Source organism: Pseudonocardia phyllosphaerae, from assembly GCF_046546475.1.
GTDB lineage: Bacteria > Actinomycetota > Actinomycetes > Mycobacteriales > Pseudonocardiaceae > Pseudonocardia > Pseudonocardia phyllosphaerae.
In genome coordinates, this window is record NZ_JBKGXS010000014.1 from 1 (window position 1) to 90,364 (window position 90,364).

Genomic DNA, 90,364 nt, shown 5'->3' on the forward strand with positions numbered 1-90,364 from the left:
GGGTGCTGGTCATCGGCAGCGGTCTCCGCCGTCGTGTCGTTGTCGGTCAACGATGATCCTTCCCGGCCGAAGCTGCCGCTTCAGCCTGCCGGATCACCGGCCCACACACGATCTTTCTGACAGGCCCGAGTGTCACCGGTCTGCACGAAGCTGAAGGTCAGCGGCTGACCGTTCTTGGCGCGGATGCCGTCGGGGCCCGGGGCCCAACCGGCGGCGTCGAGAGCCTGCTTCGCGGCGTCGGGATTGAAGGTCACTGCCGAGGACACGTTGTCCTCGAAGCCCTTCTGGAACGGCGCAAGAACGAGGGAGCCCGAGGGAGCCTCGGAGTAGTCCAGGCCCTGGAACCGAATCTTCGTCAGCTGGGTGCGGTCGATCCCGTCGAAGATCGCCTTGCGGACCGCAGGGTCCTTGAGCGTCGGCGCCTTGCTGTTCAAAGTGAGCAGGTAGTCAGCCGGGGTACCGGAGATCCGGATGTCGGCGTCCGGCACCGTCTTGGCCTGGGCGAGCAGGTCGGCGGACTCGGCCTCAGCGGCGTCGATCTGTCCGTTACGGAACGCGTTGACCTTGGCAACCGTCTCCAGCTGGACCAGCGTGATGCGGTCCAGCTTGCCCTTCTTCCCCCACCACTTCGGGTTGCGTTCGAAGGTCAGTGTCGAGTTCGCCTTGTCGAACTTGGTCAGCATGTAGGGGCCCGCACCCCACTCCGGGTGCGGGTTGTTCAGATAGCCCTTGTTGAACACATCGGGTGTCGCGACCTTCGGGTGGACGAGCAGGTTGAACAGGCTCGGCCACCACGGATTCGGGCCGTTGAAGCTGACGACGGCCTGCTTGTCGTTCGCGCCGCGCTTCACCGAGACGATGCGGTCGTAACCGTCGGTCGAGCTCGGGAGGAACGCCGGGTCCTTGCCGTTGTCGGCCTTCCAAGTGGAGTCGAAGGCCTTCCAGTCGATCGGTGTGCCGTCGTTGAACGTGGCCTTCGGGTTGATCGTGTAGGTGACCGTGGTCTTGCCGCCGGAGTCGACCGGCTTGGCCTCGGTCACGTAGTCCGGGTTGATGATCGGGTCACCGGTCGGGGTGAAGGTGATGACCTGCGGGTTGTAGAAGGACCAGGCCAGCCGGGTGTCGGTCGTCGCGTCGCCCTGGAACTGGTTGAACTGCGGGTTCAGGTCCGAGCGGAACGGCAGGGTGACCTGCCCGCCGTCCTTCACGTTCTCGTAGGGCTGCTCGTTGAACGACGGCGTCGTCGAGAGCTGTTCGCCGGTGCGTTCCTGCCCACCGGAGTCGCCGCCACCGCAGGCCGCCATCACCAGGGCGAGCGCCGCGACGGCGGCTGTCGTCGCCCCACGTCGGATCGGTCTGCGCATGTCTCTCCTTCGTTCGGCCCCCGGGCGGGGTGTGCCGTGCCGGCCCGGGAGGCAGTTGCCGCCGGGCGATGGATCGTGCGGGGGAGCGGCTACCGGAAGTGGCAGGCGTCCTTGTGGTCGGTGTCGCGGGCGGACGCACCGTCCTTGACCAGCAGCTCCGGCGTCTCGGAACGGCAGCGGCTCTGCTCGTGCTCGGACAGCGTCCGGGCCAGCGGGCAGCGGCCGAAGAACGAGCAGCCGGCTCCGGCGTCGGTCGGGCTGGGCAGGTCGCCGGTCAGGACCGTGCGCTGCCGGGTGCGTTCCACCTCCGGGTCCGGCACCGGGATCGCCGAGAGCAGCGCCTGGGTGTACGGGTGCTGCGGGTTGCCGAACACGTCCTCGACGGCACCGGACTCGACGATCCGCCCCAGGTACATGACCGCGACCCGGTCGGCGACGTGGCGCACCACCGACAGGTCGTGCGCGACGAACAGGTAGCTCAGCCCCAGGTCCCGCTTCAGCTCGGCGAGCAGGTTCAGCACACCCGCCTGCACCGAGACGTCGAGCGCGGACACCGGCTCGTCGAGTACCAGCAGCGACGGGCTCGTCGCCAGCGCGCGGGCGATGCCGAGCCGCTGGCGCTGCCCGCCGGAGAACGCCGCCGGGAACCGCTCGGTGTGCTCCGGGTCCAGCCCGACCAGCACCATCAGCTCGTCGACCCGGGCGGCGACCTTGTCGCGGTCCGACCAGCCGGCCGCGCGCAGCGGCTCGGCGAGGATGTCCCCGGCCGTCATCCGCGGGTCCAGCGCGCCCATCGGGTCCTGGAACACGATCTGGATCTCGCGGCGCAGCGCGGCGACGTCGGCGCGACCGGACAGCGAGGCGACGTCGTGGCCCGCGACCTCGATCCGCCCGCCCTCCGGCGCCTGCAGGTTCATGATCTCGAGCAGCGTCGTCGTCTTGCCGCAGCCGGACTCGCCGACCAGGCCCAGCGTCTCGCCGCGCCGGACGTCGAGGTCGACGTCGGACACCGCGTGCACCGTGCCCACCCGGCGCCGGATCAGCGAGCCCTTCATCAGCGGGAACGACTTGCGCAGGTGCTCCACCGCGAGCACCGACGGCCGGTCGGCGCGGTCGCCGTCGTCGATCCCGGCGCCGACGATCTCGGGCACCGGGAACACCGGGGCGCCGTCGATCCCGGCGTCGACGATCTCGCCGGTCCGCACGCAGGCCGCGGCGTGGCCGTCGCGACCCTCGATCGCGACCAGCGGCGGCTCGGTGGTGCGGCAGGCGTCGGCCGCGACCGGGCAGCGCGGGGCGAACGGGCAGCCCGGCGGCAGGTCGGTCGGCGCAGGCGGGTTGCCGGGCACCGGGACCAGCGGACGCCGCTCGACGCTGTCCACCCGAGGCACCGCCCCGAGCAGGCCGATCGTGTACGGCATCCGCGGCGCCGCGAACAGCTCGGTCGCCGACGCGGTCTCCACCGGGCGTCCGGCGTACATGACCAGCACGTCGTCGCAGGTCCCGGCCACGACGCCGAGGTCGTGGGTGATCATGACGACGGCGGCGCCGGTCTCGTCGCGGGCCACCTTCAGCACGTCGAGGATCTGAGCCTGCACGGTGACGTCGAGCGCCGTCGTCGGCTCGTCGGCGATGATCACGGCCGGGTCGTTGGCGATCGCCATCGCGATCATCACGCGCTGCCGCATGCCGCCGGAGAACTCGTGCGGGAACGACCGCACCCGCCGCTTCGGGTCCGGGATGCCGACCAGGTCGAGCAGCTCCACGGCCCGCTCCCAGGCCTTCGACCTGGAGATGTCGCGGTGGATCTGCATCGCCTCGACGATCTGGTCGCCGACGGTGAAGATCGGCGTCAGCGACGACAGGGGGTCCTGGAAGATCATCCCGATGTCGTTGCCACGGATCCGCGACATCGCGTGGTCACCGAGCCCGACGAGCTCGCGCCCGTGCAGGGTGATCGAGCCGGACACCGACGCGGCCGGGGGCAGCAGTCCCATCACGGCCAGCGACGTCACCGACTTGCCGGAGCCGGACTCGCCGACGATGCCCAGCGTGCGGCCCGGCTTCAGGTCGAAACCCACCCCGCGGACGGCGGCGACGCGGCCGGCCTCGGACGGGAACGCGACCTCCAGGTCGCGCACGGACAGGACCGGATGTCCCACGTTCGCCCTCTCGACGGTGGTGGTCGTGGAGATCAGCGACTCGGTCATGCCCGGCCTCCCGCGGCGGACGTCGGGTCGAGGGCGTCGCGCAGGCCGTCACCGACGAACGCCAGCGACGCGGTGACCAGCACGAGCAGCACCGACGGCACGATGAAGATCCACGGCGCGGTCGCCATCGAGTTGGCGCCGTCGGCGAGCATGGTGCCCAGCGAGACGTCCGGGATCTGCACACCGAAACCGATGAACGACAGCGCCGTCTCGCCCTGCACGGTGTTCACCACGTTCAGCGTGAACGTGACGATCAGCAGCGAGCCGATGTTCGGGATGAGGTGCCGGAACACGATCGCCGGGCCGGGCACGCCCATGAACCGGGCGGCCGAGACGTACTCGCGTTCGCGCAGCGCGGTCGCGACGGTGTAGACGACGCGGGCCGTGGTCATCCAGCCCAGCACGGTCAGCGCCACGATCAGCACCCGGTAGTCGCCGCCGCCCCACTGCGAGGCCAGCGCCAGCAGCAGGAACGAGGGCACGACCATCAGGAAGTGGATGACGACGAGCAGCGCGCGCTCGCCGCGGCGGGCCCAGCTGCGCCCGCCGCCGAGGTAGGCGGCACCGGCACCGACGACCGCGGCGATCAGCGTGGTGAGCAGCGAGACCGAGACCGCGATGGCCAGCGAGCGCTGCAGGCCGTGCACCGCCTGGGCGTAGACGTCGTTGCCGCCGGCGGTGGTGCCCAGCGGGTGGTCCAGTGACGGGCCCTGGGTGAGGGCGGCGAAGTCGACCTCGGTGTGGTCGTAGGGCGAGAGCAGGCCGCCGAACAGCGAGAACAGGACCAGAAGCGCGAACACCACCAGCCCGGCGACGGCCGGGGTGTTGCGCCGGTAGCGGCGCCAGACCAGTGCGGCGCGCCCGCCGCGGCGCCGGGCCCGGGGTGCGGCCGCGGCGGACGCGTCGGCGCTGTCTCCGCTGCCGGCTCCGTCGGCGACGGCCGGGGTGAGCTCGGGAAGGTTCAGGCTCATGGTCAGTTCACCCGCACTCTCGGGTCGAGCACGACGACCGCGATGTCGGCGAGCATCGCGCCGACCGCGGTGGCGACGGCGGCGAACGCGGCCGTGGCGACGACGCCGTGGATGTCGTTGGTCGAGATCGTGCGGATGAAGTAGTCGCCCATGCCCTGCCAGGCGAAGATCTTCTCGGTGATCACCGCGCCGGTGAACAGCGCCGGGATCGCGAACGCGACCTGGGTGGCGACCGGGATCATCGAGCTGCGCAGGCCGTGCCTGCGGATCGCCTGCTCGCGGGTGAGGCCCTTCGCACGGGCGGTGCGGACGTAGTCGGAGTTGACGACGTCGAGCAGCATCGAGCGCTGCAGCATGTGGTAGCCGGCGTAGGTGATGACCAGCAGCGAGACGGTCGGCAGCACCAGGTGCTGCACCCGGTCGACCAGCAGCGCCCAGAATCCCTCGGTGCCCGGGGTCTCGGAGCCCGCCACGTAGAACAGCGTCCCGCCGACGCCCTGGTTGATCGCGATCGCGACGAACACGACCGCCAGGCCCGCGACCGCGGACGGGATGTTCAGGGTGAGCACCGACGTCAGCTGCGCGGCCCGGTCACCGATCTTGTACTGGCGCGAGGCCGAGTACACGCCCAGCGCGACGCCGAGCACGATCGACAGCAGCAGGGAGAAGAAGACCAGCTGGCCCGACACCCCGACCCGGAACGCGACCTGGGCGTTCACCGGGTCGCCGATCGGGCTGGTGCCCCAGTCCCACCGGGTCACGATCCCGGTGAGCCAGGTCCACCAGCGCTCCACGATCGGGACGTGGGAGTCCAGGTTGTACTGGCCCAGCGACCGCGAGATCTCCTCCTCGGTCCGCGGCGGGCGCAGCTGCAGGTAGTTGACCCGGGGGTCGAGGAACGAGTTCGCCAGGAAGTACACGAGGTTCGTCGCGACGACGATCATCGCGAGCCACCCCGCACCCCTGCGCACGACGTAGCGGAGCACGCTGCTCTCTTTCTCCCCGGCGCGACGGCGGTGGCGGTGACCTGCTGCCGGTGCGGGTGGAACGGCCGCTGTGGTGAGCGGGTGTCACTGGTTCGGGTGAGGCGAAGGCTGGCACGCTCGTACCAGAACCGGATAGACCCACGTCACATCGTTTACCTATTCGTGACGATGTACGTGTTTCGTCAAGCCGCTGACACGGGTAGTTCACTCGGCTGGTGGTCGCATCCGCCGCCGACGGCTGAGCGCTGCCGGCCGCCACCTAGACTCCCGCCCGGACTTCACGAACCGAAAGGGTGTGTGCTGGTGAGCGGGACGATCCGGGTGGCGGTGCTCGGCGCGAAGGGCCGGATGGGCAGCGAGGTCTGCCGGGCGGTCGAGGAGGCACCGGACACCGAGCTGGTGGCCGCGCTCGACGCCGGTGACGACCTGTCCGCGCTGGACGGTGCCGACGTCGCCGTCGACTTCACCCACCCCGGTGCGGCGCTGGACAACATCCGCGAGTGCCTCGCCCGCGGGGTGGCACCGGTCGTCGGGACGAGCGGGTTCGACGCCGCGAAGTTCGACGAGGTCCGCGCCCTGCTCGCCGAGTGCGGCTCGGGCAGCGTGCTGGTCGCGCCGAACTTCGGGGTCGGGGCGGTGCTGATGATGCACTTCGCCGGGCAGGCCGCGAAGTTCTTCGACTCCGCCGAGATCATCGAGCTGCACCACGCCGGCAAGGTCGACGCGCCGTCGGGCACCGCCGCCCGCACCGCGTCGGTGATCGGCGAGGCGCGCCGCGAGGCAGGCCTCGGCCCGGTGCCGGACGCGACCACCACCGACCCGGACGGTGCCCGCGGTGCGGTCGTCGACGGCGTCCACGTGCACGCGGTCCGGATGCCCGGCCTCGTCGCGCACCAGGAGGTCGTCCTCGGCACCGAGGGTGAGGTGTTCACGATGCGCCACGACTCGATGAACCGGGCGTCGTTCATGCCCGGGGTGCTGCTGGCGGTGCGTGCGGTGCGCGAGCGCCCGGGCCTGACGATCGGGCTCGAGCCGCTGCTCGGCCTGGAGTGAGCCCCCGGCTCTCGGCGCCCCGGATGCACAGGGGCGCCGAGAGCGCGGTCCGGACCTCAGCCGGTGCTCACCACTGGTAGGGCAGGAACTTCCCGTCGAAGGTGACGACCACCCGGTCACCCGCCGGGTCGGGGTGACGCTCCATGGAGAGCCGGAAGTTGATCGCGCTCATGATCCCGTCGCCGAACTCCTCGTGGATCAGCTCCTTCAGCGCGGCCCCGTAGACGTCGAGGGCCTCGTGGAACCGGTAGATCGTCGGGTCGCTGCGCAGGGCCGGGTCGGCGACGCGGTAGGGCTGCGCGACCAACGCGGTGACGATGTCGTCCCCGAGCCCGAGCAGCCGGCAGGCGGTCTCGGCCTTGTCCTGCGGTACCGGATGGCGCCCCAGGAGTGCGGCCACCGTCCACACCGGAGGGCAGTCGAGCTCCTCGGCCAGGGACTTCCACGACAGGCCGCGGCTGATCCGGGCGGCCGACACGATGCGTGCGGTCTCCTGCTTGTCGGGGAAGGCGGCGGTCGTGCCGGATGACGTCATCGGGTTCCTCACTCGTTCTGTTGTCCGTTACGGGAGACGCCAGAACAGCACGGAACGAACGTGGGGGACAGAGCGATCCGCGCAGGCGACGGGCATTCCGCGCAGATCCCCGGCGTCGTGACGACCCTCTGACGTGCGCGAAACGCCGCTAGTCGACCAGCCGCAGGTCGAGGGTTCCGGCGAAGCGCATCTCACGCAGCGTCCCCGACCCGGTGTCGAGAGTGCGGACGGCGCCGTCGGGCTCCCAGCCGGCCCGGGCGTAGAAGTGCCGCGACGCCGTGTCCGCCTCCGGGACCCACGCCCGTCCGGTGTCGGCGCCGGTGGCGCGCAACGCGGCCGCGGCGTGCGCGAGCAGCCGCCCGCCGTGCCCGCGCCGGCCCCAGCGGGGCTCGACGAGCAGAGTGCTGATCTCCGAGATCGACAGGCCGTCGGCGCCGGCGTAGTGCGCGGCGGCGCAGAACCCGACGGTTGTGTCGCCCTCGACGGCGACGAGCAGGTGGAACCCCTCGCCGGCGTGCACGGCGTCGATCCAGTGGCTGCGCGCGGCCTCGGAGCTCAGGCCGTCGAGCGCGGCGGGCGGGAGCAGGTCGGCGTACGCGGTGCGCCAGGCCCGGTCCTGGACGCCCATGATCGCGTCGACGTCGTCGTCGGTGGCGGGGCGGACGGTCGCGGTGGCCATGCCGCATGCCTACCCGGTCGGCGCCGCGGCCCGCGCACCGGCCGGGATTCCTGTCGGTGCCCCGTGGCAGCATCGCGCCGGTGCGGACGATCTCGGCGGACGTGGCCCGGCGCTCCTTCCTCGCGGCGCAGGGCTTCACCGATGCGCGCCCGTCCGGCCCGGTGACCCGGCGGCACCTGCAGCGGGTGCTCGGCCGGGTCAAGCTGCTGCAGCTGGACTCGGTCAACGTCGCCGTCCGCGCGCACTACATGCCGGTGTTCAGCCGGCTCGGCGCGTTCGACACCGCGGTCCTCGACGACGCCGCCTGGGCGCCCTCGGCGCGCCGGCCGCGGCTGCTCACCGAGGCGTGGGCGCACGAGGCCAGCCTGGTGCCGGTGCAGGACTGGCCGCTCGTCGGGCACCGGGTGCTGCCGCAGCGCTGGTGGAAGCACTACGGCCCGCTGCTGGAGAAGCACCCGACCCTGGCCGAGGACATCCGGGCCGTGGTCGCCGAGCAGGGGCCGGTCGGGGCCGGGGCGATCGAGAAGGCGCTCGCGCCCGAGGGCCGCGCCGGGGACGTGCGGCCCCGCCCGCCCGGCGCGACCTGGTGGGAGCGCTCCGAGGTCAAGCAGGTCTGCGAGTACCTGTTCGCGGTGGGGGAGCTGGCCGTCGGGACCCGGCGGCACTTCGAGCGCCGCTACGACCTGCCCGCCCGCGTGCTGCCGCCGGAGATCATGGCGGGGCCCGAGCCCGACCCGGCCGACGCGATCCGGGCACTGGTCGCCCGGTCGGCGTCGGCGCTGGGCGTGGGCACCGAGACCGACCTGCGCGACTACTACCGCCTCGGCCCGGAGCGCACCCGCATCGCGATCGCCGAGCTCGTCGACGCCGGGGAGCTGGAGCCGGTCACGGTGCGCGGCTGGGACCGCCCGGCCTACCGGGACCCGGCCTCGACCGTGCCGCGGCGCGTCGAGGGCCGGGCGCTGCTGTGCCCGTTCGACCCGCTGGTCTGGGAGCGCAGCCGCACCGAGCGGATCTTCGGGTTCCGCTACCGCATCGAGATCTACGTGCCCGAGCCGAAGCGCGAGTACGGCTACTACGTCTTCCCGTTCCTGCTCGACGGCGAGCTGGTCGCCCGGGTCGACCTCAAGGCCGACCGGGCCGCCGGGGTGCTGCGCGTCCACGGCGCGTTCGCCGAAGCCGATGCGGCGCAGCCGGAGCCGCGGATCGCGGCGGAGCTGGCCGCGGAGCTGGCGACGATGGCGGAGTGGCTCGGGCTCGACGGGGTCGTCGTCGGGGAGCGGGGGGACCTGGCCGGGGCGTTGCGGCGGGCGGTGGCCTAGGCGGGCCCGAGGATCACGAGAGCAGACCTCGCCCACGAAGTGTCCCGGCCGTCGGGATCGGTCAGGCGGCGGTGGCTGCCGCCCGGCCGACGAGGACGTCGCCACTGCCGGTGCGCCCGCTCAGCTTCAGTGCGGGCGCGGTCTGCGGGGTGTCGCCGCGGACGTCGAGCTCGCTGCGGGCACGGCCGGACCCGGTCGAGAGATCCAGCTCCGCGGCGACCCCGGAGTGCACCCCGACCCGGACACCACCGGAGCCGGTCGAGACGCGTACGTCGCCGGAGACCGCGTCGGCGATCACGACGTCACCGGAGCCGGTGCGCACCTCCAGGTCCGCGGCCAGCTCGCCGACCCGGATGTCGCCGCTGCCCGTCCGGATCCGCGACGACCCGGCCAGCGACCCGGCCTCGACGGCACCGGTGCCGGCGCGCAGCGTGGCCCGTCCGGTGCAGGCGCCCAGATCGATACCGCCGCTGCCGGTGGTGACGTCGACGTCGCCGTCGACCTCGGGCAGCCGTGCCGCGCCGGAGCCGGTGCGGATCGCCGTCCACCCGGACCGGCCGGTCAGCTCGACCGGTGCCGCCCCGGTCCGTACGGCCGGCCGGGAACCAGCGGGCGCGGAGACCGTGACGTGCAGCGGGACCGCACCCAGCGTCGGGTCCTCCGGTGCGCGGACGACCAGCCGCCGCCCGGCGTCGGACCAGTCGACGGTGGTGGCGTCGACGGCCGCCTGGGCCGGGTCGCCGGAGCGTTCCCAGGACGCGCCGACGATCGGCTCGAACCCGCGGGGCGGCTGGTCGTCGCCGCTGTCCGCGCCGGTCGGTGCGCCCGACATCGACGAGCCGATCCAGTCCAGCAGCCCGCCCAGCCCGCGTGACCACGGCTGCGCGGCCGCCCGGTCCGCGGACACCTCGACGGTGACGGCGCCGGACGCCGGATCCGTGGTCTCGACCAGGTCGATCCGGACGCGTCCGCTGCCGACGGAGATCTCCAGCTCGGCGGGACCGGGGGAATCGAAGCGCTCGCGGCGCACGCCCGGGGTGCCGCCGCCGGTCGCGGACGACGAACCCGCCGGGCCGGACGTGCTGCCGTCGGTGGAGTCGCCGGTGCGGCTGTCGGCGGAGTCGCCGGTGCGGTTGTCGGCGGAGTCGCCGCTGGTGTCGCCGGAGCCGGCCGGTGCGGAGGAATCGCGCTCGACCGGCTCGTCGCCGGACGTCTGCTCGTCGCTCATCCCTGCACCCAGCCCTTCAGCGTGCGGCCCTGGCGGGGGGCGCGGCCGTAGCTCTCCGCAGAGCGCAGCGCGCCCTGCACCGCCTGCGACACCCAGGTGTTCAGTGAGACGCCCTGGGTCTGCGCGGCCCGCTCGGCCTGCGCCTTCATCTGCTCGACGATCCGCAGGGTCACCCGGCTGATGTCACCGGCGTCCCCGGTGAACGGGTTCGACGGGGCGTCGTCCGAGGGCGGCGGACCCGGCGGTGGCGAGTCCGGGGGTGGGGTGGTTCCGGCAGCACCCCCCGTGCCGCCGGAACCACCCCGGTTCCCGGTGTGGCCCGGCGTGGCGGTCTCGGTGGAGCCGTCCACCGAGACGCGTACCTCCCGGCCGTGCAGGCGCACCTCCACCGACCGGTCGCCGAGCGCCGCCGTCGTCTCCGACGCCAGGTCCGACAGTGCGTTCATGATCGCGAGCCGCGCCGCGGGCTCGATCGCCGACGCGAGCAGCGCCGCCGTACGGCGGGTCTGTTCGTCACCGGCGGCCGCGGCCGAGGCGAGGTCGTCGCGCAGCTGGGCGACGTACGGAGCGAGGTCCATGACGTCAGTGTGGCGTCACCTGTGACGTCACGCCAGTCCGAGCGACGTCGATCATGCTGTCATGCGTCCGCCGATGGCGTCACGGGAGGTGCCGCCCGGGCGCGAACGAGCCGGTCGTTACCCTCGTCGGCATGCCGGAGACCACGCCGCAGACCGTCCCGCTCCAGGTGCAGCTGGTGGCGAAGACCGAGTTCTTCCCGCCCGCGGACGTGCCGTGGTCGACCGACACCGGAGGCGGTGAGGCGCTCGCCGAGTTCGCCGGCCGCGCCTGCTACCAGTCCTGGAGCAAGCCGAACCCGCGGACCGCGACGAACGAGGGCTACCTCAAGCACATCCTCGAGGTCGGCCACCTGTCGGTCCTCGAGCACGGCACGGTCAGCTTCTACATCACCGGGATCTCCCGGTCGCTGACCCACGAGCTGATCCGGCACCGGCACTTCTCCTACTCCCAGCTCTCGCAGCGCTACGTCCCCGAGCGGGACGCCGCGATGGTCGAGCCCGACGTCATCGCCGACGACCCCGAGCTGCACGCCCTGTTCGAGCAGGCCACCGCGGACGCCATCGGCGCCTACGAGCAGCTCCTCGAGGGCCTGGAGAAGCGTTTCGCCGACGTCCCGCACGGCACGCTGCGCCGCAAGCAGGCCCGCCAGGCCGCGCGCTCGGTGCTGCCGAACGCGACCGAGACCAAGATCGTCGTCACCGGGAACTACCGGGCCTGGCGGCACTTCGTCGCGATGCGCGCCTCCGAGCACGCCGACGTCGAGATCCGCGAGCTGGCGGTCGAGTGCCTGCGGCAGCTGCAGGACGCGGTGCCGAACGTGTTCGCGGACTTCGCGATCCAGAAGCTCGACGACGGCACCGAGATCGCCTCCAGTCCCCTGGTCAGCGAGGGCTGAGGCGGGGCCGGGCGGCACAGCGGGCGTCCGGCGGCTCGGATGCGGGACCGCTAATGTCGGGCCCGTGAGCCTCGCCAGTGACGAACGTGCCGCCCTCTGCGACGAGTTCGAGCGGTCCGGACCGGACCGGCCGACCCTGTGCGAGGGCTGGAACGCCCACGACCTGCTGACCCATCTGCTCGTCCGCGAGCGGCAGCCGTGGAACGCGGCCGGGATGTTCGTCCCGGCGCTGTCGTCGTTCACCGACAAGGCGATGGCCTCCTACGAGCGCGAGGCCTGGCCGAACCTGATCGACGACCTGCGCAAGGGTCCGCCCCCGTGGTCGCCGTTCAAGGTCGGGAAGGTCGACGAGCTGGCCAACGGCGGGGAGTTCTTCGTCCACCACGAGGACCTGCGCCGCGGCGAGCCGGGCTGGGAGCCGCGCCCCGCCGACGCCGCCCGCGACGGTATGCTGTGGAACCTGCTGTCCGCGCAGGCGAAGCTGCTGTTCCGGCGCAGCCCGGTCGGGGTGGTGCTCACCCGTCCCGAGGGCGCCCAGCTCGTCGTCGCCACCGGTCCGGGGCTGGTCACGGTGTCCGGCGAGCCGTCGGAGCTGGTGCTGCACGCGTTCGGCCGGGACGCCGCGCGCGTCGAGATCACCGGGCTGCCCGCCGACGTGGAGGCCTACCGGGCCGCGCCGTCGGGGCTCTGACCCCGCGGTAGCGGTACCGTCGCCCCATGGACTCCGGCGCCCAGATCTCCCAGGCCGGCCAGCACCCGCCGCGCCGCCCGTTCGGCGAGGTGCTGACCGCGATGGTCACCCCTTTCGACGCCGACGGTGAGCTCGACCTGAACAAGGCCGAGCAGCTGGCCGCCCACCTGGTCGACCTCGGCAACGACGGCCTGGTGGTCAACGGCACCACGGGCGAGGGCCCCACCACCTCCGACGCGGAGAAGCGCGAGCTCATCCGCGCCGTCGTCTCCGCGGTGGGGGACCGGGCGACGATCGTCGCCGGGGCCGGTACCTACGACACCGCGCACTCCATCGAGCTCGCCCGCGCCGCCGAGGAGGCGGGCGCGCACGGCCTGCTGACGGTGACGCCGTACTACTCCCGGCCGCCGCAGGAGGGGCTGATCGCGCACTTCAGCGCGGTCGCCGACGCCACCGAGCTGCCGATGATGCTCTACGACATCCCGCCGCGGAGCGTGATCGGGATCGAGGTCGAGACGTTCCAGCGCCTCGCCCAGCACCCGCGTATCGTGGCGGTCAAGGACGCGCGCAACGACCTGCGCGTCGGCACCGAGGTCCTCGCGACGACCACGCTGGCGTACTACTCCGGCGACGACCCGGTGAACCTGCCCTGGCTCTCGGTCGGGGCGGTCGGCTTCGTGTCGGTGATCGGGCACGTCGTCGCCGACCGGCTGCGCGCCCTGATCGACGCCTACCACGCCGGTGAGCACCAGCGGGCCCGCGCGCTGCACTACGCGATGCTGCCGGTGATCCGCGCGATGGGCCGGGTCGGCGGTGCGGTGTTCGCCAAGACCGCGCTGCGGCTGCGCGGCCTGGACGTCGGCGACACCCGGCTGCCGTTGCCGCCCGCGACGCAGGAGCAGGTCGCGGCGATCGCCGGGGACCTCGCCGTCGCCGGGGTGGCGCTGGACCCGCAGGCCCGCCCGCAGGTCGGCGCCGGGCTGGCGGGGCACGGAGCGCTCGGCGGCCGCACGGCGGCCGATCTGGGCGCCGAGGTTGCGTACCACCGCACGTAGCGCAGGCGGAGTGTGCATCGATACCGCACGCAGCGTAGGTGGGGTGCGCATCGGCACCCACGTAGCGCGGCGGAAGTGCGCGTCGATACCGCACGTAGCGCAGGCGGAGTGGGCGTCGGTACCGCACGTAGCGCAGGCGGGATCGTGTCTGCAGCACACGTCGCGCAGCGCGCGTCGGCACCGCACGCGGGCCGAGACCCGGTGCGCACCGGCACCGCACCCGATCGGTTCGTAGCACCACGCGCGTGCCGACCGATACACGACATGAGCGGCGCGGCCCGACGGCCCGCCACAGCACCGAGACCATCAACGTCCGAACGAACACTGTGAGGCACGAACCCCTGTGAGTCCCCAGCGCAACGACCGCCGCAACAAGCCCGGACGGTCCCTCAGCGCCCCACCCGAGAAGATCGACCGTCCGGAGCTGCCGGACCAGGCGCCGCGCCCGCTCGCCAAGGGCGGCCTGCGCACCTTCGCGCTCGGCGGCATCGGCGAGGTCGGTCGCAACATGACCGTCTTCGAGTACGACGGCCGGCTGCTCGTCGTCGACTGCGGGGTGCTGTTCCCGTCCGACGACTCGCCCGGCGTCGACCTGATCCTGCCCGACTTCCGCGCGATCGAGGACCGGCTCGACGACATCGACGCCCTGGTCCTCACGCACGGCCACGAGGACCACATCGGTGCCGTGCCGTGGCTGCTGCGGATGCGCCCCGACATCCCGATCGTCGGCTCGAAGTTCACGCTCGCCCTGGTCGCGGCCAAGTGCAAGGAGCACCGGCTCACGCCGCGGCTGCGCGAGGTCACCGCGGGCGAGCGCACCACGCACGGCGGGTGGGACTGCGAGTACTTCGCGGTCAACCACTCGATCCCGGACGCGATCGCCGTCGCGATCCGCACCCCGGCCGGAGTCGTGCTGCACACCGGTGACATCAAGCTCGACCAGCTGCCGCTCGACGGCAGGCTCACCGACCTCGCGGGCTTCTCGCGCCTCGGTGAGGAGGGTGTCGACATGTTCCTGGTCGACTCCACCAACGCCGAGGTCCCCGGCTTCGTGACGCCGGAGGCCGAGATCGGGCCGGTCATCACCGACCTGGTCCGCCGGGCGCCGTCGCGGATCATCCTGGCCTGCTTCGCCAGCCACGTGCACCGCGTCCAGCAGGTCATCGACGCCGCCGCCGCGAACGGCCGCAAGGTCTGCCTGACCGGCCGCTCGATGGTCCGCAACATGGGACTGGCCGACGAGCACTCGCTGCTGCGGATCCCCGAGGGCATCCTCGTCGACATCGACGAGGCCATGCGCCTGCCCGACGACCAGCTCGTCCTGGTCTCCACCGGGTCGCAGGGCGAGCCGCTGGCGGCGCTGTCCCGGATGGCGCGCGGCGACCACCGCAGCATCACCATCCGCCCGGACGACACGATCATCCTGGCCAGCTCGCTGATCCCCGGCAACGAGACCGCGGTCTTCGCCGTGATCAACGGCCTGACCCGGCTCGGCGCCACCGTCGTCCACCAGGGCAACGCCAAGGTGCACGTCTCCGGGCACGCCCCGGCCGGTGAGCTGCTGTTCCTCTACAACGCGGTGCGCCCGTCGAACGTGATGCCGGTGCACGGCGAGTGGCGCCACCTGCGCGCCAACGCCGCGCTGGCCGTCAAGACCGGCGTGCCCGAGGAGAACGTGGTCATCGCCGAGAACGGCGTCGTCGTCGACCTGGTCGACGGCCGGGCCGCGATCAACGGGCGCGTCGAGGTCGGCCAGGTCTACGTCGACGGCCTCGCGGTCGGCGACGTCGGCGAGCACACCCTCGGCGACCGGCTCGCGCTCGGTGAGGGCGGGTTCATCCAGATCATCGTCGCGATCGACCACAAGACCGGTCGTGCGCTGTCCCGCCCGACGCTGACCGGCCGCGGTTTCTCCGACGACCCGAAGGCCCTGGACGCGGTCCAGCCCAAGGTCGAGGACGAGCTGTCCCGGCTGGAGAACGAGGGCGTCAGCGACCCGCACCGGATCGCGCAGGGCGTGCGCCGCGTCGTCGGGCGCTGGGTGTCGGACACCTACCGCCGCCGTCCGATGATCGTCCCGACCGTCATCGCGGTGTAGCACCGGTGAGCGGTCCGGTCCGGGCGATTCCGCGTCGCTGACCGGGATGATCCCGCTCCCGGGCTACCGTGGGTGACATGGCGGGACGGACGACCACGGGCAGGACCACCACGAGAGCGGCCGCGGGCCGCGGCTCGGGGCGGTCCGGCTCGGGTCGTTCGTCCGGTTCGCGCCCGGCCGCCCGCGGGAAGGGCAGCGCCCGCGGCGGGGCCCGCAAGAGCCCCGCGTCGCGGCGGCGCCCGCCGCAGCCGGACCTGATCGACCGCGGGATCGACGCCGTCGGACGCGGCGTGGCGCGCACGTTCCGCGCGTCCGGCCGTGCCGTCGGGCGCACCCGCGACATCGACCCCGCGCACCGCCGCGACGGCCTCGGCTTCGGGGTCCTGGTCCTCGCGGTGATCGCCGCCGCGGGCCTGTGGTGGCACGCCGGCGGCGCGGTGGGCTACTGGTTCACCTACGTCGTCCAGGCCGTCATGGGCGTCACCGGGGTGCTGCTGCCGGTGATCCTGCTGGGCATCGGCATCGTCCTGGTGACGACGCCGTCGCACCCCGAGGCGCGGCCCCGGATCATCACCGGGTCGCTGCTGCTCGCACTCGGGGTCCTGGGCCTGGTGCACCTGGGCCACGGCGCCCCCTCCGAGCCGGACGCGTGGCGCGGCGCCGGTGGGGCGCTCGGCTACGTCGCCGGCACCCCGCTCAAGGCCGGGCTGACGCTGTGGACGGCCGTCCCGGTGCTGGTCCTGCTCACGCTGTACTCGTTGCTGCTGGTCACCGGCATCCCGGTGCGGGAGCTGCCGGACATGTTCCGCAGGCTCACCGGCCAGGTCCCGCTCGACGACGAGACCGACGCCGACGCGGACACCGAGGCCGGCGCCGACGGCGAGACGACCGGCTCCAAGCGCAGGCCCCGCACCGTCGCCGACGCCGTCGCCGAGAAGGAGGGCGCGGACGCCGAGGCCCCCGAACTCGACGGCGAGACGCCCAAGCGGCGCCGGCCGTCGCGTCGCCGGCAGCAGGCCAGCGAGGGCGACGCCGCCGCCCTTGCCGAGGGCGAGCACGCCCCCGCGCCGGTCGACCCGGCCGAGGCCGACACCCCGGCCGCCGGTTCGCCGGTCACGCCCGGCAAGGCCGCGGCGAAGGCCGTCCCGGCCGCGCAGGTCGCCGAGACCCCGCACGCGGAGGAGCCGCCGTCCGAGGGCGAGCAGATGTCGATGGCCATCCGCGAGCCGGTGGGGGAGTCGGAGTACACGCTGCCGCCCGGCGACATGCTGGAGGCCGGACCGCCGCCGAAGTCCCGCAGCTCGGCCAACGACGCGATGATCGAGGCGATCACCGGCGTCCTGGACCAGTTCAACATCGATGCCCAGGTCACCGGCTTCACCCGCGGTCCGACGGTCACCCGCTACGAGATCGAGCTCGGCCCCGCGGTGAAGGTCGAGAAGATCACCCAGCTGCAGCGCAACCTCGCCTACGCGGTCGCCAACGACAACGTCCGGCTGCTCGCGCCGATCCCCGGCAAGTCCGCCGTCGGCATCGAGGTGCCCAACACCGACCGCGAGATGGTGCGCCTCGGCGACGTGCTGCGCTCCGGTGCGGCGCGCCAGGAGCAGCACCCGATGGGCATCGGGCTGGGCAAGGACATCGAGGGCCACTACCTGGTCGCGAACCTGGCGAAGATGCCGCACCTGCTGGTCGCCGGGTCCACCGGCTCCGGTAAGTCGAGCTTCGTCAACTCGATGCTGGTGTCGCTGCTGACCCGGGCCACCCCGGACGAGGTCCGGATGATCCTCATCGACCCGAAGATGGTCGAGCTGACGCCCTACGAGGGCATCCCGCACCTGATCACGCCCATCATCACCCAGCCGAAGAAGGCCGCCGCGGCGCTGGCCTGGCTGGTGGAGGAGATGGAGCAGCGCTACCAGGACATGCAGGCGAACCGGGTGCGCCACATCGACGACTTCAACCGCAAGGTGCGCTCCGGGGAGATCACCGCACCGCCCGGCTCGGAGCGGGTGTACCGGCCGTACCCGTACATCATGTGCATCGTCGACGAGCTCGCCGACCTGATGATGACCGCCCCGCGCGACGTCGAGGACGCGATCGTCCGGATCACGCAGAAGGCTCGTGCGGCGGGGATCCACCTGATCCTGGCCACGCAGCGGCCGTCGGTGGACGTCGTCACCGGTCTGATCAAGACCAACGTGCCGTCCCGGCTGGCGTTCGCGACGTCGTCGCTGACCGACAGCCGCGTCATCCTCGACCAGCCCGGCGCCGAGAAGCTGATCGGTATGGGTGACGCGCTGTACCTGCCGATGGGGGCGGGCAAGCCGACCCGTATGCAGGGCGCCTTCATCGACGACGAGGAGATCGGCAAGGTCGTCGCCTTCACCAAGGAGCAGGCCGAGCCCAGCTACACCGAGGGCGTCACCCAGGCCAAGGCCGGGGAGGCCAAGGAGATCGACGCCGACATCGGCGACGACCTCGACCTGCTGCTGCAGGCCGCCGAGCTGATCGTGACCTCCCAGTTCGGGTCGACGTCGATGCTGCAGCGCAAGCTGCGCGTCGGGTTCGCCAAGGCCGGTCGCCTCATGGACCTGCTCGAGACCCGGCACATCGTCGGGCCCTCGGAGGGCTCCAAGGCCCGCGACGTGCTGGTGAAGCCGGACGAGCTGGAGAACGCGCTGTACCTGATCAAGGGCGGTGGCACCGCGGACGGCGGCGAGGTCGGCGGGGACACCGGGGACGACGAGTTCTGACCACCGATCGGCCGCCCGGTGCACACGCTGCGTGTGCGTCGGACGGGGATCACTGGGCCGCCCGGGCGACGTGATGCGCACCGCTGCGGCACGCCGCGGGTACAAGTTTCCGCGGCAACCACGTCGTGCCAGAGTGTGCGCTCCGGGTCACCGCAGTGGCCCGCAGGTCGCACGCCCGGGCCTCCGGGCGCGAACGAAGGAGCCCCCCGGTGTTCTGGAAGAAGCGGGACCCCCGCCGCGGCGGCCGCGCGGGTGCCGACCGGCACGCCCTGGTCCCGATCCCGCTGACCGGCGGGATGCTCACCGGCGAGGTCCGGGACATCGAGGGCGGTGCGCTGCCGGGGACCGAGGTCTCGGTGCTCGACGCCGCCGACCGTCGCGTCGCGCATCTCGAGACCGACCCGTTCGGCCGGTTCACGGCGTCGCTGATGCCCGGCCGCTACCGGGTCCGGGTCGACTCCGGCGGGTACCGGCAGGTCACCGACGTCGTCGAGATCCCGTGGGGCGCGCACACCGAGATGCCGCCGATCGAGCTCGGTGAGGACCCGGACCTGCACCCGCCGCGGCCGGGCGTGTTCGTGATCGACCCCGACCATTCCTCGGTCCGGTTCGTGGCCCGCCACATCGGCCTGTCCAAGGTCTACGGCCGGTTCGACCGGTTCCAGGGCCGGATCCACATCGCGGAGCCGTTCGACGAGTCCACGGTCGAGGTCGTCATCGACGCGGCCAGCATCGACACCAACGTCGAGGCCCGCGACACCCACCTGCGCTCGCCGGACTTCCTCGACGTCGAGCGGTTCCCGGAGCTGCGCTTCACCGGCAGCCGGTTCACCCAGCGCGGCGGCAACCGCTGGACCGTCGACGGCGACCTGACGCTGCACGGCCTGACCAGCGACGTCTCGCTCGAGACCACGTTCGGCGGCTCCGCGGAGTGGAACGGCGACCGGATCGGCGCCGTCGCCACCACGCAGCTGCACCGGGAGCACTTCACGCTGAACTGGCAGCAGACCATCGCCAAGGGGCTGCCGGTCGTCGGGTCGACGATCGACATCCAGCTCGACGTGCAGGCGGTGCGCCAGTAGCAGGGGCGCCGGCAGCAGGGGTCAGCTGAACCCGGCCTGCCGCCACGCCTCGTAGACGGCGACGGCGGCGGCGTTGGACAGGTTCAGCGACCGGTTCGACGGCCGCATCGGCAGCGACACCTGCCCGGTGACCCAGCCGGCACCGGCGACGTCGTCGGGCAGTCCGGTGGACTCACGGCCGAACAGCAGCACGTCATCGGGCCGGTAGGAGACGTCGGTGTGGCGGGTCGGCGCGCCGGGGACGAACGCGAACACCCGGGCCCCGTCCGCGGTCACCCAGGCGGCGAAGGCCTCGGTGCCCTCGTGCACGACGACGTCGGCGAGGTCGGCGTAGTCCAGCCCTGCGCGGCGGACCGAGCGTTCGTCGAGGGAGAACCCGAGCGGGCGGACCAGGTGCAGCTCGGCGCCGGTGTTCGCCGCGAGCCGGATCGCGTTGCCGGTGTTCGGCGGGATCTCCGGGGTGTGCAGGGCGAGGCGGACCACGCCGATGTTCTACCGGCCCGAGATCACGGCCGTTCGCCGAGCCAGCCCCGGGCCGTCGTGCCTGCGAGATCGCGGAAGTCGCGCGCCAGGTGCTGCTGGTCGGCGTAACCGCAGGTGGCGGCGACGTCGGCGATGGGTGGGGCGGCGGGGGAGCGCAGCAGCGCGCACGCCCGCTCGAACCGGATGACCCGGGCCGCGGACTTGGTGCCGAGCCCGGTCTCGCGGCGCAGCCGTTCGCCGAGGTGCCGGGCGGACCAGCCGACGTCGGCGGCGACGTCGGTGACCCGTGCGGTCCCGCCGCTGCGGCGCAACAGAGCCCACGCGCGGCCCAGCTCGTCCGCCGGGGCCGCGGCGTTCCGGGCTGCGGCGATGCGGACCAGCTCGTCGTCGAGCAGGGCGAAGCGCGCGGGCCAGGACGGTGCCGCGTGCAGCCGGTCCAGCAGCGTCTCGACCTCCGGCAGCAGCGCGCCGAGGTCGACGACGTCGCCGGTCAGCTCGGCGGCGGGCAGCCCGAGCAGGGCGCGGGCGCCGCGCCAGGTCAGGGCCAGCTGCATCCCGGTCTGGGGCTCGCCGGTCGCGATCACCGCGGGCGCGGTGTGCAGCCCGGCCACCGATGCGGCGAACCGGCCGCCGCGGCGCGCGGGGTCGGGCATGTGCAGCAGCTCGACGGCGCCGTCGAGACAGAGGATGAGCGTCAGGTGCCCGCTCGCGACGCCTTGGTGGGTCCCCGCGGGGCCGGCGCCCGTCCGCCAGGCCCAGATCTCGGAGACCAGCGGGCGCAGCCGGGCGCTGGTGCGCCACCGCCACGCGCCCGGGTCGTCCATGCGACACAGGATCGCAGGGGCCGCTACAGGCGCAACAGCATCCGCACGTTGCCCAGGGTGTTCGGCTTGACGTGCGCGAGGTCGAGGAACTCGGCGACACCGGCGTCGTAGCTGCGCAGCATGGCCGCGAAGACCTCGGCCGAGACCGGCGTGCCGTCGATCTCGGCGAAGCCGTGCCGGGCGAAGAAGTGCTTCTCGAAGGTCAGCACGAACAGCCGGGACAGCCCCAGCTCGCGGGCGCCGTCGATCAGCGCACTGACGATCTTGTGGCCGACCCCGTGCCCGAGCACCGACGGTGACACCGCCACCGTGCGGATCTCGCCGAGGTCCTCCCAGAGCACGTGCAGCGCCCCGCACCCGACGACGACGCCGTCCAGCTCGGCGACCAGGAACTCCGGCACCGCCTCGTAGAGGGTGACGGTCTCCTTCGCGAGCAGGACCTTGCCCGCGTACTCGTCGACGAGGTCGCGGATCGCGCGCACGTCGGGGGTGCGCGCCCGGCGGACCCGGACGGCGGGCAGGTGATCGGCTGCATCGGCCACGGACGGCGAGCCTAGACGCCGGGCCGCACCACCGGCGGCCCGCCGTCTACCCTTGCAACCGTGGTTTCCCCCGACGGAGGTCCCCGGCGCGCTGCCCTGCTGACGCTGGGCTGCGCGCGCAACGAGGTCGACTCGGAGGAGCTGGCCGGACGGCTGGCCGGATCCGGCTGGGAGCTGGTCGACGCCGACGGCGGCGAGCCCGACGTCATCGTCGTCAACACCTGCGGTTTCGTCGAGCAGGCGAAGAAGGACTCGATCGACACCGTGCTGGCTGCGTCCGACGTGGCGCGACCGGCCGGGGCGAAGGTCGTGGCCGTGGGCTGCCTGGCCGAACGCTACGGCTCCGAGCTGGCCGCCGACCTGCCCGAGGCCGACGCGGTGCTCGGCTTCGACGCCTACCCCGAGCTGGCCGAGCGTCTCGGCGACGTCCTCGGCGGGCACGCACCGGCCCCGCACGTCCCCACCGACCGGCGGCAGCTGCTGCCGATCTCGCCGGTGGAGCGCCAGTCCGCGACGACGGATGTGTCGGTGCCGGGGCACGAATGGCTGCCCGACATCTCGCGGACCCGGCTGAGCGGTGGCCCGGTGGCGTCGCTGAAGCTCGCCTCGGGCTGCGACCGGCGCTGCGCGTTCTGCGCGATCCCCAGCTTCCGCGGCAGCTTCGTCTCCCGCCCGCCGGCCGACGTGCTCGGCGAGGCCGCCTGGCTGGCGACCCAGGGTGTGCGCGAGATCGTGCTGGTCAGCGAGAACTCGACGTCCTACGGCAAGGATCTGCCCGGCGGTACCCGCGCGCTCGGCGACCTGGTCCGGCAGATGGCCGATATCGACGGCGTCGAGCGCATCCGGGTGGCCTACCTGCAGCCCGCCGAGCTGCGCCCCGACCTGCTGTCGATCCTTGCGACGACGCCGGCGGTCGCGCCGTACTTCGACCTGTCCTTCCAGCACGCCTCCGGGCCGCTGCTGCGGCGGATGCGCCGGTTCGGCTCGCGCACCGACTTCCTCGACCTGTGCGAGCGGATCCGCACGCTCGCCCCCGAGGCGGGCATCCGGTCCAACGTGATCGTCGGGTTCCCCGGGGAGACCGAGGAGGACCTGGCCGAGCTGGAGGCGTTCCTGACCGGCGCCCGGCTCGACGCGGTCGGCGTGTTCGGCTACTCCGACGAGGACGGCACCGAGGCCGAAGGCTACGACGGCAAGATCGACCCGGACGAGGTCGCCGAGCGCGTCGCGCGGATCTCCGCGCTGGTCGACGAGCTGATGCAGCAGCGCGCCGAGGACCGGGTCGGCACCGAGGTCGTCGTGCTGGTCGAGGGGGCCGAGACCGATGAGGACGACTGCACCGGCCGCGCCGGCCACCAGGGCCCGGACTCCGACGGCGAGTGCGTGGTCGTCGGTGCCGCGGACTCCGGCGAGGAGGACTCCGGCGAGGCGCCCGAACCGGGCAACCTGCGGCCAGGGGACCTGGTGCGCTGCCGGGTGACCGGCACCGAGGGCGTCGACCTGCTGGTCGAGGCGCTCGAGCTGCTGCCCGCGGGTGGTGTCGCGGCCGAACCGGCCCCGGCGGGGACCGGATGAGCACCCCGCAGCCGGCCGAGGGCTCGACCGTGCCGACCAGCGGGAACCCGCCGGTCGTCAACGTGGCGAACGCCCTGACCTGCGTCCGGCTGCTCCTGGTCCCCGTCTTCGCCGTGGCCCTGCTGCTCGAGGACGGCCGGTCGGTCGGCTGGCGGCTCACCGCGTTCGCGGTGTTCGCCGTCGCCGCGCTCACCGACCGGCTCGACGGCCAGCTGGCCCGCAAGCGGGGCCTGGTCACCTCCTTCGGCGAGCTCGTCGACCCGATCGCGGACAAGGCCCTCATGGGGGCCGCGCTGATCGGGCTGTCGCTGCTGGAGCTGCTGCCGTGGTGGGTGACCCTGGTGATCCTCGGGCGTGAGCTCGCGGTCACCGTGCTGCGGTTCGTCGTCATCCGCACCCGTGGTGTCATCCCGGCCAGCCGCGGTGGCAAGGCCAAGACCGTGGCGCAGAGCGTCGCGATCGGTCTGTTCGTGCTGCCACTGGCGATGCTCTTCCCGCCGGCGGCGACGGTCGCCGAGGTCGTTCAATGGACGATCATGGGCATCGCGCTGCTGCTGACCGTCGCCACGGGCGTCGACTACTTCGTGAAGGCGTTCCGGAGCAGTGGCGGGGAACAGCAGGTTTCCTGACGGCGTTGTACCCGGGGTGAACGGTGTTCGCCGTGGGCGGACGCCGGAGCGCCAGGTGACCGCGCCGACGGGTGGCGCGAGCCGGTACGGTGAGCTGACCCGAGTCCGAGGAGGGCCCATGCTGTTGCGGGAAGCGATCGGCAGTGGCCTGCGACGTGCGCGCACGGCGCGGCGGCGCACACTGCGCGACATCTCGCGTGCCGCACGCATCAGCCTCGGGTACCTCTCCGAGGTCGAGCGCGGACGCAAGGAGCCCTCCAGCGAGCTGCTCGCGGCGATCTGCGAGGCCCTCGACATCACCGTCCCCGAGCTGCTCACCGGGGTCGCCGCCGACATGGCGGGCCAGGGCCGGGCCACCCGCGACGACGTGCTGGTCCCGATCGGGCAGCGGCACTCCGAGCTGCGCCTCGCCGGGCGTCCCGGCACTCCCGTGGCCGCGCCGGCGAGTTCCGGCGGCCCGGTCGCGTCCGCGGCCTGAGGTCCCGGCGCGCTCGTTTCGCCGGGCAACGCCTGAGGCCGTGATCCCCGACTCGCATGCGCGGTAGGCTGCGGGCGAACCGGCAGCAGTGCCAGGATGGGACGACGAGCCGGTACCGGCCGCCGGGGGGACGCCAGGTCGGTCCGGCCCGGTGCACCCGCCGCGCAGGTGGGTAGGTCGCGAGCGAACGCAGGCGGAGGACGCGAAGAGATGGCCAACGGATTCACCAAGTTCTTCAGCTATCTGTCGGCTCTGTTCTCGTCGAAGGTCGACGAGCACGCCGACCCGAAGGTGCAGATCCAGCAGGCCATCGAGGACGCCCAGCGGCAGCACCAGCAGCTGTCCCAGCAGGCCGCGGCGGTCATCGGCAACCAGCGTCAGCTGGAGATGAAGCTGAACCGCCAGCTGGGCGAGATCGAGAAGCTCCAGTCCTCGGCGAAGCAGGCGCTGGTCCTCGCCGACCAGGCCCGCGCGCAGGGCGACGAGCAGAAGGCCCAGCAGTACGAGCAGTCGGCCCAGTCGTTCGCCACCCAGCTGGTGACGGCCGAGCAGGGCGTCGAGGACCTCAAGACGCTGCACGACCAGTCGATCGGCGCCGCCGAGCAGGCCAAGCAGGCCGTCGAGCGGAACTCGATGGTGCTGCAGCAGAAGATCGCCGAGCGCACCAAGCTGCTCAGCCAGCTGGAGCAGGCGAAGATGCAGGAGCAGGCGTCGAAGTCGCTCCAGCAGATGAGCGAGCTCTCCGCCCCGCGCAACGCCCCGTCGCTCGACGAGGTCCGCGACAAGATCGAGAAGCGGTACTCGACGGCCCTCGGGTCCGCCGAGCTCGCGCAGAACTCGGTGCAGGGCCGGATGCTCGAGGTGCAGCAGTCGACGACCGACATGGCCGGCGCCTCGCGTCTCGACCAGATCCGCGCGTCGATGTCCGGGCAGCCGATCGCCGGTGGCGGTCAGCAGCAGGTCGGGCAGAACGAGACGCAGCAGATCTCGTCGAACCCGGCTCCGGCGCAGCCGCAGCAGCAGAACCAGGGCCAGAACCAGCAGCAGCCCGGGACCGCCTGAGTCTCCGCCTTCCGCGGACGCCGCCGCCCTCATTGTCGGGGACGGCGGCGTTCGTGTGTCCGGCCCCACTGGTCGCACTCCGCCGGACCCCGCGCCGGGCGTTCCCACACCCCGTGGCGGCGGCGCACACCCCGGCGCCGGTCCGCACACCCGAAATATCGGGTGTGCGAACCCGCCGCGGGGTGTGCCGGCCACTCGGAGCGGGCGATCCGCCGCGGTGCAGCACACCGTTTCCGGCCGTGGCACATGCTGCGGCGTGTGCTGCGTACGGAAACGGTGTGCTGCGGGTCGCGGGCGGCGCGGGTCAGCGGGCGCGCAGGCCCGGGGGAGGACGGCCGGGGGCGCCGCGGCGGGGCCCGGTGCTGCGGCGGACCGGGCGGGGCGCCGGGCCGCGCTGGCAGGTCGGGCACCAGTAGGTGACCCGGGCCCGCGGCGCCATGCCCTGGTCGGCGGTCCGGATCCGGGTGCCGCAGCGCCGGCACGGGCGTCCCGGGCGTTCGAACACCCAGTGCGCCTCACCGGCGGCGAGCGACCCGGTCGTCGTCTGCTCCGGACGGTCCTTGTTCGACGACAGCAGCTTGCGCGACAACGCGATCACCCCGGCCGGGTCGGGGACGTCGCGGACGAGGGTCCAGGGCGTGAGCCCCAGCAGGAAGCAGATGTCGTTGCGGTAGAGGTTCCCGAGCCCGGCCATCACCCGCTGCTCCAGCAGCACCAGGCCCAGCTCGTGCTCGCCGCGGGCGGTGAAGCGGCGCAGCGCCTCGGCGTCGTGGCCGGGGCCCCAGTCCGGATCGAGCAGGTCGGGGCCGAGGTGCCCGACGAGCGTCTGCTCCTCGGCGGTCGGCAGCAGCTCCAGGTCGTGCAGCGCGAACCCGACGGCGACCCGGTCGGCCGTCTCCAGCACCGCACGTGCCTCGTGCGCGACCCGCCGCCACCGCATCCCCGGCCGGTAGAGGTGCCAGGCGCCGTCCATCCGGAAGTGGGAGTGCAGGCTGCGGCCGTCGTCGAACCGGGTGAACAGGTGCTTGCCGACGCAGGCGACGCCGGTGACCGTCAGTCCGGTGAGGTCGTGCTCGACCAGCCGCGGGTGCCGCAGCTCGCCGCGCAGCAGCTCGTGCCCGGCCAGCGCGGCGTGCAGTCGCTTGCCGGCCAGGTAGACGGTGTCTCCCTCGGGCACGGGGGCGACGCTACCCGCGGCCGCCGGATCCGGCCGTCTACCGCAGGGTGCGCAGCGACGGCCACGCCTGCGACCAGGGGCGATGCGGGCCCGTGCCGACCCACACCGGGTACTCGTCGTCGGAGTCCACGCGCTGCAGCCCGGTGACGGCGGGGGCGAGTACCGCTGGGTCCTCGCCGAGGAACAGCACGACGTCGCGGTCGTCCGGCGGTGGGTCGAGGTAGCCGTAGGCGCGGTGCACGCTGTACACCGGCGGCAGCTCGGGCCGGCTCCGTTCCACGTCCAGGTAGGCGGCCGCGGTGTAGTCGGCGGTCACGACGACGGCGCGGCTGCGCTGCTCCGGAGACAACGTCGCGGACGCCCGGTCGACCGACGCCGCGATCTGCTCGGGGAGCTCCGGCGGCGCCGACGACGCCATCTCCGGAAGCGTCGCCCCGGCCGCCACGACCGCGAGCACCACGCCCGGCCACGCCATCCACGACAGCCGCGCGTGCCCGTCCTCCCGGCGGTGCTGGAACGCGACCGCGCCGAGGGCGGCAAGCACGCCGTAGTACCCCGCCAGGTAGTACATGCGCCCCGGCGCGACGGCGAACACCACCCACAGCACGACACCGGTCAGCGCCAGGAACCGGTACGGCCGCAGCCGTGGATCTCGTGCGGCCCCGACGACGCCCGCCACCGTCAGCACCACGCCCAGCACCCCGGCACCCAGCAGCAGGAGCGCCGCGTTCATCGGGCGCCCCCCGAACGTCTCCGACTCCTCGGCGACGACGCCGGCCATCTGCATCTGCGGCCAGCCGTGCGCGGCCTGCCAGAGCAGCGTCGGCGCCGCGATCACCGCCCCGACGACGACACCGCCCCACAACGCCGGGCGCCGCAGCACCGACCGCGGCCCGGCCACCGCGAGGGCCACCAGCAGCACCGCACCGAGGCCGATCACTTGGAACTTGGTGAGCGCGGCGAGCCCGAGCACCGGCCCGATGGCCAGGAGCAGCCGGTCGTCGCGCACCCGGACCCAGCGCGCGAGCAGCCAGCTGAGCGTGAGCCAGCCGACCGGTTCGAGGGCCCCGGGCACGAGCACGTGCCCCAGCCCGCTCGTCCAGATCCCGGTCCCGGCGGCGATCGCGGCGAGCGTCTGCGCCCGGCGGCCACCACCCAGCTCGCGGGCGATCAGCGCGGTGACCAGTACCGATGCCGTCGTCGCCAGGACCGGGACGATCCGCAGCGCCACCAGCGAGTCCGGCGCGACGGCGTCGGCGAGGGCGGCGATCGCCGGTGTGAGCGGCGGCTGGTCGGCCGACCCCCAGTCCAGGTGGTTCCGGCCGAGGGAGAGCATCAGGGCCTCGTCGAAGTAGCGGCCCGGATAGATCACCGCCGCGACCAGGTGCACGAGACCCACGACCCCGGCCGTGACGCCGACCGGTACGGCCGCGAACGGCCGGACCTGCGACGTCGTGGGTGCGCTCATCGGTCACTGCACCTCGAGGGGCTCATCGGTCACTGCACCTCGAGGGTCCGCAGCTGCGGCCACACCTGCGACCACGGCCGCGTGGTCCCGGTGCCGACCCACACCGTGTTGCCGTCGCCGAGGTCCGCGGCGGGGCGCATCGTGATGCCGAGCGGCGCGAGCAGCGTCGGGCCGCCGCCGACCTGGATGACGGTGTCGTGGTCGTCGGGCGGCGGGTCGAAGTAGCCGTAGCTGCGGTTGCCGCCGTGGGCCTGCGGCAGGCCGAGACCCGGGTCGGCGCCGTCGACGAAGGCCGACCAGATGTAGGACGACCCGTAGATCACCGTGTGCGCCTGCTGCCCGGGCGGCAGCGCGCGATACACCTGGGCGACGGTCGTGGCGACCTTGTCCTGGATCTGCTCGGCGCTGGAGGTGAACCCCGAGCTCCCAGTGTGGACGAGGCCCGCGAGCAGCACCGACAGGATCGCGCCCGGCCAGACCGTCCAGCGCAGCCGCCGGTGCCCGGCCTCACGGCGGTGCTGCAGCCAGACCGCGCCGAGCGCGGCCGCGGCGCCGTGCATCCCGACCAGGTAGTACGCCCGCCCGACCAGCACCGCGAACACGATCCAGAGCAGCACGAACGCGACCGCGAGGAACCGGTACGGCCGCAGCCGCGGGTCGCGGACGGCGCCGACGAACCCCGCGACGATCAGGACGACGCCGAGCAGCCCGGCGAGCAGCAGCATCGCGGCGGCGTTCGGGCCGGGACCGCCGAACAGGCTCGCCTCGGACGCGGCGATCGCGCCCATCTGCACCTGCGGCCACCCGTGGACGGCCTGCCACACCAGCGTCGGCGCGGCGATGAGCGCACCGAGCAGCGCCGCGACCCAGAACGCCGGGCGGCGCAGCAGCTCCCGCGGCCCGACGGCGAGCAGCGCCACCACCAGCGCGACCCCGAGCCCGACGACCTGGAACTTCGTCTGCGTCGCGATCCCGAGCACCACGCCGACGACGAGCAGCAGCCGGTCGTCGCGCACCCGGATCCAGCGCACCAGCAGCCACACGATCAGCAGCCACTGGATCGGCTCCAGCGAGTACGGCGTCACCCAGTGCCCGACGAACACCGTCCACAGCCCGGTGGCCTGGGCCAGCGCGGTCATCGTCTGCGCGCGGGCGTCACCACCCATCTCGCGCGCGATCAGCGCCGCGACGACCACCGCGGCCGCGGTGAGCAGGGCCGGCACCGCGTGCAGGACCGGGTTCACCCCGGGCGCGATCGCGTCGAGCAGCCCGGCGAGCAGCGGGGCCACCGGCGGCTGGTCGGCCGAGCCCCAGTCCAGATGGTGGCGGCCGATGGCGAGCATCAGCGCCTCGTCGAAGAAGTGCCCGCGCTCCAGCGACCCGACGACCAGGTGGTAGAGCGCGACGACGACGGCTACCGCCCCGACCGGCACCCGGGCGAGCGGTGGCACCGGCGGCGCGGCCCGCTGCGCGGTGCTCTCCGACGTCGTGATCATGACAGTCCCCCCGGACGCGGCCACGGCCCGGCGCGGCTGCCGGGCCCGAGGGTCGGAGTGAACCGCGGGAGCTCCCGGCAGCGGCACGGGCGTTCGGCGACAGTGTGACCGCCGATCGTCGGGAGGGCTCCCTACTTTCGTCGGGGGTTGTCGGGAGGCGTGGTGTTTCCGGCGCGGGCCACCCGCAGCGACCACAGGATCAGCGGGATCTGCAGCGGCAGCCGTCCCCAGCCGATCGCCCGGTACACCGGCTCCTTGCGGTTCCAGGCCAGCGCCATCGACACGTTCGCCGGGAAGACCGCGGTGAACAGCGCCACCGCGGCCCAGCCGCCGAGTCGGCGGGTGCGCGGGACGGCGAGTGCCGCGGCGACCCCGCCCTCGGCGACCCCGGAGGCGTAGGTCCAGAACCGGGGCGTGCCGGGCAGGTTCCGGGGGACGATCGTGTCGAACGGCTCCGGGCGGACGCCGTGCAGGACGGCGGCGGTGCCGAGCAGCCCGGCGAGGGCGACGGCGGTGCGGTCGGCGCGCTTCATGACCGTGATCGTCGCACCCGCCGGACGCCGCGGCGTGCTCAGCCGATCGGGTCCGGCAGCCGGTCGACCGTGTACGACGCGGTGATCGTCTCGCCGGTGCCGGGGTCGGCCAGCTCGACCGTCCACGCGTCGGCGAACTGGTCGACGCCCTCGAGCATCCGCACGGTGCCCGACAGCAGCACGGTTCCCGACAGCAGCCAGCCGCGCTCGGCCAGCACGTCGAGCCAGTACTGCGGGGTCAGCAGGTCACCCAGCGTCGCGTCCTGCACGAGCTCGGGCTCGGCGTCACCGTGCCGGACCCAGCCGCGCAGCGTGATCCCGTCGAGCCGGCCGGCGACGTCGGTGAGGCGCCAGGCCTTGCGCCCCAGTACGTCCGGGCTCGCGTTCTTGCTCCACGCGACGCCGTGCACCTCCAGCGCCCGGTCGGTGTGGTCGCAGGCGACGGTGAGCAGCGGGTCGGTGACGTCGTCGCCGAGGACCAGCGCCCACTCCGCCTCGCCGGACGTGCGGTCGTGCTGCGCGGGGACGGCGCCGGTCTGCGCGGCCAGGTACGTCGCGACCGGGTAGAGCGCGGGCACTGTCGACGGGCCGGGGACGCCCAGCTCGGCGAGCTCCGCGACGTGCGCGGCGACCTCGTCCTGGGCGCGGCCGGCGTACCCGGCGTTGAACACGCGGCGGACGTCGACGGTGCGGGTGCTGCCGTCGGGGAGCGAGAACTCGAGCGGCACGGGGCCTCCTGATCGGGCTGCGGGGCGGTCGGGCTGTAGCGGGTCGGGTGTGGGGTGTGACGGTCCGGTCACCGGTGCGTTCCGGGCCGTTCCCGACCCTTGCTCACCCACCGTGCACACCGCAACGATCGGTCGGTCCGCCGCCCCGCACCTCGGAGAGTCCATGAGCATCTCGTCCCGGCCGCCCGTCGAACGCCGCGACCTGCGCCGGGCGTTCCTGGCGAGCCTGTCCGGGACGTCGCTGGAGTGGTACGACTTCGCCGTCTACTCCGCGGCCGCCGCGCTGGTGTTCCCGCGGCTGTTCTTCCCGTCGTCGGACCCGCTGACCGGGGTCCTGCTGGCCTTCTCCACCTACGCCGTCGGCTACGTCTCGCGCCCGCTCGGCGGGGTCGTGTTCGGCCGCCTCGGTGACGTCATCGGCCGCAAGCAGGTGCTGGTCGCGACCCTGGTGCTGATCGGGGTCGCCACGTTCCTGATCGGTCTGCTCCCGACCTACGGCACGATCGGGGTGGCCGCACCGATCCTGCTGGTGCTGCTGCGGTTCGCCCAGGGCGTCGGGGTCGGCGGCGAGTGGGGCGGCGCGGTGTTGCTGTCGAGCGAGTTCGGTGAGCCGCGTAGGCGGGGGTTCTGGGCGTCCGCGGCGCAGATCGGCCCGCCGGCGGGAAACCTGCTGTCCAACGGGGTGCTGTCGCTGCTCACCGTGCTGCTGACCGACGTCCAGTTCCTCGACTGGGGCTGGCGGCTGGCGTTCCTGCTGTCGGCGGTACTCGTCGGGTTCGGGCTGTGGATCCGGCTGAAGCTCGAGGACACCCCGGTGTTCCGGGCGATCGCCGAGTCCGGGGACCGGTCGTCGGCCCCGGTGCAGGAGGTGTTCGCGACCGAGCTGCGCCCGCTGGTGTCCGGGGTGCTCAGCCGGGTCGGCCCGGACGTCGCCTACGCGCTGTTCACCGTGTTCGTGCTGACCTACGGCACGACGACGGCGGGCTTCTCCCGCTCCGAGGTCCTCGGCGCGATCCTGATCGGCTCGGCGCTGCAGCTGCCGTCGATCCCGCTGGCCGGGGCGCTGTCGGACCGGGTCAACCGCCGCCTGCTCTACGCCGTGGCCGCCGCCGGCGGGGTGGTGTGGCCGTTCGTGTTCTTCCCGCTGGTGGAGACGGGCTCGTTCGGGCTGCTGGTGCTCGCCGTCGCGGTGGGGCTGCTGCTGCACTCGCTGATGTACGGGCCGCAGGCGGCGTTCGTGACCGAGCAGTTCTCGCCGCGGCTGCGCTACACCGGCAGCTCGCTGGCCTACACGATCGCCGGCGTGGTCGGCGGGGCGGTCGCACCGCTGGCGTTCGCCGCACTCGCCGGCGGTTTCGGCAGCTGGGTGCCGGTCGCGGTCTACCTGGCCGTGGCGTGCCTGCTGACGCTCCTCGGGCTCGCGATCGGGCGGGACCCCGACCACGCCGAGGACGAGGCGTACCTGGCGCGGTGAGGACCGGCGGGCCCCCGGACGCCCGGCCGGTACTGCTCCGCCGCGCGGTACCGGTTCGCAGGGACGGCCGGGCGGCCTCGCCCCCGGCGGCGTGCCCGCAAAAGCGCGGGATCCGGTGCCGCGCGACCTCAGGCCCGCAACCGCAGCCCCTTCGGCGTGACCCGGAAACCGGCCTCGGTGAGCACCTCCGACAGGTCCGACGCCAGCGAGTCCTGCCCGTCGGCGCGCTCGACGGCGAGCGAACCCAGCCATCCCTCGTGCACCGCACCGGCGAGCGCCTCGGCTCCGGCGCGCAGCTCGTCGCGGGACCCGGTGAACGACAGCAGCGACTTCCCGCCGCGCTCCACGTACAGCGCCGGTGCCCCGTCGACCAGAACGACCAGTGCGCCCGCCTTCCGGCCGGGACGGTGCTTCGTCTCGCCGAGCGTGTCCGGCCACGGCAGCGCCGCGCCGTAGGGCTGCGCCGGGTCGGCGGCAGCCAGGACGACACGGGGCAGCGCCCGCCACGCGTCCCGCTGCGCGCGGGGCCCCGTGCCGGCCCCACCGTCGAACTCGTCATGCCGCCCGGCCCCGGAGCCGGGGAACATGCCGGGGCGGCGGAGGTCGTCGGGGACGTCGTCGGTGGCGCCGGCGTCGGGGAAGTCGCTGGAGTCTGTGATGTCCTCGGTGATGTCCTCGGTGAGGTCGACGAACCCGGCGTCGTCGCCGGGTGCCGGGTCAGCGGCGGTGTCCGTGCGTGTGGACGGTGCCGATCCCGGCCCTGATCCCTGCCCCGTGTCCGTGCCCGGATCCGACCTCGACGGACCCGACCCCGACGGGCCCGGCCCGTCCGGCCCCGCCAGCGCCCGCACCCGGTCGATCGCCCCGGGGACCGCGAACTGCGCCGCCCCGAGCCCCTCGACGACGTAGCCGCGCCGGCAGCGCCCGGACTCCTCCATCGCCCGCAGCACCTTGTAGACCGCCGCGAACCCGCCGGTCACCCGCTCGGTGCCGAGCGCACCGCGGGTCAGCACGCCGTGCCGCTCCAGGAACGCCTCGGCCATCGCGTGCGCCCGGCGCGTCGCGTCGGGCTCGCGCGGTACCGCGATCGACCAGCGCCCGCCCACCGACGGCGGCCCGGTCCGGCTCGGCATCGACGGCCTGCCCGCGCGCAGCTGCGCGTACCGGCCGCGCGGGCTGCGCCGCCCGGTGCGGTGCGCACCGCCCTGGCGTCCCGTCCCACCGCGTCGGTCGCCACCCCCGGAGAGCCGGGCCCGCAGCGGCCCGAGCGTGTCGTTGGTCAACGCCCCGGCCCAGACCAGGTCCCAGATCGCGCCGACGACGTCCTCGTCCGACGGCGCCGGTTCGTCCTGCTCGGTCAGCAGCATCCCGGCGCGGGTCGCGAGCTCGCGGAAGAACAGCGCCCCACCCGCGATCTCTCCGGCCTCCGGATCGGTCAGCGCCGCCGGATCGGGCAGGCCGAGCGCGGCGAGCACCGCGGCGTGCAGCGGCGTCCCCGCGGTGTCGAGGTCCGGGGCGGGCAGCAGCAGGTCGGCGACGTCGGACGGGGCCAGCGCCAGCCAGCCGTCGCGCCCGGCGAGCGCCCCGCAGCCGGCCCAGGTCACCTCACCGGCGGCGGTCAGCTCGTCGAGCAGGGCGGGGGTGTAGCCGGGCAGCCGCGCCGGAAGGATCAGCGACTCCACCCCGCTGGCCGGCAGCGGCGCCCCGGCCAGCTGCTCGACGACGCCGAGCACGTCCTCCGGTCCGGGCGCGCGCCGCACCCGCCCGCGGCGGCCGCCGTCGTGCACCGCGACGCCCTGCCACGCGGGCAGGAACCGGCCCAGCGCCCGCTGCTCGACCGGCTCCACCTCGTGCCGCAGCCGCGCCAGCGACGCCCGCCGCAGCCGGCGCAGCACCTCGGCGTCGCAGTACTCGGTCTCGCCTGCGCTCCCGGCCGGTAGTGCTGCCTGCGGGCGCAGCTCGCCCTTCACCAGCCGCCCGGTGCCGGTCAACCGGTCCAGCACGCCGGTGACGACCGCGACGCCCAGCCCGAACCGGGCCGCGATCTCGGCGGCGGTGAACGGGCCGTGCGTGCGCGCGTAGCGCAGGACCAGGTCGCCGAGCGGGTCGGTGACGGGCTCGGTGAACGCCTCCGGCACCCCGACCGGCAACGCGGCGCCCAGCGCATCGCGGATCCGGCCGGCGTCCTCGATGGCGATGAACCGCTCGTCGCCGGCGATCCGCACCCGCAGCGCCCGGCGGTCGCGCTCCAGCTGCGCGAACCACTCCGGTGCGACGCCGCGGGCCCGCCCGTCGGCCTCGGACAGGTCCCCGACGAACCGCAGCAGGTCCGCGGCGCCCTCGGCGTCGCGGGCGTGCCGATCGGGGTCGGTGCGCTGCAGTTGTGCCTCGACCTCGGCGAGCACCTCCGGGTCGAGCAGCTCGCGGATCGCCTCCGAGCCGAGCAGCTCGGCGAGCAGCGTCGAGTCCAGCGACAGCGCCGCGGCGCGGCGTTCGGCCAGCGGCGCGTCGGCCTCGTAGAGGAACATCCCGACGTAGCCGAACAGCAGGCTGCGCGCGAACGGCGACGGCTGCGACGTCTCGACCTCGACGACCTTGACCTTCCGCGCCCCGACGTCGCCCATGAGCTCGCGCAGCCCGGGCAGGTCGTAGACGTCCTGCACGCACTCGCGCATCGCCTCGAGCGTCACCGGGAACTGCTCGAACTTGCCCGCCACGCTCAGCAGCTGCGCCGAGCGCTGCCGCTGCTGCCACAGCGGGCTCCGCCGGCGCGGGTCGCGGCGGGGGAGCAGCAGCGCGCGGGCGGCGCACTCGCGGAACCGGGACGCGTAGAGCGCGGAGTTCCCCAGCTCACCGACGACGATCTGCTCGATCTCGGCCGGCTCCAGCAGCACGTCCTCGGCGGTCGGGACGACCTCGGCCCCGGACTCGTCGACGGCGTCGGGCAGCCGCAACACGATGCCGTCGTCCGCGCCGGACGCGCTCACCTCGACGCCGCGCCGTTCCCGCATCCGTGCCGCGATCGCCAGCGCCCACGGCCCGTTGACCTGGGCCCCGAACGGCGAGTGCACGACCAGGCGCCAGTCACCCAGCTCGTCACGGAACCGCTCGACCAGGATCGTCCGGTCGCTCGGCACGTGCCGGGTCGACTCGCGCTGTTCGCGCAGGTAGGACAGCAGGTTGTCCTGCGCCCACTCGTCGAGACCCGCGGTCGCGGCTCGTTCGCGTGCGGCCTCCTCGGCCAGCCCGGACATCTCCCGGACGAACGCGCCGACCGCACGGCCCAGCTCCAGCGGCCGCCCGATCGACTCGCCCTTCCAGAACGGCATCCGCGCCGGGACACCCGGCGCCGGGGTCACGATCACCCGGTCGTGGGTGATGTCCTCGACCCGCCACGACGACGTCCCGAGCAGGAAGGTGTCGCCGACCCGGGACTCGTAGACCATCTCCTCGTCGAGCTCACCGACCCGTGACCCGGCGCCGTCCGCCCCGCCCGGGGTCATCACGGTGAACAGCCCGCGGTCGGGGATCGTGCCGCCGGAGGTGACCGCGAGCCGCTGCGCGCCCGGCCGGCCCCGCAACTCGTCGGTCACCCGGTCCCAGGTGATCCGCGCCCGCAGCTCGCCGAACTCCTCCGACGGGTAGCGCCCGGCCAGCATGTCCAGCACCGAGTGCAGCGCGGAGTCCGGCAGCGCCGCGAACGGCGCCGCCCGGCGGATCGTGGCGGCCAGCTCCGGCACCGTCCACGTCTCCAGCGCGACCATCGCGACGACCTGCTGGGCCAGCACGTCGAGCGGGTTGCGCGGATAGCGCAGCGACTCGATCGACCCCGATGCCATGCGTTCCGCGACGACTGCGCAGGACACGAGGTCGCCCCGGAACTTCGGGAACACCACGCCCTCGGACACCGCGCCGACCTGGTGCCCGGCCCGGCCGACCCGCTGCAGCCCGGACGCCACCGACGGCGGCGCCTCCACCTGTACGACGAGGTCGACCGCGCCCATGTCGATGCCCAGCTCCAGGCTCGACGTCGCGATCACGCACGGCAGGACCCCGGACTTGAGCTCCTCCTCGACCAGTGTCCGCTGGTCGCGCGACATGGAGCCGTGGTGCGCCTTCGCCACGGTCGGCGCCGCGCCGCCGCCCACTCCGGACTGCCCGACGGCCTCCGCGGGGAACGCCGACGGCGGGTCGAGCACCGCCACCGGCGCTTCTCCGCATCCCTCGGCTGCTTCCAGCGCCGCGGCTTCCTGCTCGGCGGCCAGCTCGTTCAGCCGGGACGTCAGCCGTTCGGCCAGGCGCCGCGAGTTCGCGAACACGATCGTCGACCGGTGCTCACGGACCAGCCCGAGCAGCCGTTCCTCGACCGCGGGCCAGATCGACGGCCGCTGCGCGGTGCCCGCGGCCGACCCGACGACCTCCTCGTCGGTGCTGCCGGGTCCCGGACGCTCGTCGAGCGCGGCCAGGTCGGGCACCGGGACCTGCACCTCGACCTCGATCGTCTTCGGCGTCGCCGGCTGCACGACCTCGACCGGGCGGGCGCCGGACAGGAAGGTCGACACCTCGTCGACCGGCCGGACCGTCGCCGAGAGCCCGATGCGTTGCGGCGGGGATCCGGTCAGCTCCTCCAGCCGCTCCAGCGACAGGGCCAGGTGCGCGCCCCGCTTGGTGCCTGCGACGGCGTGCACCTCGTCGACGATCACCGTCTGCACGCCGCGCAGCGACTCTCGTGCGGCCGAGGTGAGCAGCAGGAACAGCGACTCCGGCGTCGTCACCAGCACGTCCGGCGGGGTCCGGGCGAAGCGGCGGCGCTCGTCGGCCGGGGTGTCGCCGGTCCGCATCCCGACGGTGACGTCCGGGACCGGCGCACCGAGCCGCTGCGCGGCCTGCCGGATGCCGGTCAGCGGGGAACGCAGGTTGCGCTGCACGTCGACCGCGAGCGCCTTGAGCGGTGAGACGTAGAGGACCCGGCAGCGGTGCCGGGCGTCCTCCGGCGGCGGCTCGGCGGCGAGCCGGTCCAGCGCCCACAGGAACGCCGCGAGGGTCTTGCCGGAACCGGTCGGGGCGACGACCAGCGCGTTGCGCCCCGCCTGCGCAGCCGACCAGGCGCCCTCCTGGGCGGCGGTGGGCGCGGCGAAGGCCCCCTCGAACCACTGCCGGGTGGCGGGGGAGAAGCCCTCGAGTGCGCTCACGCCGTCCATCATGCGCGGGGGGACCGACAGAATGCCGGGGGACCGGCGGTGACCAGCGGTTTCCGTGCCGGTCTCAGTGCCGGCGCGGTCAGCGCGCGGCGTCGGCGTGGGCGCGCGGCCAGACGTCGGCGCCGTCGGTGGCCGGGTACTCCGCGACCAGCGCGGCGACGGTCCAGACCATGCTCGCGAGGAAGTCGACACCGAGCGCGTCGATGTAGTGCGATGTCTCGCGCGCGTTGTCGGGGTCGACCAGCGGCGTGATCGTGTAGCGGGCCCGGGCGGCGTAACGCGGTCCCAGGTGCTCGCCGATCCAGGCCAGGGCACGGTCGCCGCGGTCGTCGGCGTCGGCGAGTGCGGTGCGGGCGGCGTCGAACCAGTCGGCGAGCACGAGGAACGCCAGGGACCAGCCGGGCGGGGTGGCGTCGGCCGGCACGTCCTCGTCGACGGCGGTGAGGCGACGGATCGCGAACCGGGCCGGGTCGGGACCGGGGCTCGCGAGCGTCTCGCGGACGGCACCCGCGAGGGTGTCCGAGACCAGCCGGTACGCCTCGGCCAGCTCGGCGTCGTCGCTGTCCGTCGCGGCCATGTCGGGCCTCCCGTGTCGGTTCCGTGCCGTGCCGGCGGGACCCTAGCCGGTGGGGGTCAGCGCCGACGCTGCTGGATCCACCAGCGGACGAGCACCACGAGCGCCGACAGCAGAGCCAGCAGGGACACGATCTGCCACGCCAGCGGCGACCCGATCCCGGTCGCCGACAGGACCTCGCCGGCGACGTCGGCCGGGGCGGCGGCGATGGTGACGAGCGCGGCACCCGTGAAGGGTTCGGACATATCGCCCACGGTACCCCCATCCGGCCGTCCCGGGGCGCCACGATGAGGCGACTACGCTGCCGGATGTGCGACTGAGCCACTTCCGCGAGCTGATGGAGGGCGAGTTCGGGCGGGTCCGGGCCGACTCCCTCTCCCGCGACCACGTGTTCGCCGAGCTGGACGGCCAGACGGTGGAGCAGGCGGTCGAGTCCGGCGTCGACCTCCGCCGGATCTGGCGCGTGGTCTGCGAGGCCTACGAGGTCCCTGCCGGTCGGCGGTGACTCGCCCGGGGTGACCGCTCGGCTCCTGCAGGTGCCCGGTCGGCGTGTCGTGTTCGACTCGAACACGCGTTCGCCCTACCGTCGTCTGCGGGACGTGTCGCTCCACACCCCGCCGAGTTGTCCACAGCTGCCGATCCGGCCGCCATAACTGTCGGTGGGACCCCATACCGTTGCGACGTGCCTCCCCGAAAGACCACAGCAGGCCCCGATCGCACAGCAGCGAGGAGTCAGGACATGTCCGCACCGGATCGCGAGAAGGCGCTCGAGCTCGCCCTCGCACAGATCGAGAAGAACCACGGCAAGGGGTCGGTGATGCGCCTGGGCGACCAGGCCCGCGTCCCGATCAGTGCCATCTCCACCGGGTCCATCGCCCTCGACGTGGCGCTCGGGGTCGGCGGCATCCCGCGCGGCCGGGTCGTGGAGATCTACGGCCCGGAGTCCAGCGGTAAGACGACCGTCGCGCTCCACGCGGTGGCGAACGCCCAGGCCGACGGCGGTGTCGCCGCGTTCATCGACGCGGAGCACGCGCTCGACCCGGAGTACGCCAAGGCCCTCGGCGTCGACACCGACGACCTGCTGGTCTCCCAGCCGGACACCGGTGAGCAGGCGCTGGAGATCGCCGACATGCTGATCCGCTCCGGCGCGATCGACCTCATCGTCATCGACTCGGTGGCCGCGCTCGTGCCGCGTGCCGAGATCGAGGGCGAGATGGGGGACAGCCACGTCGGTCTGCAGGCCCGGCTGATGAGCCAGGCGCTGCGGAAGATCACCGGCGCGCTGAGCACCTCGGGCACCACCGCGATCTTCATCAACCAGCTTCGCGAGAAGATCGGCGTGATGTTCGGGTCCCCCGAGACCACGACCGGTGGTAAGGCGCTGAAGTTCTACGCCTCGGTCCGCATGGACATCCGCCGGATCGAGACCCTGAAGGACGGCACCGACATGGTCGGCAGCCGGACCCGGGTCAAGGTCGTCAAGAACAAGGTGGCCCCGCCGTTCAAGCAGGCGGAGTTCGACGTGCTCTACGGCGTCGGCATCTCCAAGGAGGGTTCGCTGATCGACGTGGGCGTCGAGCAGGGAATCATCCGGAAGTCCGGTGCCTGGTACACCTACGAGGGCGACCAGATGGGCCAGGGCAAGGAGAACGCCCGGAAGTTCCTCAAGGAGAACCCCGACGTCGCCGCCGAGGTCGAGAAGCGGATCAAGGAGAAGCTCGGGATCGGCGCCGTCGTCGACGCCGAGGAGGACTCCACGTCGTCCGAGCCGCTGCCGGCCCCGGTCGACTTCTGAGCATGACCGGTCACACCGGGGGAGCGGGCGAGCCGGAGCGGTTCCGCGTCCTCTCCTTCGAGGGGCTGGCGGTCGACCCCGAGCCCGGCTCCGCGGAGCCGGGTGAGGACGCCGCCGGGGCCCCCGACGGCGCGGCCACCGGGAGCAGCGACGGCGCCGGCCCGGCAGCCCGCCGGGCCGACCCCTGGGCCGACGGTCTGCCGGAGCCGGAGGAGCCGGCTCGCCGGTACCGCGTGGCGTCGTTCGCCGGCCTCGAGAACAGCGGCGCAGGTGGAACCGGCAGCACCCGCCGCACCGGCCGCACCGAGACCGGCACCGACACCGACACCGGCAGCGGCGAGCCGACCGGCTCGGATGCAGTCATCGCCACCGGCCGTAGTGGCGGCGGGGGCGGCCGTGGCAGCGGCTCCGGCCGGAACGGCTCGCGCCGGCGCGGTGGCCGTGGCACCGGCACCGACACCGGCTCCGGCACCGGCGATGACCGGCAGGCCCCGCAGCGGACCCCGGCCGAGGAGGAGACGCGGGCCAAGGACATCTGCCTGCGGCTGCTCACCGACCGTGCCCGCACCGTCAAGGAGCTCCGGGACGCGCTGCTGCGCAAGGAGGTTCCCGAGGACGTCGCGGACGGCGTCCTGGCCCGGTTCGACGAGGTCGGCCTGGTCGATGACGCGGCGTTCGCCGACCAGTGGGTCCGGTCCCGGCACCGGCACCGCGGGCTCGGCCGCCGGGCGATCGCCCGGGAGCTGCACCGCAAGGGTGTCGACCGGGAGATCGCCGACGAGGCCCTCACCGGGATCGACGAGGACTCCGAGCGCGAACGGGCCCGGGAGCTGGTGTCGCGCAAGCTGCGGAGCCTGCCCGTCGGGACCCGCGAGGAGCGGCAGTCCACCGCCCGCAAGCTCGTCGGGATGCTGGCGCGCAAGGGCTACGGCCCCGGCGTCGCCTACGGCGTGGTCAAGGAGGAGATCGCCGCCGCGGGCGCCGACGCCGAGGAGCTGGGCGAGGCACCTCCGGAGGACTGAGCGCCGCCGGGCGGAGCCGCAGGAGCTCAGCCCAGCAGCTCGCGGCCCGACCCGTACCGGTGCAGCACCTGCACGTCGTTGGTGCCGTCGCGCAGCGAGTTCTCCGACATGTACTCCAGCAACGTGTCGGCGAAGGCGATCACCGCCGGCGTCGGCGCGATGTCCGCACGGCGGGCCACGGCGACCGTGCGGTGCAGGGCCGGGGTGAGCACCGTCCGCCGCAGCCGCGGCCGCCCGGCGAACACCAGGTCGGGCACCACGGCCACCCCGGTTCCCGCCTCGACCATGCGCAACACCGCGTCCATCTGCCCGCCCTCGACGGCGATCCGCGGCGTCACACCGGCCACCGCGTAGGCCCGCAGGGTGACCTCGCGCAGGTCGTAGCCCTTCCGCAGCATGATCAGGTCGTGCTTGGCCAGCTCGGCGACGGTGATCTGGCCACGTGCAGTCAGTGGGCGCCGGGCACGCGGGGAGGCCACCGAGAGTCGTTCACGCAGAAGGGGAGCGGTGTGCAGAGCCGAGTCGATGCCGTCCGGCGGGACGACGACCAGCGCCACGTCGAGCTCGTTGCGGACCAGCAGCGAGATCAGCGGCTGGGCGCCGTCCTCGGCCAGCTCGACGTCGATCTCCGGGTGGCGGGTGTGGAACACCCGCAGCACGTCGGCCAGCACGCCGATGCACAGCGACGGCGTCGCCCCGATCCGGACGCGCCCGCTGCGGAGCCCGACGAGCTCGGCCACGGTCGTCCGCACCATGTCGGAGTCGGCCAGCATCCGGCTCGCCAGCGGCAGCACCGCCTCGCCGGCCGGGGTCAGCGTCACGACCGTGCCGCGGTTCAGCAGCGGGGCGCCCAGCTCCTCCTCCAGTGCCCGCAGGGCCCGGCTCAGGGTCGGCTGAGCGACCCCTGCCTGATCCGCCGCACGAGTGAAGCTGCGCACATTCGCCACGGTGACGAAGTACATGAGCTGCTGAAGAGTCACCGGCATAGCCTACGGCTATGGGTCGTGGCACTGCGATGCATTGGACGGCAGGTGCCATCGGTATGTCCAATCGTCTGTCGTGGTCACCATGTCCGACAAGTCCCGGGCAGGCAGCGCAGCCGCGACTGCACGCAAGCCCCGGAAGAGGCGCACACCGAGCGCCCTGCTGAAGTTCGTGATGGCGCTGAGCGGGGTCCTGCTCCTGCTCTACGTCGTCCTCCACATGATCGGCAACCTGAAGATCTTCCTGGGTGGCCAGGCGATCGACGAGTACGCCGCGTACCTGCGCATGCTCCTCGAGCCGCTGGTGCCCTACGGCGGCGTGTTGTGGATCGTCCGCATCGTCCTGCTGGTGTCGGTGATCGCCCACATCTGGGCGGCGACCGTGCTCACCCTGCGGGCCCGAAAGGCGCGGCCGATCAAGTACGCAGGCGGCTCGCACCAGGTGAAGGGCAGCTACGCGGCCCGCACCATGCGGTGGGGCGGCGTGATCATCGCGCTGTTCGTGGTCTACCACCTGATGGACCTCACCGCGGGCTGGCTGAACCCGAACGGCGTCCACCTCGCCGTCAACGACAACGTGCACGCGGACTTCGCGCCCGGCCGCTGGTACGTGACCCTGTTCTACGTGATCGCCGTCGTCGCGCTGGGCTTCCACGTGCGCCACGGCATCTTCTCCGGAATGCAGACTCTCGGCTGGTCGAACAACAACCGGGAGCGGACCATCAAGGCAGTGGCCACCGTCGTCGCCGTCGTCCTGACGCTCGGCTTCGTCTCCGTGCCCCTCGCCGTCACGTTCGGAGTGGTCTGATCCATGACTGACGCCTCGTCCCACCACGTCACCTACAGCGACTACGCGACCGGCGAGCCGGTCGTCGACCGCGCCGCTCCCGAAGGTCCGATCGAGGACCGCTGGGAGAAGCGCAGGTTCAGCGTCAAGCTGGTCAACCCGGCCAACAAGCGGTCCAAGAAGGTCATCGTCGTCGGCTCCGGCCTGGCAGGCGGTGCCGCCTCGGCCACGCTCGGCGAGGCCGGCTACCAGGTCAAGACGTTCTGCTACCAGGACAGCCCCCGCCGCGCGCACTCGATCGCGGCCCAGGGCGGCATCAACGCGGCGAAGAACTACCGCAACGACGGCGACAGCGTCTACCGGCTGTTCTACGACACCGTGAAGGGTGGCGACTTCCGCGCCCGCGAGTCGAACGTGCACCGCCTGGCGGAGATCAGCCGCCAGATCATCGACCAGTGCGTCGCGCAGGGCGTCCCGTTCGCCCGCGACTACGGCGGCCTGCTCGACACCCGATCGTTCGGCGGCGTGCAGGTCTCCCGCACCTTCTACGCCCGCGGCCAGACGGGCCAGCAGCTGCTGCTCGGCGCGTACCAGGCCCTGGAGCGCCAGGTGCAGGCCGGCACCGTCGAGATGTTCACCCGGCACGAGATGCTCGAGCTGATCATGGTCGAGGGCCGGGCCCGCGGCATCGTCGCCCGCGACATGGTCACCGGCGAGATCGAGGTGCACACCGCCGACGCGGTCGTGCTCTGCTCCGGTGGCTACGGCAACGTCTTCTACCTGTCGACGAACGCCAAGGGCTGCAACGTCACCGCCTCCTGGCGTGCGCACCGCAAGGGCGCGCTGTTCGCCAACCCGTGCTTCACCCAGATCCACCCGACCTGCATCCCGGTCTCCGGCGACCACCAGTCGAAGCTGACCCTGATGTCGGAGTCGCTGCGCAACGACGGCCGCGTCTGGGTCCCGAAGCGCCTCGGCGACGACCGCGGGCCGAACGAGATCCCGCACGATGAACGCGACTACTTCCTCGAGCGGAAGTACCCGGCGTTCGGCAACCTGGTGCCCCGCGACATCGCCTCGCGTGCGGCCAAGGAGGTCTGCGACGAGAAGCGCGGCGTCGGCCCCGGCGGGCTCGGCGTCTACCTGGACTTCGACGACGCCATCCAGCGGCTCGGCCGCAAGGCCGTCGAGGCCAAGTACGGCAACCTCTTCGAGATGTACGAGCGGATCACGGGCGAGAACCCGTACGAGGTCCCGATGCGGATCTACCCCGCCGTGCACTACACGATGGGTGGCCTCTGGGTCGACTACGACCTGCAGTCCACGATCCCGGGGCTCTACGTCGGCGGCGAGGCCAACTTCTCCGACCACGGCGCGAACCGGCTCGGCGCCTCGGCGCTGATGCAGGGTCTGGCGGACGGCTACTTCGTCCTCCCGGTGACCATCGGCGACTACATCGCCAAGCACAACCTGGACCCGGTGCCCGACGACGCCCCGGAGATCCAGGAGGCCGTGCAGTCGGTGACCGACCGGATCGACCAGCTGCTGTCGATCAACGGCAACCGCACGGTGGACTCGTTCCACCGTGAGCTCGGCCAGATCATGTGGGACTACTGCGGCATGGAGCGGACCGAGGACGGCCTGCGCAAGGCGCTGGACCGCATCCCGGAGCTGCGCCGCGAGTTCTGGAACAACGTCAAGGTGCCGGGTACCGGTGCGGAGCTCAACCAGAGCCTGGAGAAGGCCGGCCGCGTCGCCGACTTCCTCGAGCTCGGGGAGCTCATGTGTCTCGACGCGCTGGTGCGTCGCGAGTCCTGCGGTGGGCACTTCCGGGCGGAGAGCCAGACCGAGGACGGCGAGGCGATGCGCGACGACGAGAACTTCTCCTTCACCTCGGCCTGGGAGTACACCGGCCGCGGGCAGGCACCCGTCCTGCACCAGGAGGAGCTCGTCTTCGACTACGTGCACCCGACCCAGCGCAGCTACAAGTAAGGCGAGCGACGTGAAACTGAACCTGAAGGTCTGGCGCCAGGCGGAGTACAACGACAAGGGCCGTCTGGTCGACTACGAGGTCGAGGCCGACGAGGACATGTCGTTCCTCGAGATGATCGACGTCCTCAACGAGAAGCTGATTCTCTCCGGGGACGAGCCGGTCGCGTTCGACCACGACTGCCGCGAGGGCATCTGCGGCGCCTGCAGCATGGTCATCAACGGCCAGCCGCACGGCCCGCAGCGCGCCACCACCACCTGCCAGCTGCACATGCGGCACTACAACGACGGCGACACGATCACCGTCGAGCCGTTCCGGTCGGGCTCGTTCCCGGTCATCAAGGACCTGATCGTCGACCGCTCCGCGTTCGACAAGATCATCCAGGCCGGTGGCTACATCTCGGTCAACACCGGGTCCGCCCCGGAGGCCAACGCCAACGCGGTGCCGAAGAAGCACGCCGACCGCTCGTTCGCCGCCGCGAACTGCATCGGTTGCGGCGCCTGCGTGGCGGCCTGCCCGAACGGGTCGGCGTCGTTGTTCCTCGGCGCGAAGCTGACCCACCTCGGCGAGATGCCGCAGGGGCAGCCCGAGCGCTGGGACCGCGTGGTCAACATGATCGACACGCACGAGGACGCCGGCTTCGGCGGCTGCACCAACACCGGTGCCTGCGCGACCGCGTGCCCGAAGGAGATCCCGCTCGACGTGATCTCCCAGCTCAACAAGGACTACCTCAAGGCCAGCGTCGGCGGCCGGAAGAAGAACGGCTGAGCTGCGCGTTCGTCCACCACGGCCCGGTTCCCGCTTCGGCGGGGCCGGGCCGTCGTGCTGTGCGGGGGTCGTGCCGTACGGGGTCAGCGCCCCATCTGCCGGCGGATCTCCGCGAGCCGATCGGTGCCCTTGCGCTCCCGCTCGGCGTAGGCGTCCTCCGCGTCGCGGGCCTTCGCGTCCCCGCCGGCCAGCTCCTCGGCCGCCGAGGCCGTCGCCGCGCGGCCCTCGATGCGGTCGCGGACGTAGTCGAACGTGGGGACGCCGGCGTCGGTGTAGTCCGTCTGCGGCGACGCCGTCGGGCGGACGGGGGAGACGGTCCCGGGACTGGTGGGGACGTCGGCGCGCGGGACGTCGTCGACCAGCTCGGCGTCGAGGACGGGATCGCCCGGTTCCTGCCGCGAGGGGTCCTGCGGTACCGGGTCTGGGCGTGTCGGGTCGCTCATGGCGGCGTCTCCTCGGGCGGCGGTGGCTGCTACATCCGACGGTACCGACGCCCGCGCCTCGACGACGGTTCCGCGCGGCCGGGAGACGCGCTCGGGAGATCCGGCTCCGCGCGCCCCGAGGGGCACCCTCGCCACCACCGGCGGGAACGAGGGTGCCCCTCGGGGCACGTGGCGGCCACCGGCGGGAACGAGGGTGCCTCTCGGGGCACGTGGCGGCGCCCGGCCGGAAACGAGGGTGCCCCTCGGGGCACGGGAACGCCCGGTCGGGGCGAGGGTGTCCCTCGGTGCATTGCGCGGCGCGACGAGAGCCACAGGGCGCGCGGCGCGACGTGGGTGCCCCGAGCGCCGGCCGTACGACGCGCCAGACTGTCGCCGTGACGCGGGTCCGGGAGCTGGTCGTGGTGCACGACGCCGCGTGCGTGCGCTGCGCCCGCATCGCCCGCGAGCTGCCCGAGGTCGTGACCGTCCGGGTGCGGGCCCGCTCCTGCCGCGAACCCCGCCTCGCCGAGATCTACCCGAACCTGCCGCGCGCGGTCGGGGAGTGCCGGACCCCGGCGGTCGGCGTCGTCGGCACCGACGGGCAGGTGCGCTGGTGGACGGGGCTGCGCGCGGTGTTCGGCGTCGCGCCGGTGCTGCGCCCGGGCGCGCTGCCGCGGGCAGCGTCCCTGCTGCGATCCACCCTGCGACGACCACGGGGGAGATGACCACGAGGGGTACATCGCCGCGTCACCGATCCCGACTAGCGTGGGCCGCGTGAGGATCTCGGGGTACGGGTCGTGGCCGACACCGGTCACGTCCGAACTGGTGGTGACGGCCGCGGTGCGGCTCGGTGATGTCCGTCCGGACGGCGCGCCGGGCACGAGCGACACCGGAGTGATCTGGGCGGAGGGACGCGCCGACGAGGGCGGCCGGACCCAGCTGGTCCGCCGCAGCGACGGCGACACGCGCACCGACCTGCTGCCCGAGGGCGCGAACGCCCGCTCCGCCGTCCACGAGTACGGCGGCGGGGCCTGGTGGCTGCACGAGGGCAGCCCCGGCATCGTGTTCTACGTCGACTGGTCCGACCAGCGGATCCGCCGCCTCGACCGGGCCGGCGGCGACCCCGTCGTGCTCACCCCGGAGCCCGTGGTGCCCCGCGGCGACCGCTACGCCGACGGCGACGTCGCCCCGGACGGCTCCTGGATGGTCGCGATCCGTGAGCACCATCCGGTGGAGGACGCTGCGGCGACCGACGTCGTCAACGAGATCGTCCGGCTCGACGCGCGCATGCCGTCGCAGCCGGAGGTGCTGGTCAGCGGCCCGGACTTCGTCGCCGCCCCGCGCATCTCGCCGGACGGGGGCACGCTGGCCTGGCTGTCCTGGAACCACCCCTCGATGCCGTGGGACGACGTCGAACTCACCGTCCGTGACCTCGACGAGGGGATCGACACCGTCGTCGCCGGCGGCCCGGGGGAGTCGGTCACCGAGCCGCAATGGCAGGCCGACGGCTCGCTGACGTTCCTGTCCGACCGCACCGGCTGGTGGAACCTCTACCGGTGGATGCCCGGTGAGGACATCGAGGCGCTGGTCCGGATCGACGCCGAGATCGGCGTCCCCGCCTGGTCGCTGGCCGGCTCCCGCTACGCGGTCCTTGAGGACGGCCGGGTCGTCTTCGCCCGCTCCTCGCACGGCTTCGACGCGCTGTGCGTGCGCGAGCTGGACGGCACGATCGTCGAGCTGGACACCCCGTTCACGCTGATCGGGTCGGTGCGCGCGGACGGGCCGAACGCCGTCGTCTGCGTCGCGGGCAGCCCGCTCGCCGAACCGGGCGTGCACCGGGTCGTCCCCGCCCCGGCGAGCGCGGGCGAGCCCGGTGCGGCCGGTGTGCAGACCCTGCGCGCACCCCGTGACCTGGGGCTGGACCCCGAGTCGATCTCCGTGCCGGAGCCGATCCAGTTCCTCTCCGGCGACGCCGAGGGCGGCCCGCGCACCGGCTTCGCGCTCTACTACCCGCCCACGGGCCCGTTCCTGCCGCCCGACGGCGACCTGCCCCCGCTGCTCGTGGTGATCCACGGCGGGCCGACGGGGTCGGCGTCGCCGGTGCTGTCGGTCGGCGTCCAGTACTGGACGAGCCGCGGGTTCGGCGTCGTCGACGTCGACTACGGCGGCTCCGCCGGTTACGGGCGCGCCTACCGCGAGGAGCTGAAGGGCGCCTGGGGCGTGGTCGACGTCGCCGACTGCCTGGCCGCGGCCCGCACGCTGGCCGAGGGTGGCCGCGTCGACCCGGCCCGGATGGCGATCCGCGGTGGCTCGGCCGGCGGGTTCACCACGCTGGCCGCGCTCGCCCGGCCGGACACGCCGTTCTCCGCCGGCGCCGACCACTTCGGCGTCGCGGACCTGGAGGCGCTCGCCGCGGACACGCACAAGTTCGAGTCCCGCTACCTCGACGGCCTCGTCGGGCCGTACCCGGAGGCCGCCGACGTCTACGCCGCGCGCTCGCCGCTGACCCACGTCGAGGACTTCTCGACGCCGCTGATCGTGCTGCAGGGCGCCGAGGACGCGATCGTCCCGCCGAACCAGTCCGAGATGATCGTCGACGCGCTCCGCAAGCGGGGCGTGCCGGTCGCCTACCTGTTGTTCGACGGCGAGCAGCACGGTTTCCGGCGGGCCGAGAACATCCGCCGCGCGCTCGACGCGGAGCTGGCGTTCTACGGCGAGATCTTCGGGTTCACGCTGCCCCCGGAGGAGGGCATCGCGCCGGTGGAGATCGAGAACCTCTGATCCGGAGCGCGGGTGGCGGCGCCACCCGCGCCACCCGCACCACTCGGGGGACCGGGCCCGCTCAGGGCACCGGGACCGCGGTGTCCTGATCCGTGCCGGGCTTCTCCGCCCTCGGACCGCGGTGCAGCCGCCGGTCCACCAGCCGCGAGATCCCGGTGAGGATCAGGCACAGCCCGATGTAGATCACCGCGATGACCATGGCGACCGGCAGGATCGGCCCGCCGAGCTGGTTCTGGCTGCCCAGATAACGCGCCTGGTAGAGCAGCTCGGGGTACTGGATGATGAACCCGAGCGCGGTGTCCTTCAGGATCACGACCAGCTGCGACAGGATCGTCGGCAGCATCGAGCGCAGCGCCTGGGGGAGCAGCACCGTCGTCATCACCTGGGTCTTGCGCAGCCCGAGCGCGTAGGCGGCCTCGGACTGCCCGCGCGGCACGGCCAGCACACCGGCCCGGAAGACCTCGGCCAGCACCGAGCCGTTGTAGAGCATCAGGCCGATGACCACCGACCAGAACGCCGAGATCTCGATGCCGAGGCCGCGGGACACGCCGAAGTACAGGATGAAGATCAGGACCAGCAGCGGGACGGCGCGGAACAGCTCCACGACCGCCGACGCCGGGGCGCGCAGCCAGGCATGGTCCGACAGCCGGCCGGCCGCGAACACCGCGCCGAAGGCCAGCGACAGCACCGCGGCGACGGCGAACGCACTGATCGTCGCCCACAGCGCGTCGAGCAGCAGGTACTGGATCCGCACGTACTGGATCCACTCCCACATCCGCGGGACGAACTGGCCGGCCTGGGCGAGCTTCCAGACCACGAATGCGACCGCGGCGACGACCGCGACGGTGCCCACGGCGCCGAGCACCTGGTTGCGCCGCCGTGCGGCCGGACCGGGGATGTCGTAGAGGACGGTGCCACTGCTCATCGGGACACGCTCCAGCGGGCGTCGAGGCGGCGCTGCAACCAGGTCAGGGGAGCCACGAGCAGGATGAAGAACAGCGCGACCCAGAGCAGGCCGATGAACACGTTGTATCCGCGCTCGGAGAGGTTCTGGTAGATCCCGCCTGCCTCGACCACCGAGAATCCGGCGGCGATCGTGGTGTTCTTCAGCAGCGCGATCTGGATGTTGGTCATCGGCGGGACCGTCGCCCGGATCGCCTGCGGGAGCACGATCTCGCCGAGCGTCTGGGTGAAGCCGAAGCCCAGCGCGCGGGCGGCCTCGGCCTGCCCGACCGGCACCGTGCTGACGCCCGAGCGGACGACCTCGCAGACGAACGCGGCGGTGTAGAGCGTCAGCCCGACCGCGGCGCGGGCGAAGAACGACAGGTCGACCAGCCCGAGCAGCGGGTAGGCGAACGCGAAGAAGAACAGCACCAGCGTCAGCGGGGTGTTGCGCAGCACCGTCACGTAGCCGGTGCCGATGGCACGGAACACCGGCACCGGGCTGACCCGCAGACCGGCGAGCAGCGTCCCGAGGACCAGCGATCCGATCGCGGCCACCACGAACAGGCCGAGCGTGCCGAGGAACCCGCCGACGTACAGGTCGAGGTTGTCGATCAGGACGTCCACCGGAGCCCTCCTTCCTTCACGTTCTCGTGCGGCCGGACAGCCCGCCCGCGGTATCGCACGGTGCTGCCGGGCCCCGCGACGACGGGACCCGGCGGCACCGGCCGGGGATCAGTAGCGCTCGACCTTCGGCGGCGACGCCTGGGTGCCGGACTTGCCCAGCGTGCCGTCGTAGATCTTCTGCCAGGTGCCGTCCTGGGCGGACGCCTCGAGCAGGTCGTCGATCTTGTTCCGCAGCGCGGCGTCGTCCTTCTTGACCCCGATGCCGTACTTCTCGGTGTCCGGCGTCGGGAACGGCTGCCCGACGATCTTGAGCTGGTCCGGGGCCTGCGCGGCGAATCCCTTGAGGATCGCCTCGTCGGTGGTGACCGCGTCGACCTGGCCTGCGCGCAGCTGGTCCACGCACTGCGAGTACTTCTGGAACTCGATCGGCTGATCGGTGAGCTTCTCGTCCTTGATCCGCTGGATCGGGGTCGAGCCGGTCACCGAGCAGACCTTCTTGCCCTTCAGGGTGTCCTTGCCGGTGATGGAGTTGTCGTCGGCGCGGACCAGCAGCGACTGGCCGGTCACGTAGTACGGGCCCGCGAACCCGATCTGCTGCTTGCGCTTGTCGGTGATCGAGTAGGTGCCGATGTAGTAGTCGACGTCGCCGCGGGAGATCGCGTCCTCGCGGGCGGTCGACGGGTACACCTTGAAGTCGATCTTGTCGGGCGAGAAGCCGAGCCCGCCGGCGACCATCTTCGCGGTGTCGATGTCGAAGCCGCTGAACTCGCCGGTGGTGGCGTCGTTGAACCCGAGGCCGGGCTGGTCGTCCTTGACCCCGATGGAGACGCGGCCGCGCTGCTGCATCGCGGCGAAGGTCTGCGAGCCCGGGACCTGCACGTTCTGTGCGACGGTGGGCTGGTAGCCCGAGGCCTGCTCGTCGCCCGGGGCGCCTTCCTTGCCGCAGCCGGCCAGGGCGAGGGAGGCGGCCAGCGCGGCCGCCACCAGGATGCGGGTTCTCGTCATCGTCAGCCTCCGTGGCGGATGAAGGGGGAGTTCGGGGAAGAACGGGTTCGGTGCTGCTGGGTGCTGCTCGGTGCTGCTCAGTGCGAGAGGATCTTGCCGAGGAAGTCCTTGGCGCGGTCGCTGCGCGGGTTGGCGAAGAACTCGTCGGGTGAGGTGTCCTCGACGATCTCGCCGTCGCTCATGAACACGACGCGGTGCGCGGCGCGGCGGGCGAAGCCCATCTCGTGGGTGACGACGACCATCGTCATCCCTTCCTGCGCCAGCGAGGTCATGGTCTCCAGGACCTCGTTGACCATCTCGGGGTCGAGGGCGGAGGTCGGCTCGTCGAACAGCATCACCTTGGGCCGCATCGCCAGCGCCCGGGCGATCGCGGCGCGCTGCTGCTGCCCGCCGGAGAGCTGCGCGGGGTACTTGTCGCGCTGGTTGGCGATGCCGACCCGCTCCAGCAGCTCGAGGCCGGTCTTCTCCGCCTCGGCCTTCGACACGCCCCGCACCTTGATCGGCGCGAGCGTGACGTTCTCCAGGATGGTCTTGTGCGCGAACAGGTTGAACGACTGGAACACCATGCCGACGTCGGCGCGCAGCCCGGCCAGCGCCTTGCCTTCGGCGGGCAGCGCGGTGCCGTCGATCTCGATCGAGCCGGTGTCGACGGGCTCCAGCCGGTTGATCGTGCGGCAGAGCGTGGACTTGCCGGAGCCGGACGGCCCGAGCACGACGACGACCTGCCCGCGCTCGACCTCCAGGTCGATGTCGCGCAACACGTGCAGGTCACCGAAGTGCTTCTGGACGCCGCGCATCGCGATCATGGGCGTACCCGGCGACGCGGGCGAGGCCCCTGCTGCACTGCTGGTCATACTGCCTCCGGGCATGGCGAGAGCCTGGACGTATCGGACAGTGCAGTCCATCACCTTGAGGAACCCTTAGGGTCTCGGCAACGTAACGAGGGGACCCGATGCACATCCTGCTGATCGAGGACGACGACCGTGTGGCCGCCGCCCTTCGTCCGGCGCTGCACCGGCACGGGATGACCACGACCCGGCTGGACCACGGCCGGGGTGCGGCCGAGCACCTCGACGGCGTCGACGTCGTGCTGCTGGACCTGGGGCTGCCCGACGTCGACGGCGTCGACGTCTGCCGGGAGATCCGCGCGGTCAGCGAGGTGCCGGTGCTGGTGGTGACCGCGCGCGGCGAGGTCGGCGACCGCATCCTGGGCCTGCACTCCGGTGCCGACGACTACCTGGTCAAGCCCTACGACATCGGCGAGCTCGTCGCCCGGGTCCACGCGGTGCAGCGGCGCCGCAAGGTCGGCGAGGACGGCACCGCGGCCCCGGCGGCGTCGTCGGCGGTGACCGTCGGGGACGTGCACGTCGACCCGGAGCGTCACGAGGTCACCGTCGCCGGCGAGGCGGTCGCGCTGACCCGCAAGGAGTTCCAGGTGCTGTCGCTGCTCGCCCGCGCCGGCGGTGCCGTCTGCACCCGGGCGCAGATCGTCGCCGAGGTGTGGGGGCGCGGCTGGGCGGGGGCGAACCGGACCCTCGACGTGCACGTCGCGACGCTGCGCACCAAGCTCGGCAGGCCCGAGTTGATCCGTACCGTGCGCGGCGTCGGGTACCGGTTCACCGCGGACGAGGAGTAGACACAGACCCGTGCGCAGCCGGTTGTTGCTGGTCGTGCTCGTGCTCGTCGGGCTGCTCGCCGCCGGGCTCGGGATCCCGCTGGCGACCTTCTACGCCCGCAGCGCGCAGGAGGCGGTGTTCACCGACCGGCTCACCGACACCATCTCCTTCGCCTCGGCCGCGCAGCGCCCGCTGCTGGAGTCCGGCCGCGGCGGATCGGCACGCTCCGCGTTCGAGGCCGAGATCGCCCGCTACGACGAGGTCTACGGCGTCGCCGTCCTGGTCTACGACCGGGCGGGAGCACTCGTCGCGGCCTCGCGCCCGGGGGACCGGCTGCCGCAGGTCTCGGCCGGGCCCGGGGACCGGCTGGCCGTCGCGCTGGCCGGACGGCGGTCCCAGCCGTACCCGTTGATCCTGCCGTGGGAGGCCGACGACCTGGTGCTCGGCGAGCCCGTCCTGGTCGACGGCGAGGTCGTCGGGGCGGTGGTGACGGTGTCACCGACCGCGGCGCTGCGCGCAGCGGAGACCCGTACCTGGACCCTCGTCGCGGCGGCCACGCTCGCCGCACTGCTGACCGGGACGCTGGTCGCGCTGCCGCTGACCGCATGGGTGCTGCGCCCGGTGCGCCGGCTCGACGGGGCCATGCACGAGGTCGGCTCCGCGGTGCTCGCCGGCGGGGGAGCGGCACCGCCGACCCGGCGCAGCGGGCCGCCGGAGCTGCGGCGGCTGGCGGAGTCGTTCGACGCGATGACCCAGGCGGTCCGCGAGGCGCTGAGCTCGCAGCGCGCGTTCGTCGCCGACGCCAGCCACCAGCTCCGCAACCCGCTCACCGCGCTGCGGCTGCGCCTGTCCAACCTGGACGGCCGGACGGCGCCGGACGCGAGCGACGACCACCTCGCGGCGATGGAGGAGTCCGAGCGGCTGTCCCGGGTGCTCGACGGCCTGCTCGCCCTGGCCCGCGCCGAACGCGCCGCCGAGCACGCGGGTGGGCCGGACGGGGTGCCGGTCACCGGGCTCGACGACCTCGTCGCCGACCGGATCGACAACTGGCGACCGCTGGCCGAGCACGAGGGCGTCGAGCTGTGCCGCGGCGGCACCACGGGGCTGCGGGCCCGGATCGACCCGGCCGGCCTGGAGGGCGTGCTGGACGCGGTGCTGGACAACGCCCTGAAGTACACCCCGGCCGGCGGGCGGGTGCGGGTGAGCACGCTGCTCACCCACGAGCGGGTGGCGGTCAGTGTCGTCGACGGCGGGCCGGGGATGAGCGCCGAGGACCGGGAGCGGGCCACCGACCGCTTCTGGCGGGCACCGGGACAGACCAACGTCGAGGGCAGCGGGCTGGGACTCGCGATCGCCGCCCGCACCGCGACCGCGGCCGGCGGGGAGCTGGTGCTCGGCGACGGTCCGGGCCGCGGCCTGCGGGTGACGCTCTGGCTGCTGCCCGGGTAGCGGTACGGCCTGCTCAGTACCCCTTGGCCGACTCAGTACCCCTTGGCCGAGCGGTAGAAGTCCTCCGCCCCGGGATGCAGCGGGATCGGCTGGGTGCCGATCGCCGAACGCGAGTCGATGGTGACCGCCGCCGGGCTGGCCCGGGCGAGCCGGGGCTGCTCGTCGATGACGGCCTGGATGAGGGCGTCGGCGAGGTCGTCGGGCATCGAGGCGGGCACCAGCAGCGCGTTGCGCACCGACACGCACGACACCGGCTCGGGCAGCCCGTAGGTGTTCGCCGGAACAGTCGCCACGGAGTAGACGCCGCCGAAGCGCTCCCGGGTCCGGTCCAGCACGTCACCGAGGTCCAGCAGCCCGATGGGGACCTCGGCAGCCAGCTCCCGCAGCCCGCCGGTGGGCACACCACCGGACCAGAAGAACGCGTCGATCCGCTTCGCGCGCAGTGCCTCCACCGCCTCGGGCAGGCCCAGCTCGACGCGGCGGCCGAGCCCGCGGACCCCGATCCCGGCGACGTCGAGCAGCCGGATCGCGATCGGCTGGTAACCGCTGCCGGTGGGCCCGATCGACACCCGCCGCCCGCGCAGGTCGGCGATCCGGGTGAGCCCCGAGTCCCGCCGGACGACGACGTGGGTGACGTCGTCGTAGAGCCGGGCCAGCGCCCGGGGGCTGTTCGGCCCGGTGACGCCACGGGCGACGTCGGCGGCGACGTCGACCTGGCTGATCGCCACCGACGCGCCACCCGTGGTCAGCAGCCGCATGTTCTGCCCGCTGCCCGCGGTGCCCAGCACCCGTGGCGGCGCGGCGACGGCGAGCCGCTCGGCCCAGATCGCGGCCAGTGTGCGGGCCAGGTTGATGTAGACGCCCGGCTGCACCCCGCCGGCGACGACGATCTCCGGGGCCCGGGTGCGGGCATCGCAGCCGGTGACGGCCGGGAGGGCCGTCGCGAGTCCCGCGGCCAGGCCCGCACGCAGCACGGCGCGGCGGGACGGGACGGACGGCGGCACGCGCGTCATCCTGCCGCACCGGCGGCGGGGGAGCCCGCGCGGCGGATCCGCCGGGATCGCGCCTACCCTCGGGGTGTGAGCCGCAGCTACACCGTGCGCACCTACGGGTGTCAGATGAACGTGCACGACTCGGAGCGGATGGCCGGTCTGCTGGAGGACGCGGGGTACGCCCGCGCCGACGACCCGGACACCGCCGACGTCGTCGTGTTCAACACCTGTGCCGTGCGCGAGAACGCGGACAACAAGCTCTACGGCAACCTGGGCCACCTCCGGCCGCGCAAGCAGGAGAACCCGGACATGCAGATCGCCGTCGGCGGGTGCCTCGCGCAGAAGGACCGCGACACGATCACCCGCCGGGCGCCCTGGGTCGACGTCGTGTTCGGCACGCACAACGTGCACGCCCTGCCCACCCTGCTGGAGCGGGCCCGGCACAACGAGACCGCGCAGGTCGAGATCGCCGAGGCGCTCGAGGTGTTCCCGTCGACGCTGCCCGCGCGCCGGGACTCCGCCTACGCCGGCTGGGTCTCGATCTCGGTGGGCTGCAACAACACCTGCACGTTCTGCATCGTCCCGTCGCTGCGCGGCAAGGAGCGCGACCGGCGCCCGGGTGACGTGCTCGCCGAGGTGCAGGCACTCGCCGCCGACGGCGTGCTCGAGGTGACCCTGCTGGGGCAGAACGTCAACGCCTACGGCCAGGACTTCTCCGACGGCGACCTCGACCGCTCGGCGTTCTCGAAGCTGCTGCGCGCCTGCGGCGACGTCGAGGGCCTGGAGCGGGTCCGGTTCACCAGCCCGCACCCGCGCGACTTCACCTCCGACGTGATCGCCGCGATGGCCGAGACGCCGAACGTGTGCCCGCAGCTGCACATGCCGCTGCAGTCCGGCTCCGACGACGTCCTGCGCCGGATGCGCCGCTCCTACCGCTCCGAGCGGTTCCTCAAGATCCTCGCCGACGTGCGCGAGTCGATCCCGGACGCGGCCATCACCACCGACATCATCGTCGGCTTCCCCGGCGAGACCGAGGCCGACTTCCAGGCCACCCTCGACGTCGTCGAGGCCGCCCGGTTCTCCGCCGCGTTCACCTTCCAGTACTCCCCGCGCCCCGGGACCCCGGCCGCGGACCTGCCCGACCAGCTCCCGAAGAAGGTCGTGCAGGAGCGCTACGAGCGGCTCGTCGCGCTGCAGGAGCGGATCTCCTGGGAGGAGAACCGCGCGCAGGAGGGCCGCACCGTCGAGGTGCTCGTCTCCGCGGGGGAGGGCCGCAAGGACGGCGCGACGCGGCGGCTCACCGGCCGCGCCCGCGACGGCCGGCTGGTGCACTTCGCGCCGGGCGACACGACAGGTATCCGTCCCGGCGACGTCGTGACCGTGACCGTCGACCGCGGCGCCCCGCACCACCTCGTCGCCGACGGGGGCGTGCTCACCCACCGCCGTACCCGGGCCGGCGACGCCTCGGAGGCGGGGGACCGGCCGACCGGTGCGCCGACGACGCTGGGACTGCCGGTGTTCGGCAAGCCGGCCGCCGAGCCCGCGCCGGTGTCGCCGTGCGCGGTGCCGACGACGGCGGGTGCCCGGTGAGCGACATGACCCCCGAGACCCGCGCCGCGATGGAGGACGCCGAGCGCTCCGTGCAGCGGCGTATCGACCCGGGCCCGCGCGCCATGCTGTTCTCGGTCGCGGTGCTGGCCGCGGTCGTGGCGCTGCTTCTGCCCTGGGTGCAGGGCTCGCCCGGCTGGCAGGTACTGGCCGGGACCTCGCCCGCCGGGCCGCTGCCGACGCTGTTCTCCTGGACGCTGACCGCGTTCGGCGTCGCGGTGTCCGCGGCGGCGATCACCACCCGGCTGTGGGTGCTGGCCTTCGCCGGCGCCGTCGGCTGCGGGATCTCCGCGGTCAACGGTGTGTGGGCGATCTGGTCGCTGCAGACCGGCGCCGGTGGTCCCGGCTGGGGTGTGGTGCTCGGCCTGGTCGCGGTGCTGGTGCTGGCCTTCAACTGGGCCGGGATGGCGCTGCGGCGCTCCTGAGGTCCGTGGCCGCAGCGCCATCCCGGGCCGTCAGCGCTGGTCGAGGGCCTGCTCGGCGGCCTCGGCCCACTCCCGCCACTGCGCGGCCTGCGCGCGGGCCTGCTCGGCCTTCTTCGCCTGCCCGGCGTTCTCGGCCTTCTCCGCCTGCGCCTCGAGCTGCTCGACCCGCGCCCGGAACTGCTCGACGCGGGCCTGCGCCTCCGGGTCGGTGCGGCGCCACTGGGCGTCGGCGGCCTCGGCGACGCGCTCCTCGATCCCGCGCAGCCGCCCCTCCAGGGGCCGGATCTCCTCGCGGGGGACCTTGCCGATCTCCTCCCAGCGCTCCTGCACGCCGCGCAGCGCGGCCCGGGCGGCGTCGGGGTCGGAGAGGTCGATCTTCTCGGCCTCGGCGAGCAGCGCCTTCTTGGCCTCGGCGTTCGCGGCGAACTCGGCGTCGCGGGCGGCGAAGTGCTCGTTGCGGCGGGCGAAGAACCGGTCCTGGGCGCCGCGGAAGCGGGCCCACAGGGCGTCGTCGGCCTCGCGGTGGGCGCGCCCGGCGGCCTTCCACTCGGTCATGAGGTCGCGGTACTGCGCCGCGGTGGCCGACCACTCCTCGGAGTCGGCGAGCGCCTCGGCCGCTGCGGCCAGCTCCTCCTTGCGCTCCTTGGACACCACCCGCTGGCGGTCCAGATCGGCGAAGTGCGAGCCGCGGCGACGGTTGAAGTTCTCCCGGGCTTTCGAGAAGCGCTTCCACAGCGCCTCGTCGGTCTTCTTGTCGACGCCCTTGACGCCGCGCCACTCGTCGAGGATGGCGGCGAGCCGGTCCCCGGCCTGTTTCCACTGGGTCGACTCGGCGGCCAGCTTCTCCGCCTCGACGACGAGGCTCTCCTTGCGTGCGACGGCGTCGGTGCGGGCCTTGTCCCGCTCCTCACGCGCGTGCTCGACGCCGTGCTCGGCCTGGGCGACGAGGTCGTCGAGCCGGGTGCGCAGCGCGGGCACGTCCCCGACGACGGCGGCGTCGTCGAGCCCGTCGCGCAGCGAGCGGGCCGCGGTCAGCGACGCCTTCGCGTCCCCGCCACCGGCGATCCGGGCGGCGAGCACGTCGGACTCCACGACGAGCGCGTCGAAGCGCTTCGCGTAGTGCTCCAGGCCCTCCGCGGGCGGCCCGGCCTGGTAGGAGCCGACGACCCGCTCCCCGTCCGGGGTGATCAGATGGATGGTGCCGTCGTCGTCGGCGCGCCCCCAGCGGCCCGGGTCGGCCGACGCAGGCGGGACCGACGGGTGCGCGGCAGCGGGGGCGGCGGCGGTGCCGGGCGGCGGGCCCGGACGTGCGGCGGGCGGCGGTCCGGGACGAGGACCCGGCTTCGGTGTTCCGGGCTTCGGTGTTCCGGACGTCGGTGGTCCGGGCTTCGGCCCCGGCGGAACGGCGTTGGTCTCGGACACCGGCAGGTCCTCCTCGTTCGGCCCGCCGGACACCCGGCGAGCGCCCCGCCGGGATGTCCGCACGGGGCCGTACGCGCGCCGACCGGCCACGTCGCGGCCGTCGGAAGAGAAGATTCAAGCAGGTCGACCGGCTCGGGGGAACCGCACGACGCCCCGTCCGGGGGACCGGCGGCGGGCTCGGAGCGCCGAGCTGCGGCCACGGTGCGCCCCCGATGGGTGAGGTGCTGTGTCACAGGGGTCGCCGGGTGGCGGGGCGCCGTCCGGCGCTCGTTTACGCTCGGTCCCCGTGCCCGCCGCGATCGCCGTCCTGCCCCAGCCACCGCTGCTCGTCCCGGAGCTGATCGGGGACGCCGCCGCGGACACCGAGGCGCTGCGGGACGCCGTCCGGGTGGTCGCGACGGGTCTGGCCGCGGCCGCGTCGTCGTGGGTGGTCGTCGGCGCCGACCCGGGCGGGCGCCGCACCGTCGCGCCGGGCACCGCGGGCACCTTCGCCGGCTACGGCCGCGACGTGCGTGTCAGGCTGCCCGGCCCGGACGACGCGGTCGACCCCGAGCTGCCGCTGCCGCTGCTGGTCGCCGCGTGGGCGGCCGCGGGGACCGGCGTGACCTCGGTGCGCGGCGAGCTCGTCGCCCCGGACGCCGGCGCCGCGGAGTGCCTGGCGCTCGGTGACGGGCTGGCCGACGACGCGACCGGGCTGCTCGTCGTCGGGGACGGGGCGGCGATGCACCACGCGAAGGCCCCCGGCGGCTTCGACGAGCGCGCCGAGGCCTTCGACGCCGTCGTCGCCGCCGCACTCGACGCCGGCGACCCCGAGCCGCTGGCCGGTATGGCAGCGGAGCCGGCCGCGTCGCTGTGGGCGGGCGGGCGCGCCCCATGGCAGGTCCTCGCCGGCGCCGCCCGCGCCGCCGGGGTGCCGTGGAAGGCGCGGCACCGCCACACCTCGATGCCCTACGGCGTCGCCTACCACGTGGCGCTCTGGGAGCGGGCGTGAGCAGCCCGGGGCCGGGCCTGGTCGCGGTGGTCGGCCCGACCGCCACCGGCAAGTCCGACCTGGCCCTGCACGTCGCCCGCGAGCTGGGCGGCGAGGTCGTCAACGCCGACGCGATGCAGCTCTACCGCGGTCTCGACATCGGCACCGCGAAGCTGCCCCCGGCCGAGCGGCAGGGCATCCCGCACCACCAGCTCGACGTCCTCGACGTCGGCGAGACCGCCTCGGTGGCGGCCTACCAGCGCGAGGCGCGTGCGGAGATCGAACGGCTGCGCGCCGCGGGCCGCACCCCGGTGCTGACCGGCGGCTCCGGGCTCTACGTGCAGGCCGTGCTCGACGAGCTGGAGTTCCCCGGCACCGACCCGGAGCTGCGCGCCGAGCTGAGTGCCGAGCTCGACCGGGTGGGCCCGGAGGCCATGCACCGCAAGCTCGCCGAGCAGGACCCGGCCGCGGCGGCCGAGGTGCTGCCGTCGAACGGACGGCGGATCGTGCGTGCCCTGGAGGTCATCGCGCTGACCGGCAGGCCGTTCCGCGCGACGTTGCCGAAGGCCGCCACGCCCCGCTACGGCGCGGTGCTGCTCGGCATCGACCGCGACGTCGCCGAGCTCGACGAGCGGGTCGCGCTGCGCGTGGACCACATGCTCGACGACGGTCTGGTCGCCGAGACCCGCGGCCTGCTCCCGGCCGGCCTGGCCGACGGTCCGACGGCGTCGCGGGCACTCGGCTACCGGCAGGTGCTCGAGGCGTTCGACCGGGCCGGGTACGAGCTCCCACCCGAGGAGGTGGAGCGCGTCCGCGCGGAGACGGTGCAGGCCACGAAGCGGTTCGTGCGCCGCCAGCGGTCCTGGTTCCGCCGCGACGACCGCATCCACTGGCTCGACGGCGCCGACCCCGACCTGCCCGCCCGCGCGCTGTCGGTCCTCGCTCGTAACCTGGTGCCATGAGCGGCGGCGAGGGCAGTGGGGTCGAGTTCGGTGGCGGGATCGAGTTCGGCAAGGGCCACGGCACGCAGAACGACTTCGTCGTGCTGCCCGACCCGGACGCCGCGCTCGACCTGACCCCGGCCCGCGTCGCGGCGCTGTGCGACCGGCGCCGCGGCCTCGGCGCCGACGGTGTGCTGCGCGTGGTGCGCTGGGCGAAGCTCGCCGGGGCCGAGGGCGTGCCCGAGCCGGTGCCCGGCGTCGAGTGGTTCATGGACTACCGCAACGGCGACGGCTCGATCGCCGAGATGTGCGGCAACGGCGTACGGGTCTTCGCCCGCTACCTCGACGAGCGCGGCTGGATGCCCGGCGGCGGCACGCTCGGCACCCGCGCCGGCATCCGCTCCGCGCAGGTGTCCGGGCAGACGGTCTCGGTGGACATGGGGCCGGTCGCGATCGGGCCGGTGTCGGTGGCGACGCTGGGCGCCACCCGGGTCGACGGCGTCGCGCTCGACGTCGGGAACCCCCACCTGGCCTGCGTGTTCTCCGCGGGCGACCCGGACGCGCTGGACCTCACCGAGGCCCCCGGCTTCGACCCGCAGGTGTTCCCGCACGGGGTGAACGTCGAGTTCGTGACCCCGCTGGAGGGCCCCGCCGACGGCGGGCACGTCCGGATGCGGGTGCACGAGCGCGGCGTGGGGGAGACCCGAGCGTGCGGGACCGGCACCGTCGCCGCCGTCGTCGCGGCGCTGCGCGCGGCCGGGCACGACGCAGGCGACGTCGCCGTCACGACGCCCGGCGGGCAGCTGCGCGTGACCGTCTCCGCCGGCTCCGACGACACCGCGACCGGGACGACGGTGCTGCACGGCCCGGCCGAGCTGGTCGCCTCCGGCGAGCTCGACCGCGGCTGGTGGGACGCGCAGGGCTGAGCCGCTTTTCCCTGGGCCGCCTTTCCTGGGGCGCCTTCCCCCGGGCCGCGTTCTCCCGGGCCGCATCACCGGGGCCGCCGTAGCGCCTCCCGCGCGCTCGCCGAAAGGCGGCGGACAGCCGGGCCGTGGTCGTGGGACACTGGATCCCACGATGACTGATGCCCGCCTGCCTTCCACCGGTGACCTCGACCTCGAGGAGCGCTCCTCGCTCCGCCGCATCACCGGGCTGTCCACCGAGCTCACCGATATCACCGAGGTCGAGTACCGGAAGCTCCAGCTCGAACGCGTCGTACTCGTCGGGGTGTGGACCGAGGGCACGGCCGAGCAGGCCGACAACTCGCTGACCGAGCTCGCCCGCCTCGCCGAGACCGCCGGGTCGACGGTGCTCGACGGGCTCGTGCAGCGCCGGACCTCGCCGGATCCGGCGACGTTCATCGGCTCGGGCAAGGTCGAGGAGCTGCGCGGCACCGTGCAGGCCACCGGCGCCGACACCGTGATCTGCGACGGCGAGCTCTCGCCCGGCCAGCTCCGCCAGCTGGAGGAGCGGCTCAAGGTCAAGGTCATCGACCGGACCGCGCTGATCCTCGACATCTTCGCCCAGCACGCCCGCTCCCGGGACGGCAAGGCCCAGGTCGAGCTGGCCCAGCTGTCCTACCTGTTGCCGCGGCTGCGTGGCTGGGGCGAGACGCTGTCCCGGCAGGTGGGTGGCCGCGCCGCGGGCGGTGTCGGTATCGGTGGCCGTGGCCCCGGTGAGACGAAGATCGAGCTGGACCGCCGCCGGATCCGCGCGCGGATGAGCAAGCTGCGCCGCGAGATCGGGGCGATGCGCCAGGTCCGCGACACCCAGCGCGGCAACCGCAGGCGCTACGACGTGCCGTCCGTGGCGATCGTCGGCTACACCAACTCCGGCAAGTCCAGCCTGCTCAACCGGCTCACCGACGCCGGTGTCCTCGTCCAGGACGCGCTGTTCGCGACCCTGGACCCGACCACGCGCAAGGCCGAGACCGAGGACGGCCGCGCCTACACCCTCACCGACACCGTCGGGTTCGTGCGGCACCTGCCGCACCAGCTCGTCGAGGCGTTCCGGTCGACGCTGGAGGAGGCCGCCCAGGCGGACCTGCTCGTGCACGTCGTCGACGGCTCGGACCCGCTGCCCGACGAGCAGATCGCCGCGGTCCGGAAGGTGCTCGTCGAGATCGGGGAGGAGTCCGGCGAGACGATGCCCCCGGAGCTCCTCGTGATCAACAAGACCGACGCCGCCGGGGATCTCGCGCTGGCCCGGCTGCGGCACGCCCAGACCGGCGCGGTGTTCGTCTCCGCGCACAGCGGCGCCGGCGTCGAGAAGCTGCGCGAGCGGATCGCCGACGAGCTGCCGCGCCCGGAGTACGAGGTCGACCTGCTGCTGCCCTACACCGAGGGTGCGCTGGTGGCACGGCTGCACCAGGAGGGCGAGGTCCTCGCCGAGGACTACGTCGGCGACGGCACCCGGCTGCGTGCCCGCGTCGGCCCGGAGCTGGGGACCGCGGTCCTGCCGTACGCGGTGGCGGGTTCCGCCCCGGCGGAGCTCTCCGGCGACACCACCGGCTCCGCGCGTACGGCCGATGCCGCCGGGCCCGTTGCCCCTGCCGACCCCGACCTTCCCGCGACGGCGGCCGGGCGCTGAGCCTCCGGCCCCGCCCCGCGGTGCCGGCCGCACTCGCCGCGTCGGTGGTGGCGGTCGCGGTGTTCGGGCCTCTGCCGGCCGCTGTCGTACCGGCGGCGGCCGTGCCGGCCCCGATGGTGCTGCCGGCCGCGGTGGGCACCGGTGCGGCGGCCGCGCCGCAACCCGGCTGCACCGTCGACGACTCCCGGCTCGACGAGCTGTCCGGCCTGGTCGTGGACCCGTCCGGTACCCAGGGGTACCGCGCGATCGTCGACGGCGGGGGTACGGCCCGGGTGTTCTCGGTCGACCCGCGCAGCTGCGCGGTCACCGGTGAGCGGACCGTGCCGGTCCCGGTGACCGACGTGGAGGACCTCGCGCTCGGGCCGGACGGCACGCTCTGGCTCGCCGACACCGGCGACAACGCCGTCCGCCGTGCCACGGTGCGGCTGGTCGGGCTGCCGGTCTCCGGCCCTCCGCGGGTCTACGACCTGCGTTACCCGGACGGCCCGCGCGACGCCGAGGCCCTGGTGGTCTCCGACGACGGCGTACCGCTGATCGTCGACAAGACCACCGGCGCCGCGGGGGTGTACCGGACGGCGGGTCCGCTGACCGCATCCGGTCGCGCCGGGAGCGCGCCGGTGCCGCTGGTCCGCGCCGCGGAGGTCGTGCTGCCCTGGTCGGAGACCGGTGGCGGTCCGCTCGGCGTCGCGGGCAGCCGTACGGTCACCGGTGGCGCGCTGTCACCGCGGGGTGCGTCCGGCCGGGTGGTCGGGCTGCGGACCTACACCGACGCGTGGCTGTTCCGGCTGCCTGCCGAGGGGCCGGCGACGGCGGACGCGCTGGTCACGGCGCTGCGTGGGGCGCCGACGCCGGTGCCACTGCCCGACGAGCCGCAGGGGGAGGCGCTCGCCCTGGATGCTCGCGGGACGCTGCACTCGGGCGGCGAGGAGCGCGGGCTCGAGCACGCGGCGATCCGGACGGTGCCCGGGGCGGTGGCCGTGGCGACCGGACCGGGCGCACCGGTGCTCGCCCAGCCGCCTGCCGCACCGGACGTCGCCGTCTCCGGCTGGTCCGCGGCCACGACCGGGGTCGCGGCCGTCACGGCGGTGGCGCTGGCCGGGATCGCCGCCATGCTGGCGCAGACGTGGTTCCGGACGCGCCGTACCCGCCCGCCCCGCTGACCGGGGGCTCAGAGCCGGCGCAGGACCGCCACGACCCGTCCGAGGATCGACGCGTCGTCGCCCGGGATGGGCTCGTAGGCGTCGTTCGCCGGCATCAGCCAGATGTGACCGTCCTTGCGGCGGAACGTCTTCACCGTCGCCTCGCCGTCGATCATCGCCGCGACGACCTCGCCCTGCTCGGCCACGGGCTGCTGCCGGACGACCACCCAGTCGCCGTCGGTGATGGCGGCGTTCACCATCGAGTCGCCCTTGACGTTGAGCAGGAAGAGGGTGCCCTCGCCGACGATCTCGCGGGGGAGTGGGAACACGTCCTGCACGGCCTGCTCGGCCAGGATCGGCCCGCCGGCCGCGATGTCACCGATGAGCGGGACGAACGCCGGCGCAGGGTGCTCGGACCGCGACGCCTCGGTGTCTGCCGAGCCGTCTGCGGAGCCGGTGTCGGGGCTGCGCACGTCGACCGCACGCGTGCGGTTCGGGTCGCGCCGCAGGAAGCCCTTGCGCTCCAGGGTCCGCAGCTGGTGGTGCACCGACGACGTGGAGGTCAGTCCCACCGCGTCGCCGATCTCGCGGACGCTCGGCGGGTAGCCGTAGCGCTCGACCCACTCGCGGATGACCTTCAGGACCTTCCGCTGCCGCGGGGTCAGCTTCGCGAGGTCCGGGTCGTGGAGCTGCCGGACCTCCGCCGACACGGCCCCCCGGGCCTCTGCGGACACGGCCCCGGCGGGCCCGCCGCGGGACCCGCCTGCCTCGTCGCCTGCCATGGAACTTCGCCTCCTCAGGTGTACCGCCTCGAACACTAGCGGTAAACGGCCCGAGCGCCAAACATTCGTTCGAACGGTGTACCGGCGTGTCGTGCCACGGTACCGGCTCCGGTGGTACAACATCGCACGAGCGTTCGATCGAACACCGGTTCGATCGATCATGTGGCCACTCCGGCCGGGGGTTCCGTACGCGGGGTCCCGGCCGGGGTGCCGCCCGCGGAGACCGGAGGTTCCGATCGGGTCCGCGGGTGCTCCCACCAGCGGAGACGTCATTCCTGTCGGTGGGCGCTGCTACACAGCTCGCACGCTCGTTCGACGACCCCGGGGAAGGGTCGCCGGCCGGGCCCACGTCGACGCCCGGCCGGGCGACCGACGGCGACACGGCCGCCCGTCCCCGGGCGGCGGCCGGAGACCAGCAGGAGGAGACATGCCGGAGCTCGAGGTGAGTCGGTGGGCCGGTGGCCGGTCCGCGGAGCGGGTCGCCGGTCGGCGCACACGAGCACGGGTGCGGCCGTGCGGCGGGGCCGCCGGCCGTGCGGGCCGTGGCCTCGCCGCGCAGCGGGCGTCCACCGGGCTGCGCTCGGTGAGCTGCCCGGACGCGCCCGTCGCGGCGCCGTGGGGCGTGCCGCGGACCGCCGGGCCGGCGCCGGGTGTGCCTGCGTCGCAGGTCCCCGAGGGGGCGTCGCAGGGGCGGGGTGCGGTTGTCACCCCGCTGCGTCCGGTGCCGCCCCGGCGTCCGCTCGGTTCGGACCGGCACCCCGCGGGCCGTGCGCTGCACGCGTCGCGTGCCGATGGCTCGGCGGGCGTGGCCGTCCCGGCGGTGCCGGTGGGGCCACCGGTGCTGCGTGCGGTGCGACCGGCCGGGCGGGCCTGTGTGGCGCGGCCGCGCCTGCGTCCGGTGTCGCGGCGGGCGGCCGGCCGCGGTGAGCGGGTCCTGGTCGGGGTGGCGACCGCGCTGGCCTCGGCCACGGCTGTCGTCGTGCTCGGCCTGCTCGGCGACTCCGCGCACGGCTGGAACACCGCCGCGGCGCACGACGTGCCGGGTGCGCCCGCGGCGAGCGTGCTCGACGGTCGCTGAGGCGCTGCGGGCCGCTGCCGGGGCCGTGCCCGGGCCTCTCGCAGGCGGCGCGCGGGGCCGCGACACGCCGGTGCCGCCCGGCGCGGTCGTGCCGCATGTCCCCGACGGGGGACGCCGCCCGGCGCGACCGGACGCGGACGTCCGGCGGTCGGTCCGGCGGGGCCTCCCGGTCTGATCAGCGGATATGCACGTGTCCATGATCGACCGGGCCCGGCCGGGCCTCGGACACGGTGTGCGAGGCTGCTCCGCACGATCGGGCGAAGCCGTGATGTGGGGTTGCCCGGCGATGGTGGCCCCTACATGTGGGGGTTACAGTGGTGTCGTTCGCCCAGAGATGGGGAGTGGACCACGCAACAGACCGGTGACCGGTCGCCGTCGGGGAAAGGGGTGCGCGCGCTGTGAAGTGCCCGTTCTGCCGCTGCCCGGACTCCCGCGTCATCGACTCGCGGACCACCGAGGACGGGACCTGCACCCGCCGTCGCCGGTCCTGCACCTCCTGCCAGCGGCGGTTCACCACGGTCGAGGAGGCCGTGCTCGCCGTCGTCAAGCGCAGCGGGGTGACCGAACCCTTCAGCCGGCACAAGGTCGTCGGCGGGGTGCGGCGCGCGTGCCAGGGCAGGCCGGTCGACGAGGACGACCTGCAGCAGCTCGCGCACAAGGTCGAGGAGGCGGTGCGCGCCAACGGTGCGGCCGAGATCCCCAGCCACGAGGTCGGCCTGGCGATCCTGGGCCCGCTGCGGGAGCTCGACGAGGTCGCCTACCTGAGGTTCGCGAGCGTCTACCGGTCGTTCTCGTCCATCGAGGACTTCGAGAAGGAGATCGCCGACCTGCGTTCGGCGGCTGCCGGGGAAGCAGCCGACGACGAGGCCGGCCCACCCGACGGCTGACCGTGGCCCCGCCCGCCGTGCGTGACGCACCCGCGGGCGAGGTCACACGAGCAGGACGGGGGAGCGGGTGGCGCACGTCGCCGCCCGTCGTCCGCGCACCCCAGCGCGCGGACACAACACGACATGTCGGATGTGCGGAGGAAGTTCATGACCGAGACCGTCGGGGGCCCGACCACCGGAGCGGACGGCGCGGACGCGCCGGCGAAGACCGCGCGCAACCGGGGCAAGGCCGGCGCCAAGCGCCGCGGCCTGCCCGTGCAGCGCGTCTTCACCACCGAGGGCGTCCACCCCTACGACGAGGTGGAGTGGGAGCGCCGCGACGTCGTCATGACGAACTGGCGCGACGGGACGGTCAACTTCGAGCAGCGCGGCGTGGAGTTCCCGTCGTCCTGGTCGGTGAACGCCACCAACATCGTCACCAGCAAGTACTTCCGCGGCGCCGTGGGCAGCGCAACCCGCGAGTCGAGCCTGCGTCAGCTGATCGACCGGGTCGTCGGCACCTACCGCCGAGCCGGTATCGAGCACGGCTACTTCGCCACCGAGGCCGACGCCGAGATCTTCGACCATGAGCTCACCTGGATGCTGCTGCACCAGGTGTTCAGCTTCAACTCGCCGGTGTGGTTCAACGTCGGCACCGCCAGCCCGCAGCAGGTCAGCGCCTGCTTCATCCTCTCGGTCGACGACACCATGGAGTCGATCCTGAACTGGTATCGCGAGGAGGGCCTGATCTTCAAGGGCGGCTCCGGTGCCGGCCTGAACCTGTCCCGCATCCGGTCGTCGAAGGAGCTGCTGTCCTCCGGCGGCACCGCCTCGGGCCCGGTCTCGTTCATGCGCGGTGCCGACGCGTCCGCGGGCACCATCAAGTCCGGTGGCGCCACCCGGCGCGCGGCGAAGATGGTCGTGCTCGACGTCGACCACCCCGACATCGAGGAGTTCGTCGAGACCAAGGCCCAGGAGGAGGCGAAGATCCGCGTCCTGCGCGACGCGGGCTTCGACATGGACCTGGGCGGCTCCGACATCACCTCGGTGCAGTACCAGAACGCGAACAACTCGGTCCGCGTGAACGACGAGTTCATGCGCTCGGTCGAGGAGGGCACCGAGTTCGGGCTGCGCGCCCGGATGACCGGTGAGGTCATCGACCGCATCGACGGCCGCAAGCTGTTCCGGGAGATCGCCACCGCCGCCTGGAACTGCGCCGACCCCGGCATCCAGTACGACGGCACGATCAACGACTGGCACACCTGCCCGGAGTCCGGGCGGATCAGCGCGTCGAACCCGTGCTCGGAGTACATGCACCTGGACAACTCCAGCTGCAACCTGGCCTCGCTGAACCTGCTGAAGTTCCTCGACGCCGACGACACGTTCGACGCCGAGACCTTCGCGAAGGCCGTCGAGCTGATCATCACCGCGATGGACATCTCCATCTGCTTCGCGGACTTCCCGACCGACCCGATCGCGGACACCACGCGGAAGTTCCGCCAGCTGGGCATCGGCTACGCCAACCTGGGCGCGCTGCTCATGGCGACCGGGCACGCGTACGACTCCGAGGGCGGCCGTGCCCTGGCAGGCGCCATCACCTCGCTGATGACCGGTGCCGCCTACAAGCGCTCCGCCGAGCTCGCCGGTGTCGTCGGCCCCTACGAGGGCTACGCCCGCAACGCCGAGGCCCACCAGCGGGTCATCCGCAAGCACGCCGCGGCGAACGACCAGATCCGGCACTACGCCGCGTCGGCGCCGATCCAGACCCTGGCCACCCAGGTCTGGAAGCAGTGCCAGCAGATCGGCGACGCCGAGGGCTGGCGCAACGCGCAGGCCTCGGTGCTGGCGCCCACCGGCACCATCGGCCTGATGATGGACTGCGACACGACCGGCATCGAGCCGGACCTGGCGCTGGTCAAGTTCAAGAAGCTGGTCGGCGGCGGCTCCATGCAGATCGTCAACCAGTCCGTGCGCCGCGCGCTGGACAACCTCGGTTACCCGGCCGAGCAGGCCGAGGCGATCGTCGAGTACGTCGCCGAGTACGGCCACGTCGTCGACGCGCCGGGCATGAAGCCCGAGCACTACGAGGTGTTCGACTGCGCCATGGGGGAGCGGTCGATCGCCCCGATGGGCCACGTCCGCATGATGGCCGCCGCGCAGCCGTTCCTGTCCGGTGCGATCTCCAAGACGGTGAACATGCCCGAGCGGGCCACCGTCGAGGACGTCGAGCGGATCTACCTCGAGGGCTGGCGGCTCGGCCTGAAGGCGCTCGCGATCTACCGCGACAACTGCAAGGTCGGCCAGCCGCTGTCGGCGGGCAAGGGCGGCTCCGGTGAGAAGACGGCCGCCGACGGTGCCGAGCCGGAGAAGCAGGTCGTCGTCGAGCAGCGCCCGGTCCGCAAGCGGCTGCCCAAGAAGCGCCCGAGCCAGACCGTGTCGTTCACCGTCGGCGGGGCCGAGGGCTACCTGACCGCCGGGTCCTACCCCGACGACGGCCTCGGCGAGATCTTCGTGAAGCTCGGCAAGCAGGGCTCCACGCTCGCCGGTGTCATGGACGCCTTCTCCATGTCGATATCGGTCGGCCTGCAGTACGGCATCCCGCTGGAGTTCTACGTCTCGAAGTTCTCCAACCTGCGCTTCGAGCCGGCGGGGATGACCGACGACCCGGACGTCCGGATCGCCACCTCGGTGCTGGACTACCTGTTCCGGCGCCTGGCGCTCGACCACCTGCCGTACGAGAAGCGGGCCCAGCTGGGCATCTTCTCCGCCGACGAGCGGACCGCCCAGGTCGCCAACGACTACGCCGGTTCCGAGAGCCTCGACATGGAGGAGTTCCGCTCGACGGTCCCGTCCACCGAGGAGAAGCACGAGGAGGCCGGCGTCGCCCCGGCCCCGGTCGAGGTCGGCAGCTCCACCGAGCTGCTCGAGCTCCGGCTGGGCAAGGCCGCGGACGCTCCGCTGTGCATGACCTGCGGGACGAAGATGCGCCCGTCCGGGTCCTGCTACCTCTGCGAGGGCTGCGGCTCCACCAGCGGCTGCAGCTGACCCACGCGCGACGCCACGGGGCGGTACCGGATCTCCGGTGCCGCCCCGTCGGCGTCGCGGGGCCGGCCCGGCGAGCCGGCGGCGTGGCACCCCGGTCCCGGTGAGGCTAGGTGGCCGACACCGGGCCCGGCAGCTGCACCGGCGCCGGGCAGCGCAGCAGCTGACGCCACTGCTCGGGGCTCCACCGGGCCGGTTCGGTGGAGCCCAGGAACTCCTCCAGCACCCCCACGAACCGGGCCGGGTCGGTGTGGAACGGGAAGTGCCCGGCGTCGTCGAACACCTCCAGCCGGCTGCCCGGCATGGCCCGGTGCGCGGTCCAGGCGTGTTCCACCGGCACGACGGCGTCGCGGGCGCCCCAGACCAGCAGCGTCGGCATCCCCCGGGTCAGGTAGCAGCGGTCGAGCATCGTCACGACCTGCCCGCGCCAGTCGACGACGGCCCGCAGGGTCCGGATGAACGCCGCCCGCGACGTCGCGTCCGGCAGCGCGTCGACGACCCGCAGCAGGTCCACCGCGTCCTGGCCGAGGTCGGTGCCCAGCAGCCGCAGCGTCTCGACGACCAGCCCGGTCTGCCATCGCACCCCGGGCAGCCGCAGGGCCGCGAGCAGCGCCTGGGCACCGGGGAGGCTGACCGCCCGCAGCAGCGCGGTCACCTCCGGTCCCGCCCCTCCGGAGTCGACGAGCACGAGCCGCTCGGTGCGTTCGGGGAACTGGTAGGCGAACTGCATCGCGACACCGCCGCCGAGCGAGTGCCCCACCAGCGTCGCCCGGCCGATGCCGAGCACACCGAGCAGGTCGCGGATGCCGTTGGCGTAGGCGGCCACGGAGTAGTCGGCGCGCGGCTTGTCGGAGTGCCCGTGCCCGAGCAGGTCCGGCGCGATGACCAGGTGGCCGCGGGCCAGCGCCGGGATCACCGCCTCCCAGGTCGCCGAGCTGTCCCCGATCCCGTGCACCAGGACCACGGCCTCCCCGGCCCCGGCCACCCGGAACGCGCGCCGGTAGCCGTGCACGGTCCGGAACCGCAGGTCGGAGCCGCGCTGCGGCACGACCCCCAGGCGGTCCGAGACCCGCCTGCTCCGGGGCTCGCGGACGGTCATCGCACGGACGGTAGGGGGATCCGGTTACCCCGGTGTTGCGCCGTAGGGTCGCCGGGTGACCGATCGCTACCAGCTGGTCCCGGCGTCGTACGTCCTGTTGCTGCGCCCGGCGCAGCCGGGTGGGCCGGATGCCGAGGAGGTCCTGCTCCAGCTCCGCGCGAACACCGGCTTCATGGACGGCCACTGGGCCGCCGCCGCGGCCGGGCACGTCGAGGCGGGGGAGGGCGCGGTCGCCGCCGCCGTGCGCGAGGCCGCCGAGGAGATCGGCGTGACCGTCGACCCGGCCGACCTGGTCCCGCTGACCGCGGTGCACCGCACCCTCGCCACCGGCGACCCGCTCGACGAGCGCGTCGACTTCTTCTTCACCTGCCGGCGCTGGACCGGCGAGCCGCACACGAGGGAACCCGACCGCAGCGCAGGACTGGACTGGTTCCCGCTCGACGCGCTGCCGGCCGAGACCGTGCCGCACGAGCGGGCCGTGCTCGAGGCGCTGCTCGCCGAGCGTCGCGGCGGCGCGGACGTCGCTGCCGTGCGCACCTACGGCTACTGAGCAGCGGCCGACGCCGCCGAGCAACGGGCTACTCCGGCTCCACCAGGCAGATCTCGGTCGTCACGTCGGGGAGGTCCTCGGGATCGTCGGCGGGGTCCATCGAGTAGTGCAGGACCCAGTCGACCTCGTAGTCGTCACGCGGGACGCCGGGCGGGGCGAAGTTGACCCACTCGCCGGTGCGGGGCAGGACCCGGAACCACCGGATCTGCGACGGCTGCTGGCCGATCCGTACCAGGGCCGGGACCAGGTCGGTGGCGGTGCTCGTCGGGTCGGTCGGAGTCGGGCTGCTCATCCCGGCCGATTCTGGCGGGCCACACCGGACGGAGGCCACCCCCGGTTCCGGCGCGTGCCGCGGCGGCCCGGCCCGCGCGCTCAGCCCGCGGTGAACCGGGCCGACTCGATCAGTCCCTCCACGGCGTCGGGCGGGACCCGGAATGAACGTCCGAACCTGACCGCCGGTAGCTCCCCGGAGTGCACCAGCCGGTACACCGTCATCCGGGAGACGCGCATCCGCTCGGCCACCTCGGCCACGGTGAGGAACGGCGCATCCTGCCCGGGGCGTTGTTCCGGAATGCCGGTACCCATCGTGTGCGCCCTCCCCTGCCGGCGCCGCCGCGGCGGTCACCGACCCCTCTCGTCACGTCCGTCGAACCCTCGGCCGGTGCGCACCGTCCGGGACGCGGAGGTGAGTACGACCGATCGTTGCGCGGTGACGTTAGCGGAGACCGCACCACCCTCCGGGGGGTCGAGCTGTCCCCGGATCGGATGGAGTGTCCGACTGTGATCGGCGCAGCGTGACCATTCCGACGTCGACGGTGGCGGAGCGTGCGGTTGTGGGCAACCGGGCAACAGGCGGGCCGCGCAGCTGGACACCCCGGCCGCCGGACACCCCGGCCGCCGGACACCCCGGCCGCCGGACACCCGCACGGCCGGGCGGGCGGTCCGGGCGCGCAACCCGGACATCAGGTGCCCGAACGGCCGAACCGCTTCCCGCCCCGCGGACGAACACCCTGTACCGCACCGGATCCCGGAGAGGACTGCAGATGGTCGATCCGCCCCGGCCGATCCCCGGCCCGATCGCCGTGCCATTGGATGCCGAGCCCGAACCGACCGACCGTGACCTCGCCCCGGCCCGGTTCGTCGACTCCGACGCCCCGGCCGTCCTGGCGTTCGCGGAACGCGCCTGCGGCGGGGCCGCCGCAGCGGAGCGCGCCACCCCTGTTGCTCGCGCCGTGGCCGTGTTCGACGCCGTGCGCGACGGCGTCCGTTACGACCCGACCCGGATCACCACCGACCCGGACGCCTACCGGGCGAGCCGGGTCGCGGCCGCGTCGTCGCACTGGTGCGTGCCGAAGGCGGTCCTGCTGACCGCCGCGGCGCGCGCCGCCGGGATCCCGGCCCGGCTCGGCTTCTCCGACGTCCGTAACCACCCCGGCGTCCGCAACAACCCCGGCGTCCGCAACAACCCCGGCGTCCGCGACCACCCCGGCGCCACGCCGCTGCGCGAGCAGCCTGGCGAGCAGGAGCTGTTCTTCTGGCACGGCTGGGTCGCGCTGTGGCTGGACGGCCGGTGGGTGCGGGCCACCCCCGCGTTCGACGCCGAGCAGTGCGCCCGCGCCGGCGTCGACCCGGTCCCGTTCGACGGCCGCGCCGACGCCCTCGTCCACACCCGCGAGGGCACCGGCGAGCATCTCCCGAGCCACGAGCGCGACCGCGGCACGTTCCACGACCTACCGCTCGACGACGTCGTCGCGACCTTCAGGGAGCGCTACGGCGAAACCGTGTTCACCGGCTGAACGATCCGGGTCATCTACGATTCACCTGCGCCGTCCGTGTCCGCTGCGTGATCGCATCACTCGTACGGGTGACCCTCCGACGGTGGAGTGATCATCTACACCCCGCGACCCGCGCGCCGGGTCGCGACACGCCGTGCACGGCGCACACGGTCGACGTGTCGGGCTGGCCGGTCGTCGCCCGATACGGCAGAGTGGACCCACATTCGCTCCCCGACCCGCGGAGGCCCACCGCAGAATCTGCCACATGCGCCACAGCAGCCCCATGTGACACACGCAACCGACGCCGACAGTCGCGAGGACGTAGGGGAAGACGATCCTCGTCGACGTAGCGGAGGTAGCAGTGAGCACACGCGGGGTGGTTTTCGTCCACTCGTCGCCGACTGCGGTCTGTCCGCACGTCGAGTGGGCGTTGTCCGGTGTCCTCGGCACACGGGTGTCCCTCGAATGGTCCCCGCAGCCGGTGGCGTCCGGGCAGATGCGGGCCGAGTGCTCGTGGGTCGGGCCGTCCGGTAGCGGCGGCGCGCTCGCGGGAGCACTGCGGGCCTGGTCGATGCTGCGGTTCGAGGTGACCGAGGAGCCCGGCCCCGGGGTCGACGGCGAGCGGTTCATGCATGTCCCGGGCCTCGGCATGTGGACCGGGCGTACCAGCGCCAACGGTGACGTCGTCGTGGGCGAGGACCAGCTGCGCACCGTCATGGCCGAGTCCGGTGGCTCGGGCCTGTCCCGGCGCATCGACCAGCTCCTGGGCACCGCCTGGGACGACGAGCTGGAGACGTTCCGCTTCGCCGGTGACGGCGCGCCGGTGACCTGGCTGCACCAGGTCGGCTGACCGACCGGCAGACTGGGGTCGTGCACGGAGCAGAACAGTGAGCGCCCGCGCGTGGGCGCTCGTCGCGGTCCTGCTGGTCGCCGTGGGGATCGTCGCCGGCGTCGGCTGGAAGTCCGCGTACTCCGCTCCGAGCGGGACGACGACCGCCGCCGCACCGCCGGGACTGCCCGCCACCGGAGCCGGCAACCAGAACGTCGTGCTGAGCGCCGACGCGGCCGCGCACCCCGCCGCCACCCTGGTGCGCGACCGTATGCAGCTCTACTTCAACGCGATCAACACGCGTGACCACGCGACCTGGTCGCAGGTCGTCGACCCGGAGCGGGTGGTGAAGCAGAGCCGCGAGGAGTGGCTCGCCGGCGTCGGGACCACTCAGGACGGCACCATCCGGATCGACCGCATCGACCCCGACGAGGGCGGGGGAGTGCTGGCGCTGGTGCGCTTCGTCAGCACCCAGGACCCGAAGAGCGGGCCGCCGGGGCTGCAGGTCGGGCGGATCTGCTGGTACGCGACCTACCCGATGGCCGGCTCGCCGCCGCGGATCCGCGCAGGCGACACCGCGTCGATGTCGACCGCCGGGCCCTGCTGACCGGAACCGCGCGACCCCGCGAACGCCGAACCCGGCGAACGCCGAACCCGTGAACGACGACGGCGGGGCCGGCGCACTCCGCGGAGCGCGCCGACCCCGCCGGGTCGGAGAAGGCCTCAGGCCTTGGTGAACAGCAGCGAGGCGTTGTGCCCGCCGAAACCGAACGAGTTGTTCAGCGCCGCGTCCACCGTGGTCTTGCGGGGCTCCCCGGCGACCACGTCGAGCTCCACCTTCGGATCCTTGTCGACGAGATTCCGGGTGGCCGGGATGACGTCGTCGCGCACCGACAGCAGCGCGATGATCCCCTCGACCGCCCCGGCCCCGCCGACCAGGTGCCCGAGCGCCGACTTCGGCGCGGTGAGCACCGGGTGGTCACCGAGCGCGTTGCGTACGGCCACTGTCTCGCCCACGTCGCCGACCACCGTGGAGGTGGCGTGGCAGTTGACGTGGGTGACGTCGGCGGGCGTCAGCCCGGCGACCTCGACCGCCTTGCGCATCGCCCGGATCTGTCCCTCGCCCTCGGGGTCGGGCCCGGTGATGTGGTACGCGTCCGAGGTCATCCCGATCCCGGCCAGCCGGCCGTGGATCGTGGCGCCGCGGGCCTTCGCGAACTCCTCGCGCTCGAGGATCATCACGCCGGCACCCTCGCCGAGCACGAACCCGTCGCGCCCCGTGTCGAACGGCCGCGAGGCGCCCTCGGGGTCGTCGTTGCGCTGGGACAGCGTGCGGGACTGCACGAACCCGGCCACGGTGATCGGCACGATGCAGGACTCGGCACCGCCCGCGATGACCACGTCGGCGTCGCCGTCGCGGAGCATCTTGTAGGCCCACGCGATCGACTCGGCGCCGGTCGCGCACGCCGACGCGGGCGCGTGCGCCCCGGCCCGTGCCTTGTACTCCAGGCTGACCATCGCGGCAGGCCCGTTCGGCATGAGCATCGGGACGGTCAGCGGCGAGACCTTGCGCAGCCCCTGCTCCTGCAGCACGTCGTTCTGCGAGAGCAGGGTCGGCGCGCCGCCGATCCCCGCGCCGAGCACGACCGCGAGCCGGTCACCGTCGACGACGGCGCCGTCCTCGTCCGGGACCGCGCCCAGACCGGCGTGTTCCCACGCCTCCCTGGCCGCGACGACCGCGACCTGCTCGCAGCGGTCCATCCGGCGGGCCTGGACCCGCGGGATGACCTCGGTGGGCTCCACCGCGAGCTGGGCGGAGATGTGCACCGGCAGGCCGAGCCTCTCGACCCACTCGGCCTGCGTGGTGCTCACGCCGGACTTCCCGGCGAGCAGCGCCTCCCACGTGGAGGCGGCGTCCCCGCCGAGCGGGGTGGTGGCCCCGAAGCCGGTGACGACCACTCCGTCGGTCATGGTGTCTCCTCCTACTTCCCGGCGGACCCGCGGAACGCGCTGCCGCCGGAGCGGCTCACTGGTGCTTGGCGATGAAGTCGACGGCGTCGCCGACGGTCTTGAGCTCGGCCAGCTGGTCGTCCGGGATCTTCGCGCCGAACTTGTCCTCGGCCTGCACGGCGATCTCGACCATCGACAGCGAGTCGATGTCGAGGTCGTCCACGAAGGACTTCTCGGGGGTCACCTCGGCGGTGTCGATGCCGGCGACCTCCTCGACGATCTCGGCAAGCCCGGACAGGATCTCAGCGTTGTCAGCCACGGTCGGTGTCTCCTCGGAAAGGTGGGGATCGGTGTCAGTCAGGTCGGTGTCCGCCGTTACGGGCAGACGACGACCTGTCCGGCGTAGGACAGGCCTGCGCCGAAGCCTACGAGCAGCAGCACGTCGCCGGACCGTACCCGGCCTGCCGCGCGCATGTGGTCCAACGCCATGGGGATCGACGCGGACGAGGTGTTGCCGGAGGTCACGATGTCGTCGGCGACGACCATGTCCTCCCGGGCGCCCTTGAGGCGCAGCTTCTTCGCGATCGCCTCGACGATGCGCAGGTTCGCCTGGTGCGGGATCAGCACGTCGACGTCGGCGGGGGTGAGCCCGGCCCGGTCGAGCGCGTCGAGCGCAACGGGGGCGATCGCCGTCGTCGCCCAGCGGAAGACCGACTGGCCCTCCTGGAAGAGCTTGTTCGTGGTCTCGTCGAGCACCCGGATGGTGGGGGAGAGGTCGCCCGCGCTGCCCCAGCTGACCGGGCCGACGCCCACCTCGTCGTCGGAGGCGGCCGGTCCGAGGACGGCGGCGCCGGCGGCGTCGGCGAAGATGATGCAGGTCGAGCGGTCGTCCCAGTCGACCCAGTCCGACAGCTTCTCCGCGCCGATCACCAGCACGTGCCGGGTCGAGCCGGCGCGGATCATGTCCGAGCCGACGCCGAGGGCGTAGCAGAACCCGGCGCAGGCGGCGTTCAGGTCGAACGCGGCGACGCCGTTGGCGCCGACCGCGGTGGCGATCTGTGCGGCCGCGTTCGGGATCGGGTTGGGCATCGTGCAGGTCGCGACGACGACCGCGTCCAGCTGCGACGGGTCGACGCCGGCATCGGCGAGCGCGCGGCGCCCAGCCTCGGAGGCCATGTCGGGCAGCGAGGTCTTCTCGTCGGCGATGCGGCGCTCGGCGATCCCGACCCGCGAGCGGATCCACTCGTCGCTGGTCTCGACACGCTGCTCGAGGTCGGCGTTGGTGACGACGTGCTCGGGCTGGGAGCTGCCGATGCCCAGGATGCGGGCGCCCGGGGCGCCGGTGGCGAGCTGCATGCGGCTCACTTCCCGTGCTCGGCGACCAGCTCGGCCGCGGCGTCGAGCTGGTCGGGGGTCTTCAGTGCCAGGGTCGGCGTGCCCTTCAGCGCGCGCTTGACCAGGCCGGTCAGGGTCGCGCCCGGGGGCAGCTCGATCGTCGCGCCGACGCCGCGCTCACCGAGCGCGGCCATGCAGGAGTCCCAGCGGACCGGGCGGGTCACCTGCGCGACCAGGCGGCGCAGCGCGTCGTCGCCGGAGGACACGGCGTCACCGTCGGCATTGGACAGCAGGGTCAGCTCCGGGTCGGCGACGGCGACCGAGGCCGCGTGCGACTCCATCGCCGAGCGCGCCGGCTCCATGTGCGCGGTGTGGAACGCACCGGCGACCGGCAGCTCCTTGACCCGAGCGCCCTCGGGCGGGGACGCGACCAGCTCGGTGATCGCCTCCTTCGCGCCCGCGGCGACGATCTGCCCGGCACCGTTGCGGTTGGCCGGGTCCAGGCCGAGCTCGGACAGCCGGGCGAGCACGGTCTCCTCGTCGCCGCCGAGCACGGCGGCCATCGAGGTCGGCGCGACGGCGCAGGCGGCGGCCATCTCGCGGCCGCGCACCCCGGCCAGGGCTACGGCGGCGTCGTCGGTGAGGACACCGGCGATCGCGGCCGCGGTCAGCTCGCCGATCGAGTGCCCGGCGACGACGGTGTCCGCGGGCAGCTCGACGCGCTCGCGCAGCCGGCGCGCGGCCAGCAGTCCGAGGGTCACGATCAGGGGCTGGGTGACCGCGGTGTCGGTGATCTCCTCGGCGTCGGCGGTGGTGCCCAGGCGCACCAGGTCCAGGCCGACGGCGTCGGACCAGCCGGCGACGGCCTTCTCCGCGGCCGGGTCCTCCAGCCACGGGCTGAGCATGCCGGGGGTCTGGGCCCCCTGGCCGGGCGCGAGCAGGGCGATCACCGGGACATCACACACCTCTCGGGGTCGACGACGGGATATCGGGAACGACGAACTTCGGTCCGGACCGTTTGGAGGTTTCCTCCAACGCGGTGCTGTGACCGCCACCTCGTTACCGGTACGTAGTGACAGCTGTTTGTAGGGTTCACGACATGCCGTCCGCTCCTCGTCCGGCGTGGGCGAAGGGGTCGGCGACGTCGTCGTGATCATGCCCCGGCGTCGTGTCGGGGGCGGGACCGGGGGAGCCCGGGCCGGGTACGTCGGTCGCGGTGACCGGCTCGGTGACCTCGCGGGCCCGGTCGACGCGGTCGGCGACCAGGGCCGCACGCAGCACGAACGCCTCGCGCGCATCGGTCGGGGCGCGACCGGTCAGCTCCGCGATCCGCCGCAGCCGGTACCGCACGGTGTTGGGGTGCACGTAGAGCGTGCGCGCGCAGCCCTCCAGCGACCCGCCGCCCTCCAGGTATGCGGCCAGTGTGCCGAGCAGCTCGCCGCCCGCGTCGTGCAGCGGGCCGAGGATCTCGGTGGCCAGCCGCCGTCGCGCGGTCGGGTCACCGCACAGCGCGCGCTCGGGCAGCAGGTCCGCGGCGCCGACCGGACGTGGCGCATCCGGGCGGCCCGGCGCGGCGGCCAGCCCGGCGAGCGCCTCGGCGACCGAGGGGCCCGCGCCGGCGAGGTCGGCGCTCGGCGGCCCGGCGACCACGGGCCCCGGGCCGAAGTGCTCGGCGATCCCGGCGAGGGCAGGCCCGGCGTCGGCGGAGCCCGTACCCGGCTGAGCCGTCCTCCCGGAAGTCGTGTTCCCGGAAGCCGCGCCACCGGAAGCCGTGGCCCCGGACGGCGTGCCGCCCGCGCCGGTGCCGCCGGAAGCGGCGCTGCCCGAGCCGTGGCCGGCCGAGCCGGTGGCGTGCAGCAGGACCACCAGCCGTCGTCCCTGGGCGCCGACCAGGACGTCGTGCCCGAGGCGCCCGGCGGACCGGCGAAGCTCGACGATCAGCCGCGGCGACTCCGGGCCGGAGCCGGGCACGCTGCCGACCAGGCAGTGCACCGGCGCGGCCGGGTCCCAGCCCAGCGCCGCGGCCCGGGAGACGAGCGCGGCGTCGCCTTCGCCGCGCAGCACGGCGTCGACGACGAGGGCCTCCAGCCGGGCGTCCCAGGCGCCGCGGGACTCGGCGGCTCCGGCGTAGACGGTGGCTGCGGTGAAGGCGATCTCGCGCCCGAAGCGCAGCACGGCATCGGTGATCGCGTGCCGTTCCCGCTCGTCGGCGGCCAGCGGGGGCAGCCGCTGCTCGAACACGTCGACGGCGATGCGCACCAGCTCGACGGTCTGGCGCAGGCTGATCCGGCGGGCCAGGTCGCGCGGCGCGGTCCGGAACGCCTCGGCGGTCAGTGGGGTGGTGCGGCCGGGTTCGCGTACCCAGGCCACGAAGCTCGCGACGCCGGTCTGGGTCACCAGGGCGACGCCGGCGCGCTGCTCGGCGGGCAGCCGCGCGAACCACGGCCGTCGGCGCTCCATCTCCGCCAGGCAGGCGGCCGCGAGCCCGCCCGAGGCGAGCTCGAGGCGGCGCAATGTCGCGGCCGCGACAGGCGGGTGACCCACGTCGGGCAGCATGACACGACGATGAGCCCCTCCACACGACGCGACCACGTCCCGACCGTGCTGCGTGCCGGTGAGCGCTTCCGCACGGAGACCGGCTGGCTGGACTCGCGGCACAGCTTCTCCGCGGGCGCGCACTACGACCCGGCGAACACCCACTTCGGACTGTTGCTGCTGCACAACGAGGACCGGGTCGTCGCCGGGCGGGGCTACGACGAGCACCCGCACCGCGACACCGAGATCCTCACCTGGGTGCTCGACGGCGCGCTGGAGCACCGCGACTCCGGCAGCGGCCGGGCGGCGCGGGTGTACCCGGGGCAGGCGCAGTACCTGGGTGCGGGCGCGGGCGTACGGCACTCCGAGCACGCGACGCCCGAGGGCGGCGTGCGGTTCGTGCAGATGTGGGTCGTACCCGACGAGCCGGGCGGCGACCCCGTGCACGCGATCCGCGACGCCCCCGATGCGCGCGACGACGCCACGGTCGTGCTCGCCTCCGGGCTGACCCGGCACCGGGACACGACGCTGCTGCCGCTGCGCCAGCACCAGGCCGGGCTGACGGTGATCCGGCTACGGCCGCACGGCACCGCGGAACTGCCCGCCGCCCGGTTCGTGCACGCGTTCGCGGCACGGGGGACGGCGCGGCTGGAGGGCCAGGACCCCGCGGACGCACCGCTGGCCGTCGGGGACGCGGCGCGGCTCGTCGACGACGGGGCACGCCGCATCACCGCCGGTGACGACGGTGCGGAGGTCCTGGTGTGGGAGATGCACGGGGCCCTTGGCCCGGGCTGACGCTCGCGGGGAGGTCGCGCGGGGCGGTCAGGGCGACGTGCTCGCCGGGGAGTCGCTCAGAGCGGGGTGACGCCGCTGGCCTGCGGCCCCTTCTGTCCCTGCTCGATGTCGAACGACACGCGCTGACCCTCGTCGAGGGTCTTGTAGCCGTTGCTCTGGATCGCCGAGTAGTGCACGAACACGTCCGCGCCACCACCGTCGGGAGCGAGGAAGCCGTAGCCCTTCTCGCTGTTGAACCACTTGACGGTGCCCTCTGTCATTCTTGCTCCCTCGTTCCTGCGGCCCGGGACACCCGCCCCGGGACCGTCGACCGGCGACGTTCACGGTCCACGCACCGGCCGGACGGACGTGGGCTCGATCACGCCACGCCCGTCGAGCGGAGCCTATCGCGATCCGCGCCGGTGGGGGAGGGCGAAATCCGGGCCGGTCAGCAGGGGTGCACACACCGGCGGCCCGCCACCCGGACGAGGGTGACGGGCCGCCGGAGGCGTGCGGGGCGGGTCAGGCCGCTCCGCCGTCGCCGATCTGCGGGCCTGCGGCCTGCGGGTCGTCGATCTTGTAACCGGCCGCGGCCTCGGCCGCGGTCTCGGTCTTGACCAGGCCCTGCTTGGCCAGCGCCGACAGCGCCCCGACGACGATCGACTCGGCGTCGACGGCGAAGTGACGGCGCGCGGCCGGGCGGGTGTCGGACAGGCCGAACCCGTCGGTGCCCAGCGACAGGAACGGCGCCGGGGACCACTGGCGGATCTGGTCCGGGACGGCCCGCATCCAGTCCGAGACCGCGACGACCGGGGCGTCGGCGTTGTCGCCCTCGCCCAGCTTCGTGGTCACGTACGGCACGACGGGCTCGTTGCCCGGGTGCAGCAGGTTGAGGTGCTCGGCGTCGACGCCGTCGCGGCGCAGCTCGCCCCACGACGTCACCGACCACACCTCGGCGCGCACGTCCCACTCGTCGGCCAGCATCTGCTGGGCCTGCACCGCCCACGGCACCGCGACGCCGGAGGCCAGCAGCCGCACGACCGGGCCGTCGCCCGCGGGGGCCTCGGCGTAGCGGTACATGCCGCGCAGCAGGCCCTCGGTGTCCACCCCGGCCGGCTCGGCCGGCTGGACGTAGGGCTCGTTGTAGACCGTCAGGTAGTACATGACGTTCTCGGCGTGCTCGCCGACCATGCGGCGCAGGCCGTCCTGGACGATGTGCGCGACCTCGTAGGAGAACGCCGGGTCGTAGGACACGACCGCGGGGTTGGTCGAGGCGAGCAGCAGCGAGTGCCCGTCGTTGTGCTGCAGGCCCTCACCGGTCAGCGTCGTGCGGCCCGCGGTGGCGCCGACGAGGAACCCGCGGCTCATCTGGTCGGCCGCGGCCCAGATCGAGTCGCCGGTCCGCTGGAAGCCGAACATCGAGTAGAAGATGTAGACCGGGATCATCGGCACGTCGTGCGTGGCGTAGGACGTGCCCGCCGCGGTGAACGAGCCGACCGAACCGGCCTCGTTGATGCCCTCGTGCAGGATCTGGCCCTGCTCGGACTCCTTGTAGGCCAGCATCAGCTCGGCGTCGACCGAGGTGTAGTTCTGGCCCTTCGGGTTGTAGATCTTCTGGCTCGGGAACATCGAGTCCATACCGAAGGTACGGGCCTCGTCCGGGATGATCGGCACGAAGCGCGCGCCGATCTCCTTGTCCTTGATCAGCTCACGCAGCAGCCGGACGAACGCCATCGTGGTGGCGACCTCCTGCTTGCCGGAGCCCTTCTTCACGAAGTCGTAGACCTTGTCGCCGGGCAGCACCAGCGGCGTGGACTTCGTGCGCCGCGACGGGACGGGGCCACCGAGACGGGTGCGGCGCTCCTTGAGGTACTGGATCGCCGGGTCGTCGTCGCCGGGGTGGTAGTAGGGCGGCTTGTACGGGTCGGCCTCGAGCTGCTTGTCCGAGATCGGGATCCGCTGCTGGTCGCGGAACTGCTTGAGGTCGTCGAGCGTCAGCTTCTTCATCTGGTGGGTGGCGTTGCGGCCCGCGAAGTGCGAGCCCAGGCCGTACCCCTTGATGGTCTTGGCGAGGATGACGGTCGGCTGGCCGTGGTGCGCGGTCGCGGCGGCGTAGGCGGCGTGGACCTTGCGGTAGTCGTGGCCACCGCGCTTGAGGTTCCAGATCTCCGCGTCGCTCATCTGGTCGACCATGGCCTTGGTGCGCGGGTCGCGGCCGAAGAAGTGGTCGCGGACGTAGGCGCCGTCGTTGGCCTTGTAGGTCTGGTAGTCGCCGTCGGGCGTGGTGTTCATCAGGTTGATCAGCGCGCCGTCGCCGTCGGCGTGCAGCAGGGAGTCCCACTCCCGGCCCCACACGACCTTGATGACGTTCCAGCCGGCGCCGCGGAAGAACGACTCGAGCTCCTGCACGATCTTGCCGTTGCCGCGGACCGGGCCGTCGAGGCGCTGCAGGTTGCAGTTGACGACGAAGGTCAGGTTGTCGAGGTTCTCGTTCGCCGCGACGTGGATCAGCCCGCGCGACTCCGGCTCGTCCATCTCGCCGTCGCCGAGGAACGCCCAGACGTGCTGGTCACGGGTGTCGGAGAACCCCCGGTCGCCCAGGTAGCGGTTGAACCGCGCCTGCATGATCGCGTTCATCGGCCCGATGCCCATCGAGACCGTGGGGAACTCCCAGAAGTCCGGCATCAGCCGCGGGTGCGGGTAGGACGGCAGCCCCGCGCCGGCGCCGCCGTGCGAGAGCTCCTGGCGGAACCCGTCGAGGCGGTCCTCCGACAGCCGGCCCTCGAGGAACGCGCGGGCGTAGACGCCGGGGGAGGCGTGGCCCTGGATGTAGACCTGGTCGCCGCCGCCCGGGTGGTCCTTGCCGCGGAAGAAGTGGTTGAAGCCGACCTCGTAGAGCGTCGACGACGACGCGTAGGACGAGATGTGCCCGCCGACCCCGATCCCCGGCCGCTGCGCGCGGTGCACGGTCATCGCCGCGTTCCACCGGATCCAGCGGCGGTAGGCGCGCTCGGTCTCCTCGTCGCCCGGGAACCAGGGCTCCCGGTCGGTGGGGATGGTGTTGACGTAGTCCGTGGTGGTCAGCGACGGGACGCCGACGTGCTTCTCACGGGCCCGCTGCAGCATCGTCAGCATCAGGTACCGGGCGCGCTGCTGGCCGACGTTGTCGAGCACCGCGTCGAAGGACTCCAGCCACTCGGCCGTCTCCTCCGGGTCGATGTCCGGGAGATGGTCGGCGAGACCCTCCCGGATGACACTCACGCGACGCGCTTCCTCGCCGTCCTTGTTGCTCTGCGCGGTCAAGGGTTCTCCCTGCCTTGGTCCGTCGGTGGCCGGGGAGTGCCCGACCTCTGCCTCACGTCCGCGGTCGCACCAGGGACCCCGGATGGCGGGACGGCGAGGTGCGACGCTGCCGGCCGGATCGGGCGGGCGTGTCAGCCTTCATCGTGCCCTCTCCGGCGCTCGCCCGAAACTCGCGCCCACCCGGGGAAGACGACGGTTCCGATGCGTTCCGGCGAGGATAGGTACTACTCGTACGTAACAGAATGGACCCCCGGGTGACGCTCCCCGCAGGGCTCCGGCGGTTGCACAGGGTCGCTGCCACGTGATCGGATGCGCCATCCGATTCCGCGCGGGGGCTGGCGCTCACCCGCGGAAGCGTTGACGATGGACTGCGTGAGCAGCGTGAGAGGGGAACGAGTGGTGACCGCGGCAGATGCCGGTGCAGCCGACATCGCGGGCAAGCTCGGCGTGGAGCCGGGCATGATCGTCCAGGAACTGGGTTACGACACCGACGTCGACGAGCAGGTTCGCTCGGCCGTCGAGGACACGATCGGTGAGGAGATCCTGGACGAGGACGCCCAGGAGGTCATCGACGTGGTGCTCCTGTGGTTCCGCGAGGGGGACGGCGACCTGGTCGACACCCTGGTCGACGCCCGCACCCCACTGGCCGACGACGGCATCGTCTGGGTCCTGACACCGAAGACCGGTCGCGACGGTCACCTGGCGCCGTCGGAGATCGCGGAGGCGGCCCCGACCGCCGGGCTGTCCCAGACCTCCAACGCCACCCTGGGTGACGACTGGGTGGGATCCAAGCTGGTCCCGCCGAAGCAGGGGAAGGGCAAGCGCTGACCGTTTCCGCCGGATCGGTGGCGCCGCCGTTCGCGCTGCCCGACCAGCACCGCGCTCCGGTCACGCTGGAGTCGGTGCTCGGGCAGGGCCGGGCGGCGCTGCTGGTCTTCTACCCCTTCGCGTTCTCCGGGATCTGCGGTGGCGAGCTCACCGCGGTCCGGGAGTCGCTGGAGGACTTCCAGAACCCGCGCGTGCAGGTCCTGGCGATCTCGTGCGACCCGACCTTCGCCCTCGCGGCGTGGGCGGAGTCGGCCGGCTTCGCCTTCCCGCTCCTGTCGGACTTCTGGCCGCACGGAGCGGCTGCCTCGGACTACGGCGTGTTCAACCCCGCCAAGGGCATGGCGCTGCGCGGGACGTTCCTGGTGCAGCCGGACGGCGTCGTGTCGTTCGCCGAGGTCAACCAGCCCGGGGAGCCCCGCGACCAGGACGGGTGGCGCCGGGCCCTGGCCGCCGTGTGAGACTGTTCGACGCCCGGGGTGGACCCGGGTTTCCGGGCGCGTAGCTCAGCGGGAGAGCACTCGGTTTACACCCGAGCGGTCGCAGGTTCGAACCCTGCCGCGCCCACGCCTCTGACCTGCGGTTTCGCCGAGTGCATGATCGTTTTCCGACGCTCGTGGATACATTTGTGGTGCGAGTTGGTTCGTACACTTGTTCCCGTGGCGGCACCAACGGCGCATCGGACCCGGGCGCGGGGGGCGATCGAGAAGCTGGCGAGCGGAGGCTTCCGCGTGACCGTCTACGCCGGCATCGACCCGGTCTCGGGGCGTCGCCACTACGTTCGGGAGACCGTTCCGGCCGGTCCCACCGCGGCCCGGGAGGCGCGGAAGGTTCAGCGCCGGATCACTCATCAGATCGATGAGCGCCGTACCCCTCGGACGAGTGCCACCCTCGATCAACTTCTCGATCGGTACCTGGCGACGATCGACGTGGCAGCGACTACGCACCGTGCTTACACGCGCTACCTCGAGCGGCACGTCCGCCCGTTTCTCGGTCGGAAGACCGCCGGGGGAGTAGGTGCGGAGGCGGTCGACGCGCTCTACGCCGAGCTGCGCCGGTGCCGTGAGCACTGCACCGGGCGCGGCAGGCGAATTGATCATCGGACTCCGCGTGAGCACACGTGCGACGAGCGCTGTCGGCCGCACGAGTGCGTGGGTCTCGCTCCCGCGACGATCCGGCACATCCACTTCGTGCTCAACGGCGCGTTCAAGGCGGGACTTCGTTGGAGCTGGGTGTCGGTGAACCCGATGGATCTGGTGACCCCGCCGGCGAAGCCGCCGCCGGACCCGCAGCCCCCGTCCCCGGCGGAAGCAGCACTGATCGTGAGCAAGGCGTGGGAGGACCCGGACTGGGGCGCGATGGTCTGGTTGTTCATGACCACCGGGGCCCGCCGTGGAGAGCTGTGTGCGTTGCGGTGGTCGCACATCGACCTGGACACGGGCACTCTGACGATTCGTCGTGCCGTCGCCCAGAACGGCCGCACGGTCGTGGACAAGGACACGAAGACCCACCAGCAGCGTCGTCTCGCGCTCGACGACGAGACCGTGGAGGTGCTGCAGGAGCATCGGATGCGGTGGGAGGAGCGGTTCCGGGTGCTCGGCCTGGGCCCGCTCTCTCAGGCGGCCTTCGTGTTCTCGCTGGCTCCCGACGGCGCTGAGTGCCGGAGGCCGGGCTCGGTCTCGCAGCGGTACTCCCGTCTCGCGGCGAGCGTCGATGTGGTGAGCCACCTGCACAACTTGCGGCACTACTCGGCGACCGAGCTGATCGCCGCTGGAGTGGATGTCCGGACGGTGGCGGGCCGACTCGGTCACTCCGGCGGAGGGGTGACGACGCTGCGGGTCTACGCGGCGTGGGTGTCCGAAGCCGATCAGCGTGCGGCTGCCGGCCTGGGAGCGCGGATGCCGGTGCGTCCGGCTGCGGAGACGAGCCTGGAGCGGGTTCGCCGGGATCCGCGGTCGACTCGGGAGAAGCTGGCGGTCGAACTGCTGGAGCGGATCGAGTCCGGGGAGGTTCCGGACGGTGGGCGGCTGCCCGGGGTGAAACTGCTCGCAGCGGAGAAGGGCATCGCGCCGAGCACGGTGCATCGGGCGTTCGAGCTGTTGTGGCAGTGGGGTGCCCTGGTGGGAGCGCGGGGGCAGCAGCCGCGTGTTCGTCGTCCTGCGGCGGAGCCCGAGGCCGCTGTCCACGCTGCGCCGCAACTACGTGATGCGCGCATGCCGGGATCGGCGGCGACTTACTTCACGGCGGTCGTCCGAGGGCCGGGTGGTCTGCGCTGCGCTCCTCGCGTTGTCACGGGAGATTTGAACGATCCCACGTGTTTTCGCGAGCATCTGCTGGGAATAGCCCGCATCGAGGACCCAGAACACGTGGACGAGGGTGAGTCCTGGATCGGCCGGTACGAAATTGAAGTGGCGCCAATTGCCTCGCCAGAGGCGCCGGCCGTCGTCTTCAGGTGGTAGGTGACTTACCACACTAGGGTCGTGGTGCAGGACGCGAAGGCCGATTCTGCCAGCACGACGTGCGCTCCCTCGGCGGCAAAGGCCGCGCAGAGCCCAGATCGCCCGCAGCGCCGGTGATGAGCACGACCCGGCCGGTGAACCGTTCCTCCGCCCTCATCAGACGTGTCCTCCAGACCTGTTTGGATCCGCTCCAGTGCGCGGTTCGTCGACTGCTGCGAGTCCACGCTGGGAATCGCGCGGTGCGGCGCCGTGACGCCGACTGTAGACGAATGGTGCCACACTGACTAGTGCCAGCAGCGCGAACACCGCACCGGTCCACAGCGGCGCGACCAGTCCGAGGCCGGCGCTGATGGTCAGCCCGCCGATCCAGGAACCGAGCAGGATGCCAACGTTGATGACCGAGGTGTGCACAGTATTCACGAGGGGGCGGCCGTCGGCGACCCGCATCACTCGCGCCACCATGGCCGGATTCATCGACACCCCGACCGCTCCGATCGCGACCAGCGACACGACCACGAGGATCCTAGAGGATGCGCCGAGCGCGAATACCGACAGGAACACCGTCAGAACGATAAGGCCGCCAATCTGGACGAACATCGTCCATCGGTCCGCCAGACGTCCAACTATGACGTTTCCAGCAACCGTCGCGATTCCATACGCCGCCAACAGAACTGGCACGGCGGCCGCATCGAACCCGCTGACCTGGGTGAAAATCGGGGTGAAGTAGCTGAATCCAGCGAACACCGCGCCGATGATTAGAGTACTGGAGGCGTAGGCGGACCACAGCATGCCGTTACGGAATGCCGCTAGCTCGGCCCGCGCGTCGATTCGCTCCGGAACGCTGTCACGGGGCACGAGGGACGCGATAAGCACGCCCGCTGCGGCGGTCAGGCATCCGATCATCCAGAAACTGGTTCGCCAACCGGTCAGCTGGCCCACGGCAGTCGCGAGAGGGAGACCGATCACCGTGCCGATCATCAGGCCGCCCAGCACGATCGACGAGGCCCGACCCCGTTGATTCTCGGGGACGAGGTCCGCGGCGACCGCCAGTGACGTCCCGAAGAAGGCCGACGATGCGACCCCGGTGATCAGCCGTGCGGCCACCATCACAGGGTAGGAGGGTGCAAGTGCCCCGAGCACATCACCCGCCACGAAGATTGCTGCCAGCACCAGCAGAGCCTTCTTCCGAGGCAGGCGGAGCAGGGCGAATGTCAGCAGTGGCCCACCGACCACCATGCCGATTGCGAACGTCGAGATCAGATAGCCAACCTCCACAATCGACACCCCTAAGCCCTCAGCCACCTGCGGCATAAGGCCGGACATCATGAACTCACTACTGGTCATCGAGAAGATTCCGAAGCCCAGCACGAACACCGCCAGGGGAATATCCACACCCTTTCTGTGTTGATCGGTACAAAACATGGTCACAAAGAGTCTGACGGCTGCCGATCGATGAGAGACTAGAGGGAGTCGACCGTACCGCGTACCACGTCTTCCAGCGTTTCTCTTTCGGCTACAGCGCCGAGCACGCGCAGTCCGTAATATGTGCTGAGGAATGATCGTGCTAGTTCTGATGCGGGGCGGTTTGTGGTGATCTCTCCGGCGCGCTGGCCCGCGATGATCGTGTCGTGGATGGCAGCCTCTAGTCGTTGGAACTGACCGCTCACTAGCTTCACCACGGCGTCATCACGGCCGGTCGTCTCTGTGGCGGCATTGATGGTCATGCATCCGCGCCGCGTCGGGTCGGACAGGTCGGTGTCGATGACCCATTCCATCAGGTTCCGCAGCTTCGTCTTCGCCGTTCCCGGAGCCTCGAGAATCGCTACCTGCAGCGCTACGCCGCGGTCGGCGTAGCGAGAAAGAGCGGCTTCGTAGAGTTCGTGCTTGCTGCCGAAGGCGTTGTAGAGGCTGCTGCGTCCGAGTCCTGTGGCGTCACACAACTCAGCTGTTGACGCCGCTGCGTAACCCTTGCTCCAGAAGACCTCCATTGCCGACTCCAGGACGGTCTCAATATTGTACTCGCGCGGCCGCCCTCCTGGTGCTCTCGACGCAGGTACGCCGATGTTGTCGTTGTTGCCGCACTTCGAGTTCACTTGCCATCTCCGCAAAGTTCAACCGCGTTACCGGCGTCGTATTCCAAAGTATCAGACTGACCAGTACAGTACTTGGTCGAGAGTGAGGCAGCAAGCCGTTGGGGGAGTGGTTTGGTGATCGAGTACGGACTGGCGATGCCGTCGGATGATGTTGCCGGGCAGTCGAACCCGACGACGAGGTCGACGAGGTCGACGAGGTCGACAGCGCTCCTCGTTCGCCTCTCGGTGGAGAACTCGGTGCTCCGGTACGGACTGGAGCACCTGCTGGAGTCAGTGCCGTGCGCCAAGATCTCTATTGACCACAGCGACGCGCAGCAAGTCCCGCGGCACGCGTCGACGTCGGTCCGTGTCGTGCTTGCTACGGAGTACCTCCGTACTGCCTCGTATGGCCCGAACGCAGCCGGGCGAACGCTCGTCGTCGTTGACACCTCGAGTGAATCCACCACCGCGCAGCTCGTCTCCTCCGACGCCTCGGGCTTCGTCGAGCTCTCTCGGCTCAATGCTGGCAGGCTCGGGAATGCCCTCGAACGCGTCGCGCGAGGCGAGACTCCTATTCCGGAGTCGATGGTTCGATTCCTGCGGGGGAGTCCGCGCGGATGCGACAGTAATCAAGCCATGAAAGGGGTGGAGCGCACTGCGATCGACACCCTCACGCCTCGTGAGTACGACGTCCTCGTTGAACTCGTGAGGGGGCACAGTAACAAGCTGATCGCGCGGGAGCTGGCTATTTCTCAGCACGGGGTTAAGCGCCTGGTTTCCAATATCCTCGCCAAGCTTCACTGCCCGAACCGGACGCTTGCAGTGGCATGTGCCATGAAAGAAGGAATTGGGGTCATCGAACGCAATTGAACGCTTTCCAGTGGTGGATCCGCCGCTATCGGCGAGGCCTCGTGCTGCCGGCAGGCCCGTCGCCTACGCAGCCAGCCCCGTAGGATGTGCTGTCGTTGCGGGGGTCGGTGCTGCTGACGGCACCGTTGTGGGACTCGTGAGCGGTGCCGGACTTGTGTACGGGTACAGGAGTAGCTGATGTCGCCAGCAGGCCAGGGGT

General features: G+C 72.9%; 82 protein-coding genes and 1 tRNA gene. 43 read left to right on the forward strand and 40 right to left on the reverse strand.

What is annotated here, in order from left to right:
* Positions 1 to 80: 80 nt before the first annotated feature.
* From ACLE50_RS21570 to ACLE50_RS21585, 4 genes are all read right to left on the reverse strand, one after another.
* Positions 81 to 1,364, reverse strand: a complete 1,284-nt coding sequence (locus tag ACLE50_RS21570) for an ABC transporter family substrate-binding protein (protein WP_410945439.1) — start codon at positions 1,362 to 1,364, stop codon at positions 81 to 83.
* Between the two features lie 89 nt (positions 1,365 to 1,453).
* Positions 1,454 to 3,574, reverse strand: a complete 2,121-nt coding sequence (locus tag ACLE50_RS21575) for an ABC transporter ATP-binding protein (protein ID WP_410945440.1) — start codon at positions 3,572 to 3,574, stop codon at positions 1,454 to 1,456.
* A complete protein-coding gene (locus tag ACLE50_RS21580) occupies positions 3,571 to 4,545 on the reverse strand; it encodes an ABC transporter permease (protein ID WP_410945441.1) in 975 nt (324 codons plus the stop codon). Before ACLE50_RS21580 ends, ACLE50_RS21575 begins: the two co-directional genes overlap by 4 nt.
* A gap of 2 nt (positions 4,546 to 4,547) precedes the next feature.
* On the reverse strand, positions 4,548 to 5,531 hold the full coding sequence (locus ACLE50_RS21585) for an ABC transporter permease (RefSeq protein ID WP_410945442.1): 984 nt from the start codon (positions 5,529 to 5,531) through the stop codon (positions 4,548 to 4,550).
* Between the two features lie 303 nt (positions 5,532 to 5,834).
* On the opposite strand from ACLE50_RS21585, the gene dapB reads away from it, so the two are divergent.
* Positions 5,835 to 6,584, forward strand: a complete 750-nt coding sequence (gene dapB, locus ACLE50_RS21590; RefSeq protein WP_410945443.1) for a 4-hydroxy-tetrahydrodipicolinate reductase — start codon at positions 5,835 to 5,837, stop codon at positions 6,582 to 6,584.
* 67 nt (positions 6,585 to 6,651) lie between these two features.
* Here the strand turns inward: dapB and cynS are convergent, their stop codons facing one another.
* Positions 6,652 to 7,119 carry a cyanase gene (gene cynS / locus ACLE50_RS21595; RefSeq protein ID WP_410945444.1) on the reverse strand — a complete coding sequence of 156 codons (468 nt, stop codon included), beginning with the start codon at positions 7,117 to 7,119 and terminating at the stop codon, positions 6,652 to 6,654.
* Between the two features lie 148 nt (positions 7,120 to 7,267).
* Positions 7,268 to 7,798 (reverse strand): GNAT family N-acetyltransferase, encoded by a 531-nt coding sequence (locus ACLE50_RS21600; RefSeq protein ID WP_410945445.1) that lies wholly within the window; start codon positions 7,796 to 7,798, stop codon positions 7,268 to 7,270.
* Positions 7,799 to 7,878: 80 nt separating this feature from the next.
* Here ACLE50_RS21600 and ACLE50_RS21605 point away from each other — a divergent pair, with 80 nt between their 5' ends.
* Complete coding sequence (locus tag ACLE50_RS21605) at positions 7,879 to 9,120, forward strand: winged helix-turn-helix domain-containing protein (RefSeq protein ID WP_410945446.1); 1,242 nt, start codon at positions 7,879 to 7,881, stop codon at positions 9,118 to 9,120.
* Between the two features lie 61 nt (positions 9,121 to 9,181).
* On the opposite strand, the gene ACLE50_RS21610 is transcribed toward ACLE50_RS21605, so the two are convergent.
* Positions 9,182 to 10,348 (reverse strand): DUF4097 family beta strand repeat-containing protein, encoded by a 1,167-nt coding sequence (locus ACLE50_RS21610; RefSeq protein ID WP_410945447.1) that lies wholly within the window; start codon positions 10,346 to 10,348, stop codon positions 9,182 to 9,184.
* Complete coding sequence (locus tag ACLE50_RS21615) at positions 10,345 to 10,926, reverse strand: toxin-antitoxin system HicB family antitoxin (protein WP_410945448.1); 582 nt, start codon at positions 10,924 to 10,926, stop codon at positions 10,345 to 10,347. Before ACLE50_RS21615 ends, ACLE50_RS21610 begins: the two co-directional genes overlap by 4 nt.
* A 131-nt stretch (positions 10,927 to 11,057) precedes the next feature.
* Between ACLE50_RS21615 and thyX the strand changes: the two genes are divergently transcribed.
* The 6 genes from thyX (at position 11,058) to ACLE50_RS21645 (ending at position 19,504) form a co-directional block, all read left to right on the forward strand.
* Entirely contained in the window at positions 11,058 to 11,822 is a 765-nt protein-coding gene (gene thyX / locus ACLE50_RS21620; protein WP_410945449.1) for an FAD-dependent thymidylate synthase, read from the forward strand.
* Positions 11,823 to 11,886: 64 nt separating this feature from the next.
* Positions 11,887 to 12,513 (forward strand): TIGR03085 family metal-binding protein, encoded by a 627-nt coding sequence (locus ACLE50_RS21625; protein WP_410945450.1) that lies wholly within the window; start codon positions 11,887 to 11,889, stop codon positions 12,511 to 12,513.
* Positions 12,514 to 12,539: 26 nt separating this feature from the next.
* Positions 12,540 to 13,568 (forward strand): 4-hydroxy-tetrahydrodipicolinate synthase, encoded by a 1,029-nt coding sequence (dapA, locus tag ACLE50_RS21630; RefSeq protein WP_410945451.1) that lies wholly within the window; start codon positions 12,540 to 12,542, stop codon positions 13,566 to 13,568.
* A 409-nt stretch (positions 13,569 to 13,977) separates the two neighbouring features.
* Positions 13,978 to 15,666, forward strand: coding sequence for a ribonuclease J (locus ACLE50_RS21635; RefSeq protein ID WP_410945514.1), 1,689 nt, complete (start codon positions 13,978 to 13,980; stop codon positions 15,664 to 15,666).
* Between the two features lie 77 nt (positions 15,667 to 15,743).
* The gene (locus ACLE50_RS21640) at positions 15,744 to 18,422 is read left to right on the forward strand and encodes a DNA translocase FtsK (protein WP_410945452.1); all 2,679 of its coding nucleotides are present in this window, start codon (positions 15,744 to 15,746) and stop codon (positions 18,420 to 18,422) included.
* Positions 18,423 to 18,631: 209 nt separating this feature from the next.
* A complete protein-coding gene (locus ACLE50_RS21645) occupies positions 18,632 to 19,504 on the forward strand; it encodes a YceI family protein (RefSeq protein WP_410945453.1) in 873 nt (290 codons plus the stop codon).
* A gap of 21 nt (positions 19,505 to 19,525) precedes the next feature.
* Here the strand turns inward: ACLE50_RS21645 and ACLE50_RS21650 are convergent, their stop codons facing one another.
* Genes ACLE50_RS21650 through ACLE50_RS21660 form a run of 3 tightly spaced genes read right to left on the reverse strand, consistent with a single transcriptional unit; the run spans position 19,526 to position 21,353 of the window.
* Complete coding sequence (locus tag ACLE50_RS21650; RefSeq protein ID WP_410945454.1) at positions 19,526 to 19,987, reverse strand: tRNA (cytidine(34)-2'-O)-methyltransferase; 462 nt, start codon at positions 19,985 to 19,987, stop codon at positions 19,526 to 19,528.
* 23 nt (positions 19,988 to 20,010) lie between these two features.
* Complete coding sequence (locus ACLE50_RS21655; RefSeq protein WP_410945455.1) at positions 20,011 to 20,811, reverse strand: helix-turn-helix domain-containing protein; 801 nt, start codon at positions 20,809 to 20,811, stop codon at positions 20,011 to 20,013.
* A gap of 23 nt (positions 20,812 to 20,834) precedes the next feature.
* Complete coding sequence (locus tag ACLE50_RS21660; RefSeq protein ID WP_410945456.1) at positions 20,835 to 21,353, reverse strand: amino-acid N-acetyltransferase; 519 nt, start codon at positions 21,351 to 21,353, stop codon at positions 20,835 to 20,837.
* A gap of 60 nt (positions 21,354 to 21,413) precedes the next feature.
* Between ACLE50_RS21660 and rimO the strand changes: the two genes are divergently transcribed.
* The 4 genes from rimO to ACLE50_RS21680 all read left to right on the forward strand — a co-directional run bounded on the left by rimO (position 21,414) and on the right by ACLE50_RS21680 (position 25,097).
* Complete coding sequence (gene rimO, locus ACLE50_RS21665; protein ID WP_410945457.1) at positions 21,414 to 22,928, forward strand: 30S ribosomal protein S12 methylthiotransferase RimO; 1,515 nt, start codon at positions 21,414 to 21,416, stop codon at positions 22,926 to 22,928.
* Positions 22,925 to 23,557: a CDP-diacylglycerol--glycerol-3-phosphate 3-phosphatidyltransferase gene (gene pgsA / locus ACLE50_RS21670; protein ID WP_410945458.1), complete on the forward strand. Its 633-nt coding sequence runs from the start codon at positions 22,925 to 22,927 to the stop codon at positions 23,555 to 23,557. Before rimO ends, pgsA begins: the two co-directional genes overlap by 4 nt.
* Before the next feature lie 118 nt (positions 23,558 to 23,675).
* Positions 23,676 to 24,035 (forward strand): helix-turn-helix domain-containing protein, encoded by a 360-nt coding sequence (locus tag ACLE50_RS21675; protein WP_410945459.1) that lies wholly within the window; start codon positions 23,676 to 23,678, stop codon positions 24,033 to 24,035.
* A gap of 210 nt (positions 24,036 to 24,245) precedes the next feature.
* Positions 24,246 to 25,097 carry a PspA/IM30 family protein gene (locus ACLE50_RS21680; RefSeq protein WP_410945460.1) on the forward strand — a complete coding sequence of 284 codons (852 nt, stop codon included), beginning with the start codon at positions 24,246 to 24,248 and terminating at the stop codon, positions 25,095 to 25,097.
* 304 nt (positions 25,098 to 25,401) lie between these two features.
* Here the strand turns inward: ACLE50_RS21680 and ACLE50_RS21685 are convergent, their stop codons facing one another.
* The 5 genes from ACLE50_RS21685 to ACLE50_RS21705 all read right to left on the reverse strand — a co-directional run bounded on the left by ACLE50_RS21685 (position 25,402) and on the right by ACLE50_RS21705 (position 30,499).
* Positions 25,402 to 26,274, reverse strand: a complete 873-nt coding sequence (locus ACLE50_RS21685; protein ID WP_410945461.1) for a DNA-formamidopyrimidine glycosylase family protein — start codon at positions 26,272 to 26,274, stop codon at positions 25,402 to 25,404.
* Between the two features lie 37 nt (positions 26,275 to 26,311).
* Positions 26,312 to 27,742: an ArnT family glycosyltransferase gene (locus ACLE50_RS21690; protein ID WP_410945462.1), complete on the reverse strand. Its 1,431-nt coding sequence runs from the start codon at positions 27,740 to 27,742 to the stop codon at positions 26,312 to 26,314.
* Between the two features lie 29 nt (positions 27,743 to 27,771).
* Positions 27,772 to 29,238: a glycosyltransferase family 39 protein gene (locus ACLE50_RS21695; RefSeq protein ID WP_410945463.1), complete on the reverse strand. Its 1,467-nt coding sequence runs from the start codon at positions 29,236 to 29,238 to the stop codon at positions 27,772 to 27,774.
* A 131-nt stretch (positions 29,239 to 29,369) separates the two neighbouring features.
* The gene (locus ACLE50_RS21700; RefSeq protein ID WP_410945464.1) at positions 29,370 to 29,771 is read right to left on the reverse strand and encodes a DoxX family protein; all 402 of its coding nucleotides are present in this window, start codon (positions 29,769 to 29,771) and stop codon (positions 29,370 to 29,372) included.
* A gap of 38 nt (positions 29,772 to 29,809) precedes the next feature.
* The gene (locus ACLE50_RS21705) at positions 29,810 to 30,499 is read right to left on the reverse strand and encodes a DUF2848 domain-containing protein (RefSeq protein WP_410945465.1); all 690 of its coding nucleotides are present in this window, start codon (positions 30,497 to 30,499) and stop codon (positions 29,810 to 29,812) included.
* 163 nt (positions 30,500 to 30,662) lie between these two features.
* Between ACLE50_RS21705 and ACLE50_RS21710 the strand changes: the two genes are divergently transcribed.
* A complete protein-coding gene (locus ACLE50_RS21710) occupies positions 30,663 to 31,973 on the forward strand; it encodes an MFS transporter (protein WP_410945466.1) in 1,311 nt (436 codons plus the stop codon).
* Between the two features lie 128 nt (positions 31,974 to 32,101).
* Here ACLE50_RS21710 and ACLE50_RS21715 read toward each other — a convergent pair whose 3' ends face one another.
* The 3 genes from ACLE50_RS21715 to ACLE50_RS21725 all read right to left on the reverse strand — a co-directional run bounded on the left by ACLE50_RS21715 (position 32,102) and on the right by ACLE50_RS21725 (position 37,993).
* The gene (locus ACLE50_RS21715) at positions 32,102 to 37,177 is read right to left on the reverse strand and encodes an ATP-dependent helicase (RefSeq protein WP_410945467.1); all 5,076 of its coding nucleotides are present in this window, start codon (positions 37,175 to 37,177) and stop codon (positions 32,102 to 32,104) included.
* A 76-nt stretch (positions 37,178 to 37,253) separates the two neighbouring features.
* Positions 37,254 to 37,751 (reverse strand): hypothetical protein, encoded by a 498-nt coding sequence (locus ACLE50_RS21720; protein ID WP_410945468.1) that lies wholly within the window; start codon positions 37,749 to 37,751, stop codon positions 37,254 to 37,256.
* Positions 37,752 to 37,807: 56 nt separating this feature from the next.
* On the reverse strand, positions 37,808 to 37,993 hold the full coding sequence (locus ACLE50_RS21725; RefSeq protein WP_410945469.1) for a hypothetical protein: 186 nt from the start codon (positions 37,991 to 37,993) through the stop codon (positions 37,808 to 37,810).
* Positions 37,994 to 38,058: 65 nt separating this feature from the next.
* Between ACLE50_RS21725 and ACLE50_RS21730 the strand changes: the two genes are divergently transcribed.
* From ACLE50_RS21730 to ACLE50_RS21740, 3 genes are all read left to right on the forward strand, one after another.
* A complete protein-coding gene (locus ACLE50_RS21730; protein ID WP_410945470.1) occupies positions 38,059 to 38,253 on the forward strand; it encodes a DUF3046 domain-containing protein in 195 nt (64 codons plus the stop codon).
* A gap of 234 nt (positions 38,254 to 38,487) precedes the next feature.
* Positions 38,488 to 39,543, forward strand: a complete 1,056-nt coding sequence (gene recA, locus ACLE50_RS21735) for a recombinase RecA (RefSeq protein WP_410945471.1) — start codon at positions 38,488 to 38,490, stop codon at positions 39,541 to 39,543.
* 2 nt (positions 39,544 to 39,545) lie between these two features.
* Positions 39,546 to 40,565 (forward strand): regulatory protein RecX, encoded by a 1,020-nt coding sequence (locus ACLE50_RS21740; RefSeq protein ID WP_410945472.1) that lies wholly within the window; start codon positions 39,546 to 39,548, stop codon positions 40,563 to 40,565.
* A gap of 26 nt (positions 40,566 to 40,591) precedes the next feature.
* Here ACLE50_RS21740 and ACLE50_RS21745 read toward each other — a convergent pair whose 3' ends face one another.
* Positions 40,592 to 41,551 carry a LysR family transcriptional regulator gene (locus tag ACLE50_RS21745; RefSeq protein WP_410945473.1) on the reverse strand — a complete coding sequence of 320 codons (960 nt, stop codon included), beginning with the start codon at positions 41,549 to 41,551 and terminating at the stop codon, positions 40,592 to 40,594.
* Between the two features lie 82 nt (positions 41,552 to 41,633).
* Between ACLE50_RS21745 and ACLE50_RS21750 the strand changes: the two genes are divergently transcribed.
* Genes ACLE50_RS21750 through ACLE50_RS21760 form a run of 3 tightly spaced genes read left to right on the forward strand, consistent with a single transcriptional unit; the run spans position 41,634 to position 45,093 of the window.
* Entirely contained in the window at positions 41,634 to 42,356 is a 723-nt protein-coding gene (locus ACLE50_RS21750) for a succinate dehydrogenase cytochrome b subunit (protein WP_410945515.1), read from the forward strand.
* A gap of 3 nt (positions 42,357 to 42,359) precedes the next feature.
* Positions 42,360 to 44,327, forward strand: a complete 1,968-nt coding sequence (locus ACLE50_RS21755) for a fumarate reductase/succinate dehydrogenase flavoprotein subunit (RefSeq protein ID WP_410945474.1) — start codon at positions 42,360 to 42,362, stop codon at positions 44,325 to 44,327.
* A 10-nt stretch (positions 44,328 to 44,337) separates the two neighbouring features.
* Positions 44,338 to 45,093, forward strand: coding sequence for a succinate dehydrogenase/fumarate reductase iron-sulfur subunit (locus ACLE50_RS21760; RefSeq protein WP_410945475.1), 756 nt, complete (start codon positions 44,338 to 44,340; stop codon positions 45,091 to 45,093).
* Positions 45,094 to 45,176: 83 nt separating this feature from the next.
* Here ACLE50_RS21760 and ACLE50_RS21765 read toward each other — a convergent pair whose 3' ends face one another.
* Entirely contained in the window at positions 45,177 to 45,536 is a 360-nt protein-coding gene (locus ACLE50_RS21765) for a PspA/IM30 family protein (protein ID WP_410945476.1), read from the reverse strand.
* Between the two features lie 374 nt (positions 45,537 to 45,910).
* On the opposite strand from ACLE50_RS21765, the gene ACLE50_RS21770 reads away from it, so the two are divergent.
* Both ACLE50_RS21770 and ACLE50_RS21775 read left to right on the forward strand, forming a co-directional pair.
* Positions 45,911 to 46,240: a hypothetical protein gene (locus tag ACLE50_RS21770; protein WP_410945477.1), complete on the forward strand. Its 330-nt coding sequence runs from the start codon at positions 45,911 to 45,913 to the stop codon at positions 46,238 to 46,240.
* 49 nt (positions 46,241 to 46,289) lie between these two features.
* Positions 46,290 to 48,296: a S9 family peptidase gene (locus ACLE50_RS21775; protein ID WP_410945478.1), complete on the forward strand. Its 2,007-nt coding sequence runs from the start codon at positions 46,290 to 46,292 to the stop codon at positions 48,294 to 48,296.
* A gap of 61 nt (positions 48,297 to 48,357) precedes the next feature.
* Here ACLE50_RS21775 and ACLE50_RS21780 read toward each other — a convergent pair whose 3' ends face one another.
* From ACLE50_RS21780 to ACLE50_RS21795, 4 genes are all read right to left on the reverse strand, one after another.
* Positions 48,358 to 49,221 (reverse strand): amino acid ABC transporter permease, encoded by an 864-nt coding sequence (locus ACLE50_RS21780; protein ID WP_410945479.1) that lies wholly within the window; start codon positions 49,219 to 49,221, stop codon positions 48,358 to 48,360.
* Positions 49,218 to 49,865, reverse strand: a complete 648-nt coding sequence (locus ACLE50_RS21785) for an amino acid ABC transporter permease (RefSeq protein WP_410945480.1) — start codon at positions 49,863 to 49,865, stop codon at positions 49,218 to 49,220. Before ACLE50_RS21785 ends, ACLE50_RS21780 begins: the two co-directional genes overlap by 4 nt.
* A gap of 108 nt (positions 49,866 to 49,973) precedes the next feature.
* Positions 49,974 to 50,870: a glutamate ABC transporter substrate-binding protein gene (locus ACLE50_RS21790; RefSeq protein WP_410945481.1), complete on the reverse strand. Its 897-nt coding sequence runs from the start codon at positions 50,868 to 50,870 to the stop codon at positions 49,974 to 49,976.
* 77 nt (positions 50,871 to 50,947) lie between these two features.
* Positions 50,948 to 51,676: an amino acid ABC transporter ATP-binding protein gene (locus ACLE50_RS21795; RefSeq protein ID WP_410945516.1), complete on the reverse strand. Its 729-nt coding sequence runs from the start codon at positions 51,674 to 51,676 to the stop codon at positions 50,948 to 50,950.
* 146 nt (positions 51,677 to 51,822) lie between these two features.
* Here ACLE50_RS21795 and ACLE50_RS21800 point away from each other — a divergent pair, with 146 nt between their 5' ends.
* Positions 51,823 to 52,506, forward strand: coding sequence for a response regulator transcription factor (locus ACLE50_RS21800; RefSeq protein WP_410945482.1), 684 nt, complete (start codon positions 51,823 to 51,825; stop codon positions 52,504 to 52,506).
* Positions 52,507 to 52,516: 10 nt separating this feature from the next.
* Complete coding sequence (locus tag ACLE50_RS21805) at positions 52,517 to 53,935, forward strand: sensor histidine kinase (RefSeq protein WP_410945483.1); 1,419 nt, start codon at positions 52,517 to 52,519, stop codon at positions 53,933 to 53,935.
* Between the two features lie 32 nt (positions 53,936 to 53,967).
* Here ACLE50_RS21805 and ACLE50_RS21810 read toward each other — a convergent pair whose 3' ends face one another.
* A complete protein-coding gene (locus tag ACLE50_RS21810; RefSeq protein WP_410945484.1) occupies positions 53,968 to 54,939 on the reverse strand; it encodes a TAXI family TRAP transporter solute-binding subunit in 972 nt (323 codons plus the stop codon).
* A 75-nt stretch (positions 54,940 to 55,014) separates the two neighbouring features.
* Here ACLE50_RS21810 and miaB point away from each other — a divergent pair, with 75 nt between their 5' ends.
* Together miaB and ACLE50_RS21820 are read left to right on the forward strand one after the other, a co-directional pair.
* Complete coding sequence (gene miaB, locus ACLE50_RS21815) at positions 55,015 to 56,517, forward strand: tRNA (N6-isopentenyl adenosine(37)-C2)-methylthiotransferase MiaB (protein ID WP_410945485.1); 1,503 nt, start codon at positions 55,015 to 55,017, stop codon at positions 56,515 to 56,517.
* Positions 56,518 to 56,522: 5 nt separating this feature from the next.
* Positions 56,523 to 56,960, forward strand: coding sequence for an Rv2732c family membrane protein (locus ACLE50_RS21820; protein WP_410945486.1), 438 nt, complete (start codon positions 56,523 to 56,525; stop codon positions 56,958 to 56,960).
* A 30-nt stretch (positions 56,961 to 56,990) separates the two neighbouring features.
* Here ACLE50_RS21820 and ACLE50_RS21825 read toward each other — a convergent pair whose 3' ends face one another.
* A complete protein-coding gene (locus tag ACLE50_RS21825) occupies positions 56,991 to 58,382 on the reverse strand; it encodes a DUF349 domain-containing protein (protein ID WP_410945487.1) in 1,392 nt (463 codons plus the stop codon).
* Positions 58,383 to 58,668: 286 nt separating this feature from the next.
* Between ACLE50_RS21825 and ACLE50_RS21830 the strand changes: the two genes are divergently transcribed.
* The 5 genes from ACLE50_RS21830 (at position 58,669) to ACLE50_RS21850 (ending at position 64,042) form a co-directional block, all read left to right on the forward strand.
* The gene (locus ACLE50_RS21830; RefSeq protein WP_410945488.1) at positions 58,669 to 59,373 is read left to right on the forward strand and encodes a class III extradiol ring-cleavage dioxygenase family protein; all 705 of its coding nucleotides are present in this window, start codon (positions 58,669 to 58,671) and stop codon (positions 59,371 to 59,373) included.
* Entirely contained in the window at positions 59,370 to 60,314 is a 945-nt protein-coding gene (gene miaA, locus ACLE50_RS21835) for a tRNA (adenosine(37)-N6)-dimethylallyltransferase MiaA (RefSeq protein WP_410945489.1), read from the forward strand. The genes ACLE50_RS21830 and miaA overlap by 4 nt, the downstream gene beginning before the upstream one ends.
* Complete coding sequence (gene dapF / locus ACLE50_RS21840) at positions 60,311 to 61,219, forward strand: diaminopimelate epimerase (RefSeq protein WP_410945490.1); 909 nt, start codon at positions 60,311 to 60,313, stop codon at positions 61,217 to 61,219. The genes miaA and dapF overlap by 4 nt, the downstream gene beginning before the upstream one ends.
* 151 nt (positions 61,220 to 61,370) lie before the next feature.
* Positions 61,371 to 62,882: a GTPase HflX gene (gene hflX / locus ACLE50_RS21845; RefSeq protein WP_410945491.1), complete on the forward strand. Its 1,512-nt coding sequence runs from the start codon at positions 61,371 to 61,373 to the stop codon at positions 62,880 to 62,882.
* Between the two features lie 101 nt (positions 62,883 to 62,983).
* Positions 62,984 to 64,042: an SdiA-regulated/phytase-like domain-containing protein gene (locus ACLE50_RS21850; protein ID WP_410945492.1), complete on the forward strand. Its 1,059-nt coding sequence runs from the start codon at positions 62,984 to 62,986 to the stop codon at positions 64,040 to 64,042.
* Between the two features lie 8 nt (positions 64,043 to 64,050).
* Here the strand turns inward: ACLE50_RS21850 and lexA are convergent, their stop codons facing one another.
* Complete coding sequence (gene lexA / locus ACLE50_RS21855) at positions 64,051 to 64,803, reverse strand: transcriptional repressor LexA (RefSeq protein ID WP_410945493.1); 753 nt, start codon at positions 64,801 to 64,803, stop codon at positions 64,051 to 64,053.
* A 427-nt stretch (positions 64,804 to 65,230) separates the two neighbouring features.
* Here lexA and ACLE50_RS21860 point away from each other — a divergent pair, with 427 nt between their 5' ends.
* The 3 genes from ACLE50_RS21860 to ACLE50_RS21870 all read left to right on the forward strand — a co-directional run bounded on the left by ACLE50_RS21860 (position 65,231) and on the right by ACLE50_RS21870 (position 69,792).
* Complete coding sequence (locus ACLE50_RS21860) at positions 65,231 to 65,881, forward strand: hypothetical protein (protein WP_410945494.1); 651 nt, start codon at positions 65,231 to 65,233, stop codon at positions 65,879 to 65,881.
* 398 nt (positions 65,882 to 66,279) lie between these two features.
* Positions 66,280 to 66,768, forward strand: a complete 489-nt coding sequence (gene nrdR, locus ACLE50_RS21865; protein ID WP_410945495.1) for a transcriptional regulator NrdR — start codon at positions 66,280 to 66,282, stop codon at positions 66,766 to 66,768.
* 147 nt (positions 66,769 to 66,915) lie between these two features.
* Positions 66,916 to 69,792, forward strand: coding sequence for a vitamin B12-dependent ribonucleotide reductase (locus ACLE50_RS21870; RefSeq protein WP_410945496.1), 2,877 nt, complete (start codon positions 66,916 to 66,918; stop codon positions 69,790 to 69,792).
* 106 nt (positions 69,793 to 69,898) lie between these two features.
* Here the strand turns inward: ACLE50_RS21870 and ACLE50_RS21875 are convergent, their stop codons facing one another.
* Positions 69,899 to 70,888, reverse strand: a complete 990-nt coding sequence (locus ACLE50_RS21875; protein ID WP_410945497.1) for an alpha/beta fold hydrolase — start codon at positions 70,886 to 70,888, stop codon at positions 69,899 to 69,901.
* A 55-nt stretch (positions 70,889 to 70,943) separates the two neighbouring features.
* Between ACLE50_RS21875 and ACLE50_RS21880 the strand changes: the two genes are divergently transcribed.
* Positions 70,944 to 71,438, forward strand: coding sequence for an NUDIX domain-containing protein (locus tag ACLE50_RS21880; protein WP_410945498.1), 495 nt, complete (start codon positions 70,944 to 70,946; stop codon positions 71,436 to 71,438).
* Between the two features lie 28 nt (positions 71,439 to 71,466).
* Here ACLE50_RS21880 and ACLE50_RS21885 read toward each other — a convergent pair whose 3' ends face one another.
* Both ACLE50_RS21885 and ACLE50_RS21890 read right to left on the reverse strand, forming a co-directional pair.
* Positions 71,467 to 71,730, reverse strand: coding sequence for a hypothetical protein (locus ACLE50_RS21885; RefSeq protein ID WP_410945499.1), 264 nt, complete (start codon positions 71,728 to 71,730; stop codon positions 71,467 to 71,469).
* Between the two features lie 80 nt (positions 71,731 to 71,810).
* Entirely contained in the window at positions 71,811 to 72,023 is a 213-nt protein-coding gene (locus ACLE50_RS21890; protein ID WP_410945500.1) for a helix-turn-helix domain-containing protein, read from the reverse strand.
* A 458-nt stretch (positions 72,024 to 72,481) separates the two neighbouring features.
* On the opposite strand from ACLE50_RS21890, the gene ACLE50_RS21895 reads away from it, so the two are divergent.
* The 3 genes from ACLE50_RS21895 to ACLE50_RS21905 all read left to right on the forward strand — a co-directional run bounded on the left by ACLE50_RS21895 (position 72,482) and on the right by ACLE50_RS21905 (position 74,649).
* On the forward strand, positions 72,482 to 73,234 hold the full coding sequence (locus ACLE50_RS21895; protein WP_410945501.1) for a transglutaminase-like domain-containing protein: 753 nt from the start codon (positions 72,482 to 72,484) through the stop codon (positions 73,232 to 73,234).
* A gap of 340 nt (positions 73,235 to 73,574) precedes the next feature.
* A complete protein-coding gene (locus ACLE50_RS21900) occupies positions 73,575 to 74,063 on the forward strand; it encodes a DUF3145 domain-containing protein (protein WP_410945502.1) in 489 nt (162 codons plus the stop codon).
* Between the two features lie 37 nt (positions 74,064 to 74,100).
* Positions 74,101 to 74,649 carry a hypothetical protein gene (locus ACLE50_RS21905; protein WP_410945503.1) on the forward strand — a complete coding sequence of 183 codons (549 nt, stop codon included), beginning with the start codon at positions 74,101 to 74,103 and terminating at the stop codon, positions 74,647 to 74,649.
* Positions 74,650 to 74,765: 116 nt separating this feature from the next.
* Here ACLE50_RS21905 and ACLE50_RS21910 read toward each other — a convergent pair whose 3' ends face one another.
* From ACLE50_RS21910 to ACLE50_RS21930, 5 genes are all read right to left on the reverse strand, one after another.
* Positions 74,766 to 76,013: a beta-ketoacyl-[acyl-carrier-protein] synthase family protein gene (locus tag ACLE50_RS21910; RefSeq protein ID WP_410945504.1), complete on the reverse strand. Its 1,248-nt coding sequence runs from the start codon at positions 76,011 to 76,013 to the stop codon at positions 74,766 to 74,768.
* Between the two features lie 55 nt (positions 76,014 to 76,068).
* Positions 76,069 to 76,311 carry an acyl carrier protein gene (locus tag ACLE50_RS21915; RefSeq protein WP_010231572.1) on the reverse strand — a complete coding sequence of 81 codons (243 nt, stop codon included), beginning with the start codon at positions 76,309 to 76,311 and terminating at the stop codon, positions 76,069 to 76,071.
* 56 nt (positions 76,312 to 76,367) lie between these two features.
* The gene (locus ACLE50_RS21920; RefSeq protein WP_410945517.1) at positions 76,368 to 77,348 is read right to left on the reverse strand and encodes a beta-ketoacyl-ACP synthase III; all 981 of its coding nucleotides are present in this window, start codon (positions 77,346 to 77,348) and stop codon (positions 76,368 to 76,370) included.
* A 5-nt stretch (positions 77,349 to 77,353) separates the two neighbouring features.
* Positions 77,354 to 78,277, reverse strand: coding sequence for an ACP S-malonyltransferase (locus ACLE50_RS21925; protein WP_410945505.1), 924 nt, complete (start codon positions 78,275 to 78,277; stop codon positions 77,354 to 77,356).
* 142 nt (positions 78,278 to 78,419) lie between these two features.
* Positions 78,420 to 79,883, reverse strand: coding sequence for a PucR family transcriptional regulator (locus ACLE50_RS21930; protein WP_410945506.1), 1,464 nt, complete (start codon positions 79,881 to 79,883; stop codon positions 78,420 to 78,422).
* Between the two features lie 9 nt (positions 79,884 to 79,892).
* Between ACLE50_RS21930 and ACLE50_RS21935 the strand changes: the two genes are divergently transcribed.
* Entirely contained in the window at positions 79,893 to 80,657 is a 765-nt protein-coding gene (locus ACLE50_RS21935) for a pirin family protein (RefSeq protein ID WP_410945507.1), read from the forward strand.
* Positions 80,658 to 80,713: 56 nt separating this feature from the next.
* Here ACLE50_RS21935 and ACLE50_RS21940 read toward each other — a convergent pair whose 3' ends face one another.
* Positions 80,714 to 80,917 (reverse strand): cold-shock protein, encoded by a 204-nt coding sequence (locus ACLE50_RS21940; protein WP_410945508.1) that lies wholly within the window; start codon positions 80,915 to 80,917, stop codon positions 80,714 to 80,716.
* 241 nt (positions 80,918 to 81,158) lie between these two features.
* Entirely contained in the window at positions 81,159 to 83,939 is a 2,781-nt protein-coding gene (gene aceE, locus ACLE50_RS21945; protein WP_410945509.1) for a pyruvate dehydrogenase (acetyl-transferring), homodimeric type, read from the reverse strand.
* 396 nt (positions 83,940 to 84,335) lie between these two features.
* Here aceE and ACLE50_RS21950 point away from each other — a divergent pair, with 396 nt between their 5' ends.
* The 4 genes from ACLE50_RS21950 (at position 84,336) to ACLE50_RS21965 (ending at position 87,223) form a co-directional block, all read left to right on the forward strand.
* Positions 84,336 to 84,767, forward strand: coding sequence for a DUF3052 domain-containing protein (locus ACLE50_RS21950; protein WP_410945518.1), 432 nt, complete (start codon positions 84,336 to 84,338; stop codon positions 84,765 to 84,767).
* Positions 84,764 to 85,225 (forward strand): peroxiredoxin, encoded by a 462-nt coding sequence (locus tag ACLE50_RS21955; protein ID WP_410945519.1) that lies wholly within the window; start codon positions 84,764 to 84,766, stop codon positions 85,223 to 85,225. The genes ACLE50_RS21950 and ACLE50_RS21955 overlap by 4 nt, the downstream gene beginning before the upstream one ends.
* A 34-nt stretch (positions 85,226 to 85,259) precedes the next feature.
* Positions 85,260 to 85,331: transfer RNA gene (locus ACLE50_RS21960), tRNA-Val, on the forward strand.
* 92 nt (positions 85,332 to 85,423) lie between these two features.
* The gene (locus ACLE50_RS21965) at positions 85,424 to 87,223 is read left to right on the forward strand and encodes a tyrosine-type recombinase/integrase (protein WP_410945510.1); all 1,800 of its coding nucleotides are present in this window, start codon (positions 85,424 to 85,426) and stop codon (positions 87,221 to 87,223) included.
* A gap of 156 nt (positions 87,224 to 87,379) precedes the next feature.
* Here the strand turns inward: ACLE50_RS21965 and ACLE50_RS21970 are convergent, their stop codons facing one another.
* Both ACLE50_RS21970 and ACLE50_RS21975 read right to left on the reverse strand, forming a co-directional pair.
* Entirely contained in the window at positions 87,380 to 88,615 is a 1,236-nt protein-coding gene (locus tag ACLE50_RS21970) for an MFS transporter (protein ID WP_410945511.1), read from the reverse strand.
* Positions 88,616 to 88,683: 68 nt separating this feature from the next.
* Entirely contained in the window at positions 88,684 to 89,211 is a 528-nt protein-coding gene (locus tag ACLE50_RS21975; protein ID WP_410945512.1) for a TetR/AcrR family transcriptional regulator, read from the reverse strand.
* Positions 89,212 to 89,430: 219 nt separating this feature from the next.
* Here ACLE50_RS21975 and ACLE50_RS21980 point away from each other — a divergent pair, with 219 nt between their 5' ends.
* Positions 89,431 to 90,165 carry a response regulator transcription factor gene (locus ACLE50_RS21980; RefSeq protein ID WP_410945513.1) on the forward strand — a complete coding sequence of 245 codons (735 nt, stop codon included), beginning with the start codon at positions 89,431 to 89,433 and terminating at the stop codon, positions 90,163 to 90,165.
* Positions 90,166 to 90,364 lie beyond the last annotated feature (199 nt).

Excerpts from the sequence above, each read along its gene's own strand:
- ACLE50_RS21795 (WP_410945516.1), bottom strand. The coding sequence starts at position 51,676 with ATGATCGCGATGCGCGGCGTCCAGAAGCACTTCGGTGACCTGCACGTG.
- ACLE50_RS21725 (WP_410945469.1), bottom strand. The coding sequence starts at position 37,993 with ATGTCCGAACCCTTCACGGGTGCCGCGCTCGTCACCATCGCCGCCGCC.
- ACLE50_RS21750 (WP_410945515.1), top strand. The coding sequence starts at position 41,634 with ATGTCCGACAAGTCCCGGGCAGGCAGCGCAGCCGCGACTGCACGCAAG.
- ACLE50_RS21675 (WP_410945459.1), top strand. The coding sequence starts at position 23,676 with ATGCTGTTGCGGGAAGCGATCGGCAGTGGCCTGCGACGTGCGCGCACG.
- ACLE50_RS21885 (WP_410945499.1), bottom strand. The coding sequence starts at position 71,730 with ATGAGCAGCCCGACTCCGACCGACCCGACGAGCACCGCCACCGACCTG.
- ACLE50_RS21700 (WP_410945464.1), bottom strand. The coding sequence starts at position 29,771 with ATGAAGCGCGCCGACCGCACCGCCGTCGCCCTCGCCGGGCTGCTCGGC.
- ACLE50_RS21870 (WP_410945496.1), top strand. The coding sequence starts at position 66,916 with ATGACCGAGACCGTCGGGGGCCCGACCACCGGAGCGGACGGCGCGGAC.
- ACLE50_RS21910 (WP_410945504.1), bottom strand. The coding sequence starts at position 76,013 with ATGACCGACGGAGTGGTCGTCACCGGCTTCGGGGCCACCACCCCGCTC.
- ACLE50_RS21580 (WP_410945441.1), bottom strand. The coding sequence starts at position 4,545 with ATGAGCCTGAACCTTCCCGAGCTCACCCCGGCCGTCGCCGACGGAGCC.
- ACLE50_RS21720 (WP_410945468.1), bottom strand. The coding sequence starts at position 37,751 with ATGGCCGCGACGGACAGCGACGACGCCGAGCTGGCCGAGGCGTACCGG.
- ACLE50_RS21690 (WP_410945462.1), bottom strand. The coding sequence starts at position 27,742 with ATGAGCGCACCCACGACGTCGCAGGTCCGGCCGTTCGCGGCCGTACCG.
- dapF (WP_410945490.1), top strand. The coding sequence starts at position 60,311 with ATGAGCGGCGGCGAGGGCAGTGGGGTCGAGTTCGGTGGCGGGATCGAG.
- ACLE50_RS21600 (WP_410945445.1), bottom strand. The coding sequence starts at position 7,798 with ATGGCCACCGCGACCGTCCGCCCCGCCACCGACGACGACGTCGACGCG.
- dapA (WP_410945451.1), top strand. The coding sequence starts at position 12,540 with ATGGACTCCGGCGCCCAGATCTCCCAGGCCGGCCAGCACCCGCCGCGC.
- ACLE50_RS21615 (WP_410945448.1), bottom strand. The coding sequence starts at position 10,926 with ATGGACCTCGCTCCGTACGTCGCCCAGCTGCGCGACGACCTCGCCTCG.
- ACLE50_RS21890 (WP_410945500.1), bottom strand. The coding sequence starts at position 72,023 with ATGGGTACCGGCATTCCGGAACAACGCCCCGGGCAGGATGCGCCGTTC.
- ACLE50_RS21820 (WP_410945486.1), top strand. The coding sequence starts at position 56,523 with ATGACCCCCGAGACCCGCGCCGCGATGGAGGACGCCGAGCGCTCCGTG.
- ACLE50_RS21740 (WP_410945472.1), top strand. The coding sequence starts at position 39,546 with ATGACCGGTCACACCGGGGGAGCGGGCGAGCCGGAGCGGTTCCGCGTC.
- ACLE50_RS21765 (WP_410945476.1), bottom strand. The coding sequence starts at position 45,536 with ATGAGCGACCCGACACGCCCAGACCCGGTACCGCAGGACCCCTCGCGG.
- ACLE50_RS21745 (WP_410945473.1), bottom strand. The coding sequence starts at position 41,551 with ATGCCGGTGACTCTTCAGCAGCTCATGTACTTCGTCACCGTGGCGAAT.
- lexA (WP_410945493.1), bottom strand. The coding sequence starts at position 64,803 with ATGGCAGGCGACGAGGCAGGCGGGTCCCGCGGCGGGCCCGCCGGGGCC.
- cynS (WP_410945444.1), bottom strand. The coding sequence starts at position 7,119 with ATGACGTCATCCGGCACGACCGCCGCCTTCCCCGACAAGCAGGAGACC.
- ACLE50_RS21860 (WP_410945494.1), top strand. The coding sequence starts at position 65,231 with ATGCCGGAGCTCGAGGTGAGTCGGTGGGCCGGTGGCCGGTCCGCGGAG.
- ACLE50_RS21680 (WP_410945460.1), top strand. The coding sequence starts at position 24,246 with ATGGCCAACGGATTCACCAAGTTCTTCAGCTATCTGTCGGCTCTGTTC.
- ACLE50_RS21655 (WP_410945455.1), bottom strand. The coding sequence starts at position 20,811 with ATGGACGACCCGGGCGCGTGGCGGTGGCGCACCAGCGCCCGGCTGCGC.
- ACLE50_RS21800 (WP_410945482.1), top strand. The coding sequence starts at position 51,823 with ATGCACATCCTGCTGATCGAGGACGACGACCGTGTGGCCGCCGCCCTT.
- ACLE50_RS21935 (WP_410945507.1), top strand. The coding sequence starts at position 79,893 with ATGAGCCCCTCCACACGACGCGACCACGTCCCGACCGTGCTGCGTGCC.
- ACLE50_RS21975 (WP_410945512.1), bottom strand. The coding sequence starts at position 89,211 with ATGGAGGTCTTCTGGAGCAAGGGTTACGCAGCGGCGTCAACAGCTGAG.
- ACLE50_RS21790 (WP_410945481.1), bottom strand. The coding sequence starts at position 50,870 with ATGACGAGAACCCGCATCCTGGTGGCGGCCGCGCTGGCCGCCTCCCTC.
- thyX (WP_410945449.1), top strand. The coding sequence starts at position 11,058 with ATGCCGGAGACCACGCCGCAGACCGTCCCGCTCCAGGTGCAGCTGGTG.
- pgsA (WP_410945458.1), top strand. The coding sequence starts at position 22,925 with ATGAGCACCCCGCAGCCGGCCGAGGGCTCGACCGTGCCGACCAGCGGG.
- ACLE50_RS21780 (WP_410945479.1), bottom strand. The coding sequence starts at position 49,221 with ATGAGCAGTGGCACCGTCCTCTACGACATCCCCGGTCCGGCCGCACGG.
- ACLE50_RS21920 (WP_410945517.1), bottom strand. The coding sequence starts at position 77,348 with ATGCAGCTCGCCACCGGCGCCCCGGGCGCCCGCATCCTGGGCATCGGC.
- ACLE50_RS21570 (WP_410945439.1), bottom strand. The coding sequence starts at position 1,364 with ATGCGCAGACCGATCCGACGTGGGGCGACGACAGCCGCCGTCGCGGCG.
- ACLE50_RS21940 (WP_410945508.1), bottom strand. The coding sequence starts at position 80,917 with ATGACAGAGGGCACCGTCAAGTGGTTCAACAGCGAGAAGGGCTACGGC.
- ACLE50_RS21695 (WP_410945463.1), bottom strand. The coding sequence starts at position 29,238 with ATGATCACGACGTCGGAGAGCACCGCGCAGCGGGCCGCGCCGCCGGTG.
- ACLE50_RS21755 (WP_410945474.1), top strand. The coding sequence starts at position 42,360 with ATGACTGACGCCTCGTCCCACCACGTCACCTACAGCGACTACGCGACC.
- ACLE50_RS21895 (WP_410945501.1), top strand. The coding sequence starts at position 72,482 with ATGGTCGATCCGCCCCGGCCGATCCCCGGCCCGATCGCCGTGCCATTG.
- ACLE50_RS21875 (WP_410945497.1), bottom strand. The coding sequence starts at position 70,888 with ATGACCGTCCGCGAGCCCCGGAGCAGGCGGGTCTCGGACCGCCTGGGG.
- hflX (WP_410945491.1), top strand. The coding sequence starts at position 61,371 with ATGACTGATGCCCGCCTGCCTTCCACCGGTGACCTCGACCTCGAGGAG.
- recA (WP_410945471.1), top strand. The coding sequence starts at position 38,488 with ATGTCCGCACCGGATCGCGAGAAGGCGCTCGAGCTCGCCCTCGCACAG.
- ACLE50_RS21710 (WP_410945466.1), top strand. The coding sequence starts at position 30,663 with ATGAGCATCTCGTCCCGGCCGCCCGTCGAACGCCGCGACCTGCGCCGG.
- ACLE50_RS21930 (WP_410945506.1), bottom strand. The coding sequence starts at position 79,883 with ATGCTGCCCGACGTGGGTCACCCGCCTGTCGCGGCCGCGACATTGCGC.
- ACLE50_RS21715 (WP_410945467.1), bottom strand. The coding sequence starts at position 37,177 with ATGATGGACGGCGTGAGCGCACTCGAGGGCTTCTCCCCCGCCACCCGG.
- ACLE50_RS21575 (WP_410945440.1), bottom strand. The coding sequence starts at position 3,574 with ATGACCGAGTCGCTGATCTCCACGACCACCACCGTCGAGAGGGCGAAC.
- ACLE50_RS21610 (WP_410945447.1), bottom strand. The coding sequence starts at position 10,348 with ATGAGCGACGAGCAGACGTCCGGCGACGAGCCGGTCGAGCGCGATTCC.
- ACLE50_RS21640 (WP_410945452.1), top strand. The coding sequence starts at position 15,744 with ATGGCGGGACGGACGACCACGGGCAGGACCACCACGAGAGCGGCCGCG.